Origin of the sequence: Pectobacterium hainanensis (genome assembly GCF_046237015.1) — a bacterium.
GTDB lineage: Bacteria > Pseudomonadota > Gammaproteobacteria > Enterobacterales > Enterobacteriaceae > JBJYIN01.
On sequence record NZ_JBJYIN010000012.1, the window covers coordinates 1 to 115,343 of the forward strand.

Annotated in this window: 101 protein-coding genes, 3 tRNA genes and 1 pseudogene (1 of these 105 running past the window's edge); 33 read left to right on the plus strand and 72 right to left on the minus strand. The window is 48.2% G+C overall.

The features are described 5' to 3' along the window. Window positions 1-52 precede the first annotated feature (52 nt). The 9 genes and pseudogenes from ACKPVM_RS13090 to gpt all read right to left on the minus strand — a co-directional run. Window positions 53-1,111, minus strand: a pseudogene (locus ACKPVM_RS13090) (YfjI family protein); the annotation flags it as partial. A 103-nt stretch (window positions 1,112-1,214) separates the two neighbouring features. Continuing rightward, entirely contained in the window at window positions 1,215-1,451 is a 237-nt protein-coding gene (locus ACKPVM_RS13095) for a helix-turn-helix transcriptional regulator (RefSeq protein WP_071822604.1), read from the minus strand. 116 nt (window positions 1,452-1,567) lie between these two features. Next, complete coding sequence (locus ACKPVM_RS13100) at window positions 1,568-2,581, minus strand: hypothetical protein (protein WP_409309580.1); 1,014 nt, start codon at window positions 2,579-2,581, stop codon at window positions 1,568-1,570. A 401-nt stretch (window positions 2,582-2,982) separates the two neighbouring features. Beyond that, window positions 2,983-3,058: transfer RNA gene (locus tag ACKPVM_RS13105), tRNA-Thr, on the minus strand. Between the two features lie 188 nt (window positions 3,059-3,246). Continuing rightward, complete coding sequence (proA, locus tag ACKPVM_RS13110) at window positions 3,247-4,500, minus strand: glutamate-5-semialdehyde dehydrogenase (RefSeq protein ID WP_409309581.1); 1,254 nt, start codon at window positions 4,498-4,500, stop codon at window positions 3,247-3,249. 10 nt (window positions 4,501-4,510) lie between these two features. Then, window positions 4,511-5,614 carry a glutamate 5-kinase gene (proB, locus tag ACKPVM_RS13115; RefSeq protein WP_409309583.1) on the minus strand — a complete coding sequence of 368 codons (1,104 nt, stop codon included), beginning with the start codon at window positions 5,612-5,614 and terminating at the stop codon, window positions 4,511-4,513. A 122-nt stretch (window positions 5,615-5,736) separates the two neighbouring features. Further along, window positions 5,737-6,111: a sigma factor-binding protein Crl gene (gene crl / locus ACKPVM_RS13120; protein WP_409309585.1), complete on the minus strand. Its 375-nt coding sequence runs from the start codon at window positions 6,109-6,111 to the stop codon at window positions 5,737-5,739. Window positions 6,112-6,207: 96 nt separating this feature from the next. Continuing rightward, on the minus strand, window positions 6,208-7,455 hold the full coding sequence (frsA, locus tag ACKPVM_RS13125; RefSeq protein WP_409309587.1) for an esterase FrsA: 1,248 nt from the start codon (window positions 7,453-7,455) through the stop codon (window positions 6,208-6,210). Window positions 7,456-7,687: 232 nt separating this feature from the next. Beyond that, window positions 7,688-8,146: a xanthine phosphoribosyltransferase gene (gpt, locus tag ACKPVM_RS13130; protein ID WP_409309589.1), complete on the minus strand. Its 459-nt coding sequence runs from the start codon at window positions 8,144-8,146 to the stop codon at window positions 7,688-7,690. A gap of 240 nt (window positions 8,147-8,386) precedes the next feature. Here gpt and ACKPVM_RS13135 point away from each other — a divergent pair, with 240 nt between their 5' ends. After that, window positions 8,387-8,749: a hypothetical protein gene (locus ACKPVM_RS13135; protein ID WP_409309590.1), complete on the plus strand. Its 363-nt coding sequence runs from the start codon at window positions 8,387-8,389 to the stop codon at window positions 8,747-8,749. A gap of 255 nt (window positions 8,750-9,004) precedes the next feature. Beyond that, entirely contained in the window at window positions 9,005-10,465 is a 1,461-nt protein-coding gene (pepD, locus tag ACKPVM_RS13140; RefSeq protein WP_409309592.1) for a beta-Ala-His dipeptidase, read from the plus strand. A 48-nt stretch (window positions 10,466-10,513) separates the two neighbouring features. On the opposite strand, the gene dinB is transcribed toward pepD, so the two are convergent. After that, window positions 10,514-11,572, minus strand: a complete 1,059-nt coding sequence (dinB, locus tag ACKPVM_RS13145; protein ID WP_409309594.1) for a DNA polymerase IV — start codon at window positions 11,570-11,572, stop codon at window positions 10,514-10,516. A 443-nt stretch (window positions 11,573-12,015) separates the two neighbouring features. Between dinB and dpaA the strand changes: the two genes are divergently transcribed. Further along, window positions 12,016-12,738: a peptidoglycan meso-diaminopimelic acid protein amidase gene (gene dpaA / locus ACKPVM_RS13150; protein WP_409309596.1), complete on the plus strand. Its 723-nt coding sequence runs from the start codon at window positions 12,016-12,018 to the stop codon at window positions 12,736-12,738. Here dpaA and ACKPVM_RS13155 read toward each other — a convergent pair. Both ACKPVM_RS13155 and lpcA read right to left on the minus strand, forming a co-directional pair. Next, window positions 12,709-13,476 carry a class II glutamine amidotransferase gene (locus tag ACKPVM_RS13155; protein ID WP_409309598.1) on the minus strand — a complete coding sequence of 256 codons (768 nt, stop codon included), beginning with the start codon at window positions 13,474-13,476 and terminating at the stop codon, window positions 12,709-12,711. The two genes, dpaA and ACKPVM_RS13155, sit on opposite strands and share 30 nt — an antisense overlap. A gap of 37 nt (window positions 13,477-13,513) precedes the next feature. Then, window positions 13,514-14,095: a D-sedoheptulose 7-phosphate isomerase gene (gene lpcA, locus ACKPVM_RS13160; protein WP_409309600.1), complete on the minus strand. Its 582-nt coding sequence runs from the start codon at window positions 14,093-14,095 to the stop codon at window positions 13,514-13,516. A 480-nt stretch (window positions 14,096-14,575) separates the two neighbouring features. Between lpcA and fadE the strand changes: the two genes are divergently transcribed. Continuing rightward, entirely contained in the window at window positions 14,576-17,029 is a 2,454-nt protein-coding gene (gene fadE / locus ACKPVM_RS13165; protein ID WP_409309602.1) for an acyl-CoA dehydrogenase FadE, read from the plus strand. A gap of 75 nt (window positions 17,030-17,104) precedes the next feature. Here the strand turns inward: fadE and nlpE are convergent, their stop codons facing one another. Both nlpE and ACKPVM_RS13175 read right to left on the minus strand, forming a co-directional pair. Beyond that, entirely contained in the window at window positions 17,105-17,797 is a 693-nt protein-coding gene (gene nlpE / locus ACKPVM_RS13170) for an envelope stress response activation lipoprotein NlpE (protein WP_409309604.1), read from the minus strand. 118 nt (window positions 17,798-17,915) lie between these two features. After that, window positions 17,916-18,464 (minus strand): YaeQ family protein, encoded by a 549-nt coding sequence (locus ACKPVM_RS13175; protein ID WP_409309606.1) that lies wholly within the window; start codon window positions 18,462-18,464, stop codon window positions 17,916-17,918. Window positions 18,465-18,707: 243 nt separating this feature from the next. On the opposite strand from ACKPVM_RS13175, the gene ACKPVM_RS13180 reads away from it, so the two are divergent. Further along, the gene (locus ACKPVM_RS13180) at window positions 18,708-18,908 is read left to right on the plus strand and encodes a YaeP family protein (RefSeq protein ID WP_409309608.1); all 201 of its coding nucleotides are present in this window, start codon (window positions 18,708-18,710) and stop codon (window positions 18,906-18,908) included. Continuing rightward, a complete protein-coding gene (gene rof / locus ACKPVM_RS13185) occupies window positions 18,895-19,155 on the plus strand; it encodes a Rho-binding antiterminator (protein WP_409309610.1) in 261 nt (86 codons plus the stop codon). The genes ACKPVM_RS13180 and rof overlap by 14 nt, the downstream gene beginning before the upstream one ends. 60 nt (window positions 19,156-19,215) lie before the next feature. On the opposite strand, the gene tilS is transcribed toward rof, so the two are convergent. The 19 genes from tilS to rpsB form a co-directional block, all read right to left on the minus strand. Beyond that, the gene (tilS, locus tag ACKPVM_RS13190; protein ID WP_409309784.1) at window positions 19,216-20,556 is read right to left on the minus strand and encodes a tRNA lysidine(34) synthetase TilS; all 1,341 of its coding nucleotides are present in this window, start codon (window positions 20,554-20,556) and stop codon (window positions 19,216-19,218) included. Window positions 20,557-20,565: 9 nt separating this feature from the next. Continuing rightward, complete coding sequence (locus tag ACKPVM_RS13195) at window positions 20,566-20,955, minus strand: VOC family protein (RefSeq protein WP_409309786.1); 390 nt, start codon at window positions 20,953-20,955, stop codon at window positions 20,566-20,568. Window positions 20,956-21,117: 162 nt separating this feature from the next. Next, window positions 21,118-22,077, minus strand: a complete 960-nt coding sequence (accA, locus tag ACKPVM_RS13200) for an acetyl-CoA carboxylase carboxyl transferase subunit alpha (RefSeq protein WP_409309612.1) — start codon at window positions 22,075-22,077, stop codon at window positions 21,118-21,120. A gap of 12 nt (window positions 22,078-22,089) precedes the next feature. Then, window positions 22,090-25,572, minus strand: coding sequence for a DNA polymerase III subunit alpha (gene dnaE, locus ACKPVM_RS13205; protein ID WP_409309613.1), 3,483 nt, complete (start codon window positions 25,570-25,572; stop codon window positions 22,090-22,092). A 162-nt stretch (window positions 25,573-25,734) separates the two neighbouring features. After that, on the minus strand, window positions 25,735-26,331 hold the full coding sequence (gene rnhB / locus ACKPVM_RS13210; RefSeq protein ID WP_409309615.1) for a ribonuclease HII: 597 nt from the start codon (window positions 26,329-26,331) through the stop codon (window positions 25,735-25,737). Beyond that, complete coding sequence (gene lpxB / locus ACKPVM_RS13215) at window positions 26,328-27,473, minus strand: lipid-A-disaccharide synthase (protein WP_409309617.1); 1,146 nt, start codon at window positions 27,471-27,473, stop codon at window positions 26,328-26,330. The genes rnhB and lpxB overlap by 4 nt, the downstream gene beginning before the upstream one ends. A 3-nt stretch (window positions 27,474-27,476) precedes the next feature. Then, window positions 27,477-28,265 (minus strand): acyl-ACP--UDP-N-acetylglucosamine O-acyltransferase, encoded by a 789-nt coding sequence (lpxA, locus tag ACKPVM_RS13220; RefSeq protein WP_409309619.1) that lies wholly within the window; start codon window positions 28,263-28,265, stop codon window positions 27,477-27,479. A 4-nt stretch (window positions 28,266-28,269) separates the two neighbouring features. After that, window positions 28,270-28,743 carry a 3-hydroxyacyl-ACP dehydratase FabZ gene (fabZ, locus tag ACKPVM_RS13225; protein ID WP_196238423.1) on the minus strand — a complete coding sequence of 158 codons (474 nt, stop codon included), beginning with the start codon at window positions 28,741-28,743 and terminating at the stop codon, window positions 28,270-28,272. Between the two features lie 83 nt (window positions 28,744-28,826). Beyond that, window positions 28,827-29,849 carry a UDP-3-O-(3-hydroxymyristoyl)glucosamine N-acyltransferase gene (lpxD, locus tag ACKPVM_RS13230; protein ID WP_409309621.1) on the minus strand — a complete coding sequence of 341 codons (1,023 nt, stop codon included), beginning with the start codon at window positions 29,847-29,849 and terminating at the stop codon, window positions 28,827-28,829. A gap of 3 nt (window positions 29,850-29,852) precedes the next feature. Then, complete coding sequence (gene skp / locus ACKPVM_RS13235; RefSeq protein WP_409309623.1) at window positions 29,853-30,350, minus strand: molecular chaperone Skp; 498 nt, start codon at window positions 30,348-30,350, stop codon at window positions 29,853-29,855. Between the two features lie 128 nt (window positions 30,351-30,478). Continuing rightward, window positions 30,479-32,911 (minus strand): outer membrane protein assembly factor BamA, encoded by a 2,433-nt coding sequence (gene bamA / locus ACKPVM_RS13240; RefSeq protein WP_409309625.1) that lies wholly within the window; start codon window positions 32,909-32,911, stop codon window positions 30,479-30,481. A gap of 35 nt (window positions 32,912-32,946) precedes the next feature. Next, window positions 32,947-34,302 carry a sigma E protease regulator RseP gene (gene rseP, locus ACKPVM_RS13245; RefSeq protein ID WP_409309627.1) on the minus strand — a complete coding sequence of 452 codons (1,356 nt, stop codon included), beginning with the start codon at window positions 34,300-34,302 and terminating at the stop codon, window positions 32,947-32,949. A gap of 16 nt (window positions 34,303-34,318) precedes the next feature. Continuing rightward, window positions 34,319-35,176, minus strand: coding sequence for a phosphatidate cytidylyltransferase (gene cdsA, locus ACKPVM_RS13250; protein ID WP_409309629.1), 858 nt, complete (start codon window positions 35,174-35,176; stop codon window positions 34,319-34,321). 9 nt (window positions 35,177-35,185) lie between these two features. Then, window positions 35,186-35,947 carry a (2E,6E)-farnesyl-diphosphate-specific ditrans,polycis-undecaprenyl-diphosphate synthase gene (ispU, locus tag ACKPVM_RS13255; protein WP_409309631.1) on the minus strand — a complete coding sequence of 254 codons (762 nt, stop codon included), beginning with the start codon at window positions 35,945-35,947 and terminating at the stop codon, window positions 35,186-35,188. 203 nt (window positions 35,948-36,150) lie between these two features. Beyond that, complete coding sequence (gene ispC / locus ACKPVM_RS13260; RefSeq protein ID WP_409309633.1) at window positions 36,151-37,347, minus strand: 1-deoxy-D-xylulose-5-phosphate reductoisomerase; 1,197 nt, start codon at window positions 37,345-37,347, stop codon at window positions 36,151-36,153. A 228-nt stretch (window positions 37,348-37,575) separates the two neighbouring features. Then, window positions 37,576-38,133, minus strand: a complete 558-nt coding sequence (gene frr / locus ACKPVM_RS13265) for a ribosome recycling factor (protein ID WP_409309635.1) — start codon at window positions 38,131-38,133, stop codon at window positions 37,576-37,578. 138 nt (window positions 38,134-38,271) lie between these two features. Next, window positions 38,272-39,003 carry a UMP kinase gene (pyrH, locus tag ACKPVM_RS13270; protein ID WP_409309637.1) on the minus strand — a complete coding sequence of 244 codons (732 nt, stop codon included), beginning with the start codon at window positions 39,001-39,003 and terminating at the stop codon, window positions 38,272-38,274. Window positions 39,004-39,161: 158 nt separating this feature from the next. Beyond that, complete coding sequence (gene tsf, locus ACKPVM_RS13275) at window positions 39,162-40,013, minus strand: translation elongation factor Ts (RefSeq protein WP_409309638.1); 852 nt, start codon at window positions 40,011-40,013, stop codon at window positions 39,162-39,164. Between the two features lie 135 nt (window positions 40,014-40,148). Beyond that, window positions 40,149-40,874: a 30S ribosomal protein S2 gene (rpsB, locus tag ACKPVM_RS13280; protein ID WP_409309640.1), complete on the minus strand. Its 726-nt coding sequence runs from the start codon at window positions 40,872-40,874 to the stop codon at window positions 40,149-40,151. Window positions 40,875-41,222: 348 nt separating this feature from the next. On the opposite strand from rpsB, the gene map reads away from it, so the two are divergent. The 4 genes from map (at window position 41,223) to ACKPVM_RS13300 (ending at window position 46,252) form a co-directional block, all read left to right on the plus strand. Continuing rightward, window positions 41,223-42,017: a type I methionyl aminopeptidase gene (map, locus tag ACKPVM_RS13285; protein WP_409309642.1), complete on the plus strand. Its 795-nt coding sequence runs from the start codon at window positions 41,223-41,225 to the stop codon at window positions 42,015-42,017. 110 nt (window positions 42,018-42,127) lie between these two features. Next, window positions 42,128-44,818, plus strand: coding sequence for a bifunctional uridylyltransferase/uridylyl-removing protein GlnD (gene glnD, locus ACKPVM_RS13290; protein WP_409309644.1), 2,691 nt, complete (start codon window positions 42,128-42,130; stop codon window positions 44,816-44,818). 28 nt (window positions 44,819-44,846) lie between these two features. Then, window positions 44,847-45,674, plus strand: coding sequence for a 2,3,4,5-tetrahydropyridine-2,6-dicarboxylate N-succinyltransferase (dapD, locus tag ACKPVM_RS13295; protein ID WP_409309646.1), 828 nt, complete (start codon window positions 44,847-44,849; stop codon window positions 45,672-45,674). 188 nt (window positions 45,675-45,862) lie between these two features. Next, window positions 45,863-46,252 (plus strand): DUF3461 family protein, encoded by a 390-nt coding sequence (locus tag ACKPVM_RS13300; RefSeq protein WP_409309648.1) that lies wholly within the window; start codon window positions 45,863-45,865, stop codon window positions 46,250-46,252. A 60-nt stretch (window positions 46,253-46,312) separates the two neighbouring features. On the opposite strand, the gene ACKPVM_RS13305 is transcribed toward ACKPVM_RS13300, so the two are convergent. The 4 genes from ACKPVM_RS13305 to syd all read right to left on the minus strand — a co-directional run bounded on the left by ACKPVM_RS13305 (window position 46,313) and on the right by syd (window position 49,159). Next, a complete protein-coding gene (locus ACKPVM_RS13305; protein ID WP_409309650.1) occupies window positions 46,313-46,768 on the minus strand; it encodes a flavodoxin in 456 nt (151 codons plus the stop codon). A 32-nt stretch (window positions 46,769-46,800) separates the two neighbouring features. Then, entirely contained in the window at window positions 46,801-47,589 is a 789-nt protein-coding gene (gene truC / locus ACKPVM_RS13310) for a tRNA pseudouridine(65) synthase TruC (RefSeq protein ID WP_409309652.1), read from the minus strand. Continuing rightward, window positions 47,582-47,944, minus strand: coding sequence for a YqcC family protein (locus ACKPVM_RS13315; RefSeq protein WP_409309654.1), 363 nt, complete (start codon window positions 47,942-47,944; stop codon window positions 47,582-47,584). Before ACKPVM_RS13315 ends, truC begins: the two co-directional genes overlap by 8 nt. 663 nt (window positions 47,945-48,607) lie before the next feature. After that, window positions 48,608-49,159 carry a SecY-interacting protein gene (syd, locus tag ACKPVM_RS13320; protein ID WP_409309656.1) on the minus strand — a complete coding sequence of 184 codons (552 nt, stop codon included), beginning with the start codon at window positions 49,157-49,159 and terminating at the stop codon, window positions 48,608-48,610. A gap of 70 nt (window positions 49,160-49,229) precedes the next feature. Between syd and queF the strand changes: the two genes are divergently transcribed. The 3 genes from queF (at window position 49,230) to xni (ending at window position 52,534) form a co-directional block, all read left to right on the plus strand. Beyond that, window positions 49,230-50,117, plus strand: coding sequence for an NADPH-dependent 7-cyano-7-deazaguanine reductase QueF (gene queF / locus ACKPVM_RS13325; RefSeq protein WP_409309657.1), 888 nt, complete (start codon window positions 49,230-49,232; stop codon window positions 50,115-50,117). A gap of 169 nt (window positions 50,118-50,286) precedes the next feature. Further along, window positions 50,287-51,651, plus strand: a complete 1,365-nt coding sequence (gene ppnN / locus ACKPVM_RS13330) for a nucleotide 5'-monophosphate nucleosidase PpnN (protein WP_409309659.1) — start codon at window positions 50,287-50,289, stop codon at window positions 51,649-51,651. A gap of 118 nt (window positions 51,652-51,769) precedes the next feature. Continuing rightward, a complete protein-coding gene (gene xni, locus ACKPVM_RS13335; protein ID WP_409309661.1) occupies window positions 51,770-52,534 on the plus strand; it encodes a flap endonuclease Xni in 765 nt (254 codons plus the stop codon). Window positions 52,535-52,839: 305 nt separating this feature from the next. Here xni and ACKPVM_RS13340 read toward each other — a convergent pair whose 3' ends face one another. Genes ACKPVM_RS13340 through ACKPVM_RS13365 form a run of 6 tightly spaced genes read right to left on the minus strand, consistent with a single transcriptional unit; the run spans window position 52,840 to window position 58,023 of the window. Further along, window positions 52,840-53,493: an HAD family hydrolase gene (locus ACKPVM_RS13340; protein ID WP_409309662.1), complete on the minus strand. Its 654-nt coding sequence runs from the start codon at window positions 53,491-53,493 to the stop codon at window positions 52,840-52,842. Further along, window positions 53,490-54,482 carry an ABC transporter ATP-binding protein gene (locus ACKPVM_RS13345; RefSeq protein WP_409309664.1) on the minus strand — a complete coding sequence of 331 codons (993 nt, stop codon included), beginning with the start codon at window positions 54,480-54,482 and terminating at the stop codon, window positions 53,490-53,492. Before ACKPVM_RS13345 ends, ACKPVM_RS13340 begins: the two co-directional genes overlap by 4 nt. Window positions 54,483-54,486: 4 nt before the next feature. Then, entirely contained in the window at window positions 54,487-55,272 is a 786-nt protein-coding gene (locus tag ACKPVM_RS13350; protein WP_409309666.1) for an ABC transporter permease, read from the minus strand. A gap of 39 nt (window positions 55,273-55,311) precedes the next feature. After that, the gene (locus ACKPVM_RS13355; protein ID WP_409309667.1) at window positions 55,312-56,154 is read right to left on the minus strand and encodes an ABC transporter permease; all 843 of its coding nucleotides are present in this window, start codon (window positions 56,152-56,154) and stop codon (window positions 55,312-55,314) included. Next, a complete protein-coding gene (locus ACKPVM_RS13360) occupies window positions 56,151-56,948 on the minus strand; it encodes an alkaline phosphatase family protein (protein ID WP_409309669.1) in 798 nt (265 codons plus the stop codon). Before ACKPVM_RS13360 ends, ACKPVM_RS13355 begins: the two co-directional genes overlap by 4 nt. 13 nt (window positions 56,949-56,961) lie before the next feature. Then, window positions 56,962-58,023, minus strand: coding sequence for an ABC transporter substrate-binding protein (locus ACKPVM_RS13365; protein WP_409309671.1), 1,062 nt, complete (start codon window positions 58,021-58,023; stop codon window positions 56,962-56,964). Between the two features lie 177 nt (window positions 58,024-58,200). Here ACKPVM_RS13365 and ACKPVM_RS13370 point away from each other — a divergent pair, with 177 nt between their 5' ends. Continuing rightward, window positions 58,201-59,004, plus strand: a complete 804-nt coding sequence (locus ACKPVM_RS13370; RefSeq protein ID WP_409309673.1) for a UTRA domain-containing protein — start codon at window positions 58,201-58,203, stop codon at window positions 59,002-59,004. 48 nt (window positions 59,005-59,052) lie between these two features. Here the strand turns inward: ACKPVM_RS13370 and rlmM are convergent, their stop codons facing one another. The 4 genes from rlmM to ACKPVM_RS13390 all read right to left on the minus strand — a co-directional run bounded on the left by rlmM (window position 59,053) and on the right by ACKPVM_RS13390 (window position 62,153). Beyond that, window positions 59,053-60,153 carry a 23S rRNA (cytidine(2498)-2'-O)-methyltransferase RlmM gene (gene rlmM, locus ACKPVM_RS13375; RefSeq protein ID WP_409309674.1) on the minus strand — a complete coding sequence of 367 codons (1,101 nt, stop codon included), beginning with the start codon at window positions 60,151-60,153 and terminating at the stop codon, window positions 59,053-59,055. Next, a complete protein-coding gene (locus ACKPVM_RS13380; protein ID WP_409309676.1) occupies window positions 60,146-60,541 on the minus strand; it encodes a DUF423 domain-containing protein in 396 nt (131 codons plus the stop codon). Before ACKPVM_RS13380 ends, rlmM begins: the two co-directional genes overlap by 8 nt. A 47-nt stretch (window positions 60,542-60,588) precedes the next feature. Then, window positions 60,589-61,512, minus strand: coding sequence for a transcriptional regulator GcvA (locus ACKPVM_RS13385; protein WP_409309678.1), 924 nt, complete (start codon window positions 61,510-61,512; stop codon window positions 60,589-60,591). Between the two features lie 419 nt (window positions 61,513-61,931). Next, window positions 61,932-62,153, minus strand: coding sequence for a YgdI/YgdR family lipoprotein (locus ACKPVM_RS13390; RefSeq protein WP_409309680.1), 222 nt, complete (start codon window positions 62,151-62,153; stop codon window positions 61,932-61,934). A 185-nt stretch (window positions 62,154-62,338) separates the two neighbouring features. Between ACKPVM_RS13390 and csdA the strand changes: the two genes are divergently transcribed. Beyond that, window positions 62,339-63,547 (plus strand): cysteine desulfurase CsdA, encoded by a 1,209-nt coding sequence (gene csdA / locus ACKPVM_RS13395; protein WP_409309682.1) that lies wholly within the window; start codon window positions 62,339-62,341, stop codon window positions 63,545-63,547. A 12-nt stretch (window positions 63,548-63,559) separates the two neighbouring features. Beyond that, window positions 63,560-64,030, plus strand: coding sequence for a cysteine desulfurase sulfur acceptor subunit CsdE (gene csdE, locus ACKPVM_RS13400; RefSeq protein ID WP_409309684.1), 471 nt, complete (start codon window positions 63,560-63,562; stop codon window positions 64,028-64,030). 22 nt (window positions 64,031-64,052) lie between these two features. Here csdE and tcdA read toward each other — a convergent pair whose 3' ends face one another. From tcdA to mltA, 3 genes are all read right to left on the minus strand, one after another. After that, window positions 64,053-64,874, minus strand: a complete 822-nt coding sequence (gene tcdA, locus ACKPVM_RS13405; protein ID WP_409309686.1) for a tRNA cyclic N6-threonylcarbamoyladenosine(37) synthase TcdA — start codon at window positions 64,872-64,874, stop codon at window positions 64,053-64,055. Between the two features lie 209 nt (window positions 64,875-65,083). After that, entirely contained in the window at window positions 65,084-65,797 is a 714-nt protein-coding gene (locus tag ACKPVM_RS13410) for an oligogalacturonate-specific porin KdgM family protein (protein ID WP_409309788.1), read from the minus strand. Window positions 65,798-66,109: 312 nt separating this feature from the next. Then, complete coding sequence (mltA, locus tag ACKPVM_RS13415) at window positions 66,110-67,243, minus strand: murein transglycosylase A (protein WP_409309789.1); 1,134 nt, start codon at window positions 67,241-67,243, stop codon at window positions 66,110-66,112. A 214-nt stretch (window positions 67,244-67,457) separates the two neighbouring features. Between mltA and ACKPVM_RS13420 the strand changes: the two genes are divergently transcribed. Both ACKPVM_RS13420 and ACKPVM_RS13425 read left to right on the plus strand, forming a co-directional pair. Further along, a tRNA-Met gene (locus tag ACKPVM_RS13420) sits at window positions 67,458-67,534 on the plus strand. A 46-nt stretch (window positions 67,535-67,580) separates the two neighbouring features. Next, window positions 67,581-67,657: transfer RNA gene (locus ACKPVM_RS13425), tRNA-Met, on the plus strand. A gap of 124 nt (window positions 67,658-67,781) precedes the next feature. Here the strand turns inward: ACKPVM_RS13425 and amiC are convergent. Next, on the minus strand, window positions 67,782-69,023 hold the full coding sequence (gene amiC / locus ACKPVM_RS13430; protein WP_409309688.1) for an N-acetylmuramoyl-L-alanine amidase AmiC: 1,242 nt from the start codon (window positions 69,021-69,023) through the stop codon (window positions 67,782-67,784). A 412-nt stretch (window positions 69,024-69,435) separates the two neighbouring features. Between amiC and argA the strand changes: the two genes are divergently transcribed. After that, window positions 69,436-70,767 carry an amino-acid N-acetyltransferase gene (argA, locus tag ACKPVM_RS13435; RefSeq protein ID WP_409309690.1) on the plus strand — a complete coding sequence of 444 codons (1,332 nt, stop codon included), beginning with the start codon at window positions 69,436-69,438 and terminating at the stop codon, window positions 70,765-70,767. A 106-nt stretch (window positions 70,768-70,873) separates the two neighbouring features. Here the strand turns inward: argA and ACKPVM_RS13440 are convergent, their stop codons facing one another. After that, window positions 70,874-72,190 (minus strand): MFS transporter, encoded by a 1,317-nt coding sequence (locus ACKPVM_RS13440; RefSeq protein ID WP_409309692.1) that lies wholly within the window; start codon window positions 72,188-72,190, stop codon window positions 70,874-70,876. A 274-nt stretch (window positions 72,191-72,464) separates the two neighbouring features. Continuing rightward, window positions 72,465-73,661, minus strand: a complete 1,197-nt coding sequence (locus ACKPVM_RS13445) for an L-talarate/galactarate dehydratase (protein ID WP_409309693.1) — start codon at window positions 73,659-73,661, stop codon at window positions 72,465-72,467. Between the two features lie 377 nt (window positions 73,662-74,038). Between ACKPVM_RS13445 and ACKPVM_RS13450 the strand changes: the two genes are divergently transcribed. Next, window positions 74,039-75,040 carry a LacI family DNA-binding transcriptional regulator gene (locus ACKPVM_RS13450; protein WP_409309791.1) on the plus strand — a complete coding sequence of 334 codons (1,002 nt, stop codon included), beginning with the start codon at window positions 74,039-74,041 and terminating at the stop codon, window positions 75,038-75,040. A 37-nt stretch (window positions 75,041-75,077) separates the two neighbouring features. Here ACKPVM_RS13450 and recD read toward each other — a convergent pair whose 3' ends face one another. The 8 genes from recD to ACKPVM_RS13490 are packed head-to-tail and all read right to left on the minus strand — an operon-like array spanning window position 75,078 to window position 88,865. Continuing rightward, complete coding sequence (gene recD, locus ACKPVM_RS13455; protein ID WP_409309793.1) at window positions 75,078-76,961, minus strand: exodeoxyribonuclease V subunit alpha; 1,884 nt, start codon at window positions 76,959-76,961, stop codon at window positions 75,078-75,080. Between the two features lie 29 nt (window positions 76,962-76,990). Next, window positions 76,991-80,539, minus strand: coding sequence for an exodeoxyribonuclease V subunit beta (gene recB / locus ACKPVM_RS13460; protein ID WP_409309695.1), 3,549 nt, complete (start codon window positions 80,537-80,539; stop codon window positions 76,991-76,993). Continuing rightward, window positions 80,536-83,460 carry a pitrilysin gene (gene ptrA / locus ACKPVM_RS13465; protein ID WP_409309697.1) on the minus strand — a complete coding sequence of 975 codons (2,925 nt, stop codon included), beginning with the start codon at window positions 83,458-83,460 and terminating at the stop codon, window positions 80,536-80,538. The genes recB and ptrA overlap by 4 nt, the downstream gene beginning before the upstream one ends. Before the next feature lie 30 nt (window positions 83,461-83,490). Further along, window positions 83,491-86,883: an exodeoxyribonuclease V subunit gamma gene (gene recC / locus ACKPVM_RS13470; protein WP_409309699.1), complete on the minus strand. Its 3,393-nt coding sequence runs from the start codon at window positions 86,881-86,883 to the stop codon at window positions 83,491-83,493. A gap of 33 nt (window positions 86,884-86,916) precedes the next feature. Beyond that, window positions 86,917-87,354 carry a prepilin-type N-terminal cleavage/methylation domain-containing protein gene (locus ACKPVM_RS13475; protein ID WP_409309700.1) on the minus strand — a complete coding sequence of 146 codons (438 nt, stop codon included), beginning with the start codon at window positions 87,352-87,354 and terminating at the stop codon, window positions 86,917-86,919. Further along, the gene (locus ACKPVM_RS13480; RefSeq protein WP_409309702.1) at window positions 87,341-87,796 is read right to left on the minus strand and encodes a YgdB family protein; all 456 of its coding nucleotides are present in this window, start codon (window positions 87,794-87,796) and stop codon (window positions 87,341-87,343) included. Before ACKPVM_RS13480 ends, ACKPVM_RS13475 begins: the two co-directional genes overlap by 14 nt. After that, window positions 87,793-88,368 (minus strand): prepilin peptidase-dependent protein, encoded by a 576-nt coding sequence (locus tag ACKPVM_RS13485; RefSeq protein ID WP_409309703.1) that lies wholly within the window; start codon window positions 88,366-88,368, stop codon window positions 87,793-87,795. Before ACKPVM_RS13485 ends, ACKPVM_RS13480 begins: the two co-directional genes overlap by 4 nt. Beyond that, on the minus strand, window positions 88,362-88,865 hold the full coding sequence (locus tag ACKPVM_RS13490) for a prepilin peptidase-dependent protein (protein ID WP_409309704.1): 504 nt from the start codon (window positions 88,863-88,865) through the stop codon (window positions 88,362-88,364). Before ACKPVM_RS13490 ends, ACKPVM_RS13485 begins: the two co-directional genes overlap by 7 nt. Window positions 88,866-89,519: 654 nt before the next feature. Here ACKPVM_RS13490 and speFL point away from each other — a divergent pair. The 3 genes from speFL to potE all read left to right on the plus strand — a co-directional run bounded on the left by speFL (window position 89,520) and on the right by potE (window position 93,487). Continuing rightward, entirely contained in the window at window positions 89,520-89,624 is a 105-nt protein-coding gene (speFL, locus tag ACKPVM_RS13495; RefSeq protein ID WP_409309794.1) for a leader peptide SpeFL, read from the plus strand. Window positions 89,625-89,923: 299 nt separating this feature from the next. Next, on the plus strand, window positions 89,924-92,110 hold the full coding sequence (gene speF, locus ACKPVM_RS13500) for an ornithine decarboxylase SpeF (RefSeq protein WP_409309706.1): 2,187 nt from the start codon (window positions 89,924-89,926) through the stop codon (window positions 92,108-92,110). A gap of 60 nt (window positions 92,111-92,170) precedes the next feature. Next, window positions 92,171-93,487 (plus strand): putrescine-ornithine antiporter, encoded by a 1,317-nt coding sequence (potE, locus tag ACKPVM_RS13505; RefSeq protein ID WP_409309708.1) that lies wholly within the window; start codon window positions 92,171-92,173, stop codon window positions 93,485-93,487. A gap of 88 nt (window positions 93,488-93,575) precedes the next feature. Here potE and thyA read toward each other — a convergent pair whose 3' ends face one another. From thyA to rppH, 4 genes are all read right to left on the minus strand, one after another. Next, on the minus strand, window positions 93,576-94,370 hold the full coding sequence (thyA, locus tag ACKPVM_RS13510) for a thymidylate synthase (protein ID WP_409309710.1): 795 nt from the start codon (window positions 94,368-94,370) through the stop codon (window positions 93,576-93,578). A 46-nt stretch (window positions 94,371-94,416) separates the two neighbouring features. Further along, on the minus strand, window positions 94,417-95,277 hold the full coding sequence (gene lgt / locus ACKPVM_RS13515) for a prolipoprotein diacylglyceryl transferase (protein ID WP_409309711.1): 861 nt from the start codon (window positions 95,275-95,277) through the stop codon (window positions 94,417-94,419). A gap of 177 nt (window positions 95,278-95,454) precedes the next feature. Then, window positions 95,455-97,701 (minus strand): phosphoenolpyruvate--protein phosphotransferase, encoded by a 2,247-nt coding sequence (ptsP, locus tag ACKPVM_RS13520; protein WP_409309713.1) that lies wholly within the window; start codon window positions 97,699-97,701, stop codon window positions 95,455-95,457. A gap of 10 nt (window positions 97,702-97,711) precedes the next feature. Next, a complete protein-coding gene (gene rppH, locus ACKPVM_RS13525; protein ID WP_409309715.1) occupies window positions 97,712-98,245 on the minus strand; it encodes an RNA pyrophosphohydrolase in 534 nt (177 codons plus the stop codon). A 698-nt stretch (window positions 98,246-98,943) separates the two neighbouring features. On the opposite strand from rppH, the gene mutH reads away from it, so the two are divergent. The 4 genes from mutH (at window position 98,944) to ACKPVM_RS13545 (ending at window position 102,267) form a co-directional block, all read left to right on the plus strand. After that, window positions 98,944-99,639: a DNA mismatch repair endonuclease MutH gene (gene mutH / locus ACKPVM_RS13530; RefSeq protein WP_409309717.1), complete on the plus strand. Its 696-nt coding sequence runs from the start codon at window positions 98,944-98,946 to the stop codon at window positions 99,637-99,639. 115 nt (window positions 99,640-99,754) lie between these two features. After that, entirely contained in the window at window positions 99,755-100,471 is a 717-nt protein-coding gene (locus ACKPVM_RS13535) for a TerC family protein (protein ID WP_409309719.1), read from the plus strand. Between the two features lie 269 nt (window positions 100,472-100,740). Continuing rightward, window positions 100,741-100,959 (plus strand): YgdI/YgdR family lipoprotein, encoded by a 219-nt coding sequence (locus tag ACKPVM_RS13540; protein ID WP_409309721.1) that lies wholly within the window; start codon window positions 100,741-100,743, stop codon window positions 100,957-100,959. Window positions 100,960-101,226: 267 nt separating this feature from the next. Then, a complete protein-coding gene (locus ACKPVM_RS13545) occupies window positions 101,227-102,267 on the plus strand; it encodes an NADP(H)-dependent aldo-keto reductase (protein WP_409309722.1) in 1,041 nt (346 codons plus the stop codon). A gap of 120 nt (window positions 102,268-102,387) precedes the next feature. Here ACKPVM_RS13545 and dcuC read toward each other — a convergent pair whose 3' ends face one another. After that, window positions 102,388-103,755 carry a C4-dicarboxylate transporter DcuC gene (gene dcuC, locus ACKPVM_RS13550; RefSeq protein ID WP_409309724.1) on the minus strand — a complete coding sequence of 456 codons (1,368 nt, stop codon included), beginning with the start codon at window positions 103,753-103,755 and terminating at the stop codon, window positions 102,388-102,390. 140 nt (window positions 103,756-103,895) lie between these two features. Next, a complete protein-coding gene (gene metC, locus ACKPVM_RS13555) occupies window positions 103,896-105,068 on the minus strand; it encodes a cystathionine beta-lyase (protein WP_409309726.1) in 1,173 nt (390 codons plus the stop codon). Window positions 105,069-105,653: 585 nt separating this feature from the next. On the opposite strand from metC, the gene purB reads away from it, so the two are divergent. Together purB and ACKPVM_RS13565 are read left to right on the plus strand one after the other, a co-directional pair. Beyond that, complete coding sequence (gene purB, locus ACKPVM_RS13560; protein ID WP_409309728.1) at window positions 105,654-107,021, plus strand: adenylosuccinate lyase; 1,368 nt, start codon at window positions 105,654-105,656, stop codon at window positions 107,019-107,021. A 147-nt stretch (window positions 107,022-107,168) separates the two neighbouring features. After that, window positions 107,169-108,551, plus strand: a complete 1,383-nt coding sequence (locus tag ACKPVM_RS13565; RefSeq protein ID WP_409309730.1) for an MmgE/PrpD family protein — start codon at window positions 107,169-107,171, stop codon at window positions 108,549-108,551. A gap of 102 nt (window positions 108,552-108,653) precedes the next feature. Here ACKPVM_RS13565 and ACKPVM_RS13570 read toward each other — a convergent pair whose 3' ends face one another. From ACKPVM_RS13570 to trmB, 4 genes are all read right to left on the minus strand, one after another. Continuing rightward, window positions 108,654-109,529 (minus strand): LysR family transcriptional regulator, encoded by an 876-nt coding sequence (locus ACKPVM_RS13570; RefSeq protein ID WP_409309732.1) that lies wholly within the window; start codon window positions 109,527-109,529, stop codon window positions 108,654-108,656. 70 nt (window positions 109,530-109,599) lie between these two features. Further along, window positions 109,600-110,310 (minus strand): YggN family protein, encoded by a 711-nt coding sequence (locus ACKPVM_RS13575; protein WP_409309796.1) that lies wholly within the window; start codon window positions 110,308-110,310, stop codon window positions 109,600-109,602. Between the two features lie 112 nt (window positions 110,311-110,422). Beyond that, window positions 110,423-110,767: a YggL family protein gene (locus tag ACKPVM_RS13580; protein ID WP_409309734.1), complete on the minus strand. Its 345-nt coding sequence runs from the start codon at window positions 110,765-110,767 to the stop codon at window positions 110,423-110,425. A gap of 1 nt (window position 110,768) precedes the next feature. After that, entirely contained in the window at window positions 110,769-111,488 is a 720-nt protein-coding gene (trmB, locus tag ACKPVM_RS13585) for a tRNA (guanosine(46)-N7)-methyltransferase TrmB (RefSeq protein WP_409309736.1), read from the minus strand. Between the two features lie 165 nt (window positions 111,489-111,653). On the opposite strand from trmB, the gene mutY reads away from it, so the two are divergent. The 4 genes from mutY to ACKPVM_RS13605 all read left to right on the plus strand — a co-directional run bounded on the left by mutY (window position 111,654) and on the right by ACKPVM_RS13605 (window position 114,795). Next, window positions 111,654-112,727 (plus strand): A/G-specific adenine glycosylase, encoded by a 1,074-nt coding sequence (mutY, locus tag ACKPVM_RS13590; RefSeq protein ID WP_409309737.1) that lies wholly within the window; start codon window positions 111,654-111,656, stop codon window positions 112,725-112,727. 28 nt (window positions 112,728-112,755) lie between these two features. Continuing rightward, window positions 112,756-113,028, plus strand: a complete 273-nt coding sequence (locus tag ACKPVM_RS13595; protein ID WP_409309739.1) for an oxidative damage protection protein — start codon at window positions 112,756-112,758, stop codon at window positions 113,026-113,028. A 53-nt stretch (window positions 113,029-113,081) separates the two neighbouring features. Further along, window positions 113,082-114,155 carry a membrane-bound lytic murein transglycosylase MltC gene (gene mltC, locus ACKPVM_RS13600; protein ID WP_409309741.1) on the plus strand — a complete coding sequence of 358 codons (1,074 nt, stop codon included), beginning with the start codon at window positions 113,082-113,084 and terminating at the stop codon, window positions 114,153-114,155. Window positions 114,156-114,384: 229 nt separating this feature from the next. After that, window positions 114,385-114,795: a DUF2628 domain-containing protein gene (locus ACKPVM_RS13605; protein WP_409309743.1), complete on the plus strand. Its 411-nt coding sequence runs from the start codon at window positions 114,385-114,387 to the stop codon at window positions 114,793-114,795. Between the two features lie 60 nt (window positions 114,796-114,855). Here the strand turns inward: ACKPVM_RS13605 and ACKPVM_RS13610 are convergent, their stop codons facing one another. Continuing rightward, window positions 114,856-115,343, minus strand: partial view of a Tm-1-like ATP-binding domain-containing protein gene (locus ACKPVM_RS13610; protein WP_409309745.1) — the 3' portion only. Its footprint extends 739 nt past the window's final position; 488 of the gene's 1,227 nt are visible here — the last part of the coding sequence; the start codon falls outside the window, past its right edge; it ends in the stop codon at window positions 114,856-114,858.

Here is a 115,343-nt window from a genome sequence, read left to right on the forward strand (position 1 = left end):
TGAAAACCAGAACCTCGCTTAGGGCTGTGTCCACATTACGTGGGTAGGATCATAGTGCGGCAATTCTCGCCATATTTTCTGCCACTTTGGATGCATAATCTTTAAAATCTGATAAGTTTCCCCACAACCCCATTTCGGATTCAACATCATTATAAAATTTAATCCATCGTTGCTCTGCGTCGGGAGTAAAATGCAGGCAGGTTCTTTCATTTTCGACATTTCTATCGATGCTATCATGGACGATCTCTAGCAATCGATGATGGAATACCGGAAGATGTTCACTTGAGCTAACAGGGCTAGTAATTTTTCTGGAACCCTGTGTTGAATCTGGCTGGCAAATTAAGCAGCGAGCGAAAAATCCGATACCTTTCGCTGTATCACCTTTACGCTCCAGATATCCCTTAAAAATATCCGGTTGCACCATCAAAGATAAGGTCAATCTGGCATCTTTAATCAACCGTTCTGGTGAGCTTTTTCTTTCCACTGAGAACGTCGATCCATCCCACATTTTGTTAATGAATGGCAATTCATTCAGCGTGTAGCCATTAAATATAGTGCCAGCCTCATCAGACATGATACCAACTGCTCGCCAGTCTCCACAGAGATAGTCTTTAATCGCCGCTGGAGTGGCATCATTGAACATTAGCTTATACCTGGTTGGCTCAGCCGGATGAGTCGCCAATAGATCTTTTAGCCGTTCATTCGTTGCGGAAGAATCTTTGTTAAGGCGAACATCAGATTTCAGTTTTAATATCAAAGCTTTTTTTTCCGTAGTAAAAATGACTTCATCATTTCGCCAATCCGCAAATTCCTGCGTATATTTTGCAAACAATCGTTCTTCCAATTGGTACAGTGGCCTCATCAATAGTTTGTCCACTGTACTTTTTCGTTCCCCGGATTCTGCCAGCGTCAGTAGAAAAAGAGATGCCGGACCACGTAAATCGCCAGGTCGACCTACATCAATTCTGTTCTGACAAGCAAGAGAAATCGCTCCGAGAACAGATGCAGCAATCAAAGACGGCGGTGCCTGTGTATGTTGCCCAACTTCATGAATTACATTTCTAATGACTGGTGGAAACACATGCACAGGGAAAGGATGTTCATCGAACATAAAGAACCTCATAATCAGTTTAACGTTGAAAATACTTCACCTTAGTAGCTATTCCGCTATTTTTAGCAGAAATAGCAAGATGAGCACTCAGTAATAAAATTTATTAACGTTCATTGATCCAACAAAGAAGATCGCTTAACAACCAAGCACAGGATTTCAACCCTATCGACTTACGCGGTGGGAAGAGACCAACTCTCTCCAGCTTCCAAGCCGTGGAACGAGATACTGATGTGATATGCTGACGCTCTCTTTCACGAACCAATCGATCACAAGGCTCGCCGTAGTCCTGCAAGATTTTTGACCGCTGTATGGGCGTCGGTGGGGTAAATAATGTATTCATTTTGCCTCCTTCGTTTCGGTTGAAGAAGGATGAATCAAGATAAGATGAAAAAAAAGAAGGAGACCTCTTGCTAAGCGCTTATTAAGCGCTTAGCAAGAGGTCAAAAAAAATAAAATTTATTGATTTAATTTCAACCACTTAGATACAACATCTGACGTAAATTTTATGTTGAAATTGTAAGGATTCACGTTAGCGATCGATGTTAATTTATTAGCGATTTCATGGGGGGTTTTCATACCATCCTTTCCTTCACAATATTCCCGCAACAATAGATTAATTATTTTATTATTTCTTGCTGAGTCTCTGAAAGGTTTATTTCTTTCCTCTGGCCGTTCTAACCAACCTTTTACCGTTGTTTGATTAATAGACATATTTCTATTATTAAAGAAATCAGAAACTTTACTAGGAACAACACGCCCATCACGAGACAAAACTTCATTAATTAATACATATATCGCAATTTTACTCGTTGGTGGAAAGTAGGCTCCATCTTCAATCAAAGTCTTTTCCAATAAATCTACATTAACGACACATTCATCATTACTGGATAAATTATATAACTCGACAACAAGGCCAAACATCTCTTTTTCAATAAATAAATTATCAACACTAATCTTTATCGGTTTATGAAAGACAAGATCATTATATGAAAAATCTTTAAACGCAGAGACAAACATCACTCCAGACTTACTTTTCAAATCATTATAATTTTTTTGATCTGACAAAATATAATGATCTCGACCAAAATGTGTAGTCTTAGTTGGCTTTAAATACCAATACCCATAAGCTCTACCATTATACGTAATTTCATCATATCCTTTAAAGAAAGGACCGGACCAATCAGCTTTATATTCAGTTCTAAAATGATCGTCTAATGGTTGCTCAGGGATAAAGGATAGATATTCATGAAGTGGGTTTTCCACATTCTGAAATGGATCTGTTTTGAGATTTAAATGAAATTTAAAATCTTTGTCTTTCCTCTCATAATCCAGAGCATGCCTCATAGTACACAACTCACCATCAAAAGAAACAAAGATGCAAAACTTCCCCTTTATCCATTCACTAATAATGAATTCGATATCTATACCATACTGACTAACAATTTCTGATATAGGGAAAAACTTTTTCATTACAAATCCCCAATACGCGCTTATCAAGCGTTTAAATTTATAGATATTACAAAGAGTTGTAAATATAAAAGTTTAATTGTCATATGACAGTATCTTGCACACCAATATATCGAATAACCACATCAGCTAAACAACAGCCTAACGACAACTACATGCAGCTCCATCAGACTTATGTAAGCCCCACAAACGCCCTACCGGCATGAAGGATTGATCGTTCCACAAAATGACAGGCCCAGACGCGGTAGACGCTACAAAGCAAGCATCGCAAAATGAGATGGCGGAAATTTAGTAAAAACACATTTGAGATGATCTATACATTGTAACTTGTGTACCCCGGAGTGTACCCGAGAGCAAGAAAAGGAAATTTCAGAGAGAGGGTGTTCTGTAACTTATTGATTTTATGGTGCCGATAATAGGAGTCGAACCTACGACCTTCGCATTACGAATGCGCTGCTCTACCAACTGAGCTATATCGGCTTTGAGACTCGCCAGCGAGTGCTGACGATGAACTACGGGATGACAAAGTAGTGAAATCACCGCAGCAAGTCAATAGCTTTGCCGTCCGTTTGCTGGTTTTGTAAACGACCAGAAGAATAACAGGACTCTCTCATTATTTTCACTGCTAATAACGGAGAATCCTATAACTTTCAGGCTTAAGACGACTGTCAGGCGCGGATTAAATCTTCGCCGTAACCAATCCACTTGTAGGTGGTCAACGCTTCCAGGCCCATCGGGCCGCGCGCATGCAGTTTCTGCGTGCTCACCGCCACTTCAGCGCCCAAACCAAACTGTCCGCCATCGGTAAAGCGGGTGCTGGCATTGACGTACACCGCCGAGGAATCCACCTCGCGCACAAAGCGTTCCGCATTGCTGATAGAGCGCGTCAAAATGGCATCGGAGTGCTGCGTGCCGTGTTCACGGATATGGGCAATGGCAGCATCCATGTCGTCCACCAGCGCCACATTGAGGTCGTTAGAGAGCCATTCGTCGTCGTAATCCTTGGCTTCCACCGCAACCACGTTAGCGGGCCCGCTTTGTAGCGTGGCCAAGGCTTCTGGGTTGGCGTGCAGCGTCACGCCAGCCTGTGCCATTTTCTCGCTCAGTGCAGGCAGGAACTGCGCGGCAATGGCGCGATGAATCAGCAGCGTTTCCAGGCTGTTGCATGCGCTCGGACGTTGTACCTTAGCGCTTTCAATCACGGTCAGCGCTTTGGCGAAATCGATGCTCTCATCGGCAAAAATATGGCACACGCCAATGCCACCAGTGATCACCGGGATGGTAGATTGCTCACGGCACAGTTTATGCAGCCCAGCCCCACCGCGTGGGATCAGCATATCTACGTAGCGATCCAGTTTGAGCAGTTGATTGACCAGCTCTCTGTCCGGGCTTTCAATCGCCTGAACCGCAGCGGCAGGCAATCCACTCTGCGCCAGTGCGCGTTGAATCACGCTCACCGTGGCCGCATTGGTGCGATAAGTCTCTTTGCCACCGCGCAGAATCACTGCGTTACCAGTTTTCAGGCACAGGCTGGCGACGTCCAGCGTCACATTCGGACGCGCTTCATAGATAACGCCCACGACACCGAGCGGAACACGCCGACGTTCCAGTTTTAGGCCATTATCCAGCAGACGACCATCGATCACTTCGCCTACGGGATCGTTCAAGCGACACACCTGGCGTACATCATCAGCAATAGCGCTCAGACGCTGCGGCGTAAGTAGCAACCGATCTTGTAACGCGGCGCTCATGCCGTTTTGCCGAGCATCCGCCAGATCCAGCTCATTAGCAGCCAAAATCTCTGCGCTTTCCGCTTCCAGCAGGTCAGCAATCACGTTCAGCGCCTGATTCTTCTGTGCCGTACTCAGCACCGATAGGTGATAGGAAGCTTGTTTAGCCGCTTTGCCCATTTTTTCCAGCATGGCGTGTTCCTTAATTGATAATCATGTCGTCGCGATGCACTGCCACCGGACCGTATTCATAACCGAGGATATCGGCAATCTGCTGAGAATGATGTCCGGCAATCATACGCAACGCATCGCTGTTGTAGCGAGTGACGGCATGAGCGATGTCACGCCCCATCAGGCTGCGGATACGGATCACTTCGCCACGAGAGAAGTTTCCGTCAATAGTACGAATACCTTTAGGTAACAATGAGCTACCCCGTTCAAGTATTGCCGATAATGCACCATCATCTACAGTAATCTCGCCCGCAGGCGGTGCACCAAAAATCCAGCGTTTGCGGTTTTCCAGCGGCGCGTCTAATGCATGAAAACGGGTACCGACAGAGACATTAGCAATCACATCGCCAATCACCCCCGGCTTTCCTCCCGCCGCAATCACGACATCAATCCCCGCGCGACAAGCCACATCAGCAGCCTGAAGTTTGGTCGACATCCCACCGGTACCCAATCCTGACACGCTGTCACCCGCAATACTGCGCAGCGCATCGTTAATCCCCGTCACTTCACGGATCAGCTCCGCATCGGGATTTTTGCGTGGATCGGCGGTAAACAATCCGGCCTGATCGGTCAACAGCAATAGCTTATCTGCATCGGCAAGGATAGCGGCCAATGCGGAGAGGTTATCATTGTCTCCCACTTTAATTTCCGCCGTCGCAACCGCATCATTTTCATTGATAACGGGAACAATATGATTGTCCAGCAACGCTCTCATGGTGTCCCTAGCGTTCAGAAAACGCTCCCGATCTTCCAGATCCGCACGCGTCAGCAGCATCTGACCAATATGGATGCCATAAATGGAAAACAATTGTTCCCACAGTTGGATCAGGCGACTTTGTCCCACTGCGGCAAGTAGCTGTTTAGTCGCGATCGTCGTGGGTAATTCCGGATAGCCTAAATGTTCACGCCCAGCGGCAATCGCGCCTGAAGTCACAATAACAATTCGGTGTCCCGCCGCATGTTGCTGGGCACATTGTCTGACCAATTCAACAATATGGGCACGATTGAGGCGGCGTGAACCGCCAGTCAATACACTGGTGCCAAGTTTCACAACCAACGTCTGGCTGCCACTCATAATTTTCTACCGTTAAAAGTCATAAAAAGATAAATCAAGGAAACGTTGTAACAGGACAGGCGCGTTATGCCAACAGGCTCAACGCGAAAACCTGTGAATAAATAGGGAAGCAGTGGGAAGTATCACGGTCGTGCGATTAACGCACAGGCAGGTTGCATCGATTGCAGTAGTTTTTCCAGACGAAGGTGAAAAGCTTGTTTGGTGTTTTCAATGTGGGCCATGACATCCTGATCTTTAATCGTCTCTTCTCGCCAGTGACCGCTTTTATCATACAAACCCAAATGATAGTTGTAGGTAAAGGCATTTCCCTGATCTTCCAACGTTAACCACCACCCCCAGAATTCCCGCTTCTCGGGTGCAGGTTTTACGTTGACGCAAACGGCCAGACAATCAAAGAAAAAATGTTCATGCTCACACTGGGCCTCGCGCAGATACGGCCCCAGTGATGCAAAATGCTTCATGAGTCTGCTTTTCGGGTGTCCACTTGGTAACATCATCGGCAATCTCCTCTGGTTGCACATTCTTTTTAGCAGAGAATGGCAATTTATCAACCATTTGGCGAAATAATGACACAATCAACACCACTCTCACGATTAACGTAACTGCTTTTGCAGCCAATCGCTGATTTTCTGTAACGCACCATGAAAATTTGCATAAACGGGTGAAAAATTAACGGGCAGCAATTTTCCTTGAGCAGACGAATTCACGATCAGGTTTGCTTCCTCTTTTGGGCTTACAACATCATTATCCCAATATCCGGCCAGCATCGGTGTCGGGCAACGTCGCCCTAACAATCCCTGAGTTTTAAGAGAATAACGTCCCAATTCCGTTTTTAAAGCCATATCGGTAGAGAATGGCATGCCCAAACGACTCGCTAGCACATCCATAAACATATCCGGCACCTGCTGCTGACGCTGAGCATCACATAATAAATGATGCACTACCGGCCCAAGGCACGCGGCGGCTCGCAGACGTTGCGATTCAAGATACGCCAGGCGTACTGCGATATTAGCCCCAAAACGGAAGCCAAAGGCACCTACGCGGCAATGATCAACCCATGGCACATCGGGTAACGAGCGTAATACCTGTTGATGTAGGAAACTCGAATCCTGATCCAGTTTCCAGCGGGAAGAAAATCCAACGGAGGGAACGTCGATAGTCAACATTGCCATACCGGCTGGAGCCAGGTAGTCACGAAACAGGCGATAGTAATCGCTTTGCAGCATATCCAGGCTGCCACACATGAGAATGGTCGGGAAAGGCGCATTTCCCTGTGAAGGCAAATGCAAAAAACCGGTTAGCGTTCCGCCACCTTGGATCGGAAAGGTGAGTTCCTTTAATTCATAGGGAAGGTATTTTGCTGCTTCTTCGTAAGCACGGTTAGCTAATGTCTGTGCCTGTTCAGCCAGCTCATCACCCTTAATATGCGGATACGCCGCAATGCTATAAAGATTAGCGGCATTCAGCCAGCACTGACCTTGCGCACCATTCTCCCCTTCCATGGCCTGCTGTTGCCAGTTCGCCCCTTGCTTTGCCCATTCGTAAATCCAGTTACCACTCCGGTAACCAATAACGGTATCCAAAAGGTGGTCCCGGCTTCTTTCCGCGTTGCTTACGGCGATACGTGCGAGCACCTCTTCAATTTCCCACGGATCAACACCACGCCAGATCCACATCAGGCGGTTGACCATGCGATACCAACTGCGGGTATTCTCACCTTCCAGCGTATAGTGTGCATCCACCGCTTCCTGCGTGTGACGAGATCGTCTTACCAGCGTGGACGTTTCCGCATGCTTGAAGGAGGGTTTGAATAGGGTTTCAGACAGATTAGCTTGCGCCAAAGCAACCTCCGTTAATGTAAACCGCCATTAGCGGCCAGCCAGACGATTGCCATGTGTAACAAACCGCCGTACTTTACAAAATAGAGTTTAACGAACTCCCGATGGTAAAAACAAACAGTAGGATACACAAACACACATTCCGCTCAACGCGGTGAAAAAAACGCACAACGCCCCGAGGCTATAAACAACAATGCCCGGCTAAACCGGGCATTGATAGAGGCAAATATAACCGTTAACGGCCAGACAGCGGCGCAACAAAGACGACGCCCATGTCCCACGGTTGTTCGATCCACGTATCCTGCGGAATATCGACGATGTAATCATCAACCAACGGCTTGCCAGCAGGCTTGGCGAAAATAGTAACAAAGTGTGCTTTGGGGTACATATCACGGATCGCTTTCGCTGTACCACCGGTATCAACCAAATCGTCGACAACGATAAACCCTTCTCCATCCCCTTCAGCACGCTTCAGCACTTTCATTTCTCGCTGGTTATCGTGGTCATAGCTGGAAATGCAAACGGTATCAACATGGCGGATGCCCAATTCACGCGCCAGCAGGGCTCCCGGTACTAAACCACCACGGCTAACGGCAATAATACCTTTCCATTGTTCGGCAGGCAGTAAACGCTGTGCCAGTTTACGGGCATGAATTTGCAACATATCCCAGGTTACGACGTACTTTTCACTCATAAAATATATCCCAGCCGAATCGAAATTGGCTTCATTTGAGTCTAAAGGGGAAAAAAGGTTGCGCGAGATTATAGATATCCAGAGGCATAAAAACCAGTATTTATCTGCCTAACAACCGAGTTTCCACACGATGCGTGCTATCTAAATAAAAATTTGGGAATAAGTCAGCACAAAAAGTCATTGGACGCAGAAAGGAAAAGTCGAGTAAATCACCCTTGAAGAAACCTGACGGAGTCAACGATGGCTATATTATCCCCTTTACTTCAGGATCAAATCACCGTTATTGGAACCAGTCTCATCATTGCGCTGGTGGTCGTACTTTATCTCGCATTCAGAAACACCGTCCAATTACTCTGGCAAAAATCTACACCGCTGGAAGGCAAAATCATACATCGATACCGGCAACCAGCCCAAAAGTCACTCATGCTAATCGATAATGTTTACGGCTATGTTCCTCTCCATACTTGGGAAAATGAGCGTTTTATCCTAAACGTGGAGGCTGGCGGGCAACGCTATGAGGTTGAAACGTCTGAAACCGAATACCAAACCTTATCCATTGGCGATCGCATCACGGTCTATCACCGTCCCGATAACATTCTTTAGTCTCAACGCCTCGAGCGATTTTACTGTTCTTTGACAGTCAGAAGTGCCTTTGGGTATAAGCCGCATGACAGAATTGCCCTCTCGGCACTTTCAGTTTTTCACGTCTAGTTTTTCACGTCGATTTTTCCTGCCCCTGAAAGAAAGTGATATTCTCTCTCAACACGCCATATCGGATGGCTACTCGTGATTAACTTTCCACCTGTCACGCCTGAATATCAGATGCAAAGGCAGGTTTGCTGAAAAGGAGACTCAATAATGTCTGAATTGTCTCAACTTGCCCCACAGCCATTGTGGGACATTTTTGCCAAGATCTGTTCGATTCCCCATCCGTCTTACCATGAAGAAGCGCTGGCTACGCATATCCTTGAGTGGGCAAAAGAAAAAAATATCCATGCCGAACGCGATCAGGTAGGCAATATTCTGTTGCGCAAAGCCGCCACCGCTGGCATGGAAAACCGCAAACCCGTTGTATTACAGGCGCATCTGGATATGGTGCCGCAAAAAAACAACGACACCGAACATGATTTCATCCGTGACCCTATTCGTCCCTACATCGATGGCGATTGGGTAAAAGCGCGTGGCACCACACTGGGTGCCGACAATGGTATCGGTATGGCTTCTGCGCTGGCCGTTTTGGCAGATAACAGCGTCAAACACGGCCCGCTGGAAGTGTTACTGACCATGACAGAAGAAGCCGGTATGGATGGCGCCTTTGGCCTGCAACCGAACTGGTTGCAAGGTGAAATTCTGATCAATACTGATTCAGAAGAAGAAGGCGAAATCTACATGGGCTGCGCCGGAGGCATTGATTTTATTACCCGTTTGCCTTTGGTACGCGAGGCACTCCCTGCCGGTTATCAGACATTAAAGTTAACCATAAAAGGCCTAAAGGGCGGCCATTCCGGTGGAGATATTCATCTTGGTCTGGGAAACGCCAACAAACTATTAGCCCGTTTCCTGTTTGAACAGGCCGATAAGCTGGATCTTCGTATTATTGATCTGAATGGCGGGACATTGCGTAACGCGATCCCCAGAGAATCCTTCACATTGCTGGCACTGCCAGCCGCTAATGTTGAACAACTAAAAACGCTAAGCCAATCGTACCTGTCAACGCTGAAAAATGAGCTATCTGCCGTTGAAAAAAATCTCAACATATTGGTAGAAACCAGCGAAACATCATCACTCGCGTTAACGAAAGATAGCCGTGACCGCCTGCTGGCATTATTGAAATCAACGCCAAACGGCGTAATTCGTATGAGTGACGCAGTGAAAGGAGTTGTCGAAACATCATTGAATGTCGGCGTCGTCACAACGAATGATCAGGAAGCAGAAATTGTTTGTCTGATCCGCTCACTGATTGATAGCGGGAAAGACGATGTTGTCAGTACGCTCACCGCATTAGGACAGCTTGCCGGTGCTCATACTGCGCCTAAAGGCGGCTATCCTGGTTGGCAACCTGACGCCAGTTCGCAAGTCATGCAGTTGGTACGTGAAACTTATCAGAAATTGTTCAACAAAACGCCAAACATTATGGTCATCCATGCGGGTCTGGAATGCGGTTTATTTAAAAAACCCTATCCAAACATGGATATGGTGTCTATCGGACCTACTATTACGGGGCCACACTCCCCTGATGAGCAAGTTCATATCGCCAGCGTAGGCCAATATTGGCAATTGCTGACAGCATTGCTGAAAGCCATCCCTGAACGAGCATAGCCACATTATAAATTAAGGGTGGCTTGCCAAAGCCGCCCTTTATATCGATTATTCCCAGTTCAACACAAGCTGCCGCTCAATTTGCGGATCAAGCAGCGTCACATGCAACCCGACCAACCGGACACCGCGAGATTCTCTCCGATCTGCCCAGGTTTGCTGCGCTAAAGTCATCAGATCCTGTTTATTTAAAACTGGCCACACGTGTTCCTGTGTCGTCTGGCGAAAATCATCAAATTTCAGCTTTACGCCTTGTCGGGCAATATGCAGATCAGGTTTGACCCGCGCTAAACGTCGCTCAAGCTCTGGGTAAAGTTGCTCAATCAGCGCCTCACACTCATGCCAATGGTAGATATCCTTTGCCAGCGTTTTTTCCACACCGACCGACTTACGCAGCCGATCGGGTGAAACCGCGCGTTCATCAATGCCATGACAACGTTCCCATAAAATACGACCGAATTTGCCAAAACTTTTTAATAATTCGGCCAATTCATAACGGCGCACATCGGCACAGGTCAGCATCCCTTTTTCTTCCAACCGTTTCGCAGTGACTTTGCCGACGCCAGGGATCTTTCCCAACGGCAGTTGTAAAATAAAAGGCTCTACCTGATCGGGTGGAATCACATACTGACCATTAGGCTTATTGAGTTCCGAAGCGACTTTGGCAAGAAACTTGATAGGTGCTACACCAGCCGAAGCAGTCAGATTCAGCTCGTTGAAAATAGCCTGACGAATGTCTTCTGCGATCAATGTGGCCGAGCCATTGCAATAAAGACTGTCGGTCACATCCAGATAAGCCTCATCCAGAGAGAGAGGTTCAATCAGAGAGGTATAGCGAGCAAAAATGTCACGGATCTGGAGGGAAACGGCCTTGTAAAGCTCCATTCGGCCAGAGAGCAAAGTCAAATGAGGACAGAGACGTAACGCCGTTGCCGTCGCCATTGCGCTACGAACACCATAACGTCGCGCCGGATAATTAGCCGTGCTGATGACACCACGACGATCCGCGCTGCCGCCGATCGCCAGCGGAATATCACGCAGCCGAGGGTTATCGCGCATCTCAATGGCTGCATAGAAACAATCCATATCCACATGAATGATTTTTCGCATACCCCTCCCCAACGACTGTATAAATATACAGTCAAGTATAGCAATCGGCAAGTGACGAAATAGATCAGACACAACAGGACATTTATTGATCGCACTCTGAGAAAAAATCTCTGGTACGTATTATCGCCATGACATTCTCATGAATGCATAACGCATGAGTATTCTTTATCTCTCATTTTGCCGTAAAAAGGGGAATTTAACGGCCTTGATACTTGCTTAAAATGAAGGCGATGATAATGTAAAACCGTTTTATACCCTTTGCTTTTCAACGTGCGATATTGTCGGCCTCTATTTCACTTCGACTTTCAGGTGCGAGATAGATTGAGTTACATTCAGACAGCTATCGAAATGTATTGGTTATAAATCCGCCTAAAGGCGAAGGAATACGGGACGATAATGTTTACACCGTATATAGCACAGCTTTTATTTCATCAGGATCCATAATGCAAAAAATCGCGCTGTCTCTTGCGATGTTGTTTTTTTTGCCTTCGATTGTTGTTACCAGCGCAGCCAGTGGGCCCGCACCGATAACAAAAGAATTAAAACAGCAAGTATTAGGTTCTCCGATCTATATCCAGATCTTTAAAGAAGAGAGAGTATTAGAACTTTATGCTCAGGTAAGCGGCGAATACCGTTTATTAGACAGCTACCCTATTTGTAAATATTCAGGTGGATTAGGCCCCAAACGCGTTGAAGGGGATTTAAAAAGCCCCGAAGGATTCTATCAGGTTGATTTACGCCAGCTAAAACCAGACAGCCAGTATTACCGGGCGATTAATATCGGTTTCCCGAACGAGTATGACAAATCACAAGGTTATTCTGGTCGATATCTGATGATTCACGGAGAGTGTGTCTCGGTAGGCTGCTATGCTATGACCAATAATTATATCGATGAAATTTATCGTTATGCAGAACAAGCACTCCGACACGGGCAAACGAAAATTGATCTGGCTATTTACCCGTTCCGAATGACGGAACAAAACATGCAGCGCCATCGCAATTCAAACTACTATCATTTTTGGCGCCAACTACAGCCAGGCTATGCCTATTTTAATCAGCACTATCAGCCGCCGGCCGTCACGGTATTTAACGGGCAATATGTCGTTAACCCACCGTTGATGACCAGCCAGCCGCAATCAAATTATACGCTCACCAAAGCAAAATAAGACGAACTCTCCTGGCATGATTTGATGCCAGGTTTCGTTTCCAGTCAGTGGCTGTGTTGCCAGCACCGTCACAATATCGTTCGGCGTTGTCTGTTGCTGAAAATCAATCTCAACATCCTGATCCAATAGCGTTGCTTTACCAAACGGTGCGCGGCGCGTAATCCAGTACAGATTGGTAGAACAGTACCCCATAACAAACCGCCCATCCGACAGCAGCATGTTAAACACGCCTTTCTTGCGTAATACATCGGCTTGTTCTGCGATGTAGCGAAACACAGCAGGCCAGTTACCTGGTGTACGAGGGTAGCGCTGCGATAATTGATGCAATAGCCAGCAAAAGGCAAATTCGCTATCCGTTTGGCCGACGGGCCGAAACATACCGGTTTTTAGCGCACGATAGCCTTTCAACTGCCCATTGTGAGCAAACGTCCAGTTTCTGCCCCATAGCTCGCGGGTAAAGGGATGCGTATTTTCCAGCGATACCGCGCCCCGATTCGCTTGTCGAATATGCGACACCACCGCACAAGACTTAATAGGATAATCCTGTACCAGTTGGGCAATCGGCGAGTTATAGCTTGGCTGGGGATCCTTGAAAGTACGACAACCATCCCCTTCATAAAACGTAATTCCCCAGCCATCTCTGTGCGGTCCGGTACGACCACCACGTTGAATCAGTCCGGTAAAACTGAAACAGATATCCGTCGGCACATTCGCGCTCATCCCAAGCAGTTCACACATCTTAACTCTCCTACCCTCTCCCGCGTGCTTGCCGTTCTTATTTACCAGCCATTTCTTTTTCAATCAGTTGAATCAGGATATGAATCGCTTTGATATGAATCTCCTGAATGCGATCCGCATAACCAAAATGAGGAACACGGATTTCAACGTCTGCCGTTCCGGCCATTTTACCGCCGTCTTTCCCCGTCAGCGTAATCACCTTCATACCTTTTGCTTTTGCCGCTGCAATCGCTTTAATGATATTGCCTGAATTACCCGATGTAGAAATGCCTAAAAGCACATCCCCTTCACGCCCTAGTGATTCAATATAACGAGAAAATACAAAGTCATAGCCAAAATCGTTACTCACGCAAGAAAGATGGCTGGGATCGGAAATCGCAATAGCAGGATAGCCTGGGCGATTTTCACGGTAGCGCCCGGTCAGTTCTTCAGCAAAATGCATCGCATCGCAGTGTGACCCGCCGTTACCGCAGGAAATGACTTTTCCTCCCGCCTTGAACGCGTCAGCCAATAATACCGCCGCATCTTGAATCGATTGAATATTCTCGTCATCGCTCAAAAAGTTATTCAGCGTTTCTGCTGCTTCTTTCAGTTCATTACGGATTAAGTCCTGATACATGGAATCCTCTCATTGTGTCCGGTGACATCATTCTATTCTGCCTTGCAGTGTAGCGGATCGCACAAACAGCGAGAAGCAGACAATCACACGATCGACAGGATCGCTGACGACAATCAGAAAACCGGGAACGGTAGTCAGGTTTGTGAGTCAAGTTGTAATTATGATGTAAATGAATTGATAAAAATAATCAAATGCACTACAACAAATAAAGACAAACAGGTCAGACCTCTTACAACTTAATGCCTCTTTCCCGCGCCATTTTCATGCGACAAAAGCGAATAAGGTTGCGAGGTAAATATCCATTAAGAGCCTATCCCAGTAGGCGTGATTGGTGCAGCCAGTTTGGACACGGACAGCGCGGAGAAACCGGAGCGTACACGTAGTACGTGAGGATTTCGAGCACTGCCCAGGTTCAAAATGGCAAATAAAATAGCCCTAATGGGATAGGCTCTAAGTCGATGACAACACTGGAGACATACTATGGTTGCTGTCAGTATTCTTCTCTTCCTGATTATTATTGGCGCTCTGTTTTATCACCGCATCAGTCTGCTTATTAGCAGTGCGGTACTCGTTACCTATTTTGCTGCTATGTCAGCCATGCAGCTATGGTCCGTCTGGCTGTTGATCCCCTTAGCCATCGTGCTGATTCCTTTTAATATTCAGATAATTCGCCGTCAGTTTTTTTCCACCCCAGCCCTGCAGCTATTCCAGAAGGTCATGCCACCGATGTCCAATACGGAAAAAGAAGCCATTGACGCAGGTACAACCTGGTGGGAAGGCGATCTTTTTCGTGGTTCTCCAGACTGGAAAAAGCTACACCGTTATCCATCGCCACGTCTGACAGCCGAAGAACAAGCCTTTATTGACGGTCCGGTGGAAGAAGCCTGCCGTATGGCGAACGACTTTGAGATCACCCACGAGCGTGCCGATCTACCGCCAGAACTATGGGAATTTCTCAAACAGCATCGTTTCTTCGCCATGATCATTAAAAAACAGTACGGTGGTCTGGAGTTTTCCGCATATGCACAGGCGCAGGTTCTGCAAAAACTGGCAGGTGTTTCCAGCATTCTGGCGATCACTGTCGGCGTTCCAAATTCATTAGGCCCAGGAGAGTTGTTACAACACTACGGCACCGATGAACAAAAAGATCACTATTTGCCTCGCCTCGCATGCGGTCAGGAAATTCCCTGCTTTGCGCTAACCAGTCCTGAAGCCGGATCGGATGCGGGTTCCATTCCAGATACAGGGGTTATCTGCTACGGCCACTGGCAGGGTGAGCAGGTTATCGGTATGCGACTCACCTGGAATAAACGCTATATCACGCTGGCACCGGTCGCGACGGTTCTCGGACTCGCCTTTAAACTCTATGATCCTGACCATCTTCTGGGTGACACCGAGGATATAGGGATTACCTGTGCACTCATTCCAACCCATACCGAAGGCGTACAGATTGGTCGCCGTCATTTTCCCTTGAATATCCCATTCCAGAATGGGCCAACACAGGGCGAGAATATTTTTGTCCCTCTGGATTACATTATCGGTGGGCCGAAAATGGCCGGACAAGGCTGGCGCATGCTGATGGAATGCCTGTCAGTCGGTCGAGGTATTACTCTGCCTTCCAACTCCACTGGGGGCCTGAAATCAATCGCCCTCGGCATCGGCGCGTATGCTTATATTCGTCGCCAGTTCAAAATCTCCATCGGTAAAATGGAAGGCATTGAAGAACCACTGGCTCGTATCGCGGGTAATGCCTACGTCATGGATGCAGCATCCACGCTGATCACCAGTGGCATCATGCTGGGTGAAAAACCCGCGGTATTGTCCGCTATTGTCAAATACCACTGTACCCACCGCGGTCAAAGGGCGGTATTGGATGCAATGGATATCGCCGGCGGTAAAGGCATCTGCCTCGGCCCTTCCAACTTCCTTGCTCGCAGCTATCAAGGATCGCCCATTGCCATTACCGTTGAGGGCGCAAACATTCTGACACGCAGTATGATCATCTTCGGTCAGGGTGCTATCCGCTGTCATCCGTATGTTCTGGAAGAGATGGCGGCTACGCAAGACAACGATATTGCCCGCTTTGATCGTGCGTTATTCGGTCATATTGGGCATGTCGGCAGCAACAACGTTCGTAGTTTCTGGCTGGGAATCACTCATGCCCGTCTGAGTCATAGCCCAGTCAATGACGAAACTCGCCGTTATTATCAGCAACTGAACCGACTTAGCGCGAATCTTGCCTTGCTGGCTGATATATCGATGGCGACACTGGGTGGCAGCCTGAAACGCCGGGAACGGATTTCAGCCCGTCTGGGAGACATTCTGAGCCAGCTCTATCTGGCTTCAGCGACGTTAAAACGTTATGACGATGAAGGACGACAGAAAGCAGACTTGCCGCTGGTACATTGGGGAGTGCAGGATAGCCTTCATCAGGCAGAACAGGCGATCGCTGAGCTGTTACGTAACTTTCCGAACCGTATCATTGCGAGCTTGCTGAGATTTATTATCTTCCCTCTGGGCCGCAGCAACGATATGCCATCCGATCATCTGGATCATGAGGTGGCGAAGCTATTGCAGACTCCCTCAGCAACGCGTAGTCGTCTGGGACGCGGACAATATCTCGTCGCCAGTGAACATAACCCGGTAGGTCTGTTAGAAGAGGCATTGAGGGATATTCTGGCGGCCGAACCTATTTATCAACGCTTATCCAAAGCCAGTGGAAAGCACCTGCCATTTATGAGGTTAGATCAGTTGGCGGAACAAGCGCAGGCAGAAGGCAAAATCACGGCGGAAGAAGCTAGCATTCTGATCAAAGCCGAAGCTAGCCGATTACGGTCAATCAATGTTGACGATTTCGAGCCAGACACCTTAGCCGCCGATCATCGCCAACCGACGTCCTCCCCACGGCAGGAGAGAAAAACAGAAGCGGCATAAGCGATATCCCCTTTCGGCAGAAAACCCAAAGGGGATATCATCTCGCCACGATGACCACATTTTTATCTCGCGGGCTTATTCTGCCCGCGAATCACAATGCCCTTTGGCGTTCATTTCAACATTATTTTTAGCCGGAACCAGAGCTTTGGTCATTTGCCCCTCCTCCATGGAAGGAACCATCGCAAAATAAGCCGTAAATATCGTTAAAACCGGGCCACCAGGCTCCGTTACCGTTGCTAAATAGCGTCTTTCCAGTTGAATATTATTCTGCACCACAAACGTTTTACCGGTAGCACAATCAGCGAAAGTGGCAGCATCTGCCATATAGCGATACATTCCTTTCATCGTCATCGGCGTATCCGGTAGCGGTTGCTCTGTTACATTGAGTCGATAAGACAAAGACGATTGAATCACGGTTCCTTGCTGATCAAGCATCTCCAACCCATCGCCGATCGGACGAAAATAGCGCTTTTCACCCTGACTATTTGTTAACACCAGCTTATCCGCAGTTCTGCGCCATTGCCCATACTCGGCAAAGGTATTCGTACCTTCACGAGTCGTCTGATAATGTTCTCGCAAAATGAACGTGCCATCTTTTTCCAAAAACAGCGACGTATCAATCCCTTCACAATCAGCACAGGGAAGCGTACCGCGATAGCTTTGCGCCATCGGCGTAAGTCTATCTTCCTGAATGTTCGAGCGCGTGTGACAACCAATCAAAACAGAAATACCTGCAATAAACAGCATACCAAGAGCCATTTTTTTCATCGTTATTCTCCCGTGGCCTTTGTCATCTCTTCCAAGATGCCCCATCAATTTACCGATACAAGACAAAATCGTGTCGAGTTGAAAGAGGGCATTTTGCCTGAACATTTATATACCGCAGTTATCTCTGAGCGCTTTGCCACTCATCGAACGCGATTTCCAGACTATTCTCATCATCTGACAGCCAAATCGTGCCTTCCTGCAAGGTCGCTTGTAACGTCATATTGCGCTTAGCTAACGCAGCAAGCAGAACCATTTGCCGGTCGTCAATAAAACGAACAGATAGATTTTTATATCCAGCTATTTTATCGGCAATATTTTGCCACCATACTTGCCCGGCGCGATCGTTGTATGCATATAAGACAACGGAGCGGGATTGATGACAGGCTTTTTTCAGTCGTCTTTCATCCGGCAGCCCAAGCTCAACCCAGAGAACCAATTCCATTGTGTCATTATGTAGCCAGATCTCAGGTTCATCATCTGCACTTAATCCCTTCGTAAACCGCAAATTTTCATCGGCATGGCAGATCCAAGCGAGTAAGCGCAGCATCATGCGCTGCTCCGTTTCTGAAGGATGTTGTGCGATGGTCAGACTGGCATCGTGGAAAAAATGACGATCCATATCTGCGATATTCACTGTTGCTTTATAAACCGTTGCTTTTAATGCCATCTGATACCTCGTATTTGTCCGCTCATAGTGTACTTGAGTTAGCACTATCCTCACAGTAAAGGTGATATCTGCCACGTAACCGGAAGATTAGGTATCGGAGGAATACTGATATCCTGACGGTGCCTATGCTATAGTCGTTTAGATACATAGAGTTTATCTTCGTAGGCTTACAGCATGAGTACCGCCACGCCAAGGCGATGATGCATGAATGCCTACCGGGTTAAGCTTTCAAGGGAGGATATAGTGCAACAATACTGTGAATTAGTACGCCGCTTATACGCAGAGATCGGCAGTGGCGATCTGGGCTATATACCCGACGCACTGGGTTGTGTATTGAAAACCCTGGATGAAATCGCCGCAAATGCGGCCTTGCCATCCTCTGTCAGGGAACAAGCGGCATTTGCCGCTGCTAACTTATTGGTGAGCGATTATGTCAATGAGTAACGAATATCAACCCATCAACTGTGATGATTACGACAATCTGGAAGCGACCTGTCAGCAGAACTTAACGCTGACGCTGGAACTACGTAGTGGTGAGATCGTCACGGGTAAAGCCAGCGATATGATCTCACGTAAACATGTGGAATACCTGGTGATCGAAGAGTCGGGCTCGACACGCGAGCTGAGACTCGATCACATTGTCAGCTTCAGCCATCCGGAAATAGGAAAAGTCGTCGTCAGTGAATCCTGACATTCCACACACTTTTCTTCAAAACGGACAACCTGTGCACACTCCCCTGGTTGTCCGTTTTCATTTCACGCGGCAACCTGCCAGATTCGTTTTATGCCAATCGATACGCCAGCAGGGCTCATTCTCCTCCACTTGCCCTTCTCGCGTCACAAACTGACCCAATGCTGCGATCGGCTGTTCATCATAAAAGACAATCGGCGTTCGATCGCGCCACCAGGGCGGGACGTGTAATTCCTGCCAAAGTTTCTTGATCTGACGCCCATGCGCCCGACCAACAATGTGGACCGTGCCGCTAACGTTGAAACGAATGCTGACGACCTCTTCCAAACGAGGCTGACGAACAACGGTGCCAGCGTCAGATAACGCTAGCGTGCCCAAACCATCGGGTAAGGTCAGCGGCCCAGCTTGCGGCTGCCACGGTAAAATGCAGGACTTCAGCGAAGACATTAAAGGCAATATATAGAGATGCTGGCGAAAACGTCTTATTTGCCAAGAACCGAACTGAAGCACAGGCTCAGCATCTTCACGACTGGTTGCGACCTCTTGCCACAATCGGTTCAACCCATCACGTGATGGCATCGGTACGCCCTGTTCAGCAAGCCATCGACGTAACAACGCAGAACGATGTGTTGCACTCAATGGTATTAGCCCATTGATACTCAAAGCACCATCACGCTGGCACAAGGTGTGCAGCGATTCAGCCAACAGTTCGTCCAGTAATTGTTCCTGCTCGGCACAAAGCTGCGCACTACGCGCCACGGACGAAGCAAAGTGCGGCCAGCGCTGTGTTAACAGAGGTAAGACGCTAAGACGCAAGAAATTTCGGTCAAAACGCTCATCCTGATTACTATTGTCTTCAATCCAGCTCAGTTGATGTTCGTTTGCATACTGCACCAACTGTTGACGTGAAAACCCTAACAATGGTCGGATCAAGGCATGACCATCCACTTGTGCACGAGCTGCCATGGATGAAAGCCCAGCTGGGCCACTGCCGCGCTTGAGCGCCAACAAAAAGGTTTCACTCTGATCGTCAAGATGCTGTGCCGTTATTAAGGTTTCATCACTTTGCAAATGCGCACTTAAGGCTTGATAACGTGCTTCTCTTGCCGCCGCCTCGATACCGCCATTTTGCGTATCGACCTTTACTGGTAACACAGCGAAAGGCACCTGCCATTGCTGACAACAGTCACGGCAGTGTTCGGCCCAACTATCGGCTAGCGGATTGAGACCGTGATGCACATATGCTGCACGAACAGTCCGTCCCTTTTTGTCATCACGCTGACATAGCGTGGCGACAAGGTGCAGCAATACACTAGAATCCAGCCCACCGCTGTACGCGACGAGCACACGACGATGATCCGCAACAGATTCAGCCACTGCATTAAGCAAAGCCTCAGCGATCTTCACGGCTTAAACCTCATACAGTTCAAGGGGCAATCCGTCAGGATCGCAGAAAAAGGTAAACCGACGCTGTGTCTCGGGATCGATGCGTACCGGCTCGCAATTCACGCCTGAATTCATCAACGCGTTTATTGCTGAATCAATATCTTTAACCGAAAAAGCGAGGTGACGTAGGCCGCATGCTTCCGGTCGACTGACACGTTCTGGAGGAGCAGGGAAAGAAAACAGCTCAATCACGTATCGATCGTTCAACGCCAAATCACCTTTCCACGAATCTCTTTCCGTTCGATACACTTCGTTTTGCAGCGAAAATCCAAGTACGTCACAGTAAAAGACTTTGCTGCGCGCATAGTCAGAGGCAATAACCGCAATATGGTGCACATCAAGCAGCTTCAGCATCATTCAGCCCCTAATAGCAAAAAATCCGCTGTCATTCCTGATAGCGGATTCAGACTTATTGGGAAAAATCCCCCAGTTTCCCCTTCACAAAGGAGAAACTGGGGAAAGGTATATCAAACAAGATAAACAGATTCGCTAATTATGTAATCCGCTATCACAAAATCAGCAGTAACCGTAATTCATCAAACGCTGATAGCGGCGGTTCAGTAATTCCTCTTCGCTCAATTCATCGAGATCGAGCAAATCAGCCAGTAATTGTGCTTTCAGCGATTCCGCCATTACCGGTACGTTACGATGAGCAGAACCAAGTGGTTCCGGGATCACCGTATCGATCAGCTTCAGTTCTTTTAGACGCGGAGCAGTAATCCCCATCGCTTCCGCAGCGAGCGGCGCTTTATCTGCACTTTTCCACAGAATAGAGGCGCACCCTTCCGGGGAAATAACGGAATAGGTACTGTACTGCAACATATTCACTTTATCACCGACACCAATAGCCAACGCGCCGCCGGACCCGCCTTCCCCAATCACGGTACAAACAATAGGAACACGTAGCGTCGACATTTCGCGCAGATTGCGAGCAATCGCTTCAGACTGACCACGCTCTTCCGCGCCCACGCCAGGATAGGCACCCGGCGTATCAATAAACGTAATAATTGGCAATTTGAAACGCTCCGCCATTTCCATCAAGCGCAACGCTTTGCGATAACCTTCAGGGGCTGGCATACCGAAATTGCGGCGGATTTTTTCTTTGGTTTCGCGTCCTTTCTGGTGACCAATAATCATCACCGGACGACCATCCAGACGCGCAATCCCACCGACAATCGCCTTATCATCGGCATAAGCACGATCGCCCGCCAATTCATCAAAATCGGTGAAAATATGCTTAATATAATCAAGCGTATAGGGACGTTGTGGATGACGCGCCAGCTGCGCGACTTGCCATGCACCCAGATCGGAGAAAATTTTACGCGTCAGTTCAACGCTCTTCTCACGTAGACGCTGGACTTCTTCATCCAGATTAATATCTAATTTTTCGTCTTGACGGCTGACTGCGGTCAGCGAGTCAATTTTCGCTTCCAACTCTGCAATCGGCTGCTCAAAATCAAGAAAATTCAGACTCATAGTATTCCTATATTAGTCAAATTCCAGTTCTACCTGCTCATTACCGACGAGTGTGCGCAACTCATTGAGTAACGTGTCCGTTGGCGTGATACGCCATGCGGCCCCGAAACGTAACCGAGCGCGCGCATCTTCACGTTGGTAGTAGAGATGCACTGGGATCGTCCCCGAACGATGGGGTTCCAACGATTGACGGAGACGGTTTAATAGCTGGTCATCAATTTGCCTGTCAGTCAGCGAGATAGCAAGCCCACGCGCATATTTTTCCCGCGCTTCGCTGATATCCATTAACTCGCGCACCGTCATTTTAAGCCCGCCGCTAAAGTCATCAAAGCTGACCTGTCCACTGGCGATTAGGATACGGTCTTTCTCCAACAAATGCTGATATTTTTCCAGCGCATCCGTGAACAACATAATTTCAAGGCGACCAGAACGATCGTCCAGTGTACAAACGCCAATACGGTTACCCCGTTTTGTGACCATTACCCTCGCAGCCAATACCAACCCGACTGCCGTGGTCATTTTACCCCGCTCCGTTGGGTGCATATCTTTCAAACGCAGGCCGTTTGTGTAGCGTTCGATTTCCTTAAGATATTGCGTGATGGGGTGCCCGGTCAAATAGAGCCCCAGCGTTTCCCGTTCGCCATCCAACACCACTTGTTCCGGCCATGGCGGGACAGTGCTGTATGATTGCTCGACTTGCTCGGGCGCTTCCGCCAAGACACCGAACATATCGACCTGACCAATCGCCTCCGCTTTGGCATGTTGATCGGCGGCCTTAAGCGCATCGGACAATGAATTCATCAACGCAGCACGATGCGGCCCAAGACGATCAAATGCGCCGGACATAATCAGCTTTTCCAGCACGCGGCGGTTCAGTTTTTTAATATCGGTTCGTGCGCAAAGATCAAATAGTTCCCTGAAATAACCATCCTGGTTGCGTGCTTCAATGATCGCTTCAATCGGACCTTCGCCCACGCCTTTTATCGCACCGATACCGTAAACAATTTCGCCATCGTCGTTAACATGGAAGTGATACAGCCCGCTGTTAATATCCGGCGGCAGGATTTTCAACCCCATACGCCAGCATTCATCGACCAGACCGACCACTTTATCCGTGTTGTCCATATCGGCAGTCATCACCGCCGCCATAAACTCCGCGGGATAGTGTGCTTTCAGCCACAACGTTTGATAGGAAACCAGTGCATAAGCAGCAGAGTGCGACTTATTAAAACCGTAGCCCGCAAATTTCTCTACCAGATCGAAGATTTTCATCGACAGCTCGCCGTCGACGCCCATTCTCTCTGCGCCCTCTTTAAACACCGAGCGCTGCTTAGCCATTTCTTCCGGTTTTTTCTTACCCATCGCGCGGCGTAACATATCCGCGCCCCCCAGCGTATAACCGGATAGCACCTGGGCAATCTGCATAACCTGTTCCTGGTACAGGATAATGCCGTAGGTCGGTTCTAGCACGGGTTTGAGCGATTCGTGTTGCCATTCAATATCAGGATACGAAATCGCTTCTCGACCATGTTTACGGTCAATAAAGTTATCTACCATGCCAGACTGCAACGGACCTGGTCGAAACAGCGCCACCAGAGCGATCATATCTTCAAAGCAGTCAGGCTTCAGACGCTTGATCAGATCTTTCATGCCACGCGATTCAAGCTGGAATACCGCGGTAGTTTCCGAGCGTTGTAGCATGTCAAAACTTTTCTTATCGTCGAGTGGGATCGCCGCGATATCAATCGGTTCCTGCCCCAATTTTGCGCGTCGTGCGTTGATCATTTCCAACGCCCAGTCGATGATGGTTAGCGTACGTAGACCAAGGAAGTCGAACTTAACCAGCCCGGCATATTCAACGTCACTTTTATCAAACTGAGTAACCGGGTGGTTACCTTCGGCATCGCAGTATAACGGGGCGAAATCCGTAATTTTAGTCGGCGAAATGACGACCCCACCAGCATGTTTGCCAGCATTACGCGTCACGCCCTCTAACTTACGCGCCATATCAATGAGGGCGCGGACTTCCTCATCGGCTTCATAAATTTCAGGCAGCTGTGGCTCTGCCGCAAAAGCCTTCTCCAGCGTCATCCCCGGATCGGGCGGCACCAGTTTAGAAATGCGATCAACAAAACCGTAGGGGTGGCCCAGCACCCGTCCCACATCACGGATCACCGCTTTCGCCGCCATCGTACCAAAAGTGATAATCTGAGAAACTGCATCACGGCCATACATATCGGCAACGTGGTCAATCACCAAATCACGTTTCTCCATACAAAAATCGACGTCAAAGTCAGGCATGGAGACACGTTCTGGGTTGAGAAAACGTTCGAACAGTAGATCAAACTCCAGCGGGTCCAGATCGGTAATTTTCAGCGAATACGCAACCAATGAACCAGCACCAGAGCCTCGTCCCGGGCCTACAGGCACATTGTTATCCTTGGACCACTGAATAAACTCCATCACGATCAAAAAGTAACCGGGGAATCCCATCTGGTTAATCACTTTGAGCTCAATATCCAGACGCTCATCGTATTCTGGCCGTTTTTGCGTTCGAACTTCCGGATCAGGGAACAAAAATGCAAGGCGCTCCTCCAATCCGTCTTTTGAGCGCTTAACCAAATAATCTTCCGTGCTCATCTCCCCTGTTGGGAATTGCGGCAGAAAATATTCACCTAAGCGAATAGTCACGTTACAACGTTTAGCGATTTCGACACTATTGATAAGCGCTTCGGGCACATCGGCAAACAGTTCGCACATTTCATCTTCTGTACGCATATATTGCTGCGCACTGTAATTGCGAGGACGTTTGGGATCGTCGAGCGTATAGCCGTCGTGAATAGCGACTCGAATTTCATGCGCATCAAAATCATCTTCGCTAATAAAACGCACATCGTTCGTGGCAACAACGGGAATACCGTGCTTAGTCGCCAGCGCTACAGCAGAATGCAGATAACTCTCTTCATCAGGACGCCCGGTACGGATTAACTCTAGGTAGTAGCGTTCTGGAAAATGCTGTTGATAGAACGCCAGACACTGCTCAGCCAGCACTTGATTGCCACGCAAAATAAACTTGCCGACATCACCATGACGCGCACCTGATAGCAGAATCAACCCCTGTTGATAGTCGATGAGCCAATCGCGATCGATTGTTGGCCCCGCTGCGCCGTAGCCTCGCTGGTAGGCATGCGATATCAATAAGGTTAAATTTTGGTAGCCTACATTGTCCATTGCCAATATCGTGAGCTGGGCTAATTCATCACCCAATTCTTCACTGGCAACCAACACATCGGCACCAATAATGGGTTTAATACCAGCACCGTGGGCACCGCCATAAAATTTCACCAACCCACACAGATTGGTAAAATCAGTAATCGCCAGTGCTGGCATTCCCAATGCCGCCGTTTTCTTTACCAGCGGTCCAACTTTGGCCAGCCCATCGATCATGGAATAGTCACTATGCACACGCAGGTGAATAAAACGTGGTTCGGCCATATCCAGATCCCAGAATTTATCGATTGCTCAGCGCAACAATAACGCTATCGCTGTGCTGAAGGTTAATGATGAGGTCAATGAAGCCCCGCGATTGTCACCCCTTGCAAATGGGGATCTAAATGACGGTTTTAGAAACGACAACAATCGTCAGCAGAGTACAGATTACGCCAGTCCCAACACTCGCTTAACAGGCGCAAAACTCCGACGGTGGAACGCGGTAGCCCCCAATAAAGCCAGTTTCTCTAAATGAAAAGCCGTTGGATAGCCCTTATGCTGGGCAAACCCATAATCAGGGAAGAGTTTGTCTAACTCCACCATCTCACGATCGCGGGTCACCTTAGCCATAATAGAAGCGGCGCTAATCTCTGCGACACGACTATCGCCTTTTACCACAGCCTGTGACCGCATAGCGAGAGTTGGGCAACGGTTCCCATCGATCAAAACAAAATCGGGGGTAATTGACAACCCAACCACTGCACGCTGCATCGCCAACATCGTGGCATGCAAAATATTCAGCCGATCTATTTCTTCAGGTTCGGCACGACCAAGACTCCAGGAGAGCGCTTTTTCCTTAATCTCATCATAAAGCGCCAAACGCCGTTTTTCACTTAGCTGTTTCGAATCCGCCAATCCGACAATTGGCCGGGAAGGGTCAAGTATCACGGCGGCAGTAACCACGGCACCGACCAGAGGGCCACGTCCTACTTCATCAACACCGGCGATACAGGTCGCCTGCGGATAGATAAATATTTCACTCATGATCTTACTAATTCCAGTACCGCCTGAGCGGCTTGCTCATCGGCGTTACAGCGGATTTGCTGATGCAAATCCACAAATGTCGTGCGTAACTCGGCGGTTTTACTCGCATCGAATAATGGCAACAGCGCCGCTGCTAGCTTGTCCGGTGTACAATCCGTTTGTAACAGTTCCGTCACTAGTTCACGACCTGCTAACAGATTAGGCAACGACACCCATGGAGTTTTCACCAATCGCTGTGCTAGCCAAAAGGTAAAGGGCTTCATACGGTATCCCACCACCATCGGACATTTTGCCAACATACATTCCAGCGCAGCCGTACCCGATGCCAGTAACGCGGCATCGCTGGCGATCATCGCCTCACGAGCCTGCCCGTCCAGCAAATGCATCCGTAGATCGGGAGCAACACAATTCTTTATTCGTTCGAACTGTTCCCGTCGTTTGCTATTCACCAGTGGAACCACGATTTCCAGGTCAGGGAAATGTTGGCGCAGTAATATCGCGGTTTTAAGAAAATCCTCACTGAGCATTTCAACCTCAGCACCCCGACTGCCCGGCAACAAAGCTAAGCAATGAACCTCTGGCGCAATGCCCAGCGTTGCACGCGCCACCATTTTATCTGGATGCAAAGGCATGGCATCCGCCATCGTATGGCCGATGAAGCGGCATGGCACATCGAAACGATCGTAAAACGCTTTTTCAAAAGGAAGAAATGCCAACACCAGATTGGTTGATCGGCCTATTTTGAAAACCCGCTTTTGCCGCCAAGCCCAAACGGATGGACTGACATAATGAATGGTATGAATGCCCTGCTGCTTCAGGTTACCTTCCAGCGTAATATTAAAATCGGGTGCATCAATACCAACAAACACATCTGGTTTAAGGCTAGTGAAACGCTGAGTCAAATCCCGACGAATTTTCAACAGACGGGGTAATCGACCGAGTACCTCAACGATCCCCATTACGGCGAGCTCTTCCATTTCGTACCAGGCTTCGCAACCTTCAGCCTGCATACGTGGCCCGGCAACACCGACGAAACGAGCATCGGGCACTTTTTCTTTCAGCGCCCGAATCAAGCCAGCCCCCAGAATGTCGCCAGAAGTTTCTCCGGCGACCAATCCGATAGTTAAAGGACGTGATGACATGGATTAACGAATAATACCGCGGGTAGAACGAGAGAAGAAATCGATAAACGCCTGTACTGCCGGATGCTCAACAGCCAGCGCCTCAATTTCTGGTTTAACTTCATCCAGCGTTTTTCCACTACGGTAAATCAGCTTATAAGCCGCGCGGATAGCATGCTGGGTATCTTTCTCAAAACCACGGCGTTTCAGCCCTTCGATATTCAGACCAAACGGCGTGGCATGGTTGCCTTGCGCAATAACATAAGGGGGAACATCCTGCGCCACACCGGAGCATCCACCGACCATAACGTGTGCGCCGATAATACAAAACTGATGCACCGCCGTCATACCGCCGATAATCGCAAAATCATCAACGGAAACATGACCGCCTAGCGTCGCATTATTGGCAAGAATACAACGGTTGCCAATAACACAATCGTGCGCAATATGCGTATTGATCATCAGCAAATTATCACTACCGACTTTAGTCAACCCACCGCCTTGCTCAGTACCGCGATGAATCGTGACGCTCTCGCGAATACGATTACGATCGCCGATCTCAACACGAGTCGGTTCTCCTGCGTATTTCAGATCCTGATTCACTTCCCCGATAGAGGAAAACTGATAGATTTCGTTATCGCAGCCAATTTTGGTTATACCATTGACCACAACATGCGATTTCAGCACCGTTCCTTCACCGATCTCAACCTGAGAACCGACGTAACAGAATGGGCCAATATGTACGTTAGCACCAATAATGGCACCATCGTCAACAATGGAACTGGGGTGAATAAAGGCGGTTTGATCAATCACGTTATCAGGCCTCCCGACGACGAGCACACATCATTGACGCTTCACAGGCCACTTCACCATCAACCTTGGCGACACCTTTAAAGCGCGCAACGCCGCGACGCTCTTTAATGAATTCAACCTCCAGGATCATTTGATCCCCTGGCTGTACTGGACGCTTAAAGCGAGCCTCATCCACAGCCGCGAAATAATATAGCTCTCCCGGTTCCAGTTTACCGACGCTTTTAAACGCCAGAATACCCGTTGCCTGAGCCATCGCTTCCAAAATTAACACACCAGGGAAAATCGGTTTTCCTGGGAAATGCCCTTGAAAAAAGGGTTCATTGAAAGAGACGTTTTTCACCGCCCGCAGAAATTTCCCCTCTTCAAAATCCAGAACCCGATCAACCAGTAAAAACGGGAAACGGTGCGGTAATAGCTCTAAAATCTCTTCAATATGCAGAGTATGAGTGTCAGTAGTCAAAATACTCTTCCTGTCCATAAAACTAATGCCATCAACAACACGGCCTGCTCAGACCCTAAAAGGGGATCTTTCCGGCAGGCCGCAAATAAAAACGCGAGTGATTAAACGTTATCGACTTTTCGTTCAACGGCTTTCAACCGTTTGCTTATCTCATCAATATTCATCACCAGCGCTGCGGTTTTACGCCACACCTTGTTAGGTTGCAAAGGAATGCCTGAAGAGTATACCCCAGGTTCGGTAATTGGTCGCATGACCATGCCCATTCCCGTTACCGTCACTTTATCGCAAATCTCCATGTGCCCATTAATGACGCTGGCACCACCGATCATGCAATAACGGCCAATTTTCAAGCTTCCCGCCATGATGACGCCGCCCGCCACCGCGGTATTGTCACCAATCACGACGTTGTGCGCAATCTGGCATTGGTTATCGATGATCACACCATTGCCGATAATCGTATCATCCAACGCGCCGCGATCGATTGTCGTGCTTGCGCCGATCTCAACCCGATCGCCAATTCTAACCGTGCCTAACTGAGGGATCTTAACCCAGTTACCGCGATCGTTCGCATAGCCGAAACCATCCGAACCAATCACCGCGCCGGACTGAATCAGACACTGCTCACCTAATTCAACGTTATGATAAATTGTAACATTAGCCCAAAGCCGAGTACCTGCACCGAGACGCGCATTTTTACCCACAAAACAGCCCGGACCAATGATGACACCGTCCCCCAATTGGGCACCGGACTCAATCACCGAATTAGCACCAATCGCAACCTGTTTGCCGACGATCGCATCTGATGCAATCACTGCACTAGGTGCGATATCCTGTGCTGGCTGCGGTGTGGTATCCATCAACTGAGCCATTCGAGCATAGGTAAGATAGGGATTTTTTACTACCAGCGCAGCAACCTGACAATAGGGCAAGTCAGCTTCCGTCAGCACAACTGCGGACGCACCCGTCCCGGCTAATTGCTCACGGTAACGACTATCAGACAGAAAGGTAATCTGTCCTGTTTTCGCCGAATGCATAGAAGCAACACCGGTGATGACGAGCTCGCCATCACCGTGTAATTGTGCATCCAACTGTTGAGCTAACGCATCCAGCCGAATTGAATACATGGTTTATTTAACCTGTTTCAACACATCAGCGGTAATGTCTTTCGCATTGGCAGCATACGCAACCGCGTTAGCGTCAATCACAACATCATAGCCTTCTTTACCAGCAACCGCTTTTACGGCATCCTGAATGCGGCTCAGGATCTTATTACGTTCTTCCATCTGGCGACGACGGTTATCTTGATCAAAAGCCTGTGCCTTAGTCGAGAACTGTTCGCGCTGGGCCATGATGTCTTTTTCCATTTTACTGCGATCGCTCGCTTTCATGGTAGAACCATCACGCTGCAATTTCTGCATTTTGGTCTGCAAGCTGTTTTCCATTGTTTGCAGTTCGGAAGCACGCCCCTTAAATTCATTTTCAAGCTGTTTAGCGACTGTTTCACGCTGTGGTAGCTGCTGGAAAATACTGGATACGTTAACAACCGCAATCTTATCAGCAGCCTGAACGCTTGCAGATGCAGCCAATGCTAAACCGAGGCCTGCGGCACACAACCACTTTTTCACTATAAACTCCTCAACCTAACCTAATTTGTGTCTTCACACAGTTAATGTGCATAGCGTTGTCGTATTATCAAGATTCCCGACGACTTCCGCTATGCGATTTGTCTTGCATACGATCTGCTGACGTCACACTACCAGGTTTTACCGATGTTAAACTGGAATTGTTCCGACTTGTCTCCATCGTACTTTTTGACCGGCTGGGCATAGGAAAAGACCAATGGCCCAAGCGGAGACATCCATTGCAGCGCGATACCGCTGGATACACGGAAATTACCGGGTTTACTGTAATCCGGTACGCCCGCATCAAGCGTTGCCTGCGTATTTTTCCAGTTAGTATCCCAAACAGTACCGCCATCGATGAAGAACGACGTCCGTACTGAGCTCGCATATTTATCGCTGATAAACGGCGTAGGTACAATCAACTCTGCGCTCGCGACCATCATCGCATTACCACCGACGGCATCATCCAGATTAGTTTTATCAATCGGACAGTCGGCATAAGATGTATGCGTCCCTTTCACACAGCTATAATAGGCAGCTTTTGGACCAATGGTATTCGACTGGAAGCCACGAACTGTGCTGGATCCGCCGGCATAGAAGTTGTCATAGAACGGCACTTCCTTACCGCCTAATCCATCAGCATAACCTGCACGAGTACGCCCCATCACCACCCAATTGCCACTCTCGCTCAGGGGGTAATAGGTCGCAGAATCAAACGTCAGTTTGTAATATTCATTATCTGAACCAGGGATGGTGACTTTGGCGTTAGCCGATGCACGCGTCCCTTTGGTTGGGAAATAACCACGGTCAAGGTTGTTATATGACCATCCAGTATTCAGGAAGAAATCGTTCGCTTTGAAATCGGCGCTGGATTTGTCATTTTCACCAACAATTTCAGGATTAACGCCAACGGAATCCAGATAACGCCACATTGCCACCTGCGGTTTCATATCCGACAGATCGTTATGAACATAATCCAAACCGAGGCGCAACGAGTTATTTTCATTAATGGGGAAACCTAACGTACTTCCGATACCGTAACTGGTATTGGTATAGTCAGACAGATCGGCATCGTAGGCTTCAAACTTGTTATAGAAAATGCGGCCGCCGAGGCTAACCCCATCAACCGTGAAATACGGATCGGTCAGAGACAATTCGACATACGTCTGATAGTCGTTTTTGGTTCCGCTGATACCGACGGAGTTACCTGTTCCCAACCAGTTATCCTGTTGAACACCGGCCTGGAAACTCACACCGCTTTCTGTACCAAAACCCACACCAAAGTTAAACGTACCCGTGTTACGTTCTTTAACTTTATATGTGACATCAACCTGATCGGCCATACCGGGAACGCGTTGCGTTTCGACATCAACGGTTTCAAAGTATCCCAAACGATTTAAACGCTCTTTACCTTGCTCAACCAGATCGTTACCTAACCAAGCCCCTTCCATCTGACGCATTTCACGACGTAAAACCGAATCTTTCGAGGTGTCATTACCGTCAAAACGAATATGACGCACATAGAAACGGTTACCCGCATCAACGTTGATATTCAGTTTTACCGTTTTATCGGCATCATTGATTTCTGGTTGTGTGACGACGCGCGGATAAGCATAGCCATATCGACCCAGCAGCTTTTTAATATCCTCTTCCATACGAGTCACTTTCGTGCCGTTGTAGAGTTCACCGGGTTCAATCTTCGTCAGGCCTTCAATTTCCGCAGAATGACCAGCCAAATTCCCTTTCACCGCAACGCCTGATAACTTGTACTGATCGCCTTCTGTCATATTGATGGTGATGTAGATGCCTTTTTTATCTGGCGTCAAACTCACCTGAGTTGAATCAATATTAAACCGGGCATAACCGCGATCCAGGTAGAAACTACGTAACGTTTCCAAATCACCAGAAAGTTTTTGCTTCTGATATTTGCGATCGCCGACAACGTTCCACCAGGGCACTTCATCACGCAATTGAAAACGGGAAATCAATTCGTCAGAGCTGAATGCTTTGTTGCCAACGATATTGATCTGCTGAATTTGGGCTGATACCCCTTCGGTGAAGACCAATTTCAAGTCAACACGGTTACGAGGCAATGGCGTGACCACCGCTTTCACCGATGCACTGTATTTACCTACGCTGTAATAGAAATCTTCCAGCCCTTTTTCGATACTGGTAAGTGCCGTGCGGTCTAGCGCTTCGCCGACACGTACACCCGACGCTTCCAGGTTCTCTTTCAACATGTCATCTTTGACTGACTTGTTGCCGGAGAAAGTGACACTGGCGATTGTCGGGCGCTCTTTCACCTGAACAATCAGCGTTTCACCATCACGCAGGACCCGTACATCTTCAAAATTTCCGGTTGCGAACAAGGCACGGATGGTATTACCGATATCATCATCACCGACGGTATCACCAACGCGGACCGGCATACTAAGTAGTGCCGCGCCGACAGCAACCCGCTGCAGGCCCTCGAAATGAATGTCCTTCACTACGAACCCGTCTGCACCGTATACGGTGGCGCTGCTGAACAGCAGCGACGCTATGAGCAACTTTTTCATCGCCATCGTTGTTATGCGTTTTTCCTAACCTAATCTCGCGCCTACAGGCGAGAGAAATCATTGAAAAGTGCGAGTCCCATTAACAACATCAGCAACACAGTACCAATGCGATAACTAAAGTCCTGCACACGCTCAGAAACCGGCCTGCCCTTCAGTTTTTCAACTGCAAGGAAGAGCAAGTGTCCACCATCCAATACCGGCAGAGGGAACAAATTGATGATCCCCAGATTGACGCTGATTAAAGCCAAAAACATCAGGTAATAAATCAATCCATAATCTGCTGACATTCCTGCCCCCTGAGCAATCGAGATCGGACCGCTCAGGTTGTTCAGCTTAACATCACCCGTAACCAGTTTGCCTAACATACTGACGGTCAACTTCATCAGTTGCCAGGTTTTATCTGTTGCCTGATAGATGGCGCTGAACGGACCGTACTGACGTACCGTTTTGTATTCTTCAGGTAAAGGAGCCACACTCGGCATCACACCGGCAAGCCCTTCAACCCGGCCACCACCTATAGATTTACTGTCAGGCGTCAACGTTAAAGGCAGCATCACTCCGCCTCTTTCGACATCCAACGCAATACTCTGCTCTGGATTGTCACGCACGGCGGCAACAAAATCACGCCAATGCGCCAGAACCTGCCCGCCGACTTTAACGATCCTGTCCCCAACTTGCAAACCTGCCTTTTCAGCAGCGGACCCCGGTTGAACCTGCGTTAATACAGCCTCAACCTGTGGCCCACGAGGGACTATCCCCAGAGACATAACCGGATCTTGCTTATCGGGTTCAAACTGCCAATCACGCAAGTCCAGTGTTTTCTGTACTGTCTGAGTAGCACCTAAAGGTGCCGTGTTAATAACAACCTGATTGCTACCGATCTTACCGATCAACGCCAAACGCGCCGTATCCCAATCAGGCGTTTCGATACCATCAACTGACTTTAGTTCAATCCCCGCCGACATTTCCGCCTGCGAAGCAATAGAGTTGGGTACTATTTCGCCAACCACGGGGCGAACGCCAGGAACACCGATAATAAATACCAGCCAATAGGCGACAATGGCAAAAAGAAAATTAGCGATAGGACCGGCACTGACGATAGCGGCACGCTGCCATACGGTCTTGCTATTAAATGATTGGTGGCGAAACTCGGGTGCGACCGTATCGACGCGCTCGTCAAGCATTTTGACATAGCCGCCAAGTGGAATTAATGCGATGACATATTCTGTTCCAAACCGATCCCGACGACGCCACAGCGCACGACCGAAACCGACAGAAAAACGTTCAACCTTAACGCCACACCGACGAGCGACCCAGAAGTGACCAAATTCATGCACGGTAATGAGTACACCCAGTGCAATGATAAAGGCGGCCAGACTCCAAAGGAAATTCATCATACGTTACCGTTTCACCCTAAACTGCTTTAAATATCAATAACATCAAACAAGAAAACACCGGAACAGCCGCCGTCAGACTATCAATACGATCCAGTACACCACCGTGCCCAGGAATCAAATGACTGCTGTCTTTAATGCCGGCTTCGCGTTTAAACATACTTTCAGTCAAGTCACCCAGTACCGAAGCCAAGGCTGCAACGATAGAACAGATCAACAACGTGGAGGATGCCACGCTCAAAGGCGCATAACGGCTAAATAGCAAAGAAATTATCGCGGAGGTAACCAGTCCCCCGACTAACCCTTCCCAGGTTTTTCCCGGAGAGACTTTTGGTGCAAGCTTGCGTCGACCAAACAGTTTGCCAAACATGTAGGCTCCACTGTCTGCGCCCCATACCAGCAACATCACGTACAACAACCACCATGCGCCGATAAAAGGATTGATATCATAATGATATTGACGTAGCGCGACCATTCCCCAGAAAAACGGAACAATCGTCACGATCCCAAAGGCCAATCGCAACACACGAGAATGCCGCCACAGCGATGCAGAAACGGGGTAGGACAAAACCAGAAACAACGCCACGATCCACCAAGCTAGCGCGCTCCAAAGCGTTACGCGGATTTGCAGAGCGTGAACAGAATAATGATAGGCAGGGAGAGTTAATAGCATCAACGCCAGTAAGAAGCCACACAGAATGGCTAGCCACACCCGTTGACCAGAGGAGGTAAACCCTGACAGTTGTCCCCATTCCCAAGCCGCTAGCATGCAGACAGCCAGCGTAACCAACGTAAACCCCAACGGCGGCAACAAAAACAATGCTGCGATAACAATCGGAATCAAAATCAAAGCAGTAATCAGGCGATACTTCAGCAAAAGTTCCCCCTAGGATGCATCCACATCGATAGGTGTTGTTCCCCCGAAGCGACGCTCACGTTGTGCAAATGCATTCAGAGCACCTTCAAAGACTTGTTCATCGAAATCAGGCCAAAGGACATCGGTAAAGTAAAGCTCGGCATAAGCAATTTGCCATAACAAAAAGTTACTTATGCGATGTTCTCCACCGGTTCTGATCACCAAATCAACCGGCGCCAACTCATTCAGGCAAACATATTGGCATAATGAATCTTCATCAATGCTGTCAGGACGTAACGTTCCCTCTTGTACCTGTTCGGCAAGTCGCTTTACTCCCTGAATGATATCCCAACGACCACCATAATTCGCAGCAATATTCAGCGTCAAACCCTGATTATTTTTTGTAAGAGCTTCCGAACGATGGATACGCTCTTGTAAACGTGGGCTAAAACGGCTGATATCACCGATAATACGCAGACGAACATTGTGTTTATGAAGACTTTTCACTTCACTATCTAACGCTCGGACAAACAGCTCCATCAATGCCGTGACTTCCTGGGCAGGGCGATTCCAGTTTTCGCTGCTGAACGCGTAGAGTGTTAATGCATCAAGTTCATGACTAACGGCAAAACTCACGGCACGGCGCACCGATTTCACACCGGCCTGATGGCCGAATATCCGCAGTTTTCCCCGTTTTTTCGCCCAACGGCCATTTCCATCCATGATGATGGCAACGTGCCGAGGTTTGGTAAACGACAGACTATCAGCATTTTTTTGATTATCGGACGGCATAACGCGTACTTATTTCCTCAAGTAAGAAATACAACAGTCCTTCCGTAACATCAGACCCCGTTAGCGCAAAAAAAGCCGTGAGCGATCACGGCTTAACTTCACCGTCGGCGCGAAGCATCCCGCAAAGCCGACTATTGAGTGGCGCAGACTATACCACCTCAGTTGCATACGAACAAATTGTGCCTTCCTGCAACTCGAATTATTTAGGATAGATATGCAGCCAGCACTCGAGTAGCGGCCTGCCTTGCCCAACGATCGATGGCAATAACGTCATCAACACTTGTCGGTTCTGACAGATTCAGTTGCTCGACAACCTGCTGATTAATTGCAGCAATATCCGTAAAGCGAACCTGTGATTGTAAAAACGCCTCAACCGCAATTTCATTCGCGGCATTTAAGGCCGTGGTTGCGGCCTGCCCCTGATTACAGGCGTCTATCGCCAATCGTAAGCACGGATAACGCGCATAGTCTGGCGCAGAAAACGTCAGCGCCCCCAATTGACAAAAATCCAATGCGCTCACACCAGACGCGACGCGTTCTGGGTAGGCCATCGCATGTGCAATCGGCGTACGCATATCCGGCGAACCCAGTTGCGCAAGCACGCTGCCATCACGATAACGCACCATTGAATGAATGACGGACTGGGGATGGATAATGACTTCCATTTGTTCCGCAGAAGCATTAAACAACCAGCGAGCTTCAATGTATTCCAGCCCTTTATTCATCATTGTGGCGGAGTCGACAGAAATCTTTCGCCCCATTGACCAATTCGGGTGTGCACAAGCCTGATCGGGGGTCATATCCGTCAACGCCGATATGGCCGTTTCACGAAACGGGCCACCAGACCCGGTCAGAATGATACGTTCAACACCATGTTGCGCTAGTGAAGCGTAGCCTAATTGCTGCTGAATTTGCTCAGGTAAACTCTGAAAAATCGCATTATGTTCACTATCAATCGGTAAAAGCTGTGCGCCATTTTGCACAACGGCATCCATAAACAGACGCCCGCAGGTTACCAGAGACTCTTTATTCGCCAGCAAAACCTGTTTACCCGCACGAATAGCGGCCAGAGTTGGCAACAAACCCGCCGCGCCGACAATCGCCGCCATGACCTGATCGACATCATCCAGTGCGGCAAGTTCACAAGCAGCCTGTGCCCCTGATAAAACCTCCGTATGACATCCGTGTTCAGCTAATCGCTCACGTAATCTTTTTGCAGCGACATCATCCGACATGGAAGCGTAAGCCGGTCGAAACGTCAGGCATTGCTCAAGCATGCGATCAACATTGCGCCCGGCGGACAGCGCCTTGACTGAGAATTTGTCTGGATTGGCCTGAATAACCGCAAGTGAACTCACGCCAATAGAACCGGTAGAACCAAGAATGGTCAGTTGCTTCATTGAAATGCTCTGAATAACTGGATTTGATGACAGGAAGGTACACGAGTCTGAAACGATTACCATGACGTGTCCATCATTATTCATGAGAACATGATGTCATGACAAAGATGATTTGCTATCCACAAAACAGGCCAGTGCCGATGTATTCAACAAAATAAAGCATCACCGGGACAGAGACATCAAAAATCCCCACGCTTCCGGCAATGCTTATTTATCAAACGGACAGAATTAAAACTCCATCAGTTCCGTTTCTTTTTCTGCCAAAGCAGCATCAACTTTCTTGATAAAGGCGTCCGTCAGCTTCTGGACATCATCCTGAGCACGGCGTTCTTCATCTTCACTGATCGCTTTATCTTTCAACTGCGCTTTTAGCTTATCGTTAGCATCACGGCGCACATTGCGAACAGACACTCGACCTTGCTCTGCTTCACCACGAACCACTTTAATCAGATCTTTACGACGTTCTTCCGTCAGCGGGGGCAATGGAACGCGGATCACCGATCCGGCAGAAGAAGGGTTTAGCCCCAGATCTGACGTCATAATGGCTTTCTCAACCGCTGGGCCAAGTGAACGATCAAATACGGTAATCGCCAGCGTACGGGAATCTTCTACGACCACGTTGGCCAACTGACGTAACGGCGTAGCACTGCCATAATATTCAACTTGAATACCATCAAGAATACTGGGTGATGCGCGGCCAGTACGAATTTTGCTGATCTGATTTTTGAACGCTTCAACACATTTATCCATGCGCGTTTCAGCATCTTTTCTGATTTCATTAGTCACGTTGTGAACCCTTGAATACTGGTTGCCTTGCAGGCCACGCGCCGCGTGACCCGGTGAATAATTAATACCGCATAACTGCATGCAGTATATGACTATCTCTGCTGTTGCCAGAAACTGGATATTACCTTATTTCTAAGGTTACCCGTTATTACTGATCAACGTTCCTTCTTTCTCACCCATCACGACTCGACGCAATGCGCCAGGTTTATTCATATTGAAAACCCGAATTGGCAAGTTATGATCACGCGCCAGAGTGAAGGCAGCCAAATCCATGACTTTTAACTCACGTTCCAACACTTCCTGATAGTTCAACGTTTCATACAAGGTAGCTGAAGGATCTTTTACCGGATCAGCAGAGTAGACGCCATCCACTTTTGTCGCTTTCAACACAACATCGGCTTCAATTTCAATGCCGCGCAAGCAGGCTGCCGAATCAGTGGTGAAGAAAGGATTGCCCGTCCCGGCGGAGAAAATTACCACGCGGTTATTACGTAGCAAGCTAATGGCCTCAGCCCAACTATAGTTATCGCACACGCCATTCAGGGGAATCGCTGACATCAGGCGGGCATTCACATAAGCACGATGCAACGCATCACGCATCGCCAAGCCGTTCATCACAGTAGCCAGCATGCCCATGTGGTCACCCACAACGCGGTTCATACCTGCTTTCGCTAAACCCGCTCCACGAAACAGGTTGCCGCCGCCGATGACGACACCGACCTGGATGCCCAACTCAACCAGTTCCTTCACTTCCTGCGCCATGCGATCCAGAATGCTCGCATCGATACCAAAACCTTCAGTTCCCTGCAACGCTTCGCCACTCAGCTTTAGCAGGATTCGTTGATAGACGGGTTTTGCATTGGTTGCCATGGTGTTCTTGTCCTACAGGCTGTCATCGTATTGGGATTGTTAAAACAATTGAAAATGGTTTCACCCGGTTACCGATTAAAGCGCGGCAACCCAGTGTACTGAAACTATTTAGGCTGGATAAAAAGGAGCCGCCAAGCGGCGGCCCTTTTTCACTATTATTAAGACTGCTTACTCATCGCTGCAACTTCAGCAGCAAAGTCAACTTCAGCTTTCTCAATACCTTCACCGACTTCGAAGCGGATGAAGTTAGTTACGTTAGCATTATGCTCTTTCAGCAGTTGGCCAACAGATTTAGCTGGATCCATAACAAAAGGCTGACCAGTCAAAGAAACTTCACCGGTGAATTTCTTCATGCGGCCTTCAACCATTTTCTCTGCGATTTCTTTTGGTTTGCCAGACTGCATGGCGATTTCCAACTGAACTTTGTACTCTTTTTCTACCACTTCAGCAGACACATCTTCCGGACTAACGAATTCAGGTTTGCTTGCAGCCACGTGCATAGCCAGGTGTTTAACCAGCTCTTCGTCAGCGCCTTTAGCGGCAACCAGAACACCGATGCGTGCACCGTGCTGATAGCTGCCCAATACATCGCCTTCCAGCGCAGAAACGCGGCGAATGTTGATGTTCTCACCAATTTTCGCAACCAGTGCGACACGTTCTTCTTCAAACTGTGCTTTCAGTACGTCAACATCGGTGATTTTGCCTGCAACCGCGGCATCCAGAACTTTGTCAGCAAACGCCTGGAAACCACCATCTTTCGCCACGAAATCGGTCTGGCAGTTAACTTCCAGAATCACAGCGTAGTTACCGTCGATCTTAGTCTTGATTACGCCATCAGCAGCAACGTTACCTGCTTTCTTCGCCGCTTTAATCGCGCCGGATTTACGCATGTTTTCGATGGCAAGTTCAATGTCGCCGTCAGCTTCAACCAGCGCCTTTTTACATTCCATCATACCTGCGCTGGTACGCTCACGCAGCTCTTTTACCAGGGATGCGGTAATTTCAGCCATTCTAAAATCCTCGGAAGATTTATACTGCCTGGTCGCAACGACCAAACAGTCTTAAAAATGAAAAAGGGGCCATAAAGAGGCCCCTAACCAAACTAGATACTACCTGGTTAATAAGGGCTCAACGAGCCAGACTTATTATTCAGCTTCGACTAAGCCTTCTTCTGCCTGCTCAGCCAGATCTTGTGAACGGCCTTCGCGGATAGCAGTGGCGACAGCACCCAGATACAGGCTAACTGCACGGATTGCGTCATCGTTACCAGGAATAATGAAGTCAACGCCATCTGGATCGGAATTGGTATCAACGATAGCAAATACCGGGATACCCAGGTTGTTAGCTTCTTTGATGGCAATGTGTTCATGATCGGCATCAACAACGAACAGTGCGTCTGGCAGACCACCCATGTCCTTGATACCGCCCAGGCTGTTTTCCAGCTTGTCCAGTTCGCGAGTACGCATCAGCGCCTCTTTCTTGGTCAGCTTGTCGAAAGTACCATCCTGAGATTGCGTTTCCAGATCTTTCAGACGCTTAATTGACTGACGAACGGTTTTCCAGTTAGTCAGCATACCGCCCAACCAACGATGGTTCACGAAGAACTGATCGCAGCTGTTGGCCGCGTCTTTTACCGCTTCGCTTGCTGCGCGTTTAGTACCAACGAACAGAATCTTGCCCTTGCGAGAAGCAATTTTGCTCAGCTCAGCCAGCGCATCGTTGAACATCGGTACTGTCTTCTCAAGGTTGATGATGTGCACTTTGTTACGCGCACCGAAGATGAACGGCTTCATTTTCGGGTTCCAGTAACGGGTCTGGTGACCAAAGTGTGCGCCAGCCTTGAGCATATCGCGCATGGAAACAGTTGCCATGATTACCTCTATTAATTAAGTATGGGGTTAAGCCTCCACGAGTCCCATTGCGCCGACCCCATCGATCGAAATCGTTTGGAGCACCCCGGCGAACGTGCCGACACGTGTGTGTTATATACACAAAGTGAGTTTAGCCGACACAGCCAGATACCTACAAAAACATCCAGCCGGATCGTCGGCGCGCTTTATACCATAAATCCCCTGGGAACACCAACTTTTGTTGCCCCCGACACCACCATTCGGAATGATAATTTGGCAAGCTAATGGCTTGGCTGATAACATGAGTTATGACTTATCACCGACCTTCATTCCTGTAATCCATACAGGACACCTGCGGACAAATATTTAATGGCAATATCAATCAAAACACCTGAAGACATTGAGAAAATGCGCGTTGCTGGCCGTCTGGCCGCTGAGGTATTGGAAATCATCGAACCTCATGTTGTTCCCGGCGTCAACACGGCAGAATTAGACAGAATTTGTCATGACTACATCACTAATAAACAGCAGGCTATTTCCGCCTGTCTGGGCTATCACGGTTTTCCGAAATCCGTGTGCATTTCTGTTAATGAAGTGGTCTGTCACGGTATTCCCAGTGAAGAAAAAATCCTGAAAGACGGCGACATCGTTAATATCGATGTGACCGTTATCAAGGAGGGTTTCCATGGTGATACCTCCAAGATGTTCATCGTGGGTAAACCGACAATTTTGGGCGAACGCCTCTGCCGTATTACGCAAGAAAGCTTATATCTGGCGTTAAAAATGGTGAAACCGGGTATTCGCTTACGTTCTCTCGGGAAAGCGATCCAGAAATTCGTTGAAGCAAACAATTTTTCCGTTGTTCGCGAATATTGCGGCCACGGAATCGGTGTGGGTTTCCACGAAGAACCTCAGGTACTGCATTACGATGCCGATGACGGTGGTGTTGTCCTGCAAGCGGGTATGGCATTCACGATTGAGCCTATGGTCAACGCTGGCGATTATCGTATTCGGTCAATGAAAGATGGTTGGACAGTTAAAACCAAGGATCGCAGCTTGTCAGCCCAATACGAGCATACTATTGTGGTAACTGAAAATGGCTGTGAAATCATGACGCTGCGAAAAGATGACACCATCGCCAATATCATTACACACGAAGAATAATGAGTAAGCCGACAACTGTCGGCCTAGGGTAGCTGTCCTGACTAAGCCGCTTTCGTACACAGAAAGCGGTATTTCACATCACTCACTGCGATTTGTTATGGATTGCGTCTATGAGCCAAAAAAATCTTTCACCAGATACAGATACGTCGGCACAATCCTCTGCGGCGACACCCTTACCTGCCTCGCCGCTGACATATAGCGATGACATGCTGGACTGCCAGACGCTGAAACGGCAATTAGAACAATTTCAATCCTGGTTGAGCAACGAATTTAAATCCGGCGTTAGTGCAGAAATGCTTATTGATGCCAGAACGCTTTTCATTGATCGTCTCTTGCAACGCCTGTGGTTTTTTTATGGGTTTGAAACCATCGCGCAAACAGCATTAGTCGCGGTCGGCGGCTACGGGCGCGGTGAATTGCATCCACTTTCCGATATTGATGTTCTGTTTCTCAGCCTAGATAAACTCAACGATCGGGATTCACAGCAGGTTGGTAAATTCATTACTTTGCTGTGGGATATTAAACTCGAAGTGGGTCACAGCGTGAGAACGCTGGAAGAGTGTTTACAAGAAGGCGGCGCTGATATTTCTGTCGCAACCAATCTCATCGAATCTCGCATGATATGCGGTGATGTTGCCCTATTTCTTAACCTGCAAAAACAAGTATTCAGTGAAGAATTCTGGCCATCATCAACTTTTTTTCCGGCCAAAATCGCAGAACAAAAGGAGCGTCATCAGCGCTATCATAGTACCAGTTACAACCTCGAACCTGATATCAAAAGCAGCCCAGGCGGATTACGCGACATTCACACCTTACAATGGGTCGCTCGCCGCCATTTTGGTGCAACCTCGCTGAATGAAATGGTTGGTTTTGGCTTTCTCACCGAAGCAGAACGTAAAGAACTCAATGAATGCCAGAGCTTTCTGTGGCGTATTCGTTTTGCCTTGCACCTGATACTCCCGCGCTACGATAATCGATTACTGTTCGATCGACAGCTTAATGTCGCGCAGTTGCTGCAATATCAAGGGGAAGGAAACGCACCAGTCGAACGCATGATGAAAGACTTCTACCGCATGACCCGGCGCGTTAGCGAGTTGAATCAGATGCTGCTGCAATTATTTGATGAGGCCATTCTGGCACTCGAAGCCAGCGAGAAACCACGAGCGATTGATGAAGAGTTTCAACTACGCGGTAGCCTGATCGATCTGCGAGATGAGACATTGTTTACCCGTAAACCGGAAGCCATCATGCGTATGTTTTACATGATGGTACGTAATCGTAATATTACCGGTATTTATTCGACGACGCTCCGCCATCTTCGCCATGCCCGACGCCACCTTTCCAGCCCACTATGTACCATCCCGGAAGCCAGACACCTATTTATGAACATGCTGCGCCATCCGCATGCCGTGAGTAGAGCGTTACTTCCGATGCATCATCACAGCGTACTGTGGGCCTATATGCCGTTATGGGGCAATATCGTCGGCCAAATGCAGTTTGATTTATTCCATGCTTACACGGTTGATGAACATACTATTCGGGTGCTGTTAAAGCTAGAGAGTTTCTCTGATGAGGAGACTCACACACTTCATCCACTCTGTGTCGAGCTTTATCCTCGCCTGCCACAACCTGAGCTATTGCTGCTCGCCGCTCTGTTTCATGACATTGCTAAAGGTCGCGGTGGCGATCACTCAGAACTGGGTGCCCAAGATGTACTCGAATTCGCCGCGCTACACGGTTTGAACTCACGGGAAGCCCAGTTAGTTTCCTGGTTAGTTCGCTGCCATCTTCTTATGTCAGTCACTGCACAGCGTCGGGATATCCAGGATCCTACGGTTATCCAGCAATTTGCCACTGAAGTGCAAAGTGAAACACGCCTGCGGTACCTGGTCAGCCTGACCGTCGCCGACATTTGCGCCACCAATGAAACGCTGTGGAACAGTTGGAAACAGAGCCTGTTACGTGAGCTCTATTTTGCGACAGAAAAACAACTCCGCCGGGGAATGCAAAACACCCCAGACCTAAGAGAACGCGTTCGCCACCATCGTCTTCAGGCGTTGGCATTGTTACGTATGGATAACATTGATGAGGAAGCCTTACATCATATCTGGAGCCGTTGTCGCGCCGACTATTTCCTGCGCCATTCGCCTAACCAATTAGCTTGGCATGCACGCCATCTGCTAGAGCATGACACGCAGAAACCACTGGTACTAATCAGCCATCAGGCCAGCCGAGGGGGAACAGAAATATTTATCTGGAGCCCGGATCGACCTTATTTATTTGCCGCTGTAGCAGGTGAATTAGATCGACGAAACCTGAGCGTTCACGATGCCCAAATTTTTACCAGCCGTGATGGTATGGCAATGGATACGTTCATTGTACTTGAGCCAGACGGTAGCCCACTGGCGCAAGATCGCCACGAAATGATCCGCGTTGCGCTCGAACAGGCATTGACGCAGCGTGATTATCAACATCCACGTGTACGTCGCCCTTCGCCCAAGCTTCGCCACTTCAGCGTACCAACGGAAGTCAATTTTCTACCGACACATACGGACCGGCGTAGCTATATGGAACTCAGTGCGCTCGACCAACCTGGTTTATTGGCACGTATCGGCGAAATTTTTTCCGACCTTAACCTCTCGCTACATGGCGCACGAATTTCCACCATTGGTGAGCGAGTAGAGGATTTATTTATTCTCGCTGACAGCGATAGACGGGCCCTTAAGCCGGAATTACGACTTAAATTGCAAGAACGGTTGACAGAGGCCCTAAACCCAAACGATAAAGTACCCTTGAGTTAATTTTCACTATCAGGAAAGAGAAAACAGGATGCACCAACAACTACAGAACGTTATCGAAACCGCTTTCGAACGCCGCGCAGATATCACTCCGGCAAATGTAGACACCGTTACGCGCGAAGCAATTAATCAGGTTATCAGCTTGTTAGACAGCGGCACACTACGAGTCTCAGAAAAAATCGACGGCCAGTGGGTAACGCATCAATGGCTGAAAAAGGCGGTGTTACTCTCCTTCCGCATTAACGATAACCAACTTATTGAAGGTGCGGAAACGCGTTACTACGACAAAGTCCCGATGAAGTTCGCTGATTATGATGCAGAGCGCTTTCAACGCGAAGGTTTCCGCGTTGCACCGCCTGCCAGCGTACGTCGTGGCGCATATATCGCCCGCAACACCGTTCTGATGCCTTCTTACGTCAATATTGGCGCTTATGTTGATGAAGGTACGATGGTTGATACCTGGGTAACCGTCGGTTCCTGTGCCCAGATAGGTAAGAATGTTCACCTATCTGGTGGCGTCGGCATTGGTGGCGTACTGGAACCACTACAGGCTAACCCGACGATTATTGAAGATAACTGCTTCATCGGTGCACGTTCTGAAGTCGTAGAAGGCGTCATCGTTGAAGAAGGCTCTGTTATTTCTATGGGCGTATTTATCAGCCAAAGCACTCGTATTTACGATCGTGAAACAGGTGAAATCCATTACGGCCGCGTCCCAGCAGGTTCTGTGGTCGTTTCCGGTAACTTGCCGTCCAAAGACGGTACACATAGCCTGTATTGTGCAGTGATTGTGAAAAAAGTCGATGCGAAAACCCGCGGAAAAGTGGGAATTAATGAGTTATTACGTACCATTGACTAAACTGAATCTGGCGGGTTAAGTAACCCGCCATTTTTTTATTCACCGATACCCAAAACAGCTCAAGTTGCAGAATAAAAACGTTAAGGCGGTTTTCTCCCTAAAGGGGAGAGCCAAGTAACAGATGTCGCCAACGGACATGCAACTTGAGGTATGCGGGCATAAAGGTCAAAACCAAGAAAGGTGGCGCTATGTATGACAATCTGAAAAGCCTGGGGATAACCAATCCCGACGATATCGATCGCTATAGCCTGCGCCAGGAGGCCAGCAACGATATTCTGAAAATATACTTCCGCAAAGACAAAGGCGAGTTTTTCGCCAAGAGTGTAAAATTCAAATATCCGCGTCAACGTAAAACCATCATGGCCGACAACGCAGGTCAGGGTTATAAAGAAATCAACGAAATCAGCCCGAATTTACGTTATGTCATCGATGAGCTTGACCAGATCTGTCAACACGAACAGGTAGAAATTGATCTCAAACGCAAGATCCTTGACGATCTCCGTCATCTGGATAGCGTAGTTTCAAATAAAATCGCCGAAATTGAATCAGACCTGGAAAAGTTGACTAAAAATCGCTGACCACCTTTATTGCCTTTCTTTAACAAAAACGGGAGCGATGACGTCTCCCGTTTTTTCATCTCACGATGCGTTGACCAACCCACTCCAATGCTCAACCCACGGGCAAGAAATCACTTCCGGCTCTGGATGTTCAATGGCATCAATATTCAGCACGTCACCGAGGCGTTTCGCACCGATATCCTGTAATAACGCATCAAATTGATGACCTGCGCCACAAAAGTTTTCATAGCTACTGTCCCCCAACGCAATCACGCCATAGTGTAAATTCGGCTGATAGCCGCCTTTCTCACGTAATGCTGCGAACAAAGGCGCTATCGACTCAGGCAACTGTCCCTGCCCTGTGGTTGACGTTACGACCAGCACGTAATGCTCACAATACTCAAGCCACGACGCTAACGAGGCGTCCTCAAACACCTTCACGTCATGTCCGTGTTCTCTGAGTATGTTCTCCGCTTCTTCAGCGACCAGAAGTGCATTCCCGTAGACTGTGCCAACAAAAATACCAATCTGCGCCATGCTGCCGACTCCCTTGTTATGTAATGATCAATTTAGCACTGAACGAAACGCTCACTATCCTGACCCGATGCGTCAGGAAACTCAACCCTTTCAAAATCAGGGAGAATATTTTGCCAACCGAACCGTGACATCACCCCCTGCCATTCCCTGTCCCAACGGGCTTCTAAGGTGAGTCGTTCACCACTGACTGGATGAGGCAACACTAATTGACTGGCATGGAGCATTAATCGCCCACAGGAAAAATGCGCCGCCATACCGCGATTCTGCCGTAAATCGCCATGCGCACTGTCGCCGATAATGGGGTGGCGAATGTGAGATAGATGGCGGCGAAGTTGGTGCTTACGTCCAGTTTCCGGCATCAGTTCTAACAAGCTATAGCGTGATGTAGGGTAGCGTCCGATAGCCACCGGCATTTCAACCTGAGCCAACGCACGATAATGACTTACGGCCGGTTGCGGTGCTTTATCTGGATTAGCGAATTTATCTGCGATTTTATCGAGCTCTTCCGTTAAAGCATAATCGATCACACCATCATCCAGAACATAACCACGCACGACCGCATGGTAAGTTTTCTGCATCTGCTGCCGCTCAAACTGTTGAGATAATAAACGTGCAACCTCACTGGATAATGCCAGTAACAGTACGCCAGATGTGGGTCTATCCAGCCGATGAACCGTATAAACATGCTGACCAATTTGATCCCGCACGGTCTGCATCACTACCACTTTTTCTTTACGATCCAACCAACTACGGTGCACTAGCCAACCAGAAGGCTTATTGACAGCAATCAGATGCTCATCCTGATAAATAACCTCAAGCATGGTTGTTTTCATCAGGTTCAAGACTATTTTGCTCATTCCTGACAAATAGCGCATCGAGCTGTTTGATAGACAACAACACAGCGGCGATATCATCAGGCTCGCCATCCAACGCTTCTTCAAAATAAGGTAACAATGAAAATGCTTCAGGGAGTGGAGAGTGACTATCCAACAACGCATGCATACGTGGCAATAGCACCCACTGCAACCACTGAACAGCTGACATCGTATCGATATAAAAAGGTTCAACGCTGTTAAAAGCGGCAGAATTTGGCGGTGATATTTCCCAGAAAGGGCTATCTCTTAAGGCATGTTCAATGTCTAATAAAGACTGACGAACCTGATTCTCTATGCTCATAGTTTCTCATCACGAAGCCTGTTCAATAAGCGGCAAAGCATAGCATTGATATTCGTCTCGCCCAATATTCACTCTCTCGAGCTCGACAGTAAAAAAATGGGGGTACTGATTGCTCAGTACCCCCAATTCGTTTTATAGCTATCCAGCTACACTTTTGCGTCCCTGCTCATCCTTGAAAACTTTTCCCTGATGGTCTTCCTAACCAACGATCCGTGCAGTCGTCCAACTTTCTTCCTGACTTGGCCATCCTGTATCATCCATGATTAGTTCCCTTTAGGCTCCTGCCCCACCGACATCCTCATCGGTTCTCAGTCTCCTTCCTGGAGGTGTCCCTGATTTCATCCTGAAAACGCGTTTCATCCTGAAAAGCACGAGGTGTACCAAGTCCATTATACTGGCCCACCAACGACAAATGATAACCACCAAATCCACTGTAACCGGTTACCAACTTAAGTAATAAGATGTATTAATTGTTAGGATTCGGCAAGAGGTAACTGACAATGTTTATCAATACGCTTTCGGCGAGCCCTCGACAATATAGCTTAATTGTTTAATTAATAATGAAAAAATAAATACCTTCTTCAGTATTCACCGGAAAGATGAGAAATGTCGCACATAAAATGTAAGAGATCTCTCACATGACCCAAAGTGAAACATGACTAATCATTGGTTTATCTTTGGACAAAGCTCCGCAAGAAACGTAGACAGATCAGGAGCCAATATCTGACGCTGCCGAGTACCAAACTCCTCCATGAGGATCTGCCCTGAAACATTACACAGCGATATCATCGTCATTTCAGAATCCGTCGTTGCCAGAAAAAGTGTCGGCGATAATTTTAGGCGTTTCTGTGTTAACAAATGCCCAATCAAATTTTCCTGCATTCGCACAAAGTCATCTTCACTCCAAACTTGAAGCAAAGTACACGGGTGTGAATCAAATTGCGCTGTCATATCCCCCGCGTATTGGGCGGTATAGAAAGCGTGAATATCCGGATGTAAGCTGATTTCCAATGCTCTTTCTACGCCGTCTAACCTCGCCACCGAGGGAAAAGGCTGTGGTAACCAATAAACCGACTCGTCCTGGTTCTTAATAATGCAGGGAGAAGGCACGCCATATAGCGCGTCGCTGGCAGGAAGATCCCCCGTTTCCTGCTGCCAAAGCGAAATGTAGCGCTGGGTAAATGCAGACAATGCCTCAGTAACGTCACAATCCATAATTTTTCTCATCATTCTATTAGTCAGGTTACACTATCCACCATGATATCTTTTTACATCAGGCAACAGAATGTCCCTCTATGACAAACACCAAGCCTTGAGCGAACTGACGCTAGGTAAACCTACCCCTTACCACGATCGGTACGATCCAGGACTACTACAACCGGTGCCGCGCAGTCTCAACCGTGAACCTCTTGGCATTTACCCCGATAACCTTCCGTTCCATGGCGAGGATATCTGGACGCTCTACGAACTTTCCTGGCTTAATCCCAATGGCCTTCCCCAGGTCGCTGTCGGAGAAATACGTCTGGAGGCAAGTAGCCTGAACCTCATTGAGTCTAAAAGCTTCAAACTTTATCTCAACAGTTTTAATCAAACGCAATTCAATCATTGGGAAGACGTTCGCAATACCTTGATAACAGACCTGAGTCATTGCGCCCAAGGTCAGGTCAGTGTCGCATTATTTAAACTCGGTGAATTGGAAGGTCAGCCTATTGCCCGCTTTGAGGGGGAATGTATTGATGAGCAGGATATCCGTATCGACAGCTATGAATTTAACGCGGACTATCTGGCGGTAACATCAACAGACGGCATTTGTCTGGGAGGAACCAATCATCCAGTTGAAAAAAATGAAATCATTGAAGAAACACTGGTCAGCCATTTATTGAAATCAAACTGCCTGATTACTCACCAACCCGATTGGGGGTCAGTGCAAATTCACTATCGTGGCCGACGGATCAATCGGGAAGCCCTTCTGCGCTACATCGTTTCATTTCGCCACCATAATGAATTTCACGAACAATGTGTGGAACGTATTTTTAACGACCTGATGCACTACTACCAACCAGATAGGCTCACCGTTTATGCACGTTACACCCGCCGGGGGGGATTAGATATCAATCCATGGCGTAGCAACATCGCATTTACGCCATCGAATGGACGGTTACCGCGTCAATAAATGCGAAACATTACGCAACATCATGTTTTTACATGCCGTCATGATTGGAAAAAATGATGGTGGCACGTTAAGGTGAAACAGCGGGTTAGCCAGAACATCTTGGCACCCGGTTCAGATTTTTCAGGCCATTGATGAAATGGCAGATGACACTGCGTTTCAAGGAGCAAAATTGATTACACATATTAGCCCATTAGGCTCAATGGATTTGCTATCGCAGTTGGAAGTGGACATGCTGAAAAGCACTGCCAGCAGCGATCTTTACCGTTTGTTTCGTAACTGTTCTCTTGCCGTACTCAACTCCGGTAGTCAGACAGACAGCAGTAAAGAATTGCTTTCTCGTTATGAAAGCTTCGACATCAACGTACTGCGTCGCGAACGCGGCGTGAAACTGGAACTGGTTAACCCCCCTGAAGACGCCTTTGTTGATGGGTATATCATTCGTGCACTACAGGCCAACCTGTTTGCCGTGCTGCGAGATATCCTGTTTGTTAACGGACAAATTACCAGTGCAGGTCGTTACCAGAATCTGAATCTGGAAAATTCCACCCACATCACCAATCTGGTTTTCTCCATTTTACGTAACGCCCGGGCACTACATGTCGGTGAAGAGCCGAACATGGTGGTGTGCTGGGGCGGGCATTCCATCAATGAAACCGAATATTTGTATGCACGCAAAGTCGGTAGTCAGCTTGGCTTACGTGAATTGAATATTTGTACTGGCTGTGGCCCAGGCGCGATGGAAGCGCCAATGAAAGGCGCGGCGGTGGGGCACGCACAGCAACGCTATAAAGATGGGCGATTCATCGGGATGACCGAACCGTCTATCATCGCCGCAGAGCCTCCCAATCCGTTGGTAAATGAATTAATCATCATGCCGGATATCGAAAAACGGCTGGAGGCATTTGTCCGTATCGGGCATGGCATCATCATCTTCCCTGGCGGCGTGGGAACGGCAGAAGAATTCCTTTACCTGCTCGGCATTATGATGAACCCGGAAAATAGCGAGCAGGTGCTGCCAATTATCCTGACGGGGCCCAAAGAAAGTGCAGATTATTTCCGTGTATTGGACGAATTTATCATCGGCACATTAGGACGTCAGGCCCGCCGCTACTATTCCATCATTATTGATGATGCGGCAGAAGTCGCCCGCCAGATGAAAAAATCCATGCCGTTGGTGAAGGAAAGTCGCCGACACACGGGTGATGCCTATAGCTTTAACTGGTCTTTGCGGATCGCGCCAGATCTACAGATGCCCTTCGAGCCCACGCATGAAAACATGGCAAATCTAAATCTGCATCTCAATCAACCGCCGGAAGAACTCGCCGCGGCGCTGCGCCGTGCGTTTTCCGGTATCGTTGCCGGAAACGTCAAGGAAGTGGGCATCAAGGCTATTGAGGAACAAGGGCCTTATAAAATCCATGGCGATACGCAATTGATGAAAAGCATGGATAAGTTGCTTCAGGGGTTCGTCGCACAGCAGCGCATGAAACTCCCCGGCAGCACGTATATTCCTTGCTATGAGATTTGTGCCTAACGCAACCGAGCGCTTAAACCGCTCAAGATCCTCATCGGGTTGTCTTATCAACCCGATGAATGACCAATCTGGCCTTCTCGGGGAAAAGCCCCTTACCGACACTATCAGGAAACGCTTTATGTCTGCCCATCTGCTGATTGTCGACGCACTTAACTTGATACGCCGAATTCATGCGGTACAAGGCTCTCCGTGTGTACCTGCTTGTCAGCACGCACTGAATCAACTATTGCAGCATAGCCGCCCTACCCACGCGGTGGCTGTGTTTGACGATGAAGATCGTGACACCAGTTGGCGACACCAGATTCTCCCCGATTACAAAGCAGGACGCGTCCCCATGCCGGAGACGCTCAAACAGGAATTACCACAAATAAAGGAAGCTTTTGCCAAGATCGGCGTTGCTAGTTGGCACTCACCGGGTAATGAGGCTGACGATCTTGCCGCGACGCTGGCGACCAAAGTCGCGACGCTGGGACATCAGGCAACCATTGTCTCGACAGATAAAGGCTACTGTCAGCTACTGGCACCAACCATCCAGATCCGTGATTATTTTCAGAAGCGCTGGTTGGATCTTCCGTTCGTTCAGCAAGAATTTGGCGTTTTACCACCACGGCTTACGGACTATTGGGGGCTAGCAGGTATCAGCAGCAGTAAAATTCCGGGGGTCAATGGAATCGGGCCCAAAAGTGCGGTGCAATTACTACAACAGGCCGGAAGTCTGGATGCGCTTTACCAGAATTTATCAAACGTTCCGGAAAAATGGCGCGGCAAGCTGGAAAGCCAACGAGAAATGGCGTTCATCAGTCGCCAGGTCGCGACACTGCGTATCGATTTAACCCTGCACGGCAACCTGCAACAGCTCCGACTGTCCCCCAAACCTTCATAATCGACGTGTACTCGCCGTCGCGTGACAAGCTTCGTCGATATTCGTTACTCAAGCAAGTACGTACAGAGGGAACCAATAGAGAACATAAATGCCATTATGTGCTGCTATACCCAAAATAATTCGAGTTGCATGAAGGCGGCAACCGCATGAATCCCCAGGAGCTTACTCAGGTAAGTGACTGGGGTGAGTAAGGACAAATTGGCTAAGCCAATTTGAACGCCGTTTACGGCGGCCCTTCAGGGCGAGGCTCAGAGATGAGCCCAGTATTGCCAACGCACAAGCAACTTGAAGTATGACGGGTATATCTACCAATTGAGCACCGGCCACCCTGCCCGCTGGGCGTGTTGTAACAAAACAGGGTCAGGGTTGACCACATAGGGAAATCCTACCCGTTGTAACAATGGCAAATCATTGGCTGAGTCAGAATAAAAACTGGCGCTATCCAGCAACCGATCTTTTTCGTCTCCCAACAATTGTCCAAGGCGCGTCACCTTTCCCTCACGAAACGTCATCGTGCCCTGAGTCAATCCGGTATAACGTCCCTCCTTTACGGCAAGATCAATGCTGAGCGTCTCTTCGATACCAAAACAGCGACTAATAGGCTCGACCAGATGACGACCAGAAGCCGAGACAACGATCAGACGATCGCCTCGCTCACGGTGCTCTCGTACTCGCTGCTCTGCGGCAGGCCGAATGGCGGGTCGGATCATGTCATCGATAAAGTGCGCCACGCTCTCCGCCACATCTTCCGGTTTACGGCCAATCAGCGGCACCAACGTAAAACGCATGTAGTCGTCCATCAATAGCACGCCTTCAGCATACTGCTGCATCAATGTTTGCTCGGTGAGTAAAAACTGCGGATCGGTCACCCAGCCCAATCGTTGCATATACTGCCCCCACAGGCTGGCACAATCCCCCTCAATCAACGTATCGTCCAGGTCAAACAGCGCAAGTTTCATGCCACCTCACACAGCGTATCGACATCCAGTTGCAGACCGACCTGACAACCGTCAGGATACCGCTCGGCAACCGATCGGTTCAGCACATCAACCCACAGTTCAACCTCCCGCGCCTGCACTCGATAACGGATGACATTACCCAACAAGCGGTGAGCGATCACCGTCGCCGCAATCCCCTGACCTTCCGGTAACAAAAGAATGGATTCAGGCCGCACAGCCACTTGTTCGTGATAGCTCATTCCTGTGAGGCGCATCGCCTGCTCAGCACTCAATAGATTGTAATTACCGATAAACCCGGCAGCAAAAGCATTCACTGGCCGGCTATAGAGCATTTCAGCAGAACCATGCTGAACGATACGGCCATTGTTCATGAGCACCACGCGATCCGACATGGTCAAGGCCTCTTCTTGATCATGGGTGACAAAGATGGCGGTCAACTTCAGTTCCTGCTGAATACGACGAATTTGCTCACGAAGATGCTTGCGGATCCGCGCATCCAGCGCAGATAGCGGCTCATCCAACAGCAACAAACGCGGCCTAGTCACCAACGAACGCGCCAGCGCCACCCGTTGGCATTGGCCACCTGAAAGCTGATGGGGAAAACGCTCGGCATACGAACGCAGTTCAACCAGTTCTAAAACCTGCTCCAGACGCGTACGCCGCTCCTGTACGGGCAACCTCAGCATTTTCAATCCAAAAGCGACGTTATCCGCCACCGTCATATTGGGAAACAACGCATAGCTTTGAAATACCATACCGATACCGCGTTGCTGAGGTGGCAGTAATGTCAGATCCTGATCGCCCAACACGATTTGTCCACTATCCACATCGGCTAACCCTGCCAGACAACGCAGCAACGTCGACTTTCCGCATCCACTCGGGCCAAGTAAAGTGACAAACTCACCTTCGTCAGCACTAAAATTAATATTTTCAAATACCTGCGTAGAACCGTAATGTTTATTTAACTGCTGTACGTTCAGATAAGACATGGCGTCACTCTTTTTTCCGGTTAAGGGCATTGGCTACCAGGGTCAGTGTCAACACAACCATAAAGTAGGAGATCACCAGAGCACTGGTGAAATGGCCGCTTTCAGTACGCATGTTGTAGAGATAAACCTGCAAGGTTTCAAAGCGACTCCCCACCAGCAGGTTGGCGAATACAAATTCACCGATAAGAAAAGAAAACGACAGCAACAGCGCCACCATGCACCCTTTGCGTAAATTAGGCAGCACGACACTCAACGCAGCGCCACAAGGACTGGCTCCAAGCAACTGAGCGGCATCCATTAGATCGCGTAGCCGGATGGCTTGCATATTGTTAGTGACCGCGCGATAGATAAACGGCAACGCAACCGTGAAATAGCAACCAATCAAAATCCAGGGGGTTCCGGTCAGCGGCAGTGGCCCATCAGAATAGATTTGCAGCAGGCCAACCGATGAAACAATAGGCGGCACCGCAAAAGGCAATAAAATCAAAATGTTCATTACCGCATCCAAACGCGGGAAATAGTAAGCAATCACAAACATCAGCGGCAACACGAGAACTAGCGCCAGTAATAGCGCACTAAAACAGATCAATAGAGAATGACCGAGTGCGGTCAGAAAGCGCTCGTCCTGCCACAATCTCAGCATCCACTGCAAACTAAAACCATCGGGCAAAATGGTTGCTCCCCACTGACTGGAAAAGGCGTATATCAACGTCGCCGCCAGTGGCAACAGCAGAATCACTCCCATCAGGATAACCACGCTCTGATGGTAGCGGCGCGCGAGTTGCGTCATTACTTCTGTTCCTCTTGATGATGTACGACAGCGTTACCCTTACAACTTACGGTAGCCGCGTTTAACAACGCGTTGGTGTACCAATGTAATCAACACCATTAGCGCCACCAGCAACATGCCTAGCGCACTTGCCATATTCGGATCCAGGAATAGATCGCCAGCAACCAACGCAGAAATACGAATAGGAATGGCGTTAAAATTACCACCGGTCAGTGCGTAGAGAGTGGCATAAGCGCCCAGCGCGTTGGCAAGCAGGATGACAAACGTACCAGCCAGCGCTGGCATCAATACCGGTAAAGCGATATAGCGCCAGTAACGCAGAGTGCCAGCCCCCAGCAAAGCAGCGGATTCGCGCCAATCTTCGCGCAGGGAGTCAAAAGCAGGATAAAGCAGCATCACACCGAGCGGGATCTGAAAATAGGTATAGATCAGTACCAGACCACCTTTCGAATAGATGGAAAAATCGCCCAGCAATCCGGCTTGACGCAATAACAACGTAATACTGCCATTCGCCCCTAGCAAAATGATGAAAGCGAAGGCCAGCGGTACTCCGCTAAAATTACTGGTCATATTGGTGAATGACATCATCCAGTCATGCAATTTTCCCTGCCCAAGGCAGTGCAGAGAGTAACTCCCGATTAACGCGACCAGGAGCCCAAATACGCTGGACCAGAAGGTAATATATAGCGAGAAAGCGATAGCCTGCTGGTAGAACGGCGAAGACACAATCTCACGATAGTTATCCCACCCCCACCCCGTCATTTCGCTGTAAAAGCTATGGATCGCCATCCATAACAGAGGTGCGATCTGGAAAGCGAAGAAGACCACGACGAACGGTAGCATGACCAACGCCGCCCACGCCTTTTGTGTTTTGCGTTTCATGCCAGCAATTCCCGGCACAACGGTTTGTCGTGCTCAACACCCAAAATCTCACACACGGTACCACACAGTTCGATCTGTTTCGGAGCGGCTGATGACAGGCTAAAACATGGACCGAAGACGAATAATGGCACCTGACGCTCTTCCTGTAACGTACCACCGTGGCTGTGATCATCATTCATACCGTGATCCGCCGTTACCAATACCTGCCACCCCTCTGCCAACCATCCGGGGAGATAGCGAGACAACAGTCCATCGGCGGCGCGAGCGCTGTTGCGGTATTCACGTGATGACAGCCCCCAACGATGTCCGGCATCATCAATATTCATCGGATGTATCAACAGAAAATCCGGGTCATAACGTAATCGCAGGCTTTCGGCATCTTCAAACAGATGAGAGTCTGGATAATGATCGGCATGGTAAAAATGACCGTATTGGATAGGTAATTCCGGTGCCAATGTATGACGATCGCGCACCGGATCGAACGGTGCGCCATTATACAGTTCAGACACCCAATGATAGGCTGCCGCCGCGGTACGCAGACCCGCTGATCTGGCGTAATGAAAGATGCTGCGCTGATTGGATAACCGACAAACGTCGTTGTGTACTACGCCGCTACGCACCGGTGGTACACCCGTGAGAATGCATTCGTACAGAGGACGGGATAGCGAAGGCAACTCACATTCCAGTTGATATAGCCTACCCGTTCCTGCGGCACACTCAGCCAGCAGATATCCCATCGCCACTTCAGCGACCGGATAACTCAACCCATCCAGCACGACCAGCATCGTTTTCATTTCGCCTCCCACATTACTGTTTCATCGCCAAAATGACGTTTTCCTGCCACAGACGTGGAAGTTGTTTGGCACTTTGCTCCCAGGCTGCCGGGTCGGCGATCGGATGCGCGTTTTTATACTGTTCGATCGGCAACAGTTTAGTTTTCACATCTTCCGGCAAAGTCAGATGCTCAACACGAATCGGACGGGCATAACCGCGCGCCAGATTGAGCTGGCCTGCATCAGAAAAGATGTATTCTCGCGCCAGTTTGGCGGCATTCGGGTTTTTGGCATATTTATTGATAATCGTGGTGTAACCGGAGGTAATCGAGCCGTCAGAAGGGATCAATACTTCAAAACGTTTCGGGTCGATCTGATCGCGATAATTAAGACCGTTAAAGTCCCAGATGATACCGACTTCAATTTCACCTTTCTCAAGATTGGCAATTGTCGGGTTGTTCAGCCCTAAACGACCCGCTTCTGCCAACTTACGGAAGAATGCCAGTCCCGGCTTAAGATCTTTTTCATTCCCCCCCAAAGCATACGTGGCAGCCAGTACACCGTTTACCGCTTGCGCAGCGGTACCCACATCACCGACATTCACTCGGTAATCACCCTTGAGCAAATCTGCCCAACTGTGCGGCACATTCTTGACCACATCTTTGTTGACGATAAAGGCGATGGTGCCGGTATAGGCCAGAGCCCAATGACCATCTTTATCTTTAGCCCAGTCAGGCACTTGCTGCCAGGTCGTTGGCTTATACGGCTGGGTGACGCCCTGCTCTACCGCTATCGGCCCAAACGATGCGCCTACATCACCAATATCTGCGCTGGCGTTATTTTTTTCTGCTTTGAACTTAGCAATTTCCTGCGCCGAGCTCATATCCGTATCGCTGTGCTTCAGACCATACTTCTCAGACAGATCTTGCCAGGTTCCCTTCCAGTTTGCCCAGGAGTCCGGCATTCCGACACTGTTGACCTGTCCTTCTTTCTGAGCAGCCTGTTGTAATGCGGCTAAATCGGCGTTATCAGCCAGTGCATGCTGGCTAGCCAGCGCTAATGCACTTGCCAAAACAGATACAAACAATCGTTTCATAATATGTAATGCTCCGATTAATGGGAGGAATAGGATTACTGGTCTAGTCCAGCAACACATCGCCAATTTACCGAAGACCTATGACTGTTTTATGACGGTATCCTCCGCCTGTTTTTTTTGTTAGGTTCTGTAGCCAATCCACTCGCTAGTGCATATTCACTCAACATGACGAGAAAAATGGCAGAAAAAGGATGTTCAGAAAACGACACCGATAACAGCAGCAAAATTGCACGTAGAACGGCTGTGGTGCATAAAACGGCAACATCGCGAGGAACCACTGTCACCGCGATTAGCCAGGCTATCGCTGGTTGGTTAGAACAAGGGACGCTAGGACATAACGATCGCTTGCCAGCAGAGCGCATTCTCAGCGCACGCTTCGCCACAACACGCATTACGCTACGTGAAGCGCTAGGGCAATTGGAGTCTCAGGGCAAAATCTATCGGGAGGAGCGTCGAGGCTGGTTTGTCAGCCCCCCACGCCTAAATTATAATCCGCTCAAACGCAGTCACTTCCACGCGATGGCTCACGAGCAAGGTCGTCGGCCCACCACTCAGGTATTGGAAGCCAGTGAAATCGGCACACCACTCAACATTGGGCAACACCTTGGGCTGGAATCAAACACCCGCGTTTACTGCATTCGACGGGTCAGGCGCATCGATGGTCGGGCGGTGCTGTATGTCGAGCATTACCTGAATCCTGCGTATTTCCCTGGCATATTGCAGGAAGATCTTACGCAGTCATTAACCGAGCTCTACCTTCGGCGTTATGACATTCGCTACGGCAAAGTCTGGTTCGGCATGCTGCCTACCACCTTTCCAGCCCTTGCGGCACAGGCGCTAAAAACCAGCGAAAATAATCCGGCGCTATTCATTACTCGTATCAATCGCGATCAGCATAACCGCATTATCGACTGTGATTTTGAATACTGGCGCTACGATACTCTACATATCAACGTAGAGGTGCCACAAACAGCCCAATGAACCAATACATCAAGAAAGAGAGGGGCGTATAGCATACCTCTCAATCACCTAACGCTCGTCGCGTCGCCCCGGCACCGCGGCCCAAAAGCGCCGTGCGTGGACAGTGACTTCTTCACGATCGTGGTACAGCTGTTTAGCATGAACTTCCGCATTAATACCATTTTCAGCCAGACGAGCATTAAGTAACGCCAAATTCTGCGACACTTCCTCATAACGCTTTTTCATGGGTAATTTCAGATTAAAGATGGCTTCACGACACCAGCCTTTGACCAGCCAGTCGGCAATCAGACTGGTTACTTTGGCCGGTTTTTCCACCATGTCACAAACCAGCCAGTAAACGTTATTACGCGGTGGTTCAAAACGGAAACCATCGGCCTGATGATGCATAACCTGTCCGGTATCCATCAAACTGGGTGCCATCGGGCCGTTATCCACGGCATGAACCATCATGCTGCGTTTCACCAGTTGATAAGTCCATCCACCGGGACAAGCCCCGAGATCAACCGCATACATGCCACTGCCTAATCGTTCATCCCATTCATCAGCAGGAATGAAAACGTGAAACGCTTCCTCCAACTTTAAGGTAGAACGACTCGGGGCATCTGATGGAAACTTCAGACGTGGAATACCCATATAGAACGGCGAATGGTTGAAGCTGTAGGAATACCCAACATAACAACAACCCGGCGCAATAAATAGCACATGAACCACTGGCCGATCTGCCTTCTCATGTCCCAGCAGGATATGATTTTCACGCAATGCCGCACGCAAAGGCACGGTAAACTTGCGACAGAATTTCATCAGCTCTTTGCTTTCATTGGTGTCGGGGACTTCAACACGTAGCTCACCCGCTCGCTCGACCGCCCCCGTCAACATGCCAACAATCGGGGTAATACGGTCTTCCGGCGGCAGATCGCGTAATAACTCACCGCAGACAAACATCTGACGGGCAAAAATCAGCTCATGAAACGGCAATTCCTTTATCAGTCGATCCGCATCCTCATGCTGGTAACATTCAAAAATCACATAGCCGCTATTCTCTTTAACCCTGGCAAAGCCATAGGCATTGTGATGCGTTGCCTTATCCGTTATCTCTGCCGCACACTCTTTTTCAAATCCCGGACGACAGTACAAAATAACTTTATTCATGGCGTTCAGCCTTTCTCTTCAGACGCAATGCGCCAACTAACATTAACAGCCAACCCACCAGAAAACAGAAGCCGCCAATTGGCGTGATGTAAACCCAAAGTTTCAGGTGTGACAGCGCCAGACAATACAAACTTCCGCTGAACAACACGGTTCCCAACGCCAGAAAAACGCTACTCCAGTAAAACCAGAGATTGGTACGCTGATACATGGCGATAGACAGCGCCAGAATCGCCAATGTATGAAATGCCTGATACTCTAACCCGGTATGTAACCAGGCAAGTTCGGTCGCTCCCAGCGTTTTACTTAAGACATGGCTCCCAAAAGCGCCCAGTGCGACAAAAACAAAGCCGCTGACGGCAGAAAACACCAGCATGAAACGACTATTCATCGTTATTATCCAATTGAATCGGTTATGAATCTGAGACACATTTCGCCTCAGTGCGTACTGTTGTCATAGCGGAAACGGAATTTTTCCTGCTCGCTGGCCGTTCGCGACAGGATCCAGTGCCGAAAGGCGGCTATTTTACCCAGTTCCGCTTGGCTGTCATGACATACCAGATAAAAAGCATTTTTACTGACTAAAACATCGTTAAACGGGCAGACCAAACGACCCGCTTCCAGCTCGGTTTGCGCCATCACATTGTTTGCCAACGCGACCCCTTGCCCGTGAATAGCCGCCTGTAACACCATCGCGCTATGACTGAAAATCGGCCCCTGCTGCACATTAATCTGTATCCCCAACTGACGCGTATAGGCTAACCAGTCGCGGCGCGAGGCATCATGTAACAACGTATGAGCCACCAGATCACCTGGTGTTTTCAGTGGATGATCGCCAGTCAACAACAGGGGCGAGCAAACGGGTAAGAGATATTCAGCATACAATTTCTCTACCCGTAACCCAGGCCAATTGCCACGACCATAGAAAATGGCAACATCAACATCGTCCGACAACCGATCTTCATCCCGATCAACAGCCTGAATTCGTACATCAATACCGGGATAGTCTGAGTTAAAGCTCGATAATCGTGGCACCAGCCAATGAATGGCAAAACTCGGAGGCAAACTGACCGTCAACGCGCCTTTCGCACTGCGCGATTGCAGCTTCCGTGTCGCTTCATTAAGTGATGAGAAGATTTCTTTTATATCAAGATAATAACTTTGGCCTTCTTCTGTCAGAAGCAGAGAACGATTACGGCGACGAAATAATTTAAGCCCCAGAAAATCCTCCAGAGATTTTATCTGGTGGCTCACCGCAGCCTGAGTCACGAACAATTCTTCCGCCGCTCGGGTAAAGCTTAGATAACGAGCAGCGGTATCAAATACACGCAAAGCATTAAGTGGTGGCAGACGTTTTGACATGAATAAAATTCTTTTATTGATCGATGAGTAACGCCGTCGATATCTGCATTTATCAATACCCGTCATGCTTCAAATCACAGGATAAAATATCGCCATTTTGAACGATTTGCACACGGCCTGAAGCATCGCAGTGGTATTAGTTTTTATAATCCGAGGCATTATAAATTGTCCGTTGAGGATCTACCAGCAAATACCTATATTAAGCCAACTTCCTGAGCCGGAACGAAAAGTGCGGAGGGTTAACCTGAGGTGCTTTTGGCTTGTGGTTGTGATGTTGTGTTTGCTATTTATTGTCTGCCTTTTCAGACACGGTAGCGAGTCTACCTAAATTCACTTCCTGAACATTTACCCTGTCTGTCCATAGTGATTTCATATGTAGCACCGCAATTGCGGTGCTTTTTTTATCACAGTAATAATCATTACTTCGCTTCAACCATTTCCTTCACATTATCACGGTTGATTTGCTGCTGGTGACCATACGCATCGGTATAGCTGATCATGCCAGTTTCGTCATCCACCTTGGGTTTACCTTCTGCGATAATCGAGCGCCCATCATTGGTATGCATGACGTAGTTACTTGAACAGGCAGTCAGAGAAAAAGCCATGATAATGGCGGCAAAAATAGAGATTTTATTCTTCATAGTTAACTCCAGGTGAATTAAAATGTCTTTTGATTGACCTTATACATCAGGAAATCCTGAAACTTAACAGTTTAAAGCGTAGCAAGGTTCCTGTTTTTTTCCATTAAAGTGGCATTAGGCATCGTCCTAAACTTGTTTCCCCCGACAAAATGAGACAGGATCTGACACCTCAAAAGAGGATGATCATGACACCGTTTAACGCCACATCGTTTCGCCAACAATTCCCCGCACTGAAACATGCCACGGCCTATTTGGACAGTGCAGCCACGGCCTTAAAACCTCAGTGCGTCATTGATGCCGTACAACAGTTTTATCGTACGGGAAATGGCACGGTTCATCGCAGCCAGCATCAGGCAGCACAAGCTCTGACACAACAATTTGAACATGCTCGGGAACAGGTTGCCGCCCTGCTGAATACCGACGATCCCCGTGCGATTGTCTGGACAAAAGGCGCGACGGAAGCGATAAATCTGGTAGCCCAAAGCTATGCCCGTCCTCGTCTGCAACCGGGCGACGAAATTATTGTCAGCGAAACAGAACATCACGCGAATTTAATCCCCTGGCTGATGGTGGCAAAACAAACTGGCGCTCGCGTGATAAAACTCCCGATAGGCACAGATTGGCTACCTGATATTGAACAGCTTGCCAGTCTGTTAACGGCCAAAACCCGCGTGTTAGCGCTGAGCCACATGTCAAACGTGACGGGGGGACGACCTAATTTGGCAAAGGCGATCCAACTGGCTCATCAATACGGTGCCATCGTCGTCGTAGACGGAGCACAGGGAATGGTGCACTGTCCTCCTGACGTTCGCGCTTTGGATATCGATTTTTACGCGTTCTCAGGACATAAATTGTATGCGCCAACGGGGTTAGGCGTGCTATACGGCAAAATTGCCCTGCTGGAGCAAATGGAGCCTTGGCACGGCGGCGGCAAGATGATGACTCAAGTCTCTTTTGACGGTTTCACACCGCAGTCCATTCCTCATCGTTTTGAAGCAGGCACGCCGCATATCGCCGGTGTACTAGGCCTCTCGGCGGCAATTGACTGGTTATCCCGATTGGATTGGCAAGGCGCTGAACGGCATAGCCAGAATCTGGCGGCTCAGGCAGAAATGCAGTTTGCTCAACAGTTCCCTGGTTTTCGTAGCTTTCGCTGCACTGACGCCAGCATTCTGTCATTTGAGTTTGTAGGCGTTCATCACAGCGATTTGGTCACACTGCTAGCGGAGAGTGGTATTGCGCTACGAGCAGGCCATCACTGCGCCCAGCCATTGATGGAAGCATTAGGCGTCAGTGGAACGTTGCGCGCCTCTTTTGCGCCTTATAACAACGAGCAGGATGTCACGTCGCTCATCACAGCAACCAGACTCGCTCTTGAACTTCTTGCGGATTAACGGATACACATCATGACGGTTACGCCTACCACGATTCATCCTTTTGGCCACCAAATCCAAATAACGGATCTACAAGCACGTTTCGATACCTGCCGCTCATGGGAAGAACGTTATCGGCAATTGATTTTACTGGCAAAAGCGTTACCAGCTTTGCCGGAGGCGTTAAAAAACGACACACTGTCATTATCAGGCTGTGAAAATCAGGTGTGGTTAGGCTATCAATGTCAGGAAGATGGTTCGCTGCATTTTTATGGCGACAGCGATGGACGCATTGTTCGGGGTCTGCTGGCAATCTTGCTTACAGCGGTAGAAGGGAAAACGGCTGAAATATTATTACAGGAAGATCCACTAGCCCTCTTTGATACGCTGGGGCTGCGCGCTCAGCTAAGTGCTTCACGCGCCAGCGGACTGGCCGCACTGGCTACCAGAATCCAGACAATTGCTGAACATGTTGCAGCTTCAGCAAAACCATCGTTTCAGTAAAACCATCGCTTCGGTAAAACGTTTACCTCGACATATTCGCGGCTTCGCGTTGCATTTTGCCCATCATCTTTTTCAGCACATGGGACACCGCCACAAAACCAAAGGTTGCCGTTACCATTGTCGCGGCACCAAAACCCGAAGCACAATCCATACGCATGGTCCCTTCGGCCATGTTACGGGAAGCACATACCGAACCATCTGGCTGCGGATAAACCAAAGGCTCACTGGAAAACACGCAATCAATCCCTAGTTTTCCCTTGCTGTTTTTCACCACGTTAAAATCACGTTTCAACCGCTCACGCAACTTAGCTGCCAACGGATCCTGAATGGTTTTCGCCAAATCGACAACCTCAATCCGCGTCGGGTCAATCTGTCCCCCCGCGCCTCCCGTTGTGACAACCGGAATTTTATGGCGGCGGCAATACGATAACAGTGCGGCCTTCGGACGTACGCTATCAATGGCATCAATAACATAGCTAAAACGACGATCGAGTAATTCAGCGACATTTTCAGCGCTGATAAAATCGTCGATGCAGGTGACGTTGCATTCCGGATTAATCGCCAGAATGCGCTCTGCCATCACGTCTGTTTTTGCCTGTCCGGTATGTTGGCGCAGCGCATGAATCTGTCGGTTGGTATTACTGACACACACATCATCCATATCGATCAGGGTAATCGCGCCAATACCGGTGCGAGCCAGCGCCTCTGCCGCCCATGACCCTACTCCGCCAATACCAATCACGCACACGTGGACCTGAGAAAACAGCGTCAGCGCTTGCTGACCATATAACCGGGCAGTGCCGCCGAAACGCTGTAAATAGGCTTCAGATAATTGCGACCCCATTGCATCCAACCTTTAGCTTAAGAAAAACAAAACGCCTCAGGATAGCGCTAAACCCGCACTACATCCACCCAACAACGCATGCCATTTATACCCGTAATACTTCAAGTTGCCTATGAATTGACTTGGCCCATCCCTAGGCCTCATTTATCGTTTTATTTAAATTTAAACCATTTAAAGTCTGTTTTTAACACTGACATTATTTTCATAAGTCAGAAACTATACTGAACACCAACGCGGTAACGCGTTTGGCGATTATCAGTAGATTTAGACTCTGGCGTATTTCCCAATGCAACATAAGGTCGCCAGTTTTTATCCCATTTATAAGAGACTTTAAAATCATGAACAATACTGTAGTTCTCATTATCCGCTAATTTCACGCCTGCCGAATTGGCTTTTTGATAATCCAGTTCATAATCAGCCTGAAAATCTTTCAGGAAGCTATAGCTGACAACCGTTGTCAGATTATAACCATTCTCTGACGTTGGATCCGTTTTACCAATATTATTACTATTACGTTTATAGTAAGGGCGATAACGTAAACTGACTGAGAGATCATTAGTAATATTGGCCTTACCGCGTAAATATGGGCGATAGTTATTGGAATTTGATGTTGAATCCAGAGAGAACCCAGGCTCTAATGAAAAAGTATCATTTATTTTATATAAATAGCTGGCGATAACTTCTGTACCATTACTCACACTTTCATTAAATGGTTTATTTGGCGTAGTGTCATTGCCATGCTGTCCCCATTTGGCCTCAAGAGATAACCCAAAGCCATTGGCGAAACGATTCGAAATAAGCAGACGATCTTTATGATCGGCTTTAGCCGTATCTTTAAATTCATGCCGATAGTCAATCGTTACTGCCAGGGCATTAATGCTTATTAAAGAAGCCAAGGCCGCAGTCAATATTTTTACTTTCATCATCATTCCCCGTCATCATTATTTTATGATAAAAAAATAGCAACGAACAAATTAAGCGCTGCAAAAAATTAACTTAACCTCTTGTCTATACCCAAAACCAGACAATAAGACTCAAGAAATATATTGTCACACCTTAATATAAGTTCGAATGAAATATTACCGGGTAGTGATTTTTTTCAAAGAAAATTAAATCGATTTACTTAGCGAGAAAAAGCAAAAGATTAAAGAATAATCAGCAAGGTTCGTAATTCAAGTTCCCATCAGAAGTGGTTAGACTCGTTAACCACGTCTGATGGATTAAACAATACAGGGTTAATTTTGGGCATTGCTGGCGAAAAATGAACCAGCATTATTATCATTTGCACTCAGTTTATCTTTTAATACCCATACGCGACCATAGTGATTATAAAAACCGGCAGCATGTCCAGCCTCATGACCTATCCCCTGATAGATATCAAAATGCTGTCCTTTAATGGCCCCGCCAACATCCAGCGCAATCATTAAACGCATTTCATACCGGCCTGTAAATTTGCCTTCATTATCCAACAATGGCACTTCAGCCAGTAAAGCGGTTCCTGCCGGAATTAGCGAGCGGTCAGAAGCGACAGACGCTTTCGCCACTAGCGGTACAGCACTGGCTCCCTTGACCGGGGCTGCCATCATCGGTTTAAAGAACACAAAAGAGGGATTTTGCTCCAGTAATTCGCGAACTTCATATTCACTATGCTGTTCTGTCCACTTGCGGATGGCCTGCATCGACATATCTTCACGGGCAACTTCGCCACGATCGATCAGCACTTTGCCAATACTGCGATAAGCATGACCATTTTTCCCCGCATAACCAAAGAACGTGAGTGGTCGCCCATCGCCGAAATCAATATAGGCACTTCCCTGCACTTCCATCATAAAGTTATCCACCAACGAATTACTCCATGCCAGAACCAAACGCTCATCCAATGCGCCAGAATAAATAGCCGCACGATCCGGCAGTCGCCGATTTTTCTTACCGCGTGACGGCATAGCATAAAGTGGATACCGGAACTCGCCCTGACGGGTATAACGGGCTTGCACCACCGGCGTATAGTAACCAGTGAACTGAACGTTACCGAAATTGTCGACGCCTTCCATCTGCCAGGCACCCAAGCCAAACTTGCTCAATTGGCGCGTATCCGCACCGGCCATCATCCAGTTTTCAATAGCCTGAAAAATATGCGTATTACGGGTATAAAGGCCAGGGGAAGCCGACCTGATTTCTGAAACTTGCGTGATAAAATCGCGCGCATTGACTGGTTTTCCCTTGGCATTAGGCTCATTCACTAATTCCAAAGGCTGGTTGAGGTGTCCATCTTTATATTGCTGCCCTCGGTCGGTCGGTTTGGACTCACAGCCAGCTAAAACTGCTATCACCAGACCGATCAGCACATATTTACCCCAACATCCTTTCATCTTCGTTGCGCTCACTTTTGACATCAAATAAATCCACTATCGAACGATAACAAACACCTATAGAGAAAGAAACGCAACACCTCGTATAAATCGGCATTGTGTTTAAAAAACAGGCCATTTGCTGTTAAGTTCAGCATCCACACCAACATTACCGTACTTTTTGCAGAAATAGGTTGCATAGACGCTCATGGGGAGTATAGTGCGCATCCACGGACGCGGGGTGGAGCAGCCCGGTAGCTCGTCGGGCTCATAACCCGAAGGTCGTCAGTTCAAATCTGGCCCCCGCAACCAATTACTGATGTGTGTTAGCCATCAGAAGACAAGATATCAAGACGGACGCGGGGTGGAGCAGCCCGGTAGCTCGTCGGGCTCATAACCCGAAGGTCGTCAGTTCAAATCTGGCCCCCGCAACCAATTGATTATCGATAATTAAGCACCTTGAAGGGTGCTTTTTTTATGGCTTTTATTTGCTCTCAACCCTCAGCCATCATCCGGATTACCGCTCTGGCTGCGCATCGCGGCTTTCTTAACACACGATTTATCGTTTTGATGGACTGGCAAAGTAGGCCTTGATGCCTGCTAAAATGGATTCGGCAATCTGCTGTTGAAAATGGCTGGTTCGTAACTTTCGTTCTTCTTCAAGATTGCTGATAAATGCCGTCTCCACCAGTACGGAAGGGATATCCGGCGCTTTCAATACCGCAAAACCCGCCTGATCGACACTGTTTTTATGCAAGCGGTTTACTTTGCCTAATCTGGTCAGAATTTCCTGACCAAATTTCAAACTATCGCTAATGGTAACCGTCTGCACCAGATCAAACATGGTATGGTCAAGATAGCGATCGCCACTCATACTCACACCACCAATCAAATCCGACTCGTTCTGCGTTTGTGCCAAAAAGTTAGCCGCTGTGCTGGTTGCCCCTTTTTTCGATAAGGCAAATACCGACGATCCTCTGGCGGAACGATTGGTGAACGCATCCGCATGAATAGAGATAAACAGATCGGCTCGCTGCTTACGGGCTTTCGCCACACGTACACGTAATGGGATAAACACATCCTCATTACGAGTCATATAGGATTTCATATTGGATTCACGATCGATCAGCGTGCGTAATCGCCGGGCAATCTGCAAAACAATGTCTTTTTCACGCGTCTTGTTTTTACCAATCGCACCGGGATCCTCTCCACCGTGGCCAGGATCCAGCATAATAATCAACGGACGATCTCGACCGGCCTTCCCTGCTTTAGGCGCCTCTGCTGGCAATGTCCGCTCCAGATCGCCCTTATTGTAATCTTCCAACAACGCCAGCAATGGGTCTTCTTCGTTATCGTACTTACCTGCGTCAGGATAAAGATCCATCACCAGACGATGCTTGAATTCAGCCACCGGATCCAAAGTAAACAATTTGGCACTGGCGTTCTGCTTCAGTTCCAATACCAACCGCACGGTATTTTTATCAAATTGGCCGATACGAGCTTCTTTAATCAATGGATCGTTTTGCTGAAACTGAGCAGAAATATTCTTCAATACGCTGTTTAGATGGATACCTTCAATATCCACCACAATACGATTTGGGTCACTGAGGGCAAACTGCTTGTATTTCAATACACGGTTAGATTCCAGCGTAACGCGGGTATAGGAAGAGGAAGGCCAGACGCGCACCGCGATGACCTGCACCGTTGCCGCCAGCCCTACGCCACTCACACTTAACAGCCAAGTTGCTGCTGCGCTTTGCAATAAGCGCCGCCGAGTCAGGTTGTGATTCGAATGAGACATGCAACTCCGGTCTGATTACTGTGTCATTGCCAAAAGCAAAATAAGAAAATTATCAAAAACTTTAACGAATCTCCCCTGTGCTGTCATGCAAAAATCATGTTTATGTTTTATATCTTTATTTCTAGCGAACAGAAGAAAACAACTTCCTTTCCTCTTTTCCCATTATCACCGGAGTGAAATGCGCGGTACGACCGTCAGCGGCCGGATGACCAACGTGTGAATGATAGAGCGATTCGACTAACTTGAGAAATGCGCCTATTTACACCTAAACACCATTGCTGACATGAGCTGAAAGCAGGGTGAATGCTGAATTTGTCACTAAAATTTCGGCGTAGCTACTTACCCCTTGCCTTTTGCCTCATAAAGAATAAAAATACAAAAATTACGAATAAAAATGCAAAGAGGGCTCACAGTGAAGGAACGTAGTACAGAACTGGTTCAAGGCTTTCGTCATTCAGTTCCTTATATTAATGCCCATCGTGGCAAAACGTTTGTCATCATGTTGGGCGGAGAAGCCATCGAACATGAAAACTTCGCTAACATTGTCAATGATATCGGGCTACTACATAGTCTGGGGATCAAACTGGTTGTGGTGTACGGTGCCCGCCCGCAGATCGATGCGAATCTGACAACTCATCACTACGAGCCCCATTACCATAAAAACACCCGTATCACGGATAACGTTACGCTGGAACTGGTTAAACAGGCCGCAGGTATGTTGCAGCTAGACATCACCGCACGGTTATCAATGAGCCTGAATAATACGCCGCTACAAGGGGCACATATCAACGTGGTGAGCGGCAACTTTGTTATCGCCCAACCACTTGGCGTCGACGATGGTGTGGACTACTGCCACAGTGGCCGCATTCGCCGAATCGATGAAGAAGCGCTGCACCGCCAGTTAAACAGTGGAGCGATTGTCCTGTTAGGCCCCGTTGCCGTTTCCGTCACGGGTGAAAGTTTCAACCTGACCTCGGAAGAAGTTGCGACACAACTGGCCATCAAACTGAAAGCAGAAAAGATGATTGGTTTTTGTTCCTCACAAGGTGTGATCAACGAGGAAGGCAACATTATTTCTGAGCTTTTTCCCGATGATGCCCAACGGCGTGTGGAAACACTGGAAGCCAGTGGTGACTATCACTCCGGCACCGTGCGTTTTTTACGCGGGGCGGTGAAAGCCTGCCGCAGCGGAGTACGGCGCAGCCATCTGATTAGCTATCAGGATGATGGAGCCTTACTACAAGAACTGTTTTCTCGTGATGGTATCGGGACACAAATCGTCATGGAAAGCGCCGAGCAGGTACGGCGAGCGACGATTAACGATATCGGCGGCATTCTGGAACTGATTCGCCCGTTGGAACAGCAAGGAATATTGGTCAGACGTTCCCGCGAACAGTTGGAAATAGAAATCGACAAGTTTACCGTCGTTGTGCGCGACAACCTGACCATCGCCTGTGCAGCTCTTTATCCTTTCCCGGAAGAAAGCATTGGTGAAATGGCCTGCGTTGCCGTTCACCCGGACTATCGCAGTTCTTCACGCGGCGACATGCTGCTGCAAAGAATCGCGGCACAGGCTCGCCAGCAAGGGTTACATAAGCTATTTGTTCTGACGACCCACAGCATCCATTGGTTCCAGGAGCGCGGGTTCTTACTGGCTGAAGTAGAAATGCTGCCGAAGAAAAAGCAGGCGCTATACAACTATCAGCGTCGCTCAAAAATTTTGGTGCTGGACTTAGTCAAATAGTCGAGAGGTGTGGCGCTAGCGTATTAATAAGCATAAAAAAAGCTGTTCCGGAGGAGTGCAAATCTGCGGAACAGCAATGTGTCAACAAGACACTAATTACCCGATGTTATGGTGCTGACGACCCCGACTCGATTTTGATACGTTCTAACGGTCCGACGATAAATAAATAGGCAACAAGACCAATTGCGCCCATCGATCCCACATATAAAATGGCGTAATCAAACGACTGTGTGGATGACAAAATAAAGCCAATAACCAAAGGGGTAATAATACTGGCCATGTTGCCACACATGTTAAAAACACCACCTGCAATACCTAATACTTCTTTTGGCGAAGTATCGCTTAATACACACCATCCCAGATTGCCAAATCCTTTCGCAAAAAATGCCAGGCTCATCGCACCAATAACCACCACTTCAGAAGTGGTATAGTTGGCCGTAACAATCGTACAAGATAGCAACATGCCGCACACAATCGGAAGTTTACGTGACAGGGTCAGGCTATAGCCGCGCCGCAATAAATAATCAGAGAAGATCCCGCCGATTAACCCACCAATAAAACCCGCAATGGCAGGAATTGAGGCAACTAACCCCACCTTCAAGATTGACATTCCTTTTGCCTGATATAGGTAGGTCGGAAACCAGGTCAGAAAAAACCAGGTAATAGACGTCACACAAAACTGGCCGATATAAACACCGATCATCATACGATTAACGCAGACAGATTTAATTTGTGAAAACGTAATTTTATCTTTCTTTTTATTCACACCAAGATGAGGTTCCCCACCACCGGCAGAAATATAATCGATTTCTTCCTGGTTGATCTTCTTACTTTTAAATGGTTCCTGAACATAGATGAACCAAAATATCCCAAGTACTACACCAATGGCACCAATATAATAAAACACATAGTGCCAACTTAAATTATGTAAAATAATTGTCATTAATGGTGTCACGATACCCAGGGAAATATATTGAGCCGCTTGGTAAACTGATGTGACAAATCCCCTTTCTTTGTTTGGAAACCATTGCACACTGAGGCGACTATTGGCAGGGAATGCTGGTGCCTCAATAGCCCCCATTAATAAACGCAGGAAAATAAGCGCCATGAGCGGTGAAGAAAACAGATAGATCGTTCCCTGGAACATCGTCACAATCGACCAGGCGATCAAAGCCACACCATAAACCAAACGGGAACCAAATCGGTCGAGCAATAATCCACCTGGTATTTGCATAATGACATAGGAAATACCAAAAGCAGAAAATGCCATCCCCATGACCTCTGGGTCAAAGCCTAATTCTTTACTCATAAAAGGGGCAACAACAGAAAGTGTTGCCCGATCTGCATAATTAAAAACAGTTGCTAAAAAAAGAAACACTAATATCGTATATCGAACATTTGTTCGTTTTTTTAATATAGTCATGACAAACAACTCCCGTCAAATAGGGTTGCATTTAATTAGATTAAGTAGGTGTACAGCTAATTAACGTGGCTAATAAAATAAAGAGTAACCACGTGACCATTCGCGAAATAATTCAAGTCTCAGGATAAACGTTATCGCATTGAATAACGCAAATCGTTGCCGCGCCAGAGCAAGACGCATTCATATGACTTGTCACACGGCAAGCGAAGGTCAAATCTGTCGGCAACACATTTGACCATCCAATGCACAGACAACGCAAAGTATCGCGAGTCTATCAGGGGTGTTTACCAAACTCGCAAGTCAATGCCGTCCATTTTCTTGCTTGTTCGCTCAGTGTAAAACCAAGCCCTAAACGGTCGGAAACCCACATACGGCCATCACGTAACTCCAGTTGTTCATTAAAGAGTGGGTTTAACCATTCAAAATGTTCCAGCCAGGGTTCAATCGGGTAAGCCGCCGCCAAATGCAAATGCACTTCCATGGCAAAATGTGGTGCGAGTTTGCGACCATGTTTTGCAGCTAAATCCATAATTTTCAGGAAAGGCGAAATCCCTCCGACGCGTGGCGCATCAGGCTGCACAAAATCACTGGCGTTCCCAAGAATCAGTTGCTCATGTTCACGGAAACTGGTCAGCATTTCCCCCGTCGCAATCGGCGTATCCAGCGCCGCCGCCAATGCCGCATGCCCTTCTACATCGTAAGCATCAAGCGGTTCTTCAATCCAAATGAGGTTAAACGCCTCCATTTTCCGCCCCATACGAATCGCCGTTTCACGATCCCATTGCTGATTCGCATCCACCATCAATGGGAAGTCGTCTCCCAACGCTTCACGTACCGCAGTCAGTCGACGGATATCCTCTGCCGTATTCGGTTGACCAACTTTCAGTTTTATCCCGCCAATGCCGCTCTCACGAGAAATCACCACATTTTTTAACACTTGTTCTAATGGCGTATGCAAAAAACCGCCAGACGTGTTGTAGCACTGTACGGAGTCACGATGGGACCCCAACAGTTTCGCCAGTGGCAAACCCGCACGCTTGGCTTTCATATCCCATAGCGCAATATCAATGGGGGAAATCGCCTGTACAGCCATACCGCTACGACCGACAGATGCCCCGGCCCATAGCAGCTTGGTATAAATTTTATCGATATCGTTGGGGTCTTCACCAATAAGATTATCTGCAATTTCTTTGGCATGAGCGTAAATACCCTGCCCACCTGCACGTTTTGAATAACTGAAACCCACACCCTCAAACCCATCCCGGCTACGTATTTCAGCAAAAATAATGGCGACTTCGGTCAGCGGTTTTTGCCGTCCGGTCAAAACCTTGGCGTCACTCACTGGTGTTGCTAATGGCAGGAAGGCCAGAGAGATTTTTACCCATTCAATCCGATCGCCTGTCTCGGCGGCCGTTTTAACATTCGTCGTTTTCGCATAGCTGACAGCATCTGAGTTCGCACTGAGAGTCATTGGTCCTTCTCCTTTAAAAATGATTGCGCAAACATAATCAATCAACCAAAGTAAAATGAACACAAAAAGAGCTCAAAGATGCAAAACAGATCACAAATTAATCTTTATTGCGCTAAAAAAGAAAAAATAGCCACAATAAAAACAATGAAATCACTCATCAAAAACAACAATGATAACGCAACCATTTTATGCAAACCGCCAATACCAAAGAAAACTCACATAAAAGGACGCGTACATAAATACAAAGTCGCAATGCCGGTATACCTTCGTCTTATGAATAATCATGTTTGGAAAATACGTCACTTCAACGATAATCTGATACACAGGAAACCTGGAAGACTGAGGGCATAAACCGAGTGAAAAACGACAAAAACACCATGACTAGCCCGGTACGCGCTCCCACACTGGAAGATGTAGCCAGAGCCGCAGGGCTTTCGCCGATGACCGTCAGCAGAGCGTTAAATAATCCCAAGATTGTTCGAGCGGAAACCGTGACCCGGGTGATGGAGGCGGTCCGTGCGACAGGTTACATTCCTAACATGTTAGCGGGCGGGCTGGCTTCAAAACGCAGCAAACTTATCGCGGTCATCGTTCCACAAATCAATAATGGTATGTTTGTTGATACCATTCAGGCGATTAGTGATGAACTGGCAACTCGTGGTTACCATATGCTGCTGTGCGTTGCCGGTTATACGCATGAATCAGAAGCCGATATTGTCACGACAATTCTCTCTCGTCGTCCTGATGGCATTGTTCTTACGGGGATCCATCATTCTCCCACACTCAAAAAGATTATTCTCAATGCCAACCTTCCCATCGTTGAAATCTGGGATTTAACGCCAACACCACTTGATATGCTGGTTGGGTTTTCTCACGAAAAAATTGGCAACACCATTGGCAACTACCTGTTAAATAAAGGCCATCGACAATTTGGTCTACTATGGACAGAAGATCGGAGAGCCGGACAAAGAAAAACCGGAATTTATGAAATTGTGCAACATCACCCTGATTGCCACATTCAGGAAATTACACTTCCCCTGCCAGCGACACTGGCACTGGGCCGCCAAGGATTGAGCGATCTGCTCTCGCATGGCAATAGATTTGACGCCATTATTTGTAGCTCAGATACTCTTGCTCAGGGAGCCATTATGGAGGCGGAATCAAGAGGCTTGAATGTACCGGGAAAGCTAGCAGTCATCGGCTTTGGCGATCTGAACTTTGCTGAACACAATACACCGTCGATCACCACAGTCAGAGTGGATCGTTGGAAAATAGGTAGAGATGCCGCCACGATGTTGGCAGACAAAATTGAAAGTAAGCCGATTGCAGATGCCATTGTTGACATTGGGTTTTCACTGATTGAACGAGAATCAGCCTGACTTTCACGTTCGCTAACGCATACCAGCTAACACAACGCTAGCAAACAGGTTCATTATCGTCGTCAGAAGAAAACATCATCTCTATCCGTTCCACCAATCCACTGTGTCTCTGGGTCGGTGTTTTTACTGCACGGTACAGAATTTGCCTCTCCGTATACAGCGATAAACGCTGGCGGGCACGAGTAACAGCGGTATACACCAACTCTCTCGTTAGCACGGGCAAATAATGATTCGGCAGTACCAGTGAGGTGTGCTCAAATTCAGAACCCTGCGATTTATGTACCGTCATCGCATAGGCTGTTTCATGAGGGGGCAAACGACTGGGTGCGACGGCCTTCAGTTTTCCATCTGGTAATTGAAAATAAACGCGCAATTCGTCTTTTTCATTCATTAGCGCAATACCAATGTCGCCGTTAAACAACCCCAGAACCGCATCATTCCGCTCAATCATCACCGGACGGCCAACATACCAGCGATTCAGCATATTGTGATGCCGACGAATCAGCCCCGCTTTATGCAACGCCAGTTCAATACGCTGATTCAACCCTGATACGCCAAACGGCCCCTCACGCAGGGCGCACAATTGGCGATAACGCTGAAATGCCGACAGTACGGCAACTGGCCCAGTTCCAGCAGCGATAAGCTGTAAATAATCACGATACCCGTCAACGCACTGATCCAGAATACGTTGGTAGTCGTCCGTATTTACCAGTGGATGACAGGAAATATCGGTAAAATCGTCATCCAATACCGCACGTACACGCCGATCGTCACCGCTATTGACCGCCAATGCCAATTGACCAATCCCGGAATGTTGATCGAAACGATAGCTTCTGCGCAACAAGCAAATGCCGTCGCCAACGGTAGCATTATTTTCCGCGCTCGCCTCATCCAAGAGATAGCCAGTTAACCGATGTAGCTGCTGGACGCGATTCCGGCTATATCCTGTTTCAGCAAAACGACAAATATCGCCCAGCACCGCCCCGGCTTCCACCGAAGCAAGTTGATCGCGGTCGCCCAGCAAGATAAGTCTGGCATGCTCTGGCAGCGCCTCAATCAGATTAGCCATCATGGGCAAATCAACCATCGAAGCCTCATCCACGACTAACACATCCAGGTGCAATGGGTTTCCCCGATGATGACGCAAACGTTGACTGTTGGGTACCGCCCCCAACAAACGGTGTAATGTCGTCGCCTCCTGCGGGAAAGCGAGGCGATCGGCGTCGCTCAACGACAGGCGACTTAATACGCCCCCCAGTGACTCAGTTAATCTGGCGGCCGCCTTACCCGTCGGGGCAGCCAACTGAATACGTAATGCTGGCCGATCACTTTCCAACTGAATCAGCGCAGCCAGCAGCCTGGCAACAGTCGTCGTTTTTCCCGTTCCCGGCCCACCGGAAATAATGGCAATACGGCGGGTTAACGCCACTGCGGCCGCAATTTTCTGCCAATCAACAGCATCGTCCACCGCCGGAAACAGGCTATCCAGCACAGTACGAACTTGTGGTTCATGATTGATTAACGACTGATGTTTACTGGTGATAAACGCCGCGACACGCCCCTCACTTTGCCAGTTGCGCTGCAAATACAACCGATCCTGTTGCAATACCAATGGTGTAGGCAAACTACCATCGCTGACGGCTTCCGATGCCAATAACCGCTGCCGCCACTCATCCGTATCCGGATGCCCTATCAGCGACCACATCCGCTGTGCTAACTCATCATCTCTGCCAGCGAATAACGCCTGCGGGGACAGCTTATCCAGCGGTAAACAGACATGTCCTGCGCCAGACTGTGCACTCAGGCAAGCTGCCGCCAGCAATAAATGGGGATGCTCATTATCCGCCAGCAGTCGGGCAAATTGCCTATCCAGTGGCCTCAATAACCGACGCTGCAATGCCAAATCGAGTAAATCAGTCATCGAGGCGAGCGTCGTTACAGCGGTAGCGGTCATGGCGTATCACCCTCTTCTCTTTCCCTTCCCCGGAACAGCCGATCCAACTGGGTAACAAAATCAGCCAGTGGACGGCAATAAAACACGCCATTGCCAGAGTAACGAGCATCGATACCCCGTAAAAACAGGTAAAATACACCACCAAAATGCCGTTCGTAGTCGTAATCAGCAATGCGGTGACGCAAATAACGATGTAACGCCAGGCTATATAGTTGGTATTGCAAGTCGTAACGATGCTCAGCCATTGCATACATCATGGCAGATTGTGTGTAAGCACTTGCATCTGCGCCCAACCAATTGGACTTATAATCCAGCAGGTAATAACGACCTTCCCAGCGGAACACTAAATCAATAAACCCTTTCAGCATGCCTTCTACCTGTTGGAATAACAGTGGAGGGCACTGTGCTGATAGCGGATCATAACGTTTCGTCAAGGCGTCAAGTTGCGCCGCCTGCAATGGTGCCTCAATCGGCAAGTAAAACTGCAACTCAACACGCTTATGCTGACGTGCCAAAGCAGACAGCACAATACCGTCATCATTGAGCGGAGTGGTCAACACGGCGTCCATCCATGAACGTAGCACCGGGTGCCAGACATCATCCAGACCTTGCAACTGAAGCTGCTCTGCCAGCCATTCATCATCTATTGATTGGGTAAAATCGATCGATTCAAAAAGACTATGCAAAAATGTTCCCGGACTCGCACCTCGCGGGAAAGTATGCGGAGTAAACTGTGCGTCTGGCTCTTCCCGCCACGCTCCCATTGCCTCAATATCCAGTCGAGGAATAATATCCTGTACCACAGACGCCGTGTGCTGCTGCAAACCTGAATAACTGGTCATCCGCCAACCATCACGCCATAGCCATTCACAACGACGAGCCAGTAAAGCAACCGGCACAGGTTCATCAGGTTGCCACGGTTGTTCATGATCGGATTGAATAAGCGTTAGCGACACCCCTTCGCCCGCCATCCCATCAAGTTCCGCCAACAACTCCGCCGCACTCGCCTCTTTGCCTCGCTGAAGCAAGTAGCCCAGGGCGCTCTGATGCATATCGCTGCTTTCACTTTTTTTACGTGAACGTTGCAATGGCGCGACGCCCACACTGCAATGATAAATTGAACGAGTCAGCGCCACATACAGCAGACGTAAATCCTCCGCCAATCGTTCTTCTTCTGCCAGTGCCAGGCTGTCTTCACTGCTATTTAAATCAAGCAAAGCCTGATAGCTGCTTCTGTCGTGATAGATCCCCTGTTCCTGAATCCGAAAGTTGCTGATAAAAGGCAGCCAGACTAGCGGGTACTCAAGTCCTTTCGATTTATGAATCGTCACAATCTGCACCAGATGGCGATCGCTTTCCAAACGTAGCTGCTGATTTTCCGCTTGTGGATTCGGCTGGACAATCTGCTGCGACAGCCAGCGAACCAAGGCATGCTCGCTATCCAGATCCGATGAGGCATCCTGCAAGAGTTCACCAATATGCAGAACATCGGTCAATCTCCGTTCGCCATCATTGCTGGCAAGCAAGTTCTCCGCCAACTGATGCCGGCTCATAAGAGCACGTAGCATCGGTAACACACCACGCAGTCGCCACAGTAAACGGTAGCTGGCGAATTCCTCTACCAGCGCATCCCAATCGTCCTCACTACGCCCCAATGCATCCAGCATCGGCGCATCCAACCCTATCAGCGAAGTCGCCATGGCACTGCGCAATGTTCTCTCTTGCTCAGGGGCCAATACCGCTTGCAAAACCCACAAGATATCGCGCGCTTCCGGCGTCGAGAACACGCTATCACGGTTAGAAAGATAGACAGAGGGGATAGCAAGCCGTGCTAACGCTTCACGCACCAGCGCCGCTTCATGACGACTGCGCACCAGCACACTCATATCCGATGCCTGTACCTGGCGACGCCCTTTACCGGTACTCAGCCATGCCTCATCACGCTGGCTGGCAGCCAGCCAGTCACGAATCTGCTGCGCACATTGCCGCGCCATTCGCTGCTGATAATCACCCACACCGATCGTTTCTTCACCTGTCAGCCAAAATTGCAGTGCAGGCTGAACAACACCCTCGACCTCAAATGCCAGATCGCGTTTAGGTGCCGCAGGCTCAACAGCCAGGAAAGGAATTTCTTCAAAAATAAAGGGAGATTCAAGACGCTGAAAGAGGCGATTTACCGCATGCACCATCTGATGTGAAGAACGCCAGTTTACTCCCAACGTATAGTGTGCACTTACTTCAGAACGAGCTCGCATATAGGTAAAAATATCCGCACCGCGGAATGCATAGATCGCCTGCTTGGGATCACCAATCAGTAACAGCCCACACTGGGGCTGATCGCCATAGAGAGAACGAAAAATACGATATTGCTGAGGGTCAGTATCCTGAAATTCATCGATCATCGCAACGGGGTAGCGTTCCCGTACCGATTGAGCCAACTGCTTACCTTCAGGCTGTTGTAACGCATCATCCAGGCGGCTAAGCAAATCATCAAACCCCAATTCTGCACGCTGGCGTTTTTCCTCTCGCATCGATTGACGAATTTCTCTCAGCGCTCGAACGATCACCACATCACGCAGAGAAAGTGACGTATCCAATAACTGCTCGACGGCGCTAAATACCGTATGCTCAGGGGCTTCTCCCTTCTTGGTTTTTTCAGACAAAACCCGCTGACTAAATCTTTCCAGATCGTTTGGTAATTGGTAATCCTGCGTCGGCTGCTTCGCCCATTGCGTCACTTTCTGCAACCAGTTAGGTAAGTGCTTACTGCTGTAACTACGCTTATCTACGCCAGATGAACTAATCAGCGCTTCCAATTCCGACACCGAAGCTAACCACTGTTGTTTAACGGCATCAATAACCGCAATAATGCGTTGATGGCGGCTCAATAACGTTTCATTGTCATCTGGAGGATGACGAAAAACCGGGCTTTCGCCCTGTAGATAAGGCGTTAGGTCAGCGAGTAAATGTTCTGGCCCTTTCCATTCCTGACTGACAACGCGTGCTACATCTATTGGCAACGGATAGCAATAACGACGCCAAAAATCAGCGCAAGCCTGGCGGCGTAAAGGTTGCTCGTCCTCGAGCAACGTCTGTTCAAACAGAACGCCAGATTCAAACGCATTCGTACTCAATATCCGCTGGCAGAAGCCATGAATTGTGTGAATTGATGCTTCATCCATCTGCCGTTCGGCTGACAGCAACACCTCTGACGCGCCTAAGCAATCTGGAATTTCACGCAATAAATTCATCAGCAAGGGATCGTCGCTCTCACCCCGGAGACAGGCAATGCGCAACGCGTGAATTTTCTCGCGAATACGCTCACGCAGTTCCTCTGTTGCCGCCTCCGTAAAGGTAACAACCAGAATCTCCTCGACCAGTAACGGTCGAGGATAGGCGGATTGTTTCCCTAACCCCAGCAATAAACGCAGGTACAGTGCCGCCAGCGTATAGGTTTTACCTGTACCCGCCGATGCCTCAATCAACCGTTCCCCCAAAAGTGGTAACGTCATAACATTGAGTGATTGCGGCACGGCTTGCTTCATTTGGCTATCACCTTATTGGCGGTATTATCCGCGTTTACCATCGGCGCCTTCTCGACAGGGAGTGTATCCTGTAATGAAGAGGCATTCGGATAGGTTTGCCACCCTTGCACCGTCGCATACTCCGACTGGCCATGGTGACTGCCGGAAACCTGCGACAATACCGCCAATCCTGTTGGCTTCAACGCTTGCTGGAAGAAATCAGCCAGTTGTTCTACCGTCAGTGGCTTAATTTCATCAATTAACCTTTCACGCGTATCAAACGCAAAGTTTTCCCGATCCAGGTCATTACGTAATCTGCTAATTTCCTGACCTAATGTTTGCGGACGTTGATTCAGTTCATTAATGACGCCCTGTTTATATTGTTCAAACTCCTCCGCTTTCATACCACGCAACCGTGTTTCTGCTTTCTGATAGAAATCCTGATAACGTTGATATAAATAGGCTGGCTGCTTGCTGTTGCTCTGCAACAGGAAACCCATTCCCCACTGCCGTCCGATGGAGATCGGGAAAGCAAATACCGCATAGCCAAGCTGCTCTTCTGTTCTCAATTGGCTATAGAACCACGGTTGAATAATCTGCCCCAGTACGGAACTGTACGCCATGCTTTGCGTTTCCGAATAACCGGTAGGGATATAAACAGCGGCTAACGCGGAATCAGTGCTACTGCCGGCCCGTTGCAGGTTGGCGCGTTGTGACTGAGCGATTCTGACTTCATTACCACGCCACAGTGTTTCACCACCACAATTCAAACGATCTTTCAGCGTCTTCGCCAGTTCAGTCACTTTCTCCGGCTGCAAATTACCGACAACCAGCATTTCCGGCGTCGCGTTTTGCAGCAAATCACGCCGATAATCAACCAATTCCTGTAACTTGATCTCGTTTAACAAACGTTTCCGCTCTTCTCGCTCAATATAGGGGAGCTGAGATAAAGACTGGATTGGCTGCATAGCCTGTTCAAACGCTTTTGCTGTTTCTGCCGATTCCAACTCTTGCAGATACCAGGATTTGGCCTGCTCCAACTGCTCTTCCGTTGAAGTAAATGAGGAATAACCATCAATCAGCGCCAACAGCAGTTGTGGTAAACGCTGAGTATAGCCATTCGCATTGATCACCAGACCATCGTTGCTTTTAGTAGAAAAACTAATTCCACCAACCGATGCCTGATAACTCAGTTCATCCAGCGCAAGGCCAGCCAAATAATCATTCAACGCAAACAACACTTGGTTACGCGCGGAATGACGAGCATCCTGATTACGCAGCAGCAGCGTAATCTCGGCTTTAGGCTCATCGGCAAAATAACGGCTTGGCATATACAGCACACGCAACCCTGGTTCATCCAACAGGATTTTAGGATGCGTCAAACCGGTATCGGGTTTAATCAAAGAAAAATCATCTGGGATATAAGGGTTGGTCGTCGGGAGCGACAGCGAAATTTTCGCCCCCAACGCTTTCCACTTGGCAAAGGTTGTGTCTGGGATTTTATTCACGGCATAAGGCGCATCGACGAAATAAGCCACCTTGTCATGCGGTTCATTTGGGCTGATCATCCAGATCCGAGCATTTTGTGGCGTCATGACATCCAGACGTTCCGCTATAGCTTTAGGATCATATCGATCGGCCAGATAGATGGCATCTAATGTATGTTCAATCGGCACTCGCAGCATAGTGTCAACCAGCCACTCGATATAATCCATATCACGACTGATAGACGGATAGCGGAAATCCAAGTCCAGCACGTGGGCGATTTCATCAAAATAACGCTGTTGGATACCTTCACGACGGATCTGCTGCAAATAGCTGAATATCGCAGCAATAACATCATCACGCTGCGCTAACCCTTTATCCGTTAGCGACGCCGAAATGGCAAAAATACCGCCGTTTCGATCAATGACAGGATCGGCCCCTGCTCCGATTGATTCAACCAACCCTTCCTTTTGCAACCAATCAGATAATGTATTTTGACTGCGATTCCCTAACAAATAGCTAATATAGGTATCTGTTTTACTACGGAATGCCTGACTGTTGTTATCAACTCGAAACTCAATGCGCAGCTGTTTCCTCGGTTGGGCAGGCACATAATGGATCATCAAACCGCGCTGCTTTTCCGTCACAACAGGCACCGTAATCTCAGGAACATGAGCCTGATGATTAGCAATACGGCCAAATGTCTGTGAAGCCAGTTTTGCCAATGCAGGCAATGGCTGATTGCTGTAAATCACCCCTTTCATCAGATTGGCAGAATAATAACGCTGATAAAACGTCACCAATTCATCATGTAATTTACTGTCAGGCTTATCACTGAGCGTTTCCAGGTTACCGCCGGAAAAACGCGCACCGGGATGCTCAGGATTCAATGTTTCTGCCCCGACCTGCGCCATCCGATGACCATCACGGGAACGCGCCATTGTCATTTCAGCATTGACAGCATTACGTTCACGATCGGCATTCACCGGATCGAGTAACGGTTCAGCGATCGCATCCGCAAGACGATCGACCGCTGGCTGTAATGCATCGTTTTCCACCTCAAGATAAAATGCCGTACGATAAGATGCTGTGCTGGCGTTATGACTGCCACCGTGCTTTTTCAAAAACTCAGACAGTGCTTCTGGTTCTGGGTAACGTTTCGAACCCATCAAAACCATATGCTCAAGGTAATGCGCCAACCCTAATTGACGGTTTGGATCGTCAAGCGAACCTATCGGTAAGGCTAATGACGCCAAGGATTTAGTGGCCTGAGGATCGGAAACCAACAGAACGGTCATTCCATTATCCAGTTTTATCGCCTGGTACTGCCGCGGATCTTTCTCACTTTTACGGATAGTCTGCTCAAGAGGCTGCCAGCCTGTATCAGCCCAACTCAATGGAAGCCAGAAAGTGAACACCAGAAACAATCCGGCCATCCAGACAAACGGTTTACGCATGCAATTCTCCAATAACGACATCAACATCAATCAAGCCAGATTAGAACGAATGGGTGGTAACAACCAGGTTTGCGCAGCGGCAATAATGTCATTCATTCGTCTTTCATCCAATTCACGAACAATTCGCAGCAGATAGTCATCCTCCCCCTCACCTGACAACCCGATATTACCTTGCCAGGCTAACAACAATTTGGCGCGCGCCTTATTCTGCGTATCATCATCCCATTGAATACTATCACTTTCACGATCATAGCATTGTGCTAACCACGCACTGCCTGATTTGTTGAGTAACAGCAATGGCTTATTCATTCCCTGTTGATAACCATCCAGCATTTGCTGTAAAAATGACTGAGCCACCTCCTGCGGCATCGGGGCAAACCGCCATGCGGATTTCTCACGCCCGTACATGCGGCTCTCTCCTTGGCCGCCTGATAGGCAATAGACCAGATGCTCCAGCCACAATAGGATGCCATCCGTCATGGACAGTTTTCCAGGCCGCCAGCGCAACAAACCATTGTGCTGTACCTGAGTCAGCCAGCCACGGATATGCACATCATCGATTTGGATATCCACTTCCAGGCGATCCTCAGTATCAGATGTCATATCCTCACGTATACGCGTAGCCAGTTCTGCCATTTCCTCTTGTTGAGCCTGCCAGTAAAGTTCGCCAAAAGCACCAAAAGGCAACCCTCCCGCAGCACGAATTCGCTGATAGAGTTGGTCAGGATCGCCTTGCACAATCAGCGTATTGAGTAACTCGGTATTCAGTTGGTAGCGGCTCAGGTTATCGACAATAAAGGGTTCTTCATCCAGTAACTCATCGTTTTGCAGCATGAAACTAACACCCAGCCGAAGCTGAAAGAAAGCCCGCACCGGATGTCGATAAAAACGTTTTAAATCATCCAGCGTGATCTCGGTATAGTGCTGTAAAGGAAGTTCACGATCAAAATCAGGCTGTGATTGCCCTTGTCGATTAGCCGCCGCAAGCCATTCAGCGGCAAAGCTCTGTGGTATCGGATCCGGCAAAAAATTTTCTGCATCAAACGGCATCCGGCTGTGTTCATGACAGAGATGACGCATTACACGATCCGCACTGCTATCAATATCAAGCGTCTCATCCCCCGGCATATGATGGCTTTGCGCAATATATTCCATCAACTCACTCACCAATACTGAAGGGTAACGACGGGTATTATCCTGTATCGAGCGGCCGATATAGCTGATATATAATTTGTTCTGTGCGGATAACATCGCTTCCAAAAACAGATAGCGATCGTCATCACGTCGGCTACGATCGCCGCGCTGACGATTTTTCCCCATCAAATCAAACCCAAGCGGCGGCAATGTCCTCGGATAGACGCCATCGTTCATTCCCAGCAGGCAAACAACCTTAAACGGAATAGAACGCATGGGCATCAGCGTACAAAAATTAATAGAACCCGCCAAAAAACGCTGGCTAAGCCGCTCTTGATCGAGCTTGCACGACAGTTCATCACGTAGCAGGGAAATAGGTACGGACTGTGGATAGCTGGCTGCCAACCCCATATCAAGTACATGCCGCCACTGCTTCTCTATCAACGCCAGCGCAACCTCTGTTTCGCTATCCGCATCAAAAAAAGTGTCTAACAATTGGCGACACAAAGGCAGCCATTCCACCAGCGCACGAGGCTGCCGTAGACGCTGACGCCATTCGCTAAGTTGCATCAGCAATTCAGCCAATTGTCCGGCCAGTTCAGCAACCAAACCACTGGATTCATCATAAGGCAAGACACCCTGCCAATCACCGGACTGACTATCCATTGCATAGCCCAATAGCATTCTCGTCAGCCCAAAACGCCAGGTATGCTGCCCGGTTGGTGGCAACGACAGCTCACGAACGTTATCGTCATCCAATCCCCAACGGATACCAGATTCGACAACCCACAAGCGTAAACGACGCAATCCTTCTTCCTGAATACCAAATCGAGCAGCCAGAGCCGGCACTTCGAGCAATGCCAAAACCTGCTCGGCAGTAAAACGGCTAGTGGGTAAATCTAACAGGCTAATAACCGCCTGAAGTGCGGGATGAGCATGGCGAGCCCGTTGATCGGAAATAGCAAAAGGCAAATAGCGCTCTGCTGGGGCATTACCAAATACGGCTTGGATAGATGGCGTATAGCTGTCTATATCTGCCATCATCACGATGATATCGCGCGGTGTGAGATCCGGATCATCGGCCATCATGGACAAGATTTGATCGTGCAAAACCTCAACCTCTCGCTGTGGACTGTGGCAAGCATGCACATCCACCGAACGATCATCTCCCTCCAACAAACGTTTCTTTGTGCTGGTTTCCAATGTCTGTGAACTAACCGCCACAACCGCGTGATCTTCCAATTCTAAAATATCGCGTTGTAACGTTTGTAACAGGTTATCAGCATCTAATTCCACAAACGCATCCACTTCTTGTACCGCATCAAGCTCGGCTAAAAGGTACAAATGGTCGCGGCCTAGTTTTCCCCAGGATGCCAGTAATGGGTTATTGAGTTGTTGCTCCCCTACCGCATTGAATAATCCTTCAACCTGTTGTCGATCATGAAATAATGGACGATGATTTTCAGGCTGGGCGTCGTCCCAGCGATGCAAACGACGAGAGCGGTTTTTCAGCGTGGCAAGAAACTTGTAATCCTGAATGTCACTCCAGTAATTGCGGCAAGGATTAGTAAACAGCAAGTGCACATCAATATGACGAGCCAGTGCTCGCAACGCCTGTAAATAGATCGGCGGTAAGGCAGAGATGCCACAGATGAAAACACGCGGTGGGAGCTCCGCCGGGCAGCTTTTTGCCTGTTCTAACGATAGAATGAAGCGCTGATACAGGCTCGCATGATGCCATTCTGGCTGTTGTAAAACCTGAGTGTAATCAACCAATGCACGCCACAGAGCCGCTTGCCAAGGCTGATTGCCACCCAGCCCATCGACCAGATGCCCCGCCTGCCATTGTGCAATCCATAGGGGGCGATAGATCAAGTACTGATCGAAGAGATCAGCCACTCGTCCGGCAAGCTGATACCGCTTGCGCCGATCGTCATCATCCTGAAGATAGTGCCGTAATGGAATAAACTCAGGGTGTTCCAACTGTTCTGGCAGCAAATGCATCAGCTTCCAGGTCATCGCCTCTTTGCTGAAGGCGCTTTCTTTTGGAATATCAGGCAAAACATGGCGACACATATCCCACAAAAAAGCACCCGGTAATGGAAACTGAAGGTTGGCCGCGATACCAAAATGTTCAGCAAGTTCAATCTGCAACCACTGTGCCATTCCCGGGCTTTGCACCAGAATCACTTCCTGTTGAAAAGGATCCTGAAGCGGCTGACGTTTAATTAGCTCAACCATCAGCCTTTTTAAAATATCCAACTGGTTAGAATGATAAACCGTAAACATTCTGGCTCCTGTTATGCCACTATATATTGCGTATTATTCACTAGCTGATTGTGCAGACTGGCAAAACCAACGGGTAAGCTGTGCCTGATAATTTCTCGGTGTAATCATGGTTGCCGTCACTTTTCGACATTCTGCCGTTATCCTTTGTTCCGACAAACTGGACTGCCACCCTCGTTCACTCGCGATAACAGAAGCGCTATTGCCATTCACCCCATGACTGGGTCCCGTATTGTCGTTAAACCCCATAGTGTACGTGACTCCCGCATCATACGCTTCCAACTGCTGTACTACCTGCTGCCACGCCTGACGTTGCTGCCATTGATGCAAGAAAGATTCCTGCAATACCTGGTGGTACTGTAATAACCCCAACAGTGATACGGTCAGCAACAGTGCGGCAACTAGCGTCTCTACCAAACTGAAACCACATTGTAGAGGTAACTGCCTCATGCTTAAGGTATTACTCTGGCTCATCACAACGTTCAGCCTCTTTATCCGGACAAAAATCAAGCCATCCACGGGAAGCAAACTGGAGTGTAAGACGATCGGATGCCATACCAGACAACACAACTCGCTGATACAAGAAGAGTGGCCGACTCTGGAACGGTAGCACGCCTTCCCCACGCAAGATACCTACCCCTTCACTGGTGGATTTTTTCAGGCATACATTCAGCATATCTGTCGCCATTTTCTGACACGTCCAGCTATCCTGTAATGGGGGCCAGCCAACATTCATCCCCCAGCTTAGAGAAGATAGAGCCTGATTAAATGCTCGTAGATAGTGGCGCTCATCATTTCCCATCTGTACCGTGGCATCAAGCTGGCGCTGTAGGCCAGACATGAGAATTAGCCCCATAATGGAAATCAGCATCACCATAACCAACGTACTGCTCCCAGACTGCTTTTTTCTGTTCATTGGTTTCTACCCAAAATCAAACGGGTAACCGTACGCTTAATCACAGGGCGCTTTGTCCAAAACCCGCTTAATCGCACCTCATACATCCTGCGCGCTGAAAGACCCGACAAAGTCTGTACATGAAAATGCGTTAGTGTGACCTCTTGTGGATCAAAAAGCTTCTCCCAGCGATCGCCATGACAATTATGTGCCCCGCTTTGGATCTCCAACGCGCCAGCACGCAGGCGATAACCGAATGACTCCTCTTCCTGCATGGTTCCCCCATCCCATACACCATTACGATTCAGATCGTAGGAGACATTGAGGCAACTGTTCGGGCTTTCTCCCGGGTAATTCCCCAACGAGATCGGTGTTCCTTGGCATTCTCCGGCGCAGAAACCCGCACGACGAACATCTTTCTCAATGCCGGAAACCACAGCACTAAGCAGTTGCTCCAGACGAAAATACTGGGCACTGTTTTGACTCTGGCTACGAAGAATGGGATACCATTGTGCCGCAGACAACATAATCAGACTGCTCAAGCTTAGCGCCAGCAGCATTTCAGGCATCGTAAACCCCCGATTTATTAACATAAAGGGATCGCCAGAACGGGACGTTCTTCACTACACAAACGCATACGTCCGCGAGCCGATATGACCAGACGTATTTTCCCTGCCGGACTCATCAACGTCATATGACCAGCCTGTGCGGTACTACGCAGGCCATAAAAAGCAAAACTATTACTTGTTGCCTTTGCCACTGACGCATCTTTGGTCATACGAACATACTGACGATTATTCTCCTCACGACACATTTCATCACCTTTCTGGCGCTCGACATCGCTGACCATACACCATCGTTCGCCTTGTTGAATCAAACGAGCCGAACGCGTTTGATTATGCCAATAGGCATTGGCCTGCACCCGGTTAAAAAAATCCAGTAGCTGTTGTGCATTTTGTTCCAGACGTAAAGCCTGTTGGTAATCAACCCATGTATGGATGCCACCCCCAGTCAGTAACGCAACGATGGCTAAAACGATGATAATTTCAAGCAAGGTAAACCCTTGCTGTTCCCGACAAGATATATTCATGCCGGTAGACTAAGGTGTTTTAGCGCTAAATACAGTGCATTTGTGTCTTTATGCGTACCAATACGCAATGAGTGATTGCAATGATGTAACAATGGAAAAAACTTGCGAGAAGCAGATTAAACACTCTATTTTCTTGTGGAAATAAGCGAATACATTAAACAAATCGTAGAGTGAATGTCTTTTACGCTGCCTAGCGTCACACAATATTAAGTATTGCTTATAAAAACCGTCTTTTGACTCAAACCTATTACTCGAAAATAATTAATCAATGGAAAAAATAAATATTTGAACAAAAAATGGCGATATCATTGCGTATAGTTTTACTTTAACTGCATAGCTAGTCATTCGCTAATTCCACATAAAAAACACCATCATTAACAGTTCATTTACTTTAATAGCGGAAAAATGAGCGCCATACGTAAAAATAAAGGCACTAGCATCACCCACAAAGGGAAAAGTGTTGCATAACACTCTCATTTATCAACATCCATAATAAAAAAATATGCATTATTTATGCAGTCAAAAATGAATACAAAGTGAATAGATATTTAAAAATGAAGATATTTTTTTGAAGTAAATCACAAAAACTTATATTTTATGCAATATACTGGCTTCGAGTCATGAGACTTAGTGAATAGTTATAAGGAGGAAAAAGTGGAGAACAACAACAGAAAATCTGCCCACATCAGGCGAACGACGCATATTATGAAAATGTCTCATCGTAGCTGTTTTGACTTCCATCTCTTCAACGCTAGATAACCCTACCCCTAAAAACTGAGTATCCCTTTTCAGGATGGTCACGTTTTCTCTCATACATGTGTAAAATTTGCCTGGCGGTAACATCGTCTGGGGTAAGACATATTTTTCGCATTAATCAGACCATTTATTATTCGAAATAATTTATTTTTTCGAAGAGAGATACTCATGCTTTCGCCAGAAACGAAGTAAAGGTTATTTATTTCCTTTACCGTCCCTGTGCGTGCAAAAAAAAGTTTTTTCCCTTATATGCAAATTCATTTTCGTGCATAGGCACCGCTGTATAAAAAAAAGAGGATATTATGGCTAAGCTTAATTTAAAAGTAGCCGTTAGTTCAGATGTTACCCACAGTTTTAATACCGAACGTGAAACGATTGATATTAAAAATACGTCATTTATTGATGTCTGTGCCGCCGTGCTTTCCTTACAGGATGCAACGTCCGGCATGCTGGATAAGATAGAGAAAACCGCATTCAACCTACCGGTTTTCATTGCAGTCAATCAGGGCGAAAATATTCCGGCGAGCGATCTACTGCGCGTCAGCGGCGTTTTCGAATTGAACGACGGTAATGCCGATTATTACGGTAAGCAACTGGCGTCCGTAGCCGATAAATACGAAAGCGAACTGCTTCCCCCCTTCTTCGGTCGTCTGGTCGATTACGTAGAACAAGGATATACCGCATTTGACTGTCCGGGACACCAGGGAGGACAATTCTTCCGTCGTCATCCTACCGGCCAACAATTCTTTGATTACTTTGGCGAAACACTTTTCCGTTCCGACCTTTGTAACGCAGATGTGGCAATGGGCGACCTGCTGATTCATGAAGGGGCACCCTGCCTGGCCCAACAGCACGCAGCCAAAGTCTTCAACGCCGATAAAACCTATTTCGTTCTCAACGGCACATCTTCTTCAAATAAGGTCGTGTTAAACGCACTGTTAAGCCCCGGCGACTTAGTCTTATTTGACCGTAATAACCATAAATCAAACCACCATGGCGCACTGATTCAGGCTGGTGCGACACCGGTTTATCTGGAAACAGCTCGTAACCCATTTGGATTTATCGGCGGGATTGACGCTCATTGCTTTGAAGAGAAATACCTGCGGGAATTGGTTGCAGAAGTCGCCCCTGAACGGAAATCGGAACAGCGTCCTTTCAGACTTGCTGTAATCCAATTAGGCACCTATGACGGTACCATTTATAACGCACGTCAAGTTGTCGATAAAATCGGCCACCTGTGTGATTACATCCTGTTCGACTCCGCCTGGGTAGGCTACGAGCAGTTCATTCCAATGATGAACGCCTGTTCCCCTCTGTTGTTGGAACTGAACGAAAACGATCCGGGCATTCTGGTCACTCAGTCCGTACACAAGCAAATGGCTGGCTTCTCACAAACGTCTCAGATTCATAAAAAAGACAAACATATCAAAGGACAAGCTCGTTACGTTAACCATAAACGTATGAATAATGCCTTTATGATGCATGCCTCAACCAGCCCCTTCTACCCACTTTTTGCCGCATTGGATGTTAACGCCAGAATGCACGAAGGCGAAAGCGGGAAGAAAATGTGGATGGAATGTGTCAAAAACGGGATTGAAACACGTAAATTACTGTTGAAACTCTGTACTCATATCCGTCCCTTTATTCCAACGGAAGTCGATGGACGTAAATGGGAAGAGTATGAAACAGAAGAAATGGCTAACGACCTGCGTTTCTTCAATTTCGTACCAAATGAACGTTGGCATTCATTTGAAAATTACGAAAAAAATCAGTATTTCGTCGATCCATGCAAATTAATGCTGACCACTCCGGGCATTGATGTCAAAACCGGGGAATACGAAGCATTTGGTGTACCAGCCACCATTCTGGCTAACTACCTGCGTGAAAACGGGATTGTACCGGAGAAATGCGATCTTAACTCCATCTTGTTCCTGATGACCCCTGCTGAAGATATGGCAAAAATGCGCCACCTGGTCGCATTAATCGCCCAATTCGAGCGCCTGTTAGAAGAAGATGCTCCACTCTCTGACGTGCTTCCCAGCATTTATCGTCACCACGAAGAACGTTATTGTGGTTATACCATCCGTCAGCTCTGTCAGGAAATGCACGACCTTTACGTCAGAAATGATGTAAAAACGTTGCAAAAAGAGATGTTCCGTAAAGCTTGCCTTCCACAATCCGTGATGAATCCGCAGAAAGCCAACGTCGAATTTGTACGTGGCAATGTTGAGCTGGTTGCACTCGCCGATATTGAAGGCCGTATTGCCGCTGAAGGCGCCCTTCCTTATCCGCCGGGCGTGCTGTGTGTCGTACCGGGAGAACGTTGGAATGGTCCGGTGCAACACTACTTCCTGGCGCTGGAAGAAGGAATTAACCGCCTGCCAGGTTTCGCACCTGAGCTACAAGGCGTTTATATCCAGGAAGAAGACGGTCGCAAACGCGCTTACGGCTATGTGATCAAAAACGAACCTGTCGGCAGAAACGCCTGATCAGAATGATCTCAGCGGAGATCATTTCTCTCCGCTGACCTGTTTGTTAAGGAACAGATGATGAGTAAATCCAGAAATAAAATGAGTGTGCTACAGCTCACGATTCTGACCGCCGTCAACATGATGGGTTCAGGGATTATCATGTTGCCAACCAAATTAGCTGAAGTGGGGACGATCTCCATCGTTTCCTGGTTGGTTACGGCTGTGGGTTCAATGGCGCTGGCTTACGCGTTTGCCAAATGCGGGATGTTCAGCCGTAAGAGTGGTGGCATGGGCGGTTATGCCGAATATACTTTCGGTAAATCCGGTAATTTCATGGCGAATTATACCTATGGGGTATCGTTGCTGATTGCCAACGTCGCTATTGCCATTTCCGCTGTCGGGTACGGTACTGAATTTTTCGAAATCAGTCTAAGCCCGCTCAGCATTGGTCTGGCGACCATTGGCGTATTGTGGATCTGTACGATCCCCAACTTCGCGGGTGCGCGTATCACTGGCCAAATCAGTGGTATCACCGTATGGGGGGTAATCATTCCCGTCGCCGGACTATCCATAATCGGCTGGTTCTGGTTCAGCCCTGAATTGTATGTCGCTTCCTGGAATCCGCATAATGTTCCGACCTTTGAAGCCGTTGGTGCGTCTATTGCGATGACCTTATGGGCATTTTTGGGTATGGAATCAGCATGCGCCAATTCAGAAGCCGTCGATAATCCAGAAAAGAACGTTCCTATCGCTGTTCTCGGGGGAACGCTGGGCGCTGCCGTTATTTATATTATTTCAACTAACGTCATCGCCGGTATCGTACCTAATATGGATCTGGCTAACTCCACTGCGCCTTTCGGTCTGGCTTTCGCACAAATGTTTACGCCGACCGTAGGTAAAATCATCATGGCGCTGATGGTCATGTCTTGCTGTGGTTCATTGCTGGGATGGCAGTTTACTATTGCACAGGTATTTAAATCCTCTTCCGATAGCGGTTTCTTCCCGAAACTGTTCTCTAAACTCAATAAGTTTGATGCGCCGGTACAAGGCATGTTGGCCATTGTTATTATTCAGTCGCTGTTGTCCTTGCTGACTATCAGCCCATCACTGAATAAACAATTCAACGTATTGGTCAATTTGGCTGTTGTGACCAACATCATCCCTTATATCCTCTCCATGGCTGCGGTCTGTATCATCCAGAAACAAGCTAATGTGGCTAATGGGAAGGCTCGCACCACAAACGCAATTGCATTGGCAGGGGCAATCTATAGTTTCTATGCGTTGTATTCCTCCGGCGAGGAAGCCATGATGTATGGGGCTATCGTGACATTCCTGGGCTGGACACTCTATGGACTGGTGTCACCACGATTTGAAATTCCCCACCGTAATACCTGAGTGCCTCATTCGGTGAAACCATAAACGAGGCGAAAGGGATATCAAAAAAATGGCCGCAAACGCGGCCATTTTTCATCTAAGTTGCCAATCAAATGGCTACTGGCGCTTTAATCGCCGGATGAGGATCGTAACCTTCAATCTCAAAATCTTCGAAACGATAATCAAATAACGTATCTGGCCGACGCTTAATGACCAACTTTGGCAACGCACGCGGTTCACGGCTTAATTGCAGGTGAGTCTGATCCATATGATTGTTATAAAGATGCGTATCTCCCCCTGTCCAAACAAAGTCACCCACCGCCAAATCACACTGTTGTGCCACCATATGCACTAACAATGCGTAACTGGCGATATTGAATGGCAACCCCAGGAACACATCACACGAACGCTGGTATAACTGGCAGGATAATTTACCGTCGGCCACATAGAACTGAAAAAAAGCATGGCACGGCGCCAACGCCATTTTATCTAACTCACCGACGTTCCATGCCGATACAATGATACGACGTGAATCTGGATCCTGTTTCAACTGCGTAAGTACGTTTTTTAGCTGGTCGATTTGGCGACCATCGGCAGCCCCCCACGATCGCCACTGTTTCCCGTATACCGGGCCAAGATCGCCGTTCTCATCCGCCCACTCATCCCAAATGCTCACCTTATTCTCATGCAAATACGCAACATTGGTATCGCCATTCAGGAACCACAGCAGTTCATGGATAATGGAACGCAGATGACAGCGTTTGGTTGTGACCAGTGGAAAACCTTCCTGTAAATTGAAACGCATCTGATGACCGAAAATCGAGCGGGTGCCAGTGCCGGTACGGTCCGCCTTCGGCGTTCCCTCATCCAACACTTTTTTCATCAGATCCAGATACTGTTTCATACTACCTCACCACAAAGATTAAATAATGACGACCGACCATGACCGATTATGCCGACTTACGACGATACGCCCACATCATCATCAGAACGCCAGCGATCACCATCGGTAAAGAAAGAATTTGCCCCATACTAATGACATCACCGAACAGCCCCAACTGTGCATCCGGCTGGCGGAAGAATTCCGAAATAATTCGAAACGTGCCGTAACCAATCAGGAAAAGCCCTGAAACGCTCCCCATCGGACGGGGTTTACGAATAAACAGGTTCAAAAGAATAAACAGCAGCACACCTTCGAGTAGCATTTGATACAGTTGGGAAGGGTGTCTTGGCAGCATACCGTATTGATTGAAAATCTCCTGCCACTGGGGATTACTGACCGCCAGTTCCAGATCTTCACTCCGTGATCCAGGAAACAACATCGCCCAAGGTGTACTGGTTGTCACTCTTCCCCACAGTTCACCGTTAATAAAGTTGCCAAGACGCCCTGCGCCCAAGCCAAAGGGGATCAGCGGAGCAATAAAATCTGACACTTGGAAAAAATGGCGTTTTGTTCTCCGTGCGAACCACAACATCACGCAAATCACACCGACTAAACCACCGTGGAACGACATACCGCCATCCCAGACTTTAAACAGATAGAGGGGATTTTCCAGGAACGAAGGGAACGCATAAAACAGGACATAGCCCAGACGTCCGCCAACAAAGACGCCGAGAAATCCCATATAAAGCAGGTTTTCGACTTCATCTTTTTTCCAGCCACTGCCTGGTTTGTTCGCCCGCCGCCCCGCCAACCACATGGCAAACACAAAACCAACCAAATACATCAATCCATACCAGTGCAGCGCCACCGGGCCGATTGAAAAAATCACTGGATCAAACTGAGGAAACGCCAGATAGCTCGTCGTCATCGTTCACCACATATTATGTTGTATTGTCCCCCGCCAACTGGGGGTATTCCTAAGCCAAGGCAGGAATATCGTCCTTTCCTGCAAACTGCGGCAGCGAATCATAGCATAGCGCATCGAGTCCGGTGGTTACCCTGGAGGGAAAAGATCTGTAAAGTCATTCGTTAACATTGAAAAAAATCAACGACCGCCGCGGATCAAACCGCCCAGCCCTCGCTCTTCAACGAAAAGGGATGCCCACTGTCTGACCTCGCTAGCGGTTCGCGCACTCAACAATTTTTGCACCAGCGCTTCCGCATCCGATAGCGAAATTTGTCTCAGCAGATATTTAATACGCGCAACGCTACGGCCATTCATACTTAACGTTCGATAACCAAGACCGGTCAGCACCAGTGCTCCCAACGCTTCACCCGCCATTTCACCGCATACGGAAAGCGCAATATCATAACGCTGGCATTCGGTGGCAATGAGGTTCAATGCACGCAGCATGGCGGGATGAAGACTGTCATACAAGGACGCGACATGTGCATTGTTGCGATCAACAGCCAGTAGATATTGAGTGAGATCGTTCGACCCAACCGAGACAAAATCGATACGGGAAGCCAAATGCTGCAACAGAAAAATCATGGACGGCACCTCAACCATGATGCCAACCCGTGGCTTAGGTTGCGGACTCCCTAACATTTCTTCCACTTCCGCCGAAGCCTGATCGATCAGGCGACGCGCTTCATCGATCTCATCCAGACTGCTGATCATCGGCAACAGAATATTCAGATTGCCAAACTTTGCATTTGCCCGCAGCATGGCCCGAACCTGAATCAGGAAGATCTCCGGTTGATCGAGCGTGATACGAATACCACGCCAGCCAAGACACGGGTTATCTTCGCTAATAGGCAGGTAAGGCAATGGCTTATCCGCACCAATATCCAGCGTACGCAGCATGACCTGACGCGTAGGATAGAGTTGCAACATGCTTTGGTATTGCGCCGTTTGCTCTTCTTCAGAAGGAAAGCCACTCTGTAACATGAACGGAATTTCCGTACGGTACAATCCGACGCCATCTACCTGATTAATAAATCGTTTCTCATGTTCTGCACTCAACCCCGCATTCAACATCACCTGAATACGTTCCCCGCTTTTCAGGATAGCCGGGCTCTCCATATCCCCTTCGGCTAAGCGGGTAAGCTCATTCTCTTCAACCAGAAGACGCTGGTATTCCTGCACCAGCACAGGTTCGGGATCAACCAGCAACTCGCCACGATAACCATCAATAATCAGCAAACGTTGATGAAGCCATTCAGGCTGAATATCCGCACCGACCAGCGTCGGAATACCCATTGCCCGCACCAGAATCGCCGCATGAGAATTCGCCGCGCCGTCATACACAACGACCCCGGCAAGGCGCTCCGGCGGAAGCTCAGCCAACAGCGTCGCCGTCAACTCATCGGCAACGAGAATAAAACGTTCAGGCCACTGACTGATACTTTGCGCATTGTCATCCAGATGAAACAGCAAGCGCTGACCGAGCGCACGAAAATCGCCCGCCCGTTCACGCAGGTAAGTATCTTGCAAATGAGAGAACTGAGCGGCAAAACGTTCAATGACCAATTTGACGGCCCATTCCGCCGCATTGCCGGTATCCACCTCCTGAAACAATTCTCGCTTCAGGCGCGCATCATTCAGCAGGTGGGAATACAAATCAAAAATGGCAGCGCTTTCTTTTTGAGCACTGGCATTAAAACGCTTGCTAAAACGCCGAAACTCCGCCGTTGCATCCTCTAACGCCTGCGTTAACCGGGAACGTTCACGTTCGCTATCCAGACTCGATGCGGGAAACACCTGCTCCAGAGAAGGCTGGCTGCAATCCTGCCAGCCTGGCGCGATCGCCACGCCAGATGCCGCGACCAACGCGTTGATACGAGTCTGACGATACTGACCAAACAACGTTTTTATCTGAGAGAGAGAAAGGATCGCGGCCATCTGCGTCGCCAGCGTAACCATGAATGACTCTTCATTTTTGTCAAACTGGCGATGCTCACGCTGTTGAACGACCAACACGCCTAGCAACTGACGACGATGGATAATAGGAACGCCGAGGAAAGATCGGAAATGTTGCTCTTTTACCGCAGGGATATATTTAAAACTGGGGTGTGTGCGGGCATCGGCCAGATTGATCGGCTCGGCACGCTGTCCAACCAAACCGACCACTCCTTGCCCAAAGGCTAATGTGACGGTACGACCACGAGGCTTCTTTAAACCGCGTGTCGCCATCAGGTAATAGCATTGATGATCGTGATCGGCCAGATAAATCGAACAGACTTCCGTGTCCATTGCCTGACAAGTTTCATCGACCAGAATGTCCAGAGCATCATTAAGGCGAGCCGTTGCGGCTACTTTTTCGACAATTTCTCGCAAGCGCGTGAGCATGATGCCTTAATTACCCTCTTTTTCGTCGAGGACCGGACGGAGGTACCATCCGCGCCGCCGCACTCTCCTGAAGTTGTATCACCGGGCTGATAAATTCTTTCATCACACGACGGTAAACGTCACGCTTAAAAGACACAACCTGACGAACCGGATACCAATAACTGACCCAACGCCAACCATCAAACTCAGGTGTACCGCTGCTTTGCATATTGATATCAGACTCATTACACATCAGTTGTAACAGGAACCATTTTTGCTTTTGGCCAATACAGACCGGTTTAGTATCCCAACGCACCAAACGTTTCGGTAATTTATAGCGTAGCCAGTTGCGGGTAGATGCCAAAACTCGGACATCTTTTTTCTTCAACCCCACTTCTTCAAACAGCTCACGAAACATCGCCTGCTCGGCGCTCTCACCGGGATTAATTCCCCCTTGAGGGAACTGCCAGGAGTGTTGACCGTAACGACGAGCCCACAAGACCTGCCCCTGCCGATTACAAATTACGATACCCACATTCGGGCGGTAGCCATCATCATCGATCACCGGACTACCTCGATAAACTTTAAATGCAAAGATGACCTGATTGTTTCACACTCGCGGCAGGCGGTAAACCACTGCTTGGTACGGTTATCACTCTAATAAAAGAGAGATAACCCACAGATTGAACCAAAGTTATAAACATGTGTGAACGGATAATCACGGTTTATTCACTATTTCTGTGGACATCTTTGTGCAGAACCCATGAAAAAGTGAGTAAAACTCATTTTATATAGATAGAAAATCACTATTCACTTAAAAAAATAGTGATTATTTTTCATTACATTAAGCCAATTGTTCACAGTAATATCACTGAAAAAAATCGCTATTGAATGATGGTCAACATAACGCTGGTGAAAGATCGTGCTATGCCGATTTTATCCACAGACGCGATGGTAACATCAGATAATAAATGAGCAAAAACAGCAAAAAACCGTGACGTCAAGGCTGTAAATCGAACCAGTAATCTATCTTCATGCCGGTTATCCAAGAAATCTGTGGATAACCTAGTGTAAGATCCTGTTCATTGTTGGTTTCTACACGTGCACAATTTACACAACACGGTTCGACCTGCTTCTACGCAATGAAAAAAAACGCTATGAATCATGCTATTATTAACTTTCTCGGTCGCCGATCGGGCAATAGGTTCATGTTTCTCACCCGCTGTATTTTTTTTGAGCGGAAAATATCAGGTTAGGCACGCTATGCATTCACCGTCCGTTTTTATTGCCCCCCCCCATAATGAACAGGAATTGCTCCTGCGTGCCCAGTCGCTTGCAGGATACAATCTGGCTGAGCTGGCCTGTATTGCACAGTTACCACTACCTGCTAACCTGAAGCGAGATAAAGGCTGGATTGGCATCCTGCTGGAACGTTTTCTGGGAGCCAGCGCAGGCAGTAAACCTGAACAGGACTTCCCCGATATCGGTATTGAACTGAAAACCATCCCTATCGATGAACAAGGTCGCCCACTGGAAACAACGTTTGTCTGTGTCGCGCCCTTAACCGGAAATAGCGGCGTTACCTGGGAAAGCAGTCATGTCAGGCATAAACTGGCGCGTGTGCTGTGGATCCCGGTTGAGGGTTTGCGATCAATTCCGTTAGGTGAACGTCGGATCGGGACACCGCTCATTTGGAGCCCAAGTGAAGAAGAAGAACGTCAACTTCGCGGTGACTGGGAAGAACTGATGGACTTAATTGTGCTGGGAAAGGTCGAAAGCATCACGGCTCGTCATGGAGAAGTGCTGCAATTACGCCCCAAAGCAGCCAATAGCCGTGCGCTGACGGAAGCCATTGGCGAATTTGGTCAACCGATCATGACGCTACCACGCGGGTTTTACCTGAAAAAAACCTTTACTGCTCCTCTGCTGGCACGTCACTTTTCTCTTGATAATCAATGAAATTAAGAGAAAAAAGAGGAAGAAATAGCCACCGCCGACCATACTTTCACTTGCCTGCCTACTCATGTAGCGGCGTATAATACTGTTTACGTTTCGTTTAAGGTGTATTGATATAATGTTTGATTGGATTGTTGATCCGAATGCCTGGTTAGCGCTAGGGACGCTAACTATTCTGGAAATTGTTCTTGGCATCGACAACATTATCTTCCTGTCGTTGGTTGTTTCTAAACTACCGAAAGCCCAACAAAATAAAGCACGCCGTATCGGCCTGATGGGTGCCATGCTGATGCGTTTGGGGCTATTAGCTTCAATCGCCTGGGTTGTCCGCCTGACCAATCCTTTATTTACCGTAATGGGCAATGATATTTCACTGCGCGATCTGATCCTGTTTTTCGGAGGATTGTTCCTAATCTGGAAATCAAGCAAGGAAATTCATGAAACCGTAGAGGGAAGCTCAGAAGAGCACGTCTCACAGGTACACTCTTTCTTCGGCGCTATCGTGCAAATCATGCTGTTAGATATTATTTTCAGCCTGGATTCTGTAATTACAGCAGTAGGGCTTTCCGATCATCTGTTTATTATGATGGCTGCGGTGGTTATCGCGGTTGGTGTCATGATGTTCTCTGCCCGCGCCATCGGAGAATTTGTTGATCGTCATCCGTCTGTCAAAATGTTGGCGCTGTCATTCCTGATCCTGGTAGGTTTTACGCTGATCCTGGAAAGCTTCGACATTCATGTACCGAAAGGTTACATCTATTTTGCCATGTTCTTCTCTATGTCGGTTGAAGCACTCAACCTGCTACGTGGTAAGAAAGCGAAAACCACAGATTAAATTCGGCGGGTTAACATCCTCTTTCGTGCCTGCCTATCATTGGCGGGCACAAGAAAAAAGAACACAGTCAGGAACGAACTCCCCTCAACCACGTTGGGATAATGTAATTTAATCCTTCGCTCTGACACATCGTCTTGCGCACCGTAACCAAAATTAACCATTGCCGTATTAATTTTTTCCATTATTCCTACTTAACCTCTAGAGACTCTTTGCTAGACTCACCTCATCACCTTCAGTTTTTTTGTTGTCTAAAACAGGTAAATAATGAGATGAAAGTACGGTTAAAACTGGCAGTAACACTGGCTTTAGTATTCACGCTTTGTGGGTGTTCCAGCCAGTATGTCATGGCAACAAAAGAAGGTCAGATGATATTAACCCAAAACAAACCAGTATTAGATAAAGACACTGGAATGCTCAGTTACATTGATGAGCAAGGTAATGAAAAACAGATTAACAGCGATAATATTTCCCAGATTATCGCTCGCTAATGAAGAGATACGTCGTCCCCGGCAGACCAACGTCTTCAACAATCAGAGAGTAAAGAGACTTCCCCACATCGCACAGCTTCGTTATAGTCAAATTCAGGTGTGTCATCCCAAATCATCTCTCGTTGCAGGAAAGCGACAACGACGTTTGCTGTAGCCCTTAAAGGCGAGCCCATAAGTTGGCAGAGTCCCAAAGCCAACGTATCTGCAATGAGAAATGGATGGGATGGTTATACGCCTGCTATTTTCAGACATACAAGGAAGCTGGCAATGCAATATCACCGTATTCCCCATAGCTCTTTAGAAGTCAGTGTGCTGGGCCTTGGCACGATGACCTTTGGCGAACAAAATAGTGAAGCCGAAGCGCACGCACAATTGGATCACGCCATTGCCGCAGGTGTTAACCTGATTGATACAGCAGAAATGTACCCTGTTCCACCACGTCCGGAAACCCAGGGGCTAACCGAAAGCTACATTGGTTCGTGGCTGAAATCCCGAGGTGGGCGCGAGAAGCTCATTATCGCGAGTAAGGTTGCTGGCCCCGTGCGTGGTAACGATAGTGCGATACGTCATCAGCAGGCATTGGATCGTAAGAACATCCGCGATGCACTGGATGCCAGTCTGACGCGCCTGAACACCGATTACATCGATTTATACCAACTACATTGGCCACAGCGTCAAACCAACTGCTTTGGTAAGTTGTCATATCAATATACCGAGGACAAACCAGCGGTCACTTTGTTAGAAACGCTGGAAGCTTTAAATGAACAGGTCAGAGCAGGTAAAATCCGCTACGTCGGCGTGTCCAATGAAACACCATGGGGCGTGATGCGCTATCTGCATCTGGCTGAAAAACACGACCTGCCGCGCATTGTGTCAATTCAAAATCCGTACAGCTTGCTCAACCGAAGTTTTGAAGTGGGACTGGCAGAAATCAGTCAGTACGAAGGGATTGAATTACTGGCGTACTCGTCGCTGGCTTTCGGAACGCTGACGGGAAAATACCTCAATGGTGCCAAACCAGCAGGAGCTCGTCATACCCTTTACAGCCGTTTCACACGCTATACCGCACCTCATGCTCAACAGGCGACTGCCGAATATGTCGCACTGGCGCAGAAACATGGTTTAGACCCTGCACAAATGGCGCTGGCATTTGTTCGTCAGCAACCGTTTGTTGCAACAACACTATTGGGTGCCACATCGGTCGATCAGCTCAAGATTAATCTGGCAAGCCAGGAGCTAACGCTAAGCCGTGAGATTCTTGATGAACTGGAAGCTATTCACCGCCGATTTACGTTCCCGGCACCTTAATCCCCCCATAAACGCCTCACCCGTTGCGGGTGAGGCGTTTATTATTACCATTGGTTACGACAGTTGGTTACTACACTTGCCGTACTTCGTTATTGGTGTCTTTCCTCTGGTTAAACGTCATCATCCCAGATAAATAAACGTCATAACGAGATTAACGACTGCTGCAACCGCCATCGGAATCGCAGTACGTTTGACAATCTGGAACGGCGATACGTTGGCAATCCCTGCTATTGCGACTATTGCGGCAGTAATGGGCGATACCGTTCGGCCAAAGCTGGTCATAATTTGCATTGGCAGAATGAGTGTCACCACATCTACTTTCAGGAACAGCGCTATTTTTGGTGTTAACGCGGCGAAAGAAAAGAAAGCCGCATTACCCGACCCCATCAAAAACGCCGCCAGTGCGAGAATAATGCTCATAACGATAATCATCGCGGCGACACCGAAACCTGCATCCTGCGCTGCGCTGATCAACGTATCCACCGCGCCGACTTTCAACAAGCCATTAGCGAACACTTCACCGCAGACAATCAGCGAAACCACCAGCACAAATTGTTTACCCATTCCTTCAAAAAACAGCATAAAGCTGTCCATCACCGCTTTTGCACTTCTCAAACGCACATATTCAAACAGTAGCGCCACAACGGTGCTGATGATCATCGCAGTGGTAACATCCATTTTGATGCTGGAATGGAAAATAGGGCTAAAACCAATAATCAGAACCAATGGCACAACCGGAAGTAATGCATAAACCAAGGGTGGCCGACTGTGATCGTTATGATCGATCTTGTCTAACGTGTCCTGATTAAACACAAAACCTTCCCGTTTATCCCACCAACGTTGCGCCACAAAATGCGCTACGGCTACCGCCAGAATGATAGGGATAGTCACCGGCAACTGGTGCTGGACAAAATAGACCGCAGGATCGATACCTGCCGTTTTGGCCGCCATAATCACGTTACCCGAGCCAGGCCCATGATCGATAAACTGACAGGAACCGATCACCGCCAGTGCTGACAGCGGACTCACGCCAGTACGAATCAGAATAGGATACATCGTCACCATCAACAACATACCAAGACCGGCATGGCTGGGAATGAAAATCACCAGTACCTGAGTCACAAAAAATGAGACCACCAGCAATAAATAGGGAGAACGTACTGACTTCAGCGGCCTTTCAAAGACGGCAAACAACGCCTTGCTCGCCCCCACATGGTCCATATAACGTGAAAAACCGGCAATGGCCATCAACGTCAGCCCCAGTCCGGCCAAACGTGAACTTAACAGATCGCTGAATACCTTGAAGATATCGAAAAACTCAAAATTCGTTGTGGTTTTTTCCGGCAGCAACGGAGAAATATCAAACGCTACCGTTAATCCCATGAGTAACAATCCCCCCAGCAACAGAACCGGCTGGGGTTTATATCCTTTCGCCAACATATAGATGACCAGAGCGGTCACCAATAATGCAAGAATGACACCGAGCATAACGTTTCCTCATCTCAACAGAACTGAACACCGTCTATACCCGTCATATTTCGAGCTGCATCCACGTCGCTTTTATGCAGCTCGAATGACCAAGGTATATACAGGCGTAGGAAGGAAAAACTCCCTTACGCCAGTGAAAATCAGGCGTTCAACGCCCGGATCCCTTGTTGCAGATCGGCCAGCAGATCATTCACATCCTCCAACCCAATGTGGAAACGAATAAACTGCCCATGCTGGCTCCAGTCCGTCGCCGTACGAGCGCCGTTGACATTGGCTGGTAATACTAAACTTTCAAATCCTCCCCATGACGCCCCGATACCAAACAACGTCAAGGCATCAATAAAGGCCTCTGCGTGAGCCTGGGTATATTGAGATTTCAGCTCGATGGTCAACAAACCATTCGCTCCCTTGCAATCACGTTGATAGAGCTCATACCGTGGATGATCTTCCAACCCTGGGAAATACACTTTTTCAACTTCAGGACGCTGTTGTAGCCACTTCGCTACCGTCAACGCACTCTGTCCGTGAACAGAAAGTCGGGCACCGAGGGTCCTCATGCCGCGAAGAACTAACGAAACATCATCTGGGCTACATGCTTGCCCAATGGCTTCAGGCAGATCGCCAATCTGTTTCCATGCGGCTTCCGTCGCAACCATGATGCCCATCATCACATCGGAATGGCCGCACAGGTATTTGGTGGCAGCGATAACAGAAACATCAGCCCCTAACGCCAGCGGGTTATACAACCATGCCGAGCCCCAGGTGTTATCTACTGCGACTGGAATACCGCGAGCATGGGCAATACGACAAATCTCTGGCAGATCCAGCATTTCATACAGCAAAGATCCTGGGGATTCAGCAAACACCAGTTGTGTTTCCGGGCGCAATTTTTCTTCAAAATCACTACCATCGGTTTTGAAAAAGTCATAACTGATTTTGTTTGGCTGTAAAAAGAGTTTGGCAATTTTACGAACAGGCTCATAAACAGAATCAGCGAACAATACGTGGCCACCAGCGTGGGCATAGCCCATAATGGTTACTGCGATAGCGGCCAGCCCGGTTGAAAATAACTGGGCGCGATAGCCACCTTCCAATTCAGTCACAAGCGATTCAAGTGCAAAGGTCGTCTCCGTACCGCGGGCTCCGTAGCTGAGCAAGCGTTCAGTTTCTCTACGGTTACGCACATCTCGCCAAGTCGAAAGGGAATCAAAAAGAATCGTACTGGCTCTCATTACGGGTGGGTTGACCGGACCAATGCTACGGGACTGTCCTCTACCGCCGTGAATAAGTCGGGTTTTAGGCTGTTGGCTCATTATTATTTTCTCCTCGATATACAGTATTTTTTGCATATTGAGTCATCACCCGGTTTTGAAAATTGTTATAAAAAAGCAAAAGAAATACTCTGGCACCTAAAAAGTGCTTTTAATTATTTTCAAACCAGAAATGATTCAATATATCCAGACTATCTATTTTGAACCTACCACTGAATAATTCGATTAAAAACCGGGTGAAAACAAAATATAGATCCTCGTCGCAATTTAAAACATTAATTAAATTAAACGACATTAAAGAACAGCTTATGATTATATTTAATTAAATAAAAAACAATGAGTTACACAAAACCAAAAACAAATAAACAACATTAAATTCACAGTAAAATCAACAACCAGCCATACAAAAAACAAATATTAGATATTTTAAAAAACACTCCAATATTACTAATGTAATATCACTAACCAAGGTCTTGATCATCTTTCATTATTATTAGAAACTAAATTCAACATGGATATATAACTCCATCAAAAACCATAAGCCTTTCATATATTAGCAATGCGTATTTCGGTGAATGCTTTCACCGATCTGTTTTTTAAACGAATCCATTATCAGGAGATAAAAGTATGTCTACGAGCGTTTTTGATTCTGTCCTGCTAAAAAATTTATGGTCCACGGAAGAAATGCGTCAGGTTTTTTCTGATGATGTACGTATGCAAATGTGGCTGGACTATGAAGCCGCACTCGCTATCGAACAGGCTCAACTGGGAATCATCCCTCAGGAAGCTGCTGATGAAATTGTCGCCTGCGCAAAAATTGAACGCATGGACATGAATTTCATCCTTGAACAAGTGCGCCTGACCAAGCATCCCTTGGTACCGACAATTCGTGGCCTCGAACACGCCTGTGGCAATGGTTTCGGCGAATATGTGCATTTTGGGCCCACCACGCAAGACGTGATGGATACCGGGATGGTGCTACAGTTTAAAATGGCGCAAAACATCTTTCTGCGCGACCTGAAGATCATTGGTCGTTCTCTACTGACGCTATCGGAACAGCACCGTAATACGTCCATGGCGGGACGGACGTTGGCTCTACAGGCCATTCCTATCACATTCGGCCACAAAACGGCGATTTGGCTGGCAGAACTGATGCGCCATCATGAACGATTGGTTCAATTGGCTCCACGTCTGTTTGTCGGCAGCGTTGTCGGTGCCGTAGGAACAAAAGCATCGTTCGGTGAACAGGCTGATGAACTGGAAAAACGCGTACTGTCACGTCTGGGTTTGGGCGTTCCAGAAATCTCCTGGCAACCTGCTCGTGACCGCTTCTGCGAATATGGCATGGTGCTCGGAATGATCTCCGCAACGCTAGGTAAAATCGCGAATGAAATCCTGCTATTAGCACACAATGAATTTGATGAAGTGGCTGAGCCCTTCGATAAAGGGCAAGTTGGCTCTTCCACGATGCCGCATAAACGTAACCCGGCCATTACCGAAAACGCGTCATGCGTTAGTAACACACTGAAAGGCAACGTCTCCATTTTGCTTGATTTGATGAAACATCAGCACGAACGTGATGGCGCTATCTGGAAAATGGAATGGAAAGTTCTGCCAGAAATCTGCCTGATGCTCTCGGTGATTATGGATAACATGAAGTTCACGCTGTCTGGATTGATCGTGAAAAAGGACAAGATGCGGAAAAATCTCGATCTTCTCGGCGGCTTTATGCTGGCAGAACGCGTCATGTTTGCCCTATCAGAAAAAGTAGGCAAACAAACCGCTCATGAGCTGGTATATGAAGCGTCAATGCATGGTCTGGAAGAGGGGGGCACCTTTGCTCAGGCGCTCTCTGAAGATAAACGAATCCAGGAGGTACTGACACAACAAGAATTGGACGCCGTTCTGGATCCGACCACTTATGTCGGCAATGCACCGGAACAAATCGATCATCTCGTCGCTCAGGTGAAAGCCAGCGGTTGGTTAGACAAATAAGTCTTTACGCCTGAATACTCGTTATCCGTGAATTAACGGTTGATCCAGGAATAACGGGGCTGTATCCGGCTCCGTTATTCCTCTGCACTCACCCGTCTTGCCACGCGAGCGCCACACGCCCTATCAGGAACATCTGGAACCCGAACCATGACCTACAGCGAACAATTAAGCCAATTCATCACCACCCTGAGTTTTGAAAACATTCCGTCCCCTGTCATCGAACGGGCAAAACTACACCTCCTGGATACACTGGGCGTCGCACTGGCGGGATCGATACAAGAGAACGGCATCAATGGCCGCAACGGTTTAAACGCCATGCCCAACACCGGGGGAAAATGTCACGTCTGGGGAAGCCAGTTCAAACTTTCGCCAGCTTATGCCGCGTTGGCTAACGGCATTGCTGCTCATGCTCTGGATTTCGATGACACTCATACAGATTCTATTGTCCATGGTAGTGCGGTACTGACGCCGCTAGTCATGGCATTAGCGGAAGATCTGGAAATTGACGGGAAATCGCTGTTGACGGCATACATTGCAGGATGGGAAGTCGCCGCCAGAGTAGGTATGGCATCAAAAGGTGGGTTCCATAAGCGCGGTTTCCATTCTACCGCCATTGGCGGCATCTTCGGCGCCGTTTGCAGCAGCGCATACTTACTCAAATTGACACCACAAGCGTGCGCACATGCGATAGGTTTGGCCGGAAGCCAGGCTGCCGGAATCGCAGAGTACCTCACCAACAGTTCCGCAGCCAAATGCTTCCATGCAGGTTGGGCCGCCCATTCAGGCATACTTTCCGCTTATCTGGCTAACAGTGGGCTAACCGGACCATTGACGCTTTTTGAAGGTCGCTACGGTCTCTATGTTACTCATGGCATACAACAAGAAGCCGTTCCACAAGACGTTTGTACTGATTTAGGCCAACGCTGGGAAATGCTGCGCGTATCGATCAAGCCTTACCCATGTTGCCACTTTGCTCATGCGACCGTAGATTGTGCCAGAATGCTGCGCCAGGATGGTGTGTTGCCTGAAGATATCGAGCACATCCATTGCGTGGTCGATCCCATCGCCGCCGCGTTAATCTGTGAACCACCGGAAACCAAATTCGAACCGAATACGCCATATGCCGCCAAATTCAGCCTTCCCTATCTGGTTGCCTCCGGCATGATCGACGATCGTCTTAACCTGACATCATTTCAGCCACAACAGTTAATCCGCGCCGATGTGAAGGCATTGGCGAAACGCGTGTCTTACCGTTATTGCGAAGCAGGTGAAATCCCCTTCCCGACTTACTTCCCTGGATTTATCGACGTTACGTTGAAAAACGGCTCGGTTATGACCAAGCGATTGGATATCAATTATGGTAATCCAGAAAATCCAATGAAACGTAGCGATGTCGAACAGAAATTCCGGGACAACGCCAGCCATGTTCTGACTGAACAAGCAATAGAAAAAGTAATTGAGTTGGTAGCAAAGATTGAACACCAGCCAGTAGCCGAACTCGCCGAATGGCTCACACGCGTAAAACCGTAAGACAGCATTCCAACAATAATAAGCAGTTTCCACGATACCCTTTGCCCTTATCTATTGCTAACCAGGATAAGGGCTTTTTTATAACGAAATATCGCTCCGGCATTACATAAACGAATTCTCACCGCGTAACGATTCAAACAGCACTTTGGCCGCCTTCTGTTGGCTATTATTGCGCATATACAGGTTGTACTTAATATCCGGTAAATGGGGTAAACCGTCTGCTTCGCCCAGCACCTTTAGATCGTCACCCAGCAATTCAAGCGAACGTGCCATCACGCCTAAACCAGCACGGACTGCCGCTCTGGCACCGGATAATGTGGTGGCTACATAGGCAATTCGCCAGGGAATACCGGCCTGATCGAGGTGGGTAATCGCCATATTGCGATAAGTGCTAGGTTCATCCAACGCGACTAATGGCAGGGGGTTATCAAGCGTAAATTCATAATTAGCGCCACAAAACCATAGCGATGGCGAAGCTCTTAACACCAAACTGGGGTAGTCGACACTTTCAACCGTAGAAATGGCCATATCCACTTCATCATTTTTCAGCATCTCCATCAAAAACGGACTGCGTTTAACCACAATCTCAATAACCAACCGTGGATAAGCCTTTGAAAAACGAGACAGCAACTCAGGTAAAATCGTATCTGCCGTATCATCGGGTGAACCGATGCGCAGCACGCCATCGACATCGTCATACATCAGCGACAGCCAAGCCTCATCATTCAAACGAAGGATGCGGCGCGCATACCCCAGCATTTTCACGCCGTGCTCAGTCAGCGCTTTATTACGCCCATTACGCCCAAACAACTCTTTACCGACCAATGATTCCAGACGCTGCATTTGTTGGCTAACAGCAGACTGCGTCCGATGCACAGATTCCGCTGCGGCAGCAAAACTATTTCCGTCAACAACAGCAATGAAGGTGCGCAGTAAATCCAACTCCAGGTTTGGAATAGAACGTTTCATATGTTCCATAGTGCAACTCGTAAACGGTAATCAAAAAATGACGTTAAAAGTCTGACAGTCCAAATAGCAACCGCCTCAGCTAAAGAGACTGCAATAAACGTTTTCGCTCATTCTCCAGCGACGTGACTCGACTGCACACATCACGGCCAAAACGCTGAAACTCCATTTCCTGATTATTCCATTCGGTCTGAATCGCTTGCTGCAAGCCACCGAGGTTGCCCATCATCGCCTGCAATGGGTTACCGCCGCTGGACATTTGTTTTACCCCCATTTCATTCAGACTGTCCTGCAAAACGCCGCCTATACTCTGTTGCACAAGCTGTTTACCATCCTGCTCAACCTGTTTGATCGCCTGATGGTGAAAGGTTAATCCATCGTTACGGTGCTCAATGATGCGATTCATCTGTTGCTTGAGCTGCTTATCCAACGTCGTCAACCGGTTACGCACATTACTATCGCTCCCCAGTTCCTGGACAATTATTTTATCCAGCGCGACTCGCGCTTTTTCCAGATGTTGATAAGCGCCCTGATCAATCCATGGGATTTGCTGACGCAGATTAGCCTGATAGGACTGCGATAGCTGACGCTGTGAAGCATTGAGCGTGAGTGGCGAGCCATTACGAACGATGTCGCCTTGTGGTGAAATCTGTAAATTCCCGCTGGCTCCAACCACCTGTACAGACTGAGGGCTAATAATGATATCGTCCTGCGGATTAACACTACATTGGTATTCGGCCTGAGCGTGCCAGGACAATAACATCAGTAAACCGAAAGCTATTTTACGCAACATATTTTCTCCTGAAGAAAACAACGACAGCGGCAGAAAAGAGACAATCGCCCAGAATACGGCAGATAATGCCGGAACCCCAACGGCTCGGGCATTATCGGACTCAGGAAAGAAATTACAGCAGGTTTTCCGGCAGTTCCCACCAGATATCAAACAATTCACTCACCTTTACATCCGTCAGTTTCTGTTCTTCCAACCAGCGACTAATGAGTTGGCGGTGTTCATCGGTACAATGGCCGATTTTCTGAAGACAGATCAGACCTTCCCATTGCAGATAACCACTGCCTTCAAACGCCAGACCGTTTGGCTCAATGACATCATCAACAAACTTATCCATCATCCGGTCGATATCTTCAACGCTGGTCCCGTCAGGAAAACGCCAACTGACAGAAAAACCCAACTCTTGAAATTCATCAATGTGCAGTTTTTTACGCAAACGACGGCTACGAGCTTGTGCCATTTTATCTCACCCTCTCAAACATCAGATCCCAAACACCATGCCCCAAACGCTGGCCACGAACTTCAAATTTTGTTAACGGACGGGACGCCGGCCGTTCAACGTAGTCATTATTACCAGAAAGATTACGATAATCCGCGACAGCACTCATCACTTCGAGCATATGCTGCGCATAAGGTTCCCAATCTGTTGCCATATGAAACACTCCGCCGATCGCCAGCTTACGCCGTACCAATTCAACAAAAGGCGTCTGCACAATACGACGCTTGTTGTGCCGTGCTTTATGCCACGGATCGGGGAAAAAAAGCTGAACCATCGACAACGCCCCGTCAGGGATCATCGTTTCCAATACTTCCACCGCGTCGTGACACATCACTCGCAAATTACTAATATCGGATTCTTGTGCGGAAGAAAGACACGCGCCCACACCGGGCAAATGCACTTCAATCCCCAGAAAATTCTGTTCTGGATGCTGGGCGGCCATGGTCACCAACGAGGCCCCCATACCAAAACCGATTTCCAAAACGACGGGCGCATCGCGACCAAACAGTGAAGTGAATACCAGCGGTTCAGTCTGGTATTCCACGCCCATCACCGGCCAATAGTTATCCAGCGCCAGTTGTTGCCCGTTGGTCAAACGTCCCTGGCGACGCACAAAACTGCGGATACGACGCAGCGGGCGTCCGTTTTCATCAAATTCCGGTGAAATGACGTTGTTAATCATAAAGAGTGCTTACTGTCTGTCCGATTTCATTGAGGAAACGCGCATTATGCAAGGATACTGTGGTTTAGCAAGTCTGCTGCCTCGGAAAGTTCCGGTTTACAGCACATTCACTCTGTGCTGGAATCGCTGTCAAACTTTTTACCTGCCGGATAGTGATTCCATTTTATGATGCAAGCGCAACAGTTCGCGCACCAGGTGCTGAACTGGTACCAGCGTTATGGCCGCAAAACCCTGCCATGGCAGCTTGAGAAAACGCCCTACAAAGTATGGCTGTCCGAAGTGATGTTGCAACAAACTCAAGTCACAACAGTCATTCCTTATTTCCAACGTTTCATGGCTCATTTTCCTGATGTGAACGCACTGGCGGCAGCACCGTTGGATGAGGTTCTTCATTTATGGACGGGGCTTGGCTATTACGCACGTGCCCGTAATTTGCACAAAGCGGCACAACGTATTGCCACACACCACGGAGGCGAATTCCCGACGACGTTCGAAGAAATCGCAGATTTACCGGGCGTTGGTCGCTCGACGGCTGGTGCGATATTGTCCCTCTCGCTAGGGCAGCATTACCCTATTCTGGATGGAAACGTAAAACGCGTTCTGGCTCGCTGCTATGCCATCGAGGGTTGGCCTGGCAAGAAAGACGTCGAGAAGCGTCTATGGACCATCAGCGAAAACGTTACACCAGCCGAAGGTGTCAGCCAGTTTAACCAAGCCATGATGGATTTGGGCGCGATGGTATGCACCCGAAGTCGTCCCAAATGTGATTTGTGTCCCCTTAACCTCGGCTGTATTGCATATGCCAACCACAGTTGGGCCCAATATCCCGGCAAAAAACCTAAACAAACACTCCCTGAAAAAACGGGCTGGTTTCTGCTATTACAGCAGGGTTCAAAAGTATGGCTGCAACAGCGCCCTGCCGTGGGCTTATGGGGAGGATTATTTTGCTTCCCGCAGTTCAGTGAACGAAATGAATTGGAACAATGGGTACAACAACACGGTCTGAACGTTAACGCGCTACAGCAACTGAATGCGTTTCGCCATACATTTAGCCATTTTCATCTGGATATCGTGCCGCTTTGGCTGAATGTTTCAGAACAAGAACCGTCACACAAAAGCGCCTGCATGGATGAAGGCGCAGGTCTCTGGTATAACTTAGCTCAGCCGCCTTCTGTCGGACTCGCTACCCCGGTTGAGCGCCTGCTACGGGAACTGGCCCAGCCACAGTCAGCAAATTGAACGCTTGCGCAATTGATGAGGAAAAAGCATGAGCAGAACGATTTTTTGTACTTTTTTACAACGCGACGCTGAAGGGCAAGATTTTCAGCTCTATCCGGGCGATCTGGGGAAACGCATCTATAACGAGATCTCTAAAGAAGCCTGGGCACAATGGCAAACCAAGCAAACCATGCTGATTAATGAAAAGAAGCTCAGCATGATGAATGTCGCCGACCGCAAGCTACTGGAACAGGAAATGATCAAATTCCTGTTTGAAGGGAAAGACGTACACATCGAAGGCTATACGCCTCCGAGTCATTGATACCGCAGGGTCTGAAGACCCTGTTACGTCTTTATTCCGACACGGCTTTTTATATGAAGAAAATTTTAGCGCTACTGATTATCGCACCGTTGCTGGTTTCCTGTTCAGGGAACAAAAGCAGCACAAACAACGAAGAATTTATCAAGGACACCAATGCGTTCGATATTCTGATGGGGCAATTTGCCCACAACATTGAGAATATTTGGGGCATGAATGAAGTGCTGATCGCCGGGCCAAAAGATTACGTAAAATACACCGACCAATATCAGACACGTAGCCACATTAATTTTGACGCGGGCACGATCACCATTGAAACCATTTCAGCGACTAACTCGGTTGCCAGCCTGCGTCAGGCGATCATCACCACCCTGCTAATGGGGGATGACGCCACCAACACCGATCTTTATTCCGATGCCAATGATATTCAGATCAGTCGGGAACCCATGCTGTATGGTCAGGTACTGGATAACACAGGACAACCTATCCGTTGGGAAGGTAGAGCGGCCAGTTTTGCCGATTATCTGCTCCAGAGTCGCCTGCAAAAAAGAACGTCTGGATTGCATGTCATCTGGTCTGTCACAATCCAACTAGTGCCTAACCATCTGGACAAACGAGCGCATAAATATCTGCCGCTGGTGCGTAAAGCCGCAGAACGCTACGGTATTGAAGAGTCGTTGATTCTGGCGATCATGCAGACAGAATCCAGCTTCAACCCTTATGCGGTCAGCCGTTCTGATGCGCTCGGTCTGATGCAGGTAGTACAACACAGCGCAGGGCGTGATGTTTTCAAAATGAAAGGGAAATGGGGCCAGCCTAGCCGCAGTTATCTATTCGATCCAGAAAACAATATCGACGCCGGCACCGCTTACCTGTCAATTCTCAAGAACAGCTATCTGGCAGGAATTGAAAACCCGACGTCGAAACGCTATGCCGTTATCACCGCTTATAACGGCGGTGCAGGCAGCGTGTTGCGCGTTTTTTCCAGCGATCGGGAACGGGCGGTAGGCATTATCAACAACATGTCGCCAAGTGATGTCTACCAAACGCTGACAACTAAACACCCGTCAGGCGAATCTCGCCGCTATCTGTATAAAGTGAATACGGCACAGAAGAATTATCGTCGTTAATTCGCTGAACGCAGCGCGATCGGTTATTCCGGTTGCGCTGCGCCATCAGATTATTATGCTGAAAAACAGTTATCTAAAAACAGGTTATCTGAAGACACAACCAATTATCCCAAGTTAATTAAAAAAGAAAAATAAAATTTACGGTAGCAGTAAGAAAGAGCAAACGGTAGAATCTTTGCCGCAATACATGAATACCATACTATTGACGACATAAGAGGAAACACCCGTTATGGAAAACACCGTAGAGAAACAATATCCAGAGAAATGGCAAAAGCGCTTCGCATTTTATAAGGAATTTGGCGGACCAAGTACACAGGCCTATCATGCTGAATGTAAAAAACTCAGCTTTTCTCAAAGAATTTTAATTCGAGGTAACATAATTGCCTTCTTTTTTGGCCCAATATATTTTTTTGTTATTGGGTTATGGCGAAAAAATCTGGCGATATTAGGTATTGCCATTGTTGCCAACCTTATTATCGCACTTATTGAATACATGGTTGGCGCTACGCTTCCCGAACAGATGAACACCCCCATCGGCTTTATTTTCAGTGCCATCTGGGCATGCACCGCTAACTACGCCTACTATCTGAAAGAAACGCAGAACAGCAAAAGCTGGAACCCGTTTGAAGGTATATTTTAACGCGGTGGTTTAAAAGTGACGATGAGATAGAGCTAACATCCGTTGGCTCTATTTTCTTGGTTATACTCTAAATAATGACCTAAATGTATCAATCGCGGCATGAGCAAATAAAAGATCGTTAATATGAAATGGCAAACGAATAATCTGCCGTTTTTCTGTTTTTTTAACGACACATTCCAATGTCTGAATAAAAGCCTCCCGAGCGTCGGGATACCAAAAAGCCCGGCCCGGTGCATCTAATGCAGAAAAGCCACCTTCTGGGATCAAAAATCGCACTTCACCTTCACAGCGATTGAGCTTCTCGCCGATCCAATGCGCCATAGCGATGTTCTCTGCTACGGAAGTACGCATTAATGTGACCTGAGCATTATGGTTGTAAAACAAGCGATCGGCATACTTTGCCGGTATGCTGGCGGGCACCTTGAAATTCACCATATCCAGTGCGCCACAGGAAGCGACATATGGCACTTTTGTTTGGGCTATGACATCAAAACGCTCCGGGCTACAAGCTAAAACCCCCTCAAATAACAGGTCACACACTTCCGTTG

Excerpts from the sequence above, each read along its gene's own strand:
- ACKPVM_RS13345 (WP_409309664.1), bottom strand. The coding sequence starts at position 54,482 with ATGTCTTATCTGAACGTACAGCAGTTAAATAAACATTACGGTTCTACG.
- recD (WP_409309793.1), bottom strand. The coding sequence starts at position 76,961 with ATGACTGATTTACTCGATTTGGCATTGCAGCGTCGGTTATTGAGGCCA.
- ACKPVM_RS13490 (WP_409309704.1), bottom strand. The coding sequence starts at position 88,865 with ATGAATATATCTTGTCGGGAACAGCAAGGGTTTACCTTGCTTGAAATT.
- ptrA (WP_409309697.1), bottom strand. The coding sequence starts at position 83,460 with ATGCGTAAACCGTTTGTCTGGATGGCCGGATTGTTTCTGGTGTTCACT.
- ACKPVM_RS13355 (WP_409309667.1), bottom strand. The coding sequence starts at position 56,154 with ATGAAACGCAAAACACAAAAGGCGTGGGCGGCGTTGGTCATGCTACCG.
- ACKPVM_RS13315 (WP_409309654.1), bottom strand. The coding sequence starts at position 47,944 with ATGAGCATAGAGAATCAGGTTCGTCAGTCTTTATTAGACATTGAACAT.
- ACKPVM_RS13540 (WP_409309721.1), top strand. The coding sequence starts at position 100,741 with ATGAAAGTACGGTTAAAACTGGCAGTAACACTGGCTTTAGTATTCACG.
- dapD (WP_409309646.1), top strand. The coding sequence starts at position 44,847 with ATGCACCAACAACTACAGAACGTTATCGAAACCGCTTTCGAACGCCGC.
- ACKPVM_RS13300 (WP_409309648.1), top strand. The coding sequence starts at position 45,863 with ATGTATGACAATCTGAAAAGCCTGGGGATAACCAATCCCGACGATATC.
- map (WP_409309642.1), top strand. The coding sequence starts at position 41,223 with ATGGCAATATCAATCAAAACACCTGAAGACATTGAGAAAATGCGCGTT.
- mltC (WP_409309741.1), top strand. The coding sequence starts at position 113,082 with ATGAAGAAAATTTTAGCGCTACTGATTATCGCACCGTTGCTGGTTTCC.
- csdA (WP_409309682.1), top strand. The coding sequence starts at position 62,339 with ATGACACCGTTTAACGCCACATCGTTTCGCCAACAATTCCCCGCACTG.
- dcuC (WP_409309724.1), bottom strand. The coding sequence starts at position 103,755 with ATGCTCGGTGTCATTCTTGCATTATTGGTGACCGCTCTGGTCATCTAT.
- ACKPVM_RS13100 (WP_409309580.1), bottom strand. The coding sequence starts at position 2,581 with ATGAAAAAGTTTTTCCCTATATCAGAAATTGTTAGTCAGTATGGTATA.
- ACKPVM_RS13565 (WP_409309730.1), top strand. The coding sequence starts at position 107,169 with ATGACCTACAGCGAACAATTAAGCCAATTCATCACCACCCTGAGTTTT.
- mutY (WP_409309737.1), top strand. The coding sequence starts at position 111,654 with ATGATGCAAGCGCAACAGTTCGCGCACCAGGTGCTGAACTGGTACCAG.
- queF (WP_409309657.1), top strand. The coding sequence starts at position 49,230 with ATGTCCCTCTATGACAAACACCAAGCCTTGAGCGAACTGACGCTAGGT.
- nlpE (WP_409309604.1), bottom strand. The coding sequence starts at position 17,797 with ATGAAAAAAATGGCTCTTGGTATGCTGTTTATTGCAGGTATTTCTGTT.
- tsf (WP_409309638.1), bottom strand. The coding sequence starts at position 40,013 with ATGGCTGAAATTACCGCATCCCTGGTAAAAGAGCTGCGTGAGCGTACC.
- rof (WP_409309610.1), top strand. The coding sequence starts at position 18,895 with ATGTCAATGAGTAACGAATATCAACCCATCAACTGTGATGATTACGAC.
- ACKPVM_RS13390 (WP_409309680.1), bottom strand. The coding sequence starts at position 62,153 with ATGAAGAATAAAATCTCTATTTTTGCCGCCATTATCATGGCTTTTTCT.
- ACKPVM_RS13545 (WP_409309722.1), top strand. The coding sequence starts at position 101,227 with ATGCAATATCACCGTATTCCCCATAGCTCTTTAGAAGTCAGTGTGCTG.
- ACKPVM_RS13475 (WP_409309700.1), bottom strand. The coding sequence starts at position 87,354 with ATGAGCCAGAGTAATACCTTAAGCATGAGGCAGTTACCTCTACAATGT.
- recC (WP_409309699.1), bottom strand. The coding sequence starts at position 86,883 with ATGTTTACGGTTTATCATTCTAACCAGTTGGATATTTTAAAAAGGCTG.
- speF (WP_409309706.1), top strand. The coding sequence starts at position 89,924 with ATGGCTAAGCTTAATTTAAAAGTAGCCGTTAGTTCAGATGTTACCCAC.
- ACKPVM_RS13175 (WP_409309606.1), bottom strand. The coding sequence starts at position 18,464 with ATGGCATTAAAAGCAACGGTTTATAAAGCAACAGTGAATATCGCAGAT.
- ACKPVM_RS13410 (WP_409309788.1), bottom strand. The coding sequence starts at position 65,797 with ATGAAAGTAAAAATATTGACTGCGGCCTTGGCTTCTTTAATAAGCATT.
- thyA (WP_409309710.1), bottom strand. The coding sequence starts at position 94,370 with ATGAAACAGTATCTGGATCTGATGAAAAAAGTGTTGGATGAGGGAACG.
- ptsP (WP_409309713.1), bottom strand. The coding sequence starts at position 97,701 with ATGCTCACGCGCTTGCGAGAAATTGTCGAAAAAGTAGCCGCAACGGCT.
- ACKPVM_RS13380 (WP_409309676.1), bottom strand. The coding sequence starts at position 60,541 with ATGAATAGTCGTTTCATGCTGGTGTTTTCTGCCGTCAGCGGCTTTGTT.
- rnhB (WP_409309615.1), bottom strand. The coding sequence starts at position 26,331 with ATGAGTGAAATATTTATCTATCCGCAGGCGACCTGTATCGCCGGTGTT.
- ACKPVM_RS13195 (WP_409309786.1), bottom strand. The coding sequence starts at position 20,955 with ATGCTGAAGCTGCTTGATGTGCACCATATTGCGGTTATTGCCTCTGAC.
- fabZ (WP_196238423.1), bottom strand. The coding sequence starts at position 28,743 with ATGGACAGGAAGAGTATTTTGACTACTGACACTCATACTCTGCATATT.
- ACKPVM_RS13580 (WP_409309734.1), bottom strand. The coding sequence starts at position 110,767 with ATGGCACAAGCTCGTAGCCGTCGTTTGCGTAAAAAACTGCACATTGAT.
- ACKPVM_RS13445 (WP_409309693.1), bottom strand. The coding sequence starts at position 73,661 with ATGACTCTCAGTGCGAACTCAGATGCTGTCAGCTATGCGAAAACGACG.
- ACKPVM_RS13095 (WP_071822604.1), bottom strand. The coding sequence starts at position 1,451 with ATGAATACATTATTTACCCCACCGACGCCCATACAGCGGTCAAAAATC.
- pyrH (WP_409309637.1), bottom strand. The coding sequence starts at position 39,003 with ATGGCAACCAATGCAAAACCCGTCTATCAACGAATCCTGCTAAAGCTG.
- lpxD (WP_409309621.1), bottom strand. The coding sequence starts at position 29,849 with ATGTATTCAATTCGGCTGGATGCGTTAGCTCAACAGTTGGATGCACAA.
- ACKPVM_RS13155 (WP_409309598.1), bottom strand. The coding sequence starts at position 13,476 with ATGTGTGAACTGCTTGGGATGAGCGCGAATGTGCCGACGGATATCTGT.
- ispU (WP_409309631.1), bottom strand. The coding sequence starts at position 35,947 with ATGCCGTCCGATAATCAAAAAAATGCTGATAGTCTGTCGTTTACCAAA.
- ACKPVM_RS13440 (WP_409309692.1), bottom strand. The coding sequence starts at position 72,190 with ATGACTATATTAAAAAAACGAACAAATGTTCGATATACGATATTAGTG.
- ACKPVM_RS13535 (WP_409309719.1), top strand. The coding sequence starts at position 99,755 with ATGTTTGATTGGATTGTTGATCCGAATGCCTGGTTAGCGCTAGGGACG.
- ACKPVM_RS13385 (WP_409309678.1), bottom strand. The coding sequence starts at position 61,512 with ATGTCAAAACGTCTGCCACCACTTAATGCTTTGCGTGTATTTGATACC.
- mltA (WP_409309789.1), bottom strand. The coding sequence starts at position 67,243 with ATGAAAGGATGTTGGGGTAAATATGTGCTGATCGGTCTGGTGATAGCA.
- bamA (WP_409309625.1), bottom strand. The coding sequence starts at position 32,911 with ATGGCGATGAAAAAGTTGCTCATAGCGTCGCTGCTGTTCAGCAGCGCC.
- rseP (WP_409309627.1), bottom strand. The coding sequence starts at position 34,302 with ATGATGAATTTCCTTTGGAGTCTGGCCGCCTTTATCATTGCACTGGGT.
- recB (WP_409309695.1), bottom strand. The coding sequence starts at position 80,539 with ATGAAGCAAGCCGTGCCGCAATCACTCAATGTTATGACGTTACCACTT.
- lpcA (WP_409309600.1), bottom strand. The coding sequence starts at position 14,095 with ATGTATCAGGACTTAATCCGTAATGAACTGAAAGAAGCAGCAGAAACG.
- metC (WP_409309726.1), bottom strand. The coding sequence starts at position 105,068 with ATGAGCCAACAGCCTAAAACCCGACTTATTCACGGCGGTAGAGGACAG.
- syd (WP_409309656.1), bottom strand. The coding sequence starts at position 49,159 with ATGGATTGTGACGTTACTGAGGCATTGTCTGCATTTACCCAGCGCTAC.
- ACKPVM_RS13360 (WP_409309669.1), bottom strand. The coding sequence starts at position 56,948 with ATGAAAACGATGCTGGTCGTGCTGGATGGGTTGAGTTATCCGGTCGCT.
- ACKPVM_RS13605 (WP_409309743.1), top strand. The coding sequence starts at position 114,385 with ATGGAAAACACCGTAGAGAAACAATATCCAGAGAAATGGCAAAAGCGC.
- crl (WP_409309585.1), bottom strand. The coding sequence starts at position 6,111 with ATGATGTTACCAAGTGGACACCCGAAAAGCAGACTCATGAAGCATTTT.
- ACKPVM_RS13135 (WP_409309590.1), top strand. The coding sequence starts at position 8,387 with ATGGCTATATTATCCCCTTTACTTCAGGATCAAATCACCGTTATTGGA.
- lpxB (WP_409309617.1), bottom strand. The coding sequence starts at position 27,473 with ATGTCATCACGTCCTTTAACTATCGGATTGGTCGCCGGAGAAACTTCT.
- ACKPVM_RS13485 (WP_409309703.1), bottom strand. The coding sequence starts at position 88,368 with ATGTTAATAAATCGGGGGTTTACGATGCCTGAAATGCTGCTGGCGCTA.
- fadE (WP_409309602.1), top strand. The coding sequence starts at position 14,576 with ATGGTTGCTGTCAGTATTCTTCTCTTCCTGATTATTATTGGCGCTCTG.
- accA (WP_409309612.1), bottom strand. The coding sequence starts at position 22,077 with ATGAGTCTGAATTTTCTTGATTTTGAGCAGCCGATTGCAGAGTTGGAA.
- ACKPVM_RS13365 (WP_409309671.1), bottom strand. The coding sequence starts at position 58,023 with ATGAAACGATTGTTTGTATCTGTTTTGGCAAGTGCATTAGCGCTGGCT.
- lgt (WP_409309711.1), bottom strand. The coding sequence starts at position 95,277 with ATGACGACGAGCTATCTGGCGTTTCCTCAGTTTGATCCAGTGATTTTT.
- tcdA (WP_409309686.1), bottom strand. The coding sequence starts at position 64,874 with ATGGGGTCGCAATTATCTGAAGCCTATTTACAGCGTTTCGGCGGCACT.
- dpaA (WP_409309596.1), top strand. The coding sequence starts at position 12,016 with ATGCAAAAAATCGCGCTGTCTCTTGCGATGTTGTTTTTTTTGCCTTCG.
- ACKPVM_RS13350 (WP_409309666.1), bottom strand. The coding sequence starts at position 55,272 with ATGACGCAACTCGCGCGCCGCTACCATCAGAGCGTGGTTATCCTGATG.
- ispC (WP_409309633.1), bottom strand. The coding sequence starts at position 37,347 with ATGAAGCAACTGACCATTCTTGGTTCTACCGGTTCTATTGGCGTGAGT.
- ACKPVM_RS13340 (WP_409309662.1), bottom strand. The coding sequence starts at position 53,493 with ATGAAACTTGCGCTGTTTGACCTGGACGATACGTTGATTGAGGGGGAT.
- ACKPVM_RS13595 (WP_409309739.1), top strand. The coding sequence starts at position 112,756 with ATGAGCAGAACGATTTTTTGTACTTTTTTACAACGCGACGCTGAAGGG.
- purB (WP_409309728.1), top strand. The coding sequence starts at position 105,654 with ATGTCTACGAGCGTTTTTGATTCTGTCCTGCTAAAAAATTTATGGTCC.
- ACKPVM_RS13370 (WP_409309673.1), top strand. The coding sequence starts at position 58,201 with ATGGCAGAAAAAGGATGTTCAGAAAACGACACCGATAACAGCAGCAAA.
- gpt (WP_409309589.1), bottom strand. The coding sequence starts at position 8,146 with ATGAGTGAAAAGTACGTCGTAACCTGGGATATGTTGCAAATTCATGCC.
- ACKPVM_RS13450 (WP_409309791.1), top strand. The coding sequence starts at position 74,039 with ATGACTAGCCCGGTACGCGCTCCCACACTGGAAGATGTAGCCAGAGCC.
- rlmM (WP_409309674.1), bottom strand. The coding sequence starts at position 60,153 with ATGAATAAAGTTATTTTGTACTGTCGTCCGGGATTTGAAAAAGAGTGT.
- mutH (WP_409309717.1), top strand. The coding sequence starts at position 98,944 with ATGCATTCACCGTCCGTTTTTATTGCCCCCCCCCATAATGAACAGGAA.
- xni (WP_409309661.1), top strand. The coding sequence starts at position 51,770 with ATGTCTGCCCATCTGCTGATTGTCGACGCACTTAACTTGATACGCCGA.
- amiC (WP_409309688.1), bottom strand. The coding sequence starts at position 69,023 with ATGTCTCATTCGAATCACAACCTGACTCGGCGGCGCTTATTGCAAAGC.
- dinB (WP_409309594.1), bottom strand. The coding sequence starts at position 11,572 with ATGCGAAAAATCATTCATGTGGATATGGATTGTTTCTATGCAGCCATT.
- rpsB (WP_409309640.1), bottom strand. The coding sequence starts at position 40,874 with ATGGCAACTGTTTCCATGCGCGATATGCTCAAGGCTGGCGCACACTTT.
- ACKPVM_RS13570 (WP_409309732.1), bottom strand. The coding sequence starts at position 109,529 with ATGGAACATATGAAACGTTCTATTCCAAACCTGGAGTTGGATTTACTG.
- trmB (WP_409309736.1), bottom strand. The coding sequence starts at position 111,488 with ATGATTAACAACGTCATTTCACCGGAATTTGATGAAAACGGACGCCCG.
- pepD (WP_409309592.1), top strand. The coding sequence starts at position 9,005 with ATGTCTGAATTGTCTCAACTTGCCCCACAGCCATTGTGGGACATTTTT.
- csdE (WP_409309684.1), top strand. The coding sequence starts at position 63,560 with ATGACGGTTACGCCTACCACGATTCATCCTTTTGGCCACCAAATCCAA.
- proB (WP_409309583.1), bottom strand. The coding sequence starts at position 5,614 with ATGAGTGGCAGCCAGACGTTGGTTGTGAAACTTGGCACCAGTGTATTG.
- ACKPVM_RS13305 (WP_409309650.1), bottom strand. The coding sequence starts at position 46,768 with ATGGCGCAGATTGGTATTTTTGTTGGCACAGTCTACGGGAATGCACTT.
- dnaE (WP_409309613.1), bottom strand. The coding sequence starts at position 25,572 with ATGGCCGAACCACGTTTTATTCACCTGCGTGTGCATAGTGACTATTCC.
- ACKPVM_RS13575 (WP_409309796.1), bottom strand. The coding sequence starts at position 110,310 with ATGTTGCGTAAAATAGCTTTCGGTTTACTGATGTTATTGTCCTGGCAC.
- truC (WP_409309652.1), bottom strand. The coding sequence starts at position 47,589 with ATGCTTGAGGTTATTTATCAGGATGAGCATCTGATTGCTGTCAATAAG.
- potE (WP_409309708.1), top strand. The coding sequence starts at position 92,171 with ATGAGTAAATCCAGAAATAAAATGAGTGTGCTACAGCTCACGATTCTG.
- proA (WP_409309581.1), bottom strand. The coding sequence starts at position 4,500 with ATGCTGGAAAAAATGGGCAAAGCGGCTAAACAAGCTTCCTATCACCTA.
- glnD (WP_409309644.1), top strand. The coding sequence starts at position 42,128 with ATGAGCCAAAAAAATCTTTCACCAGATACAGATACGTCGGCACAATCC.
- ACKPVM_RS13480 (WP_409309702.1), bottom strand. The coding sequence starts at position 87,796 with ATGAACAGAAAAAAGCAGTCTGGGAGCAGTACGTTGGTTATGGTGATG.